This is a genomic window from Methylosinus sp. sav-2 (assembly GCF_004366495.1).
Taxonomy (GTDB): Bacteria; Pseudomonadota; Alphaproteobacteria; order Rhizobiales; family Beijerinckiaceae; genus Methylosinus.
In genome coordinates, this window is record NZ_SOEJ01000001.1 from 1,019,335 (window position 1) to 1,128,858 (window position 109,524).

Sequence of the window (109,524 nt, forward strand, 5' to 3'; positions counted from 1 at the left end):
GCGCTTCTTTTACTTCATCGAGCTTGAAGGGTTTGATGATCGCCTCGATTTTCTTCATTCACCTTTCCCCGCATCGCTCATGCCCCTCGCGCCGAAACTCAAGTCCGATCCAGCCGAGGAACCGATGGGGCTCATAGCATTTGCTGTCAAAATGTTCCACGAATAAAATTTATGCGGCCAACCGCAGACCACGCCCAAATTATGGGCGGAGCCTGCGATCGGCGCATTGGCGTCATCCACTCTCGCAGCGGAAGTCTCGGACGAAGCTCATGCTTCGTGGCGACGTCTTCTGCTGTCTCGTAGCGTCGGCTTTGTCGATATTACAAAGCCGAGCGCCCTGTCCTCAGCGTGTGGGGACAGTGGAGATGGTCTTGAGGATTTGCGAGGCGATCTGGTAGGGGTCGCCTTGCGAGTTCGGGCGGCGATCTTCCAGATAGCCCTTATATTCGTTCTTGACGAAGCTGTGCGGCACGCGGATCGACGCGCCGCGATCCGCCACGCCCCAGCTGAAGGTGTGGATCGACGCCGTCTCGTGCAGGCCGGTCAGACGCATATGATTGTCCGGGCCATAGACGGCGATGTGATCGTCCTTGGCCTTCTCGAACGCGCCCATCAGCTGCTCGAAATAGGCCTTGCCGCCCACTTCGCGCAGATAGGTCGTCGAGAAATTGGCGTGCATGCCCGAGCCGTTCCAATCGGTGGCGCCGAGCGGCTTGCAGTGGAACTCGATGTCGATGCCGTATTTCTCGGCGAGACGCAGCAGAATGTAGCGCGCCACCCACATCTCGTCGGCCGCCTTGCGGGAGCCCTTGCCGAAAATCTGGAATTCCCACTGGCCCTTGGCCACCTCGGCGTTGATGCCTTCGTGGTTGATGCCGGCGGCGAGGCAGATATCGAGATGCTCCTCGACGATCTGACGCGCGATGTCGCCGACATTCTTGAAGCCGACGCCGGTGTAATAGGGACCCTGCGGAGCCGGGAAGCCCGCCTCGGGGAAGCCGAGGGGACGGCCGTTCTTATAGAAGAAATACTCCTGCTCGAAGCCGAACCAGGCGCCCGGATCGTCGAGGATGGTGGCGCGGGCGTTGGACGCATGCGGGGTCACGCCGTCCGGCATCATCACCTCGCACATCACCAGCGCGCCATTGGTGCGGGTGATGTCGGGGAAAACGGAGACCGGCTTCAGAACGCAGTCCGAGCTTCTTCCTTCCGCCTGCTTGGTCGAGCTGCCGTCGAAGCCCCACAGCGGGAGCTGCTCCAATGTCGGGAAGCTCTCGAATTCTTTGATCTGGGTCTTGCCACGGAGATTAGGCACGGGCGTGTAGCCGTCGAGCCAGAGATATTCGAGCTTGTACTTGGGCATTTTTATTCGCCTCCTTACCCTTGATCGACGCTCGACGCGGCGCCGTTCGACGTCGTCGGCGGCCGAGCCGAAACCGTCGACGGCCCCGCATGCTCAGCACGGCTCATGCCAAAGCCGAGCCCCGCCTAAATCGCAGGCGCCGTGGGAGGAGGGATGCGCGGCCGCGCCGCGCTTTTCCTTACAATTTATTGTTTTGAGGAACGATCGTCATTCGCCGGCGTGGCCTCGGATGATCTCCGCGAGACTCGGCGCGGCGGCCCGCCATGGCCGAGGCGCCGCCGTCTAACGCATTTTGCCGCCTTGTTTTTTGGCAGGCGCCGCTTCAGCCGGCGGCGCCGACGACCGGCAGCTCCGCGCGGGCGCCCCATTCGGACCAGGAGCCGTCATAGACGGTGGCGGGCCGGCGTCCCGCCGCGGCCAGCGCCAGGCTCAAGATCGAGGCGGTGAGGCCGGAGCCGCAGCTCGCGATCACCGGCCGCTCGAGGTCGATCTTCGCCGCCGTGAAAATCTCCGCGAGGGCGGCGGCGTCTTTCAGCCGCCCCTCGGCGATGAGATTGCCGAAGGGCAGGTTGAGCGCGCCCGGCATATGGCCGGAGCGCAGGCCAGGGCGCGGCTCGGGAACGCTCCCCGCGAAACGCTCCGCCGAGCGCACGTCGACGACCTGCGCCGAGCCGTCCGCCAGCGCGCGCGACACATCGTCGGCGTCGGCGACGAGGGCGTGGTCCATGCGTGCGGTGAAATGTCGCTGCGGCCGATGGCTCTCGCCCTGCTCCAGCGGACGGCCTTCCGCCTTCCAGGCCGGCAGGCCGCCGTCGAGGATGGAGACGTCGGTGAGGCCGAAGACGCGCAAGGTCCACCACAGGCGCGGCGCCGAGAACAGGCCGAGGCTGTCATAGACCACGGCGCGCATGCCGTCGCCGAGGCCGAGCTTGCGCACCGCCGAGGAGAAGGCGACCGGATCCGGCAGCATATGCGGCAGATCGGTCGAATGGTCGGCGATGGCGTCTATGTCGAAGAAGACGGCGCCGGGAATATGGGCGTCGATAAATTCGGCGTGCGGGTCGCGGCCGGCGGCGGGCATGTGCCAGGAGGCGTCGAAGATGATGACGTCCGGCGCGTGGAGATGGTCGGCGAGCCATTGCGTGGAGACGAGCAGCGTCTCGGGATCGATGTTCGGAGCGGCTGTCGTCATTGCGATTCTCCCGTCGATCCGCGGCTGCGCCCGCGATAGCGTCGGCGCGGCGATCGTTGTAGCAATGTATCAGAATCGATTCGCTTCCAAAATCGCCGAAAAGGCCAAAATCGAGACCATGCTCGAGATTCCAGGCAAGGCCTGCGGTCCCTGCGCCTTCTGCTGCAAGGTGCTGGAGATCGAGGAGTTCCCCAAGAAGGCCGGCGTCTGGTGCGAGCACTGCACGCAGACCAAAGGCTGCGCCGTCTACGCCACGCGACCGGACGTGTGCCGCGACTATCATTGCCTCTGGAAGGAGGAGCGCTCGCTGGGCGCGCAGCTGCGGCCGGACAAGGTCGGCACGCTGCTGATGGATGACCCGGACAGCGACGAATATCATGCGGTCTGCGACCCCGAAAAGCCGTTTTCCTGGCGCAATCCTCTCGTATTCAAGCATCTTGTGAGCGAGGCGAAGTCCGGTCGCATCGTGGTCGCCAAGGCGGGTCTGCGCGCATGGCGCATATTCGCCGACGGCAGCTGGCAGGAATGGGCTTGAGACGAGCCCTTGGTCCTCCGGCGCGGCCCGAGCATCGACAAGCGCCCGCGCCTGGCCCATCGTGGCCAGGATGATTCGATCGATCGCAGGTCTTCGAATGGCGTTTCTCTCATCCGTTCAGGGCGGAGCCGGGCGCGGCAGGGCCGTAGCGCTCGCCTTTCCGGGGCTCGTGACGCTCGCCGCGCTCGCAGCCGCTGCGCCCTGCGGGGCGGAGACGCTCAAGGCGAATTTCGCGCTGAGCCTGCTCGGCCTCTCGATCGGCCACGCCTCGGCCAATGGCGTCATCGAGGGCCGCAATTACCGCATCGACATTTCGATGCGCACCACCGGCCTCGCCTCTCTCGTCAATGACACACGCGGCGCCGCCACCGCCTCCGGCGCGCTGTCGAGCGAGGGGCTGACGCCGACGAGCTACGCCAACACCACCTCCAACACCTATGAGACGCGCACCGTCCGCATGTCGCTCGCCGGCAATTCCGTGCGCGCCGTGCATGTCGATCCGACGCCTTGGGACCTGCCGGTCCGCATTCCGGTGACGGAGAGCAACAAGTCCCACATCACCGATCCGGTGAGCGCGCTCATCATGAGCGTTCCGGCGAGCGAGCCGCTGGTCGGCCCCTCCGCCTGCAATCGCACCATTCCGGTCTTCGACGGCGTCACCCGCTTCGATGTGACGCTCTCCTTCGTCGAGATGCGCAATGTGGAGACGCACGGCTATTCCGGCCCGGTGTCGGTCTGCGCGGCGCGCTACCGTCCGATCGCCGGCCATCGGCCGGACAGCGTCTCGACGCGCTTCATGGCGGAGAACAGCGACATCACCGTCTGGCTCGCGCCTCTGCAGACGGCGCATGCGGTGGTGCCCTATCGCATGGCGCTGCGCACCAATGTCGGCATGCTGACCGTCGAGCCGGCGGAATTCCACCTCGGCGGACGTCGCCAAGCCGCGGAGAGATCGTCCCCAGAGCGATCGGCCCCGGAGCGGTCGGCGGCCGATCAATAGAGCGCTTTCCGATCGAACGGAATCGTTCGATCGATCAGAATTCGCTTCCAACGAAAGAATCTAGAGCGCTCAGTCGATGCGGATCTCGCGCGTCTTCTTGCGGTTCAGCCGGTCGGATTCATATTCGAGATAGCGCACTTCCTTCGGCTCGGCCGATCCCGGCGCGAGGCAGAAGGAGGGCGCGGGCGTAAAGCGCCCATCCGCTCCCGCGAAACATTCCGAGAAGCGCACCTCGCAATCGAAGGACGCGTCCGTGCGCGGCGCGACCTTCGCCACCAGCTCGCGGGCTTTCTCCACCGCGCTGGCGCAGAGGTCGGCGCCCAGCCCATAGGCGCGGCATTGCTGGACGGTCGCCATGTATTGGCCGTCGCCCATGCAGGCGGGCGTGCGGCGGTAGCCGAAGAACCAGACGGCGCCGGCGAGCGTCGCAATGCCGGCGACGGCGATGAAGGCGAAGGAGGGGCGAGCCATGGCGTCGGTTTTCTTTTTTCTTCGTCGAGCCGCAGCTTCATTAACCGCGCCGCGCGCGTCTCCGCAAGCCCCATCCGTCGGCGTGGGGGCGGCGCCGCATCTTGACAAGCCTCTAAGGCTACAATAATTGCGACCGTCATGCTGCGAGCGTGGATCGCGGCTTCGTTCGGCCGTTCTGAGGAGAACAGCGCCGGGCGCGAATAACGTCGGCGCGTCTCGAAATGCAGCCAGCACTCGAGACGTTCTCGGAATTCGAGCCGGCGACGATATCCACCAAAACGTATCGCACGTAGAGGCGAGACTTCGCCAACCATGGGTGATATCGTGGCTTTGCTGGCAGCCTGAACGAAGTCGGGCGTTAAAGGAGGAGGAAGCGTTATGGGAGCAATTCTCGAGCTTACGAGCTATGCGGCGACCCCGGTGGGCATGATCGCGATCATCGCGCTCGGCGCCGCCGCTTATTTCGCTGCGCGCTGGGTCCTGAGCGACTGACGCTTCAGAACCGCTACGGATATGATGCGGCGCATCGGCGGGTCCGATGCGCCGCTTCTTTTTTTTGCGCTTGCGAATTCCGCGTCTCTGACGCAGCGCGAAACGCGCGCCGAGGCTTTCCAATGGAAGCCGCAGGTTATATAGTCCGGCCTACCCACTCGGGGGGCTTCGCCGTCCGAGCCCGTCCCGGCTGCGTCGGCAGCGTTTCACTTGGAGTGGTCACTTGCAGTGGTCCATGGCCTCGACATCTTCGACAAAGCTCGGAGATGAGCGACCGCGCGCCGTCGGGCGTCCCGTTCCGATCCGCGCCTCCGCCATGCAGGCCGCGGCCGAGGGCGCGCCCTCCGCTCTGCGCCATAAGGCCGAGCGCTCCAGCGACGACCGCGACGAGAATGGCGCGACCTTTCCGATCGACGTCGCCATCGCCGACAAGAGCCCGCTGATCCTCGCCGGGCTCGAGGCGCTGCTCGCCGACGACCGCCGCTTCAATCTCGTGCTGAAGGTCACGGACGGCGAGGAATTTCTCGACGCCGCCAAGCTGCAGCGCTTCCAGATCGCCATCATCGGCTGGCAATTGCCGACGCTGCATGCGCGGGAAGTGTTGCGCGCTCTGTCGCGCCAGCCCTCCGCGCCCAAGATCGTCGTCTATAGCGGCACCAACGACCCGGCCGCGCCGGCCGAGACGCTGCAATTGGGCGGCGCCGGCTTCGTCAGCAAGCGCGCCCCGCCGGAGCGTCTGCTCGACGTGCTCGCCTCCGTGGCGGCCGGCGACATGGTGTTTCCCTTTGTCGATATCCGCAAGATGCGCGCCGATCCGCTGGAGAATCTCACTCTGCGGGAGCGCAGCCTGCTGTCGGCGCTCGGCTCCGGCCACACCAATAATCAGCTCGCCAAGGATTTCGGCGTCTCGATCAACACGATCAAATTCCACTTGCGCAATTTGTTCGAGAAGCTCGAGGTGCGCAATCGCGCCCAGGCCATCGCGCTCTTCCTCGAGATGAAGCACGGCTCCTGGACGGCGGCGACGCCGGGCGGCCGCGCCGAGTCGGCGGGCGCCCGCGGCAAGAAAGCCTCACGCGATTAGGCCCCGTTACTCTCGAGGCTGCGGAAACAGCGCGTCCGTCTTGCCGGTCAGCCGATAGGCGACGAGGCCCACCCATTCATGCGTCGCTGTGTCGACGAGCTTCAGCTGGTCGGAGGCGTGCGAGCGCAGGCCGAGCGGCAGGCGCAGGCCCGTGTGATAATTGACCGGATAGGCGACGACCGGGAAGCCGACGCGGCGGAAAATCCCCATGGAGCGCGGCATATGGCTCGCCGAGGTGACGAGCAGCCAGCGCTCGCCGGGCGCGGGCCGCGCCAGCGCCAGCGCATTGACGGCGTTTTCCCATGTATTGCGCGAGCTGTCCTCGAGGATGATGCGCCCCGGCTCGACGCCGAGCCGCGGAAGCAGCCGCCCGACGATCTCGGCCTCCGAGCCGGCGGCGCCGAACAGCCTGCCGGAGCCGCCGGCGAAGAGCAGCTTGGCCGCCGGATAGCGGCGCGCGAGCTCGACCATCGCCGTCACGCGCTCGCCCGCCTCGGTCATCGCCGCGCCGCCGCGCAGGCGGCTCAGATTCTCGTCGATCGCGCCGCCGAGAACGACGATTCCATCCGGCGCCGGCGCGTCATCGGCGACCTGCGGAAAGCGGTTCTCCAGCGGATAGAGCATCAGATCGCCGAGCGAGGTGAAGCACAGCAGCAGCAGAGTCGCCACGCCGAGCGCCGCCACAATGCGCCCCTTGGCGGCGAAGCGCGTGAAGGAGAGCGCCACGCCGACGGCGGCGAGGAAAACGCCGACATGCAAAGGCGCGAGGAAGAATTCGCCGATCTTGGACAGGATGAAAAACATTGTCGCTCGAATTGTCTGGAGGAAACGGCGCGCCGCGTCGCGCGCGCGACGATTTCAGCCGTCACGCGCGCAGCGATAAGCGATAAGGGTCACAATCGTGAGGCGCCCGCTCACATATTCGGATAATTCGGGCCGCCGCCGCCCTCCGGCGGAACCCAATTGATATTCTGCGCCGGGTCCTTGATGTCGCAAGTCTTGCAGTGCACGCAATTCTGCGCGTTGATGACGAAGCGCGGATCGCTCTTCGTCGCCTCCTCCGCATAGACCACCTCATAGACGCCCGCCGGGCAATAGAGCCGCGCCGGCTCGCCATAGATCGGCAGATTCTTCTCGATCGGGACCGACGGATCGCGAAGCGTCAGATGGCAGGGCTGATCCTCCTCATGGTTCGTGTTGGAGACGAACACAGAGGAGAGCTTGTCGAAGACCACTTTGCTGGTGAGCTTCGGATAGACGATCGGCGTCACCTGCGAGAGCGGCTTCAGGCAGGCGTAATCCGGCTTGCCATGCTTCAGCGTGCCGAAGATCGAGAAGCCGAACAGCTCATTCGTCCACATGTCGAAGCCGCCGAGCGCAATGCCGAGCTTGGTGCCGAATTTCGAGAGCAGCGGCTTCACATTGCGGACCGGCTTCAAATCCTTGCCGATGTCGCTGGTGCGCCAGGCGGCGTCATAGGCCGAAACCTCGTCATGCGCGCGGCCTTCCGCCAGCGCCGCCGCCACATGATCGGCGGCGAGAATGCCGGACAGCACGGCGTTGTGCGAGCCCTTTATGCGCGGGACATTCATGAAGCCGGCCGAGCAGCCGATCAGCGCGCCGCCGGGGAAGGTCAGCTTCGGCACGCTCTGCCAGCCGCCCGAGGTCAGCGCGCGCGCGCCATAGGCGAGGCGCTGCCCGCCTTCCAGCACCGGGGCGATGGACGGATGCGCCTTGAAGCGCTGGAACTCGTCGAAGGGCGAGAGCGTCGGATTGGAATAGTTGAGATAGACGACGAAGCCGACCGAAACGAGATCCTCGTCGAAATGATAGAGGAAGGAGCCGCCGCCCGTGTCGTCGGCGAGCGGCCAGCCGACCGAATGCTGCATATGGCCGGGGCGGTGCTTCTCCTTGGGGATGCGCCACAGCTCCTTGAGGCCGATGCTGAATTTCTGCGGCTCGCTATTGGCGTCGAGCGCGTATTTCTTCAAGAGCTCCTTGGCCAGCGAGCCGCGCGCGCCTTCCGCGATCAGCGTATATTTGCCGCGCAGCTCCATGCCGCGGGTGAAGCTGTCCTTGGGCGCGCCGTCGCGGCCGACGCCCATATCGCCCGTGGCGACGCCGAGCACCTCGCCCTTTTCGCCATAGAGCAGCTCGGCGCCGGCGAAGCCCGGATAAATCTCGACGCCGAGCCCCTCCGCCTCCTGCGCCAGAAAGCGCACGACGCTGGCGAGTGAGCCGATGAACTTGCCCTCATTGCTCATGAGCTTGGGATTGACGACATGCGGGATGGTGACGGCGCTGGTCGAGGTCAGCCAGAGCATGTCGTCGCTGGTCACTTTCGTCTTCAGCGGCGCGTCGTCGCGGCTGCGCCAGTCCGGCAGCAGGCGGTCGAGGCCGATCGGATCGATGACCGCGCCGGAGAGAATATGCGCGCCGGGCTCCGAGCCCTTCTCGATGACGACGACCGAGAGATCGGGCGAAATCTGCTTGAGGCGGATCGCGGCGGAGAGGCCGGCCGGGCCGGCTCCGACGATCACGACGTCGTAATCCATAGCTTCGCGCGGGGGCAATTCTTCTGTCTCAGCCATCGTCTTTCCCACTTCCGGGCGCGGTCCCTTTCGGGCGCAGTTCGAGACGCAAGGGGAAGGCCCTCGCGTCGGCGAATTTTAGAATGAGAGCGATTTCATGTTTTTTCGAAAGAGGAAACCCCCGGGCCATGGATTCGGGGCAAGTTTTTCGCCCCGCGGCCCGCGACAGCGCATCGAATGCGCCTATCCTCCTCGCCCCGGCGACGTCATCCCCCACGCCGTCATTCTCCTCGCCCCCGCGCCGTCATGGCCGGGCTGGTCCCGGCGCGCCAGCGGAAAGGTCTCGCTATATCTCTATCCGATGGCGGGTAGCGCGTCGGCTTGAATTTCGCCGATGGGCCAAGAGCCGCTATTTTCCTGCTCATAGGACAAAAATGTCGCTACCGTTCCGATAAATTGCATAGGCAAACGATATCAGGAACTGCTCGTTAGGCTTGGGCAGGTTCGCGCTGATCAATTTTGCAATGAGAGTATTACCGTGAGCATCTTGAGCACAAATTATCTCACCCATCTTTACAGCGAAATTTCCCTGAATAGGCTGCAGCCCATCGATCGAAATTGATTCGCTCACATTTCCAGCGCAAATTTCGCGGAACGAAATCGTATTGTTCGGATAAACCCATAGTGAACCTACGCTACGTTCAGATACGTTGAAAGTAAATACTAAACAATCATCAATAAATGTTATATTGTCGCCGCCGTATCGAATATTAAAACCAATAAATGTAAATGTATTACGCGCCATAATACTAGCATTTTCGTTCGTTTCGCTGCGAATAGCGTTATTTGCGGTGTTTTCAGCATGCTCAACCTCAGACACGAGTTCTTGTGAGACTGCCATCTCTCGAAGGACGTCATGAAAGCTAGCCAAGCGTATATTCTTGCCGCCCGAGAATTTCCGATACTCGGCAATGAGCTCTGGCCTCGGATAAGCGCCGCCGCCGTTCACTCGAACAAACCAATCGGCCTTCTCTTCGCCTGTCACGAAGATAAGGTCTTTTTTTTCTTTCCCCGCGAGGTAGAGTAGTGACTTCCAGATAAGGAAGTCACCTATACCTGTATCCGACTTGGCGCTGTCTTTATAACCGGGCGGGATTTGTTCAGTTAGTCTAAACTCCCATTCTTTGAGAATCTCTTCATTATCTTGAGATGATACAATAATATTTTCGGAATCGAAAACCATTGAGTAGATATTTGTAACGGGGTCGTCGCCGTTCCACGATCTAACTTTGTCCTCAAGAAGTCCAATTGCTGCGGTGTACTGCTCCTTGGCGCTCGATAAGGCTTTGCTAGCAATCGCTAGCTGCTCGCTTCCTTCAACGCCTTCAAGTATAGGTGACAGTTTTGTTTCGCCGATATTGATGCGTGACTTGATGTCGCTTAGGGTTTTTAGGAGCTCTGCGAGCTTTTTATCTCGGTTTCCGATAAACTCTCGGGCAACGCGAGCTGGTAGGAATAAGCGCTTTTCAGCTCTAAGCTTTATATAGAATTCCTGAAGAGTTGGTAGGCCTTCTTTTCTGATCGTGTAGGGAAGAAGTAATACATTTGTATCAACTGCTATGACGACATCAGCCGATGAGGCATCTTTAACACGGCTCGATGTGAATATTAAAGAAAGATCTTCGTATATCGCCTCCAGTCTAAACGGCGATGACAATTTTGCCGATGACCTATCAGGCTCATTGGGCTTTGTAGGCTCGCTATCCCTTGACCGTCCCATCAGGTTTTGTCTCAACCATATGTTGTAAGCCGCTCAGTATGTATGCCGATAACCAACACAACCCCAGTGGTCAAGCAAGTGCAGAAGTCTGCATCGGGTCCAGAAGCCGAATCTCCCCGTTGTCGGGCTCTTGACATATCCTGAAAATATTCCTATACCCCACTCGCTCCCGCCGACGCAAGGGCGCGTTCCTCGGGTCGTGGAACGCGGGCGGGGGCCGGCTCCATCCGGGACGGCGACCCCCGTCCCTGGACAGGCGGCGCGTCGCCGGACCGGCGTTTCTCTCCCGTCCATAGGGAGAGCGAGAGCCGTTCCGTGATCCCAGGCATTCGGAAGCGATCGGGTCCTGAATGTGAAAACCCAGGATTCGCGGGTCCGAAAACGCCTCGGGACGTCGACGAGAAGGCGAAGCCGCGTTTCGGGACGCTCCGGAACCGATGAATATCTCTTCGCGCTGCGGCCGAAAGGGGCCGGAGCGTCCCGAACCGCCCTTCCTCCCCCGCCGCCGCGAGGCGCCGGGCGCTTCGGCGTGGGGGGATGATAATCCTAATTCGTAGCCCTCGCGCACGAGATAAACGGGAAGGGCGTTTCCACCTCCCCCTCGAGGGGGGAGGTCGAGCGCCGAAGGCGATCGGGAGGGGGTGAACCCCCGAGTCTGGGGCGTTGCACCCCACCCCGTCCGGCCGTAGGGCGTTCTGAAAGAACGCCCGTCGCGAGCGCCGGGCTATGGCCGGCCGACCCTCCCCCTGAAGGGGAGGGTGGAACGCCCGCCACGCGCCGCGTTGACTTCCCGGCCCCCAGCGCCTAAAAACGCGCCAATCTCGTCAGAGATGACCTATGACCCGCCCATTCGCCCAAGAGGCGTAGGGCCAACGTCCGGCAGCGCTGAGCGCCCCCGGGCGCGCTTTGCTTTGGACGGGCGCGTGGCGAATAGGCAGTAGCGAAGAGATCGAGCTTCGGCTCTACTCGCTACTTCCTATTCGCTACTCGCTCCCTGGGAGAACCGCATGTTCGAGGGCCTTTCCGACAAGCTCTCCGGCATATTCGACAAGCTCACGCGGCGCGGCGCCCTTTCGGACGCCGATGTCGCCGAGGCTCTGCGCGAGGTCCGCCGCGCTCTGCTCGAGGCGGATGTCGCGCTCGATGTCGTGCGCACATTCACCGACAGCGTGCAGGCCAAGGCCGTCGGCGCCAATGTGGTGAAGTCGGTCTCGCCCGGCCAGATGGTCGTCAAGATCGTCAATGACGTCATGGTCGAGACTCTCGGCTCCACCGCGCAGCCGATCGACCTCGACGCCGCCCCGCCCGTCGCCATCATGCTGGTCGGCCTGCAGGGCGCCGGCAAGACGACGACCGCCGCCAAGATCGCCAAGCGCCTGAAAGAGCGCCACGGCAAGCGCGTGCTGATGGCCTCGCTGGACGTCAAGCGCCCGGCCGCGCAGGAGCAGCTCGCCATTCTCGGCCGGCAGGTGGAGGTCGACACTCTGTCGATCGTTCCCGGCCAGGACCCGGTGAAGATCGCCAAGCGCGCCGAGGAGACGGCGCGGCGCGAAGGCTATGATGTGGTGATGCTCGACACAGCGGGCCGCACGCACATTGACGAGCCGCTGATGGAGGAGATGGCGCAGATCAAGGCCGTCTCCAAGCCGCATGAAATTCTGCTCGTCGTCGATGCGCTGACCGGTCAGGACGCGGTCAATCTCGCCAAGAATTTCGACGATCGCGTCGGGCTCACCGGCATTGTGCTGACGCGCGTCGATGGCGATGGCCGCGGCGGCGCGGCGCTCTCCATGCGCGCCGTCACCGGCAAGCCGATCAAGCTGATCGCCACCGGCGAGAAGATGGATGCGCTCGACGAATTCTCGCCGCAGCGCATCGCCAATCGCATTCTCGGCATGGGCGATATCGTCGCGCTGGTGGAGAAAGCCGCCGCCGCCGTCGATCAGGAGCAAGCGCAGCGCGCCGCCGAGCGCATGGCGAAAGGCAAGTTCGATCTGCAGGATTTGGCCGATCAGCTCGCCATGATGGAGAAGGTCGGCGGCTTCGGCGGCATAATGGGGCTGCTCCCCGGCGTCGCCAAGATGAAGGAGCAGATCGCCTCCGCGAACATCGACGACAAGATGTTCAAGCGCCAACGCGCGATCATTCTGTCGATGACGCCCAAGGAGCGGCGCAATCCCGACATTCTCAAAGCCTCGCGCAAGCGCCGCATCGCGGCGGGCTCCGGCGCGAAGGTGGAGGAGGTCAATAAGCTGCTGAAGCAGCACCGCCAGATGGCCGACATGATGAAAGCCATGGGCGGCGGCAAGGGCGGCGGCATGATGGCCAAGGCCGCGCAGATGATGGGCATGGGCGGGATGCAGGCGCCTTCGCCCGAGCAGCTCGCGCAATTGCAGAAGAAAATGGGCGGCGGCCTGCCGCCCGGCGCCGGCCCCAGCATTCCCGCTGCGCCGCCGGCTTCCGCATTCTCCGCCAAGCCGACCCTGCCCGGGCTCGGCGGCGGCGGAGGTTTTCTGAGCGGATTGAATCCGTTCGGGAAGAAGAAATGAAGGGGCGAGTAGCGAATAGCGAGTAGCGAATAGTTCGCTCACGCTACTCGCTACTCGCTATTCGCTATTCGCTATTCGCTACTCGCTCACAAAGGAAGAACCAAATGTCCCTGAAGATCAGACTCTCCCGCGGCGGCGCCAAGAAGCGTCCCTTCTATCGCGTCGTCGTCGCCGATTCGCGCTCGCCCCGCGATGGCCGCTTCATCGAGCGTCTCGGCACGTTCGATCCGCTGAAGCCGAAGGACGCCGCCGATCGTCTCGTGCTCGACGCCGAGAAGGCGCAGGAGTGGATCGCCAAGGGCGCGCAGGCGACCGATCGCGTCGCCCGTCTGCTCGAGAGCGTCGGCGTCGGCAAGCGCGAGGCGCGCAGCAATCCGCAGAAGGCCCAGCCGAAGAAGAAGGCGCAGGAGCGCGCCGCCGCTGCGGCCGCCGCCGCCGAGGCCGCCTCGGCCTGATGACGCCGTCCTTGCGAGCGAAGCGAAGCGACCCTGGGCCGCGCGGCGGCCTCTGGAGCGCTTCGCTCGTGCAGCGATGCTTTGCGTGTTTTGGACCGCGAGCCTTCGGGCTCGCTTTCCCATGAAAAACGCCGTACTCCTCGGCCGGCTCGGCGCCGCGCATGGCGTGCGCGGCGAAATCCGCCTGCAGAGCTTCACCGCCGATCCTTCGGCGATCTCCACATACGGTCCCTTGTTCGACGCCGGCGGCGCGCGCCGTTTCGTCATCGCCTCGCTGCGGCCGATCGGCAAGGACATGTTCGTCGCGCGTCTCGAGGGCGTGCGTGACCGCGAGGCTGCGACGGCTTTGACCGGCGTCGAGCTCTATCTTCCGCGCGCGGCGCTGCCGGAGCCGGAGGAAGACGAATTCTATCTCGCCGATCTCGAAGGTCTGCGCGCGGAAACGCCCGCCGGCGAGACGCTCGGCGTGGTGATCGCCGTGCGCAATTTCGGCGCGAGCGATCTGTTGGAAGTGCGTCCGCCCGCCGGCGGCGAGACGCTGCTCTTCCCCTTCACCAAGGCCGTGGTTCCGATCGTCGATCTGGCCGGCGGCCGCGTGGTGGTGGAGCCGCCGCTCGAGATCGAGGGCGATGCGCCTTCAGGGGAAGAGGGATAGCCGTCCTCATCGCGGCGGCTGCGCCACCAGCGGAAAATTTTCGGGGTGGCGAATGGAGTCGACATGCAGATCGACATCCAGCTCGGGCCAATAGAGATGTTGCGGATTTAGCCGTTCCACTTCGAATATCTGCGAGACCGCGGCCGTGCGGAACCACGGAAACTGGTCGAAAGGCATGAAGAGCTGCTCATCGTCCAGCCGCAGCCAGACGCCGAGCTTCGTCACACCCGAGACTTCAACCGGGGAAGTGTCGACGCCAGGCATCCCTGATCTCCTTTTCATGCTCTCGTATCATGATCTCGATTTCCAGCAAGGCCTGAGCCGACAGCCCCTGATTGCGCGCCAACGCGATTTCCGAATCCATCCAGAACTTGGCTTCGACGTCTGGATGGTAGACATGAACATGCGCCCTCGGCTCCTCACGCGAGAGGAAATAGAACCGATATCCTCTTTGGCGAAACAGCGTCGGCGACATATCGGCCTTTCGTGGCGGTGAGCGCCCGCGAGAGAAACTCTAGCTCGCAACCATCGCGGGCGAAAGCGCGCCGCCTTTCCCGTCCCGCGCCCCCATGCCATAACCCGCCCCATGTGGCGCGCGACGATACTCACTCTCTTCCCGGAAATGTTCCCCGGTCCGCTCGGCCTGTCGCTCGCGGGCGACGGGCTGTCGCGCGGGCTCTGGTCGCTCGAGGCTCGCAATATTCGCGAGCATGGCCTCGGCCGTCATCGCGCTGTCGACGACACGCCCGCCGGCGGCGGTCCCGGCATGGTGATGCGCGCCGATGTTCTCGCCGCGGCGATCGACGCGGCCGCGCCGGAAGGCGATGCGAGACCGCGCTTGCTGATGAGCCCGCGCGGCGCGCCGCTGACGCAGAGCCGCGTGCGCGCGCTGGTCGAAGGCGAGGGCGCGATCATCCTCTGCGGACGCTTCGAGGGCGTGGACGAGCGCATCATCGAGGCGCGCGCGCTGGAGGAAATCTCGATCGGCGATTATGTGCTTTCGGGCGGCGAGATCGCGGCCATGGCGCTCGTCGACGCCTGCGTGCGCCTGTTGCCGGGCATAATGGGCGAGTCGGCCTCGGGCGAGGAAGAGAGCTTCGAGAGTGGTCTGCTCGAATATCCACAATATACGCGGCCACGCGATTTCGAGGGCCGCGCCATTCCCGACATTCTGCTCTGCGGCGATCACGCCAAGATCGCGCGCTGGCGCCATGAGCGCGCGCTCGAGCTGACGCGCGCGAGGCGGCCAGATTTGCTGGCGCGGGATGGAAAGAAGCGCTGACTGCAATCAGGCGCGATGCTTTTTCCGTCATTGCGAGCGAAGCGAAGCAATCCAGAGCCATGGGGCGGCCCTGGATTGCTTCGTCGCTACGCTCCTCGCAATGACGGAAAAGCGCTGTTCAGGACATCACCACATTCACCGCGCTCTCGGGCAATTCCTTGCCGAAGCAGCGCTGGTAGAACTCTGCGACGAGCGGACGCTCGAGCTCGTCGCATTTGTTCAGGAAGGTGAGCCGGAAGGCGAAGCCCACATCGCCGAATATCTCGGAATTCTCCGCCCAGGTGATGACCGTGCGCGGGCTCATCACCGTGGAGAGATCGCCGGACATGAAGGCGTTGCGCGAGAGGTCGGCGACGCGCACCATCTTATTGATGGCGTCGCGGCCTTCCTTGGTCGCATTGAAGCTCTTCACCTTGGCGAGCACGATATTGGTCTCCGCGTCATGCGGCAGATAATTGAGCGTCGAGACGATGGACCAGCGGTCCATCTGGCCCTGATTGATCTGCTGCGTGCCGTGATAGAGGCCGGATGTGTCGCCGAGGCCCACCGTATTGGCGGTGGCGAACAGGCGGAAGGCGGGATGCGGACGAATGACGCGGTTCTGATCGAGCAGCGTCAGCCGGCCGGAGACTTCCAGCACGCGCTGAATGACGAACATCACATCCGGACGGCCGGCGTCATATTCGTCGAAGCAGAGCGCGATATTGTGCTGGAGCGCCCAGGGCAGAATGCCGTCGCGGAACTCCGTGACCTGCTTGCCGTCCTTCAGCACGATCGCGTCCTTGCCGACGAGATCGATGCGCGAGACATGGCTGTCGAGATTGACGCGCACGCAAGGCCAGTTGAGCCGCGCGGCCACCTGCTCGATATGCGTCGATTTGCCGGTGCCGTGATAGCCCGTGACCATGACGCGGCGGTTGCGGGCGAAACCGGCGAGAATGGCGAGCGTCGTCTCGCGGTCGAAGAGATAGTCGGGATCCTTGTCCGGGACATGCTCGGTCCGCTCGGAATAGGCGGGAACCTCGAGATCGGAGTCGATGCCGAACAGCTGGCGCACGGAGACTTTGAGGTCCGGCAGGGGCGCGGACCCGGCCGCTTTGTCGCTTGGGGTTGACATTGATCCTCCGTTTCGCCGACGCGCGCTCGCGACATTCGCGCCGGCAAGGCCTGGTCAAACGCTTGTTCAAACGAGCTTGGCGGCCCGCAACGTCTTATATGCGTGAATGATCTCCCGCAGTCTTTCCTCGCAGGAGCGATCTCCGCCATTGGCGTCCGGATGGTGACGTTTGACGAGCTCCTTATAGCGCGTCTTTATCGCCTCCGCACCGGCGGTCTCATCGAGACCGAGAGCATTCAGCGCCTTGATCGTCACTGCCGAATAGCGCGGGCTGGCCTCCGCCTGCGGCCGGGCGCGATGCGCCCGCTGCCGGTAGAGGCCCATAGGATCGGCGAAATTGTCGGGCCGCAGCGGGTCCTCGCGGAAGGAGGCCTGTCCGCGCTTCACGCCCATGGACCAGGTGGGGCGATGGCCGGTGGTGGCGTCGTCCTTCAGGTAACGGGCGACGTCCTCGTCGCTCATTCCGTTGAAGTAATTGTATGAATTATTATATTCCCGCACGTGCTCCAGGCAGAAGCAGAAATATTGCCCCTCGCGCAGCCGTCCCATGGGCGCGCGATGGGCTCCCTCGGCCTCGCAGCCGGGGGCGTCGCAGCGAAAACGAGTCTCGCGGCGCTCCTGCCTCTGCTCGGGCTTCACGCGGATACGATCGAAGAGGGGCGAATTCAAATCCATGGCGCTGCATTATGGTAGACTGGCCGCAGGCTGCAAGCGGAACCCGACGTCAATTTCAATCGGCGGGAATTTTGCTTGGACCGAGGCGACGAGGAGGATTCCACTATGGCCGAGCAAGGCAATATCGGCGCCGTCCAGGCCCGTATCCGTTCGAAGCTGACCGAAGGGCTCGCGCCCGTCACCTTGAAGGTGATCGACGAGTCTGACAAGCACGCCGGGCATGGCGGCCACCACCAGGATGGCGAAAGCCATTTTCGAGTCGAGGTGGTGAGCGAGGCTTTCGCGGGCAAGAGGCTCGTCGAGCGGCATCGCATCGTCAACACGCTGCTCGCCGAGGAGCTGGCGACGCGCGTTCATGCTCTGACGATCACCGCCCGCGCCCCGCAGGAGTAGCGCTGTCATCGCGAGGAGCGCAGCGACGAAGCGATCCAGGGGCCGCCCCCGGCTCTGGATTGTTTCGCTTCGCTCGCAATGACGACGGCCGGCCTCCTTACTGCAAAGCCATCGCGGCCCCGCTTGACGCGCCGCCGTTCCTGCGCAAATCTCGGTCTCGCCCAGGGGAGCCTCGCCGCTGGCGCGCTTTGCGCGTGGCAAGAGGCTGAGAGGCCGAATAGCTTTTTTAAAAAGCGGCTCGGCGACCCTTCGAACCTGATCCAGTTCGCGCTGGCGTAGGGAGGCCGCATGTTCCTGATATTCCTCGGCCCTATCGGGCCGCATCGATGCTGATCGGCGTGATCGGCGCCGGCGTCGCCGGCCTGACCGCGGCTTTCGAGATCGCCCGCGCCGGCGCGCCGCATGGCGCTGAGGTCGAGCTGATCGAGAAAGCGGCGGAGCCGGGCCGCGGCTGCTCGCATTACGCCGGCGGCATGATCGCGCCCTGGTGCGAATTGGAGAGCGCCGAGCCCATCGTCGCGACGCTCGGCGAGGAGGCGCTCGCCTTCTGGACCAAGGACATTCCTGTCGCGAAAGTCGCCGGCAGCCTCGTCGTCGCGCCGCCGCGCGACCGCGCCGAGCTGATCGAATTCTCCCGCCGCACCCGGCGGTTCGAGCGGCTGGACGCGGATGGCCTCGCGGCGCTCGAGCCGGCGCTGGCCGGGCGTTTCTCGGGCGGGCTCTATTTTCCTCAGGAGGCGCATCTCGAGCCGCGCGCGGCGATGGCGGCGCTGTTCGAACATTTGCAGACAATGGACAATGTCCGCATCCGGCTCTGCGCCGATTCCGTTCCACGGGCGGATTGGATCGTCGATTGCCGCGGCTTTGCCGCGCGCGGCGAGCTGGCGGAGCTGCGCGGCGTCAAGGGCGAGATGCTCGTGCTGCGCAGCGAGGAGATCGAATTGTCCCGCCCCGTCCGCATGTTGCATCCGCGCCATCCGGTCTATGTGGTGCCGCGCGGGGAGGGCGTGTTCATGGTCGGCGCGACAATGATCGAGAATGAGGAGCGCTCCCGCGTCACGGCGCGCTCCATCGTCGAGCTGGTCAATTCGGCTTTCGCGATTCATCCCGCTTTCGCCGAGGCGGAGATCGTCGAGACGGGCTCGGATGTGCGGCCGGCCTTCCCGGACAATCTGCCGCGCATTTCGCGCCAGGGCCGGACGCTCTATGTGAACGGGCTCTATCGGCATGGATTTCTTCTGGCGCCGGCGCTGGCGCGCCGCGTCGCGCGTTTTCTCTTCACGGGCGATATCTTCCCGGAGGTCATGAATGCGAATCAGGGTGAATGGGCAGACGCTTGAGATCGAGGCGCCCACATTGGAACGCCTCATCGAGGAATTGGGCTTTAGCGAGCAGACCGTCGCGACGGCGGTGAATCAGGAATTCGTGCGCAGCAAGGATCGCGGCGAGACGCTGCTGGTCGAGGACGATACGATCGAGATCGTCACGCCGCGGCAGGGAGGGTGAAGGTTTAATGAGCATGCCCGACGACCTCGTCGTCTATGATGCGAGACTATCCTCCCGCTTCCTGCTGGGCACGGCGCGCTATCCTTCGCCCGCCATTCTCGCCGAGGCGATCCGCGCGGCGGGGGCGGAGATCGTCACCGTCTCGCTGCGGCGGGAGGCCGGGGGCTCGCGCGCGGGCGAGAGCTTTTGGCGGCTCATTCGCGAGCTCGGCGTGCGCGTGCTGCCCAACACCGCAGGCTGCCGCACGGCCAAGGAGGCCGTCGCCACCGCGCAAATGGCGCGCGAGCTGTTCGGAACCAGCTGGATCAAGCTCGAGGTGATCGGCGAGGAGGACACGCTGCAACCGGACGTCTTCGGCCTGGTCGAGGCGGCGCGCATCCTCAGCGATGACGGCTTTTGCGTCTTTCCCTATACGACCGAGGATCTCGTCGTCGCGGAGAAGCTGCTGGACGCCGGCTGCCGCGTGCTGATGCCCTGGGCGGCGCCGATCGGCTCCGGCCGCGGGATCAATAATCTCTTCGGCCTCAGAGCGCTGCGCGCGCATTTTCCCAATACGCCGCTCATCGTGGACGCCGGCCTCGGCGCGCCTTCGCAGGCGGCCGCGGTCATGGAACTGGGATTCGACGCCGCTCTGCTCAACACGGCGGTGGCGCGCGCCGGCGATCCGGTGGCCATGGCGCGGGCCTTTTCGCTCGCCATAGAGGCTGGCCGGGCGGCCTATCTCTCCGGCCTGATGGAGCCGCGCGACATGGCGGCGCCTTCGACGCCCGTGCTCGGCCGCGCCTTCGACGACGGACTCGAGGCATGAGCGCGCTTTCGTTCCCACCTCCCCCTGGAGGGGGGAGGTCGAGCGCCGAAGGCGCTCGGGAGGGGGTGAGCCCCCGAGTCTCGGGCGGCGAACCCCACCCCGTCCTGCTGCGCAGGCCGACCCTCCCCCTGAAGGGGAGGGTGGGGCGCGTCGCCTCTCATTCGAGCGTCATCCCGTCATGAGCGCGATTTTGCTCGATCCCTTCTATCTCATCGTCGATTCCGCCGATTGGCTGCCCCGGCTGTTGCCTTGCGGCGTGCGGCTCGTGCAATTGCGCGTCAAGGATCGCGAGGAGGCGGCGCTGCGCGAGGAGACCGCCCGCGCCCGCGATCTTTGCGCGGCCCATGGCGCGCTGCTCGTCGTCAATGATTATTGGCGGTTCGCCATCGATCTTTCCTGCGATTTCGTGCATCTTGGCCAAGGCGATCTCGACACGGCCGATATCGCCGCGATCCGCGCCCATGGAATAAGGCTCGGCGTCAGCACGCATGACGAGGCCGAGCTGGAGCGGGCGCTGGCGCTCTCCCCCGATTATATCGCGCTGGGGCCGATCTATCCGACTCTGCTGAAGCAAATGGCCTTCGCCCCGCAGGGGCTCGATAAAATCGGCGTCTGGAAACGCCGCATCGGCGAGATTCCGCTCGTCGCCATAGGCGGGCTGACGCCGGAGCGCGCCAGCGCGGCGCTGGCGGCGGGGGCGGACAGCGCCTGCGTCGTCACCGATATATTGCGCGCCGCGGAGCCGGAGGCGCGCGCCCGCGAGTGGGTGGCGGCGACGGACGAAAAGCGTCTCACGACGCTCCGCCGATCGGCCACTCCCCTTTGAACACATTGCCTTGATTGTCGCGCGCCTCGACGCGCATCACCTTGGCGCCATTGGGCTTGTAGGCGAAGCGGAAGCTCGGATCCTCCGACAGGGAAATTCCGCCCTCCATGGAGAAGATCAGCGCCTCGCCCTGCCGCACCTCGACCTTGTCGACATAATGAGCCGGAATATAGGCGCGGGTGATCGGGTCCATCTGCAATCCCGAATTATTGGGATGGCGAATCATGATCTGCGCCTCGCGCAGGGCGGGATTCTCGCTGGCGAACTCCCGATATTTCATTTTGCCGAGATTGGCGCTGGCCTCGTCCTGATCCTTGATCGCCGGGGCCGAGCAGCCGCCCGAGGCCTTCACGAATTTCACCACCGAATGCAGCGCGCCATCGCCCGTTTGGCCGACGACATGCACATTGGTGTAGGAGTTCACGCGCACGCGCGTTTCTATCTTCGCGACGCCGGCGCCCTCGCCGAAGGAGAAGGCCGCCGCCATGGGCATGGGATTCTCGTCGATCACCAGCGTCGCCGCGCGCAGGCCCGGCTCGAGCAGCGAGATGGTCATCGGCACGATGGCGGCGTCCTCGGCCCGCTTCGGCGCGTCGAGCGCCACCACGCCCTCATGCGAGGTGATCGCGCGATCGTGGAAAATATCGGTGACGAGGCCCGGCCAGGGATCGATCTTCGGCTCCTGGGCCGAGGCGGCGGCGGCCCAAAGGCAGAGGGCTGCGGCCGCTGCGATGGGGCGCAGGAGGGACCGCGAGCCTTCAGGCTCGCTCTCATTCGGCGATTTGCGAGCGTGAAGGCTCGCGGTCCAAGGGCTCATCTGCGTTCCTCCGGTATTTTTTGGAATCATAGCGCTGTGGGCGCGGCCGGCTCAAGGGGCCTCCCATTCCAGCTCGGCGAAGCCGGCCGTGGCGTTGCGCGTGTGATAATCCTCGAACAGCAGCCAATTGGGCTTTTCGCCGCGGCCGGCTGTCGTCACCGCGCGCGCGAGCGTCTCCCCTCTGGCGATATCGGCGCGCAAATCGCGGGTGAGATGGTCGAGATAGGCTTTTTGCGCCTCCAGCGCCTGCGGCCAGGGAGCGACCGCCGGCCCATGGCCCGGCACGACGCGGACCGCCTCGATCTTCCGCAATTCCTCGATGACGGACAGAAAGCCCAAAAGGCTGCCGTCGATGATCGGGACATGCTGCAGGAACAAGAGATCGCCGGTAAAGAGCGTGCCGCTCTGCGGATCGAGCACGGTGAGATCGGAATCGCTGTGAGCGGTGCGCCAGGCCTTCAGCGCGATCTTGCGGCCGCCGAGATCGAGAATCGTCTCGCGTTCGACGGTGAGGGTCGGCGGAACCAGAATCACATCGTCGAGCAGGGCGCCCATCGTCTCGCGGAAAGAAGAGAGATAGTGCGGGCCGCGCGTCGCCATGGCGCGCGGGAGATTCTTGTGCCCGACGAAGACGGCTCCCGTGTCTCGAAAGGCAATATTCCCGAAAATATGATCCGGATGGACGTGAGTGTCGATGACATAACGGATCGGCTTGGTCGTGCGCTGCTGCAATGCAGCGAGGAAAGCCTCGCCCTCCGCGCGGCTGCCGCCCGTGTCGATGACCGCGACCGCCTCCGCGCCGACGATGGCGCCGAGATTGGCGATGCCGCCGAGGTTATCGCGAGACATCAAGGCGGTCACGCCCTGATGGACGAAGACTCCCGGCGCGATCTCGGTCAGCTCGAAGCTTTTCGCGCCGTTCGCGACGAGGCAGAGAAACGCAATCGCGAGCCCTCGAATAGTGCGTTGCAGCATCGGTTTTTCAGCCTCGTTTTTCGCCCGTTTCACGCGCGAAATCAGGAAAGTCGGGAACAGGATTTGGGGATTGCGCTTCAATTCCGTGCGACATATTATCCCGCCGTTTCCGACCTAAAAGAGGCTTTCCGGCCGGGAACCGGAAAGCGTCTCGACGGAGATACGGGCGGGGCTGCGGGCGCGGCGTTTCCGCCCGATCGCCGTGGCAAAAACGAGGAAACGGCTTCCCAAAGCCTTAGGGCGTCGGAAAGGCGCGATGTCGGCGGCGTGGCCGGGCCTTTTGCACGGTGATGTCGTCAGGAGGAAAAGCTCATGCATAAGCTGTTGTTGTCGACTTCGGTGGGGATCCTCGCGCTGTTCGGGGCCGGCGTGGCGAGCGCCGACGAGCTGCTCGATCTCCAGAAGAACCCGAAGCAGTGGGCGTTGCCGACGGGCGACTACGCCAATCTGCGTTACTCGAAGCTGAAGCAGATCACCACCGAGAACGTCGGCAAGCTGGCTCCCGCTTGGAGCTTCTCGACCGGCGTGCTGCGCGGCCACGAAGGCGCGCCGCTCGTTATCGGCGACGTGATGTATCTGCATACGCCGTTCCCCAACATCGTCTACGCCCTCGATCTCAACAACGAAGGCAAGATCCTCTGGAAGTATGAGCCCAAGCAGGATCCGAGCGTCGTTCCGGTCATGTGCTGCGACACCGTGAATCGCGGTCTCGCCTATGGCGACGGCAAGATCTTCCTGGCCCAGGCCGACACCACCCTCGTCGCTCTCGACGCCAAGACCGGCAAGCTCGTCTGGTCGGTGAAGAACGGCGATCCGTCCAAGGGCGCCACCTCGACCGCCGCTCCGCACGTCTTCAAGGACAAGGTCCTCGTCGGCATCGCCGGCGGCGAGTTCGGCGTGCGCGGCAGCATCACCGCCTATGACGTCAAGGATGGCAAGCTCGCTTGGCGCGGCTATTCGGAAGGCCCGGACTCCGAGGTTCTGCTCGACCCCGAGAAGACCACCTTCCTCGGCAAGCCGGTCGGCAAGGATTCGTCTCTGAAGACCTGGGAAGGCGATCAGTGGCAGATCGGCGGCGGCACCACCTGGGGCTGGTATTCCTATGACCCCGAGCTGAACCTGATCTACTACGGCTCGGGCAACCCCTCGACCTGGAACCCCGCGCAGCGTCCCGGCGACAATCGCTGGTCCATGACCCTGTGGGCGCGCGACCTCAACACCGGCGTCGCCAAGTGGGTCTATCAGATGACTCCCCACGACGAGTGGGACTATGACGGCATCAACGAGGTGATCCTCGCCGATCAGACGATCGGCGGCGTGGCTCGCAAGACCGCCGTCCACTTCGATCGTAACGGCTTCGGCTACACGCTCGATCGCGTCACCGGCGAGCTGCTCGTCGCCGAGAAGTATGATCCGGCCGTCAACTGGGCGACCAAGGTCGATCAGGACAAGAACTCGCCGACCTATGGCCGTCCGCTCGTCGTCTCGAAATATTCGACGCAGCAGAACGGCGAGGACGTCAACACCAAGGGCGTCTGCCCGGCGGCTCTCGGCTCCAAGGACATGCAGCCGGCGTCCTTCGATCCGGACACGGGCCTGTTCTACGTGCCGACCAACCACGTCTGCATGGACTATGAGCCCTTCCGCGTCAGCTACACCGCGGGTCAGCCCTATGTCGGCGCGACGCTGGAGATGTTCCCGCCGCCCGGCGACAGCCACATGGGCAATTTCATCGCTTGGGACGCCCGCGTCGGCAAGATCGTCTGGTCCAATAAGGAGCAGTTCTCGGTCTGGTCCGGCACGGTCACGACCTCCGGCGGTCTCGCCTTCTACGGCACGCTCGAGGGCTATCTGAAGGCCGTCGATGTCAAGACCGGCAAGGAGCTCTACAAGTACAAGACTCCGTCGGGCATCATCGGCAATGTGATGACCTATGAGCACAAGGGCAAGCAGTATGTCGCGGTTCTGTCCGGCGTCGGCGGCTGGGCCGGCATCGGCCTCGCGGCCGGCCTGTCCAAGAGCAACGAAGGCCTCGGCGCGGTCGGCGGCTATAAGGCGCTGTCCGACTACACCGCTCTCGGCGGCGTGCTGACCGTCTTCTCTCTGCCCGACTACGCTCTGCCGATCGTCGCTCCGGCGAACTGATACGGCCAATAAAAAGATCAGCGCTCGGCGAACGCTCCTGGCGCGCGCCGAGCGCCTTGTTTGTGTGGATGGAAACTGCTGGAGGATGGCGTGATGAGACTGCCGCTCGTCGGGGCACTTGCCCTGAGCGTCTTCATGGGTGTTGGAACGACCGTGCGCGCCGAAGCGCCGGGAGACCCGACCGCGGTCAAGGAAGTGGACGGCAAGTGGTTCGACGCGCAGAGCAAGCCGACCTATAAGGTGCAGGCCGACGGCACGGTCGATTGGTACACTTTCTCCGGCTATCGCCGCTATCACGCCGAATGCCACGTCTGCCACGGCCCCAACGCCGAGGGCTCGACCTATGCGCCGGCGCTGAAGAATTCGGTCAAGAACTTCAATTACGAGGAGTTCTACGGCATCGTCGTCGGCGGCCGCGAGAACAAGCAGGCGGGCAATGACAGCGTCATGCCGGCTTTCGCCGACAATAAGAACGCCATGTGCTATATCGACGACCTCTACATCTATCTCCGCGCCCGTTCGACCGAGGCGGTCGGCCGCGGCCGTCCGGAGAAGAAGGCAGAGAAGCCGCCGGCTTTCGCCGAGGCCGAAGCGAAGTGCATGAGCGCCAAATAGTGATCGAGCGTCAGTCGAGGCTTCGCGCGCCGGCTGGCGGCGGAACCGGCCGAGGGCTCGTCATGTCGCGTCGTCTCACATTTTCCCTGGTCGCCGTCGCGGGCTTGCTCGCGACGGCCCCGGCACAGTCTCAATCGCCCGGTCTCGTGGCGCGTCCTCAAGGGGGCGTCGATGACGCGCGCGGCTCGATCGAGCTGATCGACCCCAAGATTCTGCGCGTCTGCGCCGATCCGAGCAATCTTCCCTTTTCCAACAGCGCCGGAGAGGGGTTCGAGAACAAGCTCGCGGAGTTTCTGGCCAAGAAGCTCGGCAAGGATATCGCCTATTCCTATTATCCGGGCGCGACCGGCTTCATCCGCAACACGCTCAATGCGCATTTGTGCGATGTGGTGATGGGAATGCCGCAGGGCGACGATCTCGTTCAGCCCACCAATCCCTATTATCGGACCTCCTATGCGGTGGTCTATCGCGCCGGCTCCGATCTCGAGGGGCTGACGTCGCTCGCCGATCCGCGCCTCGCCCAGAATAAGCGCATCGGCCTCGTCGCCAACACGCCACCCGGCAATCTCCTGGCCCGCTATCGGCTGCTCGCGGCGGTGAAGCCCTATCCGCTCGTCGTCGATACGCGTGTCGACGCGCCGGGCGCCGATATGATCCATGATCTCGAGAGTGGCGCGATCGACGTCGCTATTCTCTGGGGGCCATTCGCCGGCTATCATGCGAAAAAATCCGGCGGCCGGCTGAAGCTGGCCCTGCTCAGCGGGGACAAGGGCGCGCGCATGAGCTTTCGCATCGCCATGGGGGTTCGCCATTCCGATCAGGAGTGGAAGCGCGAGCTCAATCGGCTCATCGCCCAGAATCAGAGCGAGATCGACCGATTGCTCGTCGATTTCGGCGTGCCGCTGATCGACGAATCCGACGCGCCGATCGCGCCCGCGCCCATCGCGTCCACGCCATGAGGCGCTGGCTCGGCGTCGCGCTCGGCCTCGTTGCTCTCGTCGCGGCGCCCGCCGCCGCCGAGACCGTTCCCGAGCCGGAGGGCTATCGGCTCTCCGATTTTCGCGCCGCCGTGCCCGCCACTCTGCGCGGCGCCCGCGTGATCGACACGCAGCAGGCCTTCGCCCTATGGCGCGACAAGGCCGCTGTCTTCATCGATGTCCTGCCGCGCCCGCCGAGGCCCGCGGGCCTGCCGCCCGAGGCCGTCTGGCGCGACAAGCCGCGTTTCGACATTCCGGGCAGCGTCTGGCTTCCCGAGACCGGCTATGGCGAACTGCCGGAGGCCTCGCTCCGCTATTTCGAAAGCGGCCTCGCGCGCGTGACCGTGGAAGAAAAGAGCCGCCCGCTGGTCTTCTACTGCCTCGCCGATTGCTGGATGTCGTGGAACGCCGCCAAGCGCGCGCTCGCGCTCGGCTATTCCAACGTGTCCTGGTTCTCGCAGGGCACGGATGGCTGGGCCGCCGCCGGCCATCCGCTGGAGCCGCGCGAGCCTGAGCCCCGCGGCGAGCGCTGAGCCGCGCGTCAGTCCGTCTTCTTCGACAGCGACCAAACCGCCGCGATGAAGAATCCCTTGCAGAGAGGCAGCAGCAGCAGGGTGGAGACGATAGTCGCGGACAGCACCAGCGCCGCCTCGGCGCCATAGGACAGAGTTGCGCGCGTCTCCAGAAAGATCAGCAGCGGAACGATGATATGAGCGACGACGCCGATGGTGAGCCAGGCCGGGCCATCGTCGGCGTCGACGCCGATGAAGCTCTCCGCGCAATGCGGGCAGGCGTCCGCGCGCTTCAGATAGCCGTCGAAGAGCGCGCCATTCCCACAGCGCGGGCATTTGCGCAGAAAGCCGCGCAGCAGCGCGGTCGTCGTCGATGGCCGGGCAATTGTCGTCGGCGTCATGGGATTACTGCTTCTCCGCGCCGGGCGTCACGCCGAGCTCGGCGAGGCTGAAGGAGAACTCGGGCGCGAGCGTGGGCTCGAGGCGCGCTGCGCTGGCGAACTCGACGATCTCGGCATAGCCCGCCGCGCCCAGCCGGCGATGAATGAAGGTCACGGCCCGCACAGCGTCGACGACCCAGACCTCGCGCACGCCGAAAGCGGCATAGACGCCGATCTTGCGGCCCTTGTCATAGGCGAGGCTCGAATCGGCGATCTCGATCGCCAGCAGCACCGCCGGCCCATCGAGGGCGGAGAGGGGCAGATCGCGCGGAAAGACGCAGAAATCCGGCTCGACGAAAGTGCGTGCGTCTAGGCGCAGCGTGGTCTCCTGGGCGACTTCCAAATGCTGCGGAGCCGCGCGCTGCAAAAACCGATTAACCGCGATCTTCACCCATTCGTGTCGGGCGCCCTTCGGCGACATTGGCACGACCTCCCCGCCGATCAGCTCGAACCGCTCGTCTTCATCGATAATTCCGGCGCGGAGCATTTCCTCGATTTCCGCCACGCTCCAGCAACGCCGGGGGAGTCCCTCGGCGGCCTGAGTCTCGAGCGGAAGGCCGATCGGGCGCAGATGCGGGTTCATGCAGCGCAATATAGCGCAATCCGGGCGGGATTTCGCGTGTCAATATTGGCCGGCGAGCGTGGCTTCGAGAAGCGTGGCCTCCTCGGTCGAAAGATCGAAGAGATCATAGACGATCGCGTCGATCTCCCTTTCCCGGCTCTCGATCTCGGCGGAGAGGCGCGCTGCCTCGTCGGGGTCGCCCGTCTCGCTGCGCCGGCGGGCGGCCTCGCCATTGGCGCTCGCCAGGGCTGCGAGCCGTTCCGCGGCCTGCGGATCGAGATCGGGCAGCGGCAGCGGCTCCAAATATTGCGTCTTCAGCCGCAGCCGCCATTTGCCGCCGCGCAGCGGATTGGACACGGAATGCAGCACGAACCAGCAGAGGCGCGAATTGAGAAAGGCGAGCAGCGCGAGATCGGCGCAGGGCAGGCAGAAGCAGGTGGCGTCGATGAGGCCGCCGCTGTCGTCGAGCGCGAATTTCGGCCCTTGGGAAATATCCGGAAAGACGATCTTCGGCGCCGCGAAGCCGGCGCGATAGGCGAGCTGCGCCTGTTGCAGCTCGAACCATTTTTGTCGCGTGGCGCGGCCCTCGAGCCGTGAGCGCAGCGGCGCGAGCCACACCTCCACGGCGGGATATTCCGCAATGTCGAAAGCGCCTTTCGGCGCATCGACGAGCCAGTCCTCGCTCGCCGCGCGCCAGCGGCCGATGCTTCCACCGCGAGCATAGGGCTTCAAAATCTCGGCGCTGCGCGGATCGGCGGCGACGAGCGCGTCGCGTGCCGCCCGATCGAGCACGAAAGCGTCGTTGAGCCCCGTCTTGATCCCCCAGAGCGGCGATCCATAGACCTCGCGCAGCGTCTTGCGGCCCCGCGCGATCTTGTCGCGCAGACGCGCCAGCGCCTCCTCCTCGAAGCGCCAGGAGGCGGCGCCGAGCCGCGCCTGCGGCATGCGCCGCGCGCGCTCGGCAAAATCCGTTTCGAGGTCCTTCGGCGCGCGATCCTTCAACAGCAGAAAGGACACATCGTCGCGCTCGGCGCTCTTCCTCAGCGTCACGATCGCCGGATAGGTGACGACATCGTCGAAGACGCGCAGATCGCCGAAATCGACGACGCTTTCGATCGTCGCATTTTCGGCGAGGAAGCGGCGCAAGCTCTCGCCGGCGCCGGTGCGAAAGAAGCTCGACGAGGAGATGAAGCCCAGCCGTCCGCCGTCTTTCAGCAATCGCACGCCTTTTTCGAAGAAATAGGCGTAGAGATCAGCGCGCTCCGCGGCGACGGCGTAATGTTTCGCAAGATAGGGCTTCGCCGCTTTCAGATATTCCATCCGCACATAGGGCGGATTGCCGAGGACGATATCGAAGCCGCCTTCGCGCACCGCAATATCGTCGATGAGGCTATCGCCGGCGCGCAAATTGTCGTGCGGACCGTTTGGATCGAGAGCGAGCCTGAAGGCTAGCGGTCCGGTCGCCGCCTCGGACCGCGAGCCTTCGGGCTCGCTCGTCGCGGCGATCTGCGGGCATCGGCTCCAAAGCGCGCGGCGCGCAGCTTCCACCGCGCGCGCATCTATGTCGACGCCGAAGAGATTATTGGCGATCGTCTCGCGCGCCGCATCGAGCGCGATCATCGCGCCGAGCGCAGTCTCCTCATAGTGTCGCTCCATTTCGTCGAAGGCGGCGTCGAGAAGCGCGCCATCGCCGCAGGCGGGATCGATGATCTTGAAGGATCGCAGAGCGTCGAGCCATGCGCGCCAGAAGGCGGGCGTCTCGCATCCGCCATGCTGCGCGACGAGAGCGGCGCGCCGCTCGTCGAGCGATAGCGCGATGGTGCGGGCGACGAGAAAACGGGCGATTGGAGCGGGCGTGTAGACGACGCCGCGGCGCTTGCGCTCGGCTCGGCGCGAGGCGTTGGAGGCGCGTTCATCCAAGGTGGAAGGCTTCGGCTCGATACGAACAATTGGCGACTTGAAACAAAATGGCCGGCGCGAGGCCGGCCATTCGATATCAATTGTCCAAGAAGCTCCGCAGCTTCCGCGAGCGGCTCGGATGCTTCAGCTTCCTCAGCGCCTTCGCCTCGATCTGGCGGATGCGCTCGCGCGTCACCGAGAATTGCTGGCCGACTTCCTCGAGTGTATGGTCGGTGTTCATGCCGATGCCGAAGCGCATGCGCAGCACGCGCTCCTCACGCGGGGTGAGGGAGGCCAGAACGCGCGTCGTCGTCTCGCGGAGGTTGGACTGAATCGCCGCCTCGATCGGGAGAATGGCGTTCTTGTCCTCGATGAAATCGCCGAGATGCGAATCCTCCTCGTCGCCGATCGGCGTCTCCAGGCTGATCGGCTCCTTGGCGATCTTCAGCACCTTGCGCACTTTTTCCAGTGGCATGGCGAGCTTCTCGGACAATTCCTCCGGCGTCGGCTCGCGGCCGATCTCGTGCAGCATCTGGCGCGAGGTGCGCACGATCTTGTTGATCGTCTCGATCATATGCACCGGAATGCGGATCGTACGCGCCTGATCCGCGATGGAGCGGGTGATCGCCTGACGAATCCACCAGGTGGCGTAGGTCGAGAATTTATAGCCGCGGCGATATTCGAACTTATCGACCGCCTTCATCAGGCCGATATTGCCTTCCTGGATGAGGTCCAGGAACTGCAGGCCGCGATTGGTGTATTTCTTGGCGATGGAGATCACGAGGCGCAGATTGGCCTCGACCATCTCCTTCTTCGCCTGCCGGGCCTCGCGCTCGCCCTTTTGAACCATATGGACGATCTTGCGGAACTCGGCGATCTCGAGGCCGGTCTCGGTGGCCAGCGCGTGAATCTCGCCGCGCAGCTCCTTGATCCGGTCTTTCTCGTTGGCGACGAATTCCTTCCAGCCGCGCGAGCCGAGCTTGGAGACGCGCATGATCCATTTCGGATCGAGCTCCGAGCCCTGGAACTTGTCGATGAAGTCCTCGCGCTGCACGCCCTGCGCATCGGCGAGGCGCAGCAGCTTGGTCTCATAGCCGATGAGACGCTTGTTGATGTCGTAGAGCTGCTCGACCAGCGCCTCGATACGGTTCTGGTTCAAGGAGAGAGACTTCACATCCGTGACGATCTCTTTCTTGAGCTGCTTGTATTTGCGGTCCTGAGCCGGGGTCAGCGTCTCATTCTTGAGCTTGTTCTCGACATTCTGATCCTGCAGCCGGCGCAGCTTCTTATAGGCGTCGGCGACGCGGGCGAAAGTCTCCAGCACCTTCGGCTTCAGCTCGGTCTCCATGGCGGAGAGCGAGACGGAATTCTCGAGGTCGTCCTCTTCCTCGAAAGCCTCCTCCGGCGGCGCGCCGGCTTCGCCCAGCGCGGCTGGCGGCGAGCGCGGCGCGGTGGCGGGCGCGAGATCTGACGGCGTGACTGGAGGCTTGCCGGCGTTCTTGCCCTCGGGGCCGGCGTAGGTGGCCTCGAGATCGATGATGTCGCGCAGCAGAACCTTGCCGGCCTCCAGCTCCTCGCGCCAGATGATGATGGCCTGGAAGGTCAGCGGGCTCTCGCAGAGACCGGCGATCATCGCCTCGCGGCCGGCCTCGATGCGCTTGGCGATGGCGATCTCGCCCTCGCGCGACAGCAGCTCCACCGAGCCCATCTCGCGCAGATACATGCGGACGGGATCGTCGGTGCGGTCGGCGGGCTCGGAGGTGCGCGTCGCGACGGCGGTGGCGCGGGTGGATTCGACGACCTCGCCGCCCTCGGCCTCCTCCTCCTCCTGCTGCTCCTCGCCCTCTGCGTCGTCGGGATCTTCGCCCTCGGAGACGGTGATTCCCATCTCCTGCAGCATGGCGTAAACGTCCTCGATCTGGTCGGAGGACACTTCCTCAGACGGCAGAACGGCGTTCAGCTCGGTATAAGTGACGAAGCCGCGCTTCTTGGCGAGCTTGATCATCCGCTTGACGGCGGCGTCGTTGAGGTCGAGCAGAGGACCGTCGGCGGTTTCCACCGCCACTGCGCCCTCGTTTTCGACTTTCTCGTCGTCTTTTTTCGCCATTCTTCGCTCCAAGCCCCACCCCACGCCGCCTTCCCGAGCCGAAGGCTGCGCCATGCCGGGATCGTTCACTTTTCCGCTCGCCGCATTTTAACGAAAAACCACAGCGTCGACCGCATGACAAGACGGCGGACCCCGCAGAGGACCCTACCGATTCGCCCGAGCCCACAGTCGTAGCCAGGGCTTAACTTTCGCCTAACCAAATCGGTAGAGCTTTTGCTCGTCGTCCGATCGGCTTGCCGGTCAAAGGCTTCTCAGCGAACGGCCCGATTGGGAACCGAACCCGTCGAGAGCGGCTTCGGTTCCATCGAGCGCGTTCAATTGCGCCTGAATATCGCTTAAGCGCGCGGAATCTTGGTCGTTGGGCGCGATCGCCAACCTCGCCTCGATTTTCCGAAGTTCTTTATCTAATGCGCGCACGCGATGTTGCAAGACGAGAGCTTGGCGCAGGCTTTCGGCGGCGTCGGCCGGGGCCGCCTCGGCGCGCACGCTCCATAGCGTCGCATGGGCGCCCATTCCAGCCAATTTCTCGCAAAATGCTTCTAGCCCGGCGGCGGCGGCGGCGCGAGCGAATTCTTCGCGCCCGCCGGCCCCGTCGGCGAGGCTGCGCACCAGCACGGCGCGCAGCCTCTCGCCCTCCGCCGAGGCGAAGTCCAGCGCCGTCACCGCCTCGAGATGGGCGGCGAGCAGCTCTGGGTGATTCAAGAGAATCAGCAAAATGAGCGCCTCGCGCGGCGCGATGGCCGGCTTCGTGCCGCGATAGAGCGGAGAATTGGCGAGGGCCGCGCCAATGGTCAACGGGCCGCGCATGGGCTCCGCGTCGCGGCGGAAGCGCTGCGGCGGGCCGGAGCGGCGGCCCTCCGGCCGGCGTTGAAATTGGCCGCGCGTGCGGCCGAACAGCGAATCGCAGCGGTCGGAAAATTCTTTCTGATAATGTCGGCGCAAAGTCTCGTCGGCGATGGCGCGGCCGAGCTCGGCGAGGCGGCGCTCGAGCGCGGCGCGCCGCTCGGGCGTGTCGAGCGGGACGCCCTCCGTCTCCCGCGCCCATATCAGATCGACCAGAGGCCGCGCCGCCGCCACGGCCGCAGCCAAGGCGGACGGGCCGGCGGAGCGCAAGAGCTCGTCCGGATCCTGCCCGTCCGGCAGCAGCACGAAACGCAGGCTGCGGCCGGGGCCGATCAGCGGCAGAGCCGTGTCGATCGCCCGAAAGGCGGCGTTGCGGCCGGCCTTGTCGCCGTCGAAGCAGAGAATGGGCTCCTCGGCGTGGTTCCACAGCAGGCCGCATTGCTCGGCCGTCAGCGCCGTCCCCAGCGGCGCCACCGTCTGCGGAAAGCCGGCCGCGGTCATGGCGATGACGTCGACATAGCCCTCTACGGCGATGATGTTTCCCGCCTCATGCGCCGCTTTGCGGGCGTTGTGGAGATTGTAGAGCGTCGCGCCCTTGTGGAAGAGCGGCGTCTCCGGTGAGTTGAGATATTTGGCCTTGGCGTCCTTCTCCATCGCCCGCCCGCCGAAGGCGATGACGCGGCCGGAGCGGTCTGCGATCGGAAACATGATCCGATTGCGGAAACGGTCATAGGGGACGGCGATGTCCTCGCCATGGACGAGCAGGCCGGCCTCGATCATCGTCTCGACGCCGGCGCCCTTGCCGGCGAGATGGTCGCGCAGCGCATAGCGCTCGCTCGGCCCGAAGCCTAGCCGAAATTGCGCCTGCTCCTTCTCGCCGAGCTCGCGGCGGGCGAGATAGGCGCGCGCCTCGGCGCCGGCGGGGCCGCGCAGCTGCTTCTCGAAGAATTGCGCCGCCCATTCCAGCACCTCGGTCAGCGAGCCGCGCCGCTGCTCGGCCTCCTGCGCCTCTTTCGTCTCCACCGGCATGGGCAGGCCGGCCATGCCGGCGAGCCGCTCGACCGCATCGGGAAAGGTGAGGCCCTCCGTCTCCATCAGAAAGGTGAAGCCGTCCCCATGCTTGCCGGAGGAGAAGTCGTGAAAGAAGCCCTTCTTGTCGTTGACGTAGAAAGAGGGCGTCTTCTCCGCCTGGAAGGGCGAAAGCCCGCGCCATTCGGGCCCCGCCTTCTTGAGCTTGACCTTCTTCGACACCACTGCCGAGACCGGCACGCGGGCGCGAATTTCATCGAGGAAGGAGGGAGGGTATCGCATTGTGTCTTTTATGGCCTTCGTCGATCGAGCGAAGCTGCTCGCGCCCCCTCCCCAGCCCTCCCCCGCTTCGCGGGAGAGGGGGCAGATTCGGCGCTTCATCCATGTCTCGCGAATCGGCGCCGCCTCCCTCTCCCGCGAAGCGGGGGAGGGTGAGGGAGGGGGCCTTTCGATCGTCGGATCGAATGACGCAGGCCACTAATAGCATTGTCGGCGCATTCGGCGCGCGCCGAATGGGCTTTTTGCCCGCTAACCACACGGGGGCTACGGCGCGTTCGACACGGAATACGATCGTATATACGAATTGCTTCGACCAGCGCTAGGCGAGGGCAAATCGATCATCCCGTCGAAGAGGGGCGCCTCTCACGCAGGCTCGCGCACTTTCTCCTTCTCCGGCGCTGTTTCCGTCGCGCCGGCGCGAGCGGGCAGCTGCTTGGGCCGATAGGCGGGGTCGATCTCCGCTTTTTCGCGCACCGGGCCGAAATCCTCACCGGAGTCGATAGGGCGGATGTAGTCGCCGCTCCAGGTCACATATTTGGCGAGGCGCTGATCGTCGAGCGGATAGACGGAGGGCAGGCCGAGCGTCGCCGGCAGCTTCACGAGCAGCACGGTCGCCAGTCGATAGAGGAATGTCTGGCTGTTCTGAATCTTCTCGGCCGGATCGGGTCCGAAGGGCCGGGTGAAGGAGAGCTTCACATTGGCGAAGTTCAAAAGCTTCAGGCCATTATCGGCGGCGCGCTCAGCCATCCACACCAGCGCATAGTCGGAGAGGCCGTGCTCCTCATAGCCGCCGCCGACATTGGAGTGCACGCCCGGAAACCAGCGCTCGGTGTAGAAGGGAAAGCCGCGCTCGGCGATGTTTCTCGCATTGCGCTCGCGATGATAGTCGGTGAGCGCGATCGGCGTCGGCCGGAAGGGCCAGCGACGCTCGTCCGCCGCCAGCGCGTGATAGGCGGAATCGACGCTCGTGCTCAGCGTCACATCGTGAAAGCTCGTGTGGAAGAATTTGTCGATGAGCCGGCCGAGAATTTCGCCATAGGGTGCGCCGAGCGCGCCGACCGTGTCCCACACGCCGAGGAATTTGACCTTGGCGGGATAGGGATGGCAATTCTCGTCGCGGAATGTCTGCGCGGAGGCGCCGCCCGGGCGCCACTCCTCGGCCCTGTCCTTGTAATGGTCATAGGCGATGGAGACGAGCGGCAGATTCCAGCGTTGCAGCACGCCGAGATTGTGAATGAGGCCGGCGATGCTGCGCGCCGTATAGGCGCCGCGGCTGAAGCCGAAGAGATAGATGTCGTCGCCCGGTTCGTAATTGCTGACGATGAAGGCGTAGGCGTCCTTGATATTGTCGGAGATGCCGAAGCCGAATGCGCCGCCGACGACCTTCTCGTCTTTGCGTGTGCCGACTCCGGCGATGTAATGGGTGAGCTGCGGATTGCCGTCGGCGTCGAGAAAATCAGTGGCCTGCAGCATTCGCACGACATTGGTGCCGCGCTTGGTCGGCTCGTTCCACGTGCCGTCGCAAAAGATCACGAGCTTCTTTTTGGGCTTGGTCGCGGTCATAATCGTCTCTTTCGCAAAGAGCTCGGCGCGTCGAAAAAATCACGCGCCGTAGAAAGGATCGCTGCGGCGCGCAAATGGCCGCCCAGCGAAACGCTCAGCCTAGCCGAGCTTTCCGCGGGGCGCCAGATCGGTGCGCGAAACTGATGCGACCAGAACTCAGAAGGGCAGCGGGCCGGTGATCGACACGCGCACGGCCGGCGGTTCCATCGGCTTGAAATGACGGCCCATCACGCCGACCGAGCAGACATTGCCCGGCGCGACGCCCGCCTTGCACAGGCCATAGAGCGGATCGGAGGGGATCAGCGATCCGTAGCCATAGGTGATCATGTCGGAGCGCGAATTGGTGACGTTGAACGCGTCGGCCTGAATGCTCCAGCCATTGTCGAAGCGATAGCCGGCGCGCAGATTGAGCGTTCCGGTCGCCGGCGATTTGAAGGCGCCGTCCTCGGTCAGCGGGCGCTCGCCGAGATAGCGATAGCGCAGCGCCGCGAAGGGGCCGGTCGTCTCGCCCACCTCGATCTGGCCCATGGCGACGATGTTGGGCGAATCGGGAATGTAATTGCCGGGCGCGTTGCCGACATAGGTTCCATATTGGAATGAGCCGGGCTGCAGAAGATCGATCCAGGTGAGCGCCTGCTGCTGGTCGACGCCGCGGAAACGCGCATGCGACAGGGAAACGCTGCCCTCCATCCGCAGCCAGGAGGTGGGCGTGTAGTGATTGATGATCTCCACGCCATAGCGCCGGCTCGGCCGGCCGAAGGCCGTGCTGCCGGAATCGCCCTCGAACTGATTCTCCGAATCATTGTTCAGCCACCAGAAGGCGACCGAGGATTCGAGCCCGTCGAGCAGGCGCGTGGTCCGCACGCCGATCTCGGCGCCGCGCTGCTTCACCAGCAGGGGAATGGTCGCCACGTTGGAGCCGTCGGCCGGGCTCAGCCGGGTCACGGTTCCGCGCACGTCGGTCGAATGCAGCCCCTCGCCGAAATTGAGGAACAGCTCGGTCTGCTCGAAGGGGCCGATGACGACGCCGACCTTCGGGCTGCCCATCGTCGCCGATTTGGAGCCGCTGTTCCATGGGCCGGTCCAGATCGGATCGCCATTCCCGTCCTTGGGCGCGGAGAGCGGGTCTTGGAGGCTGCCGACGCTGGCGGCGAAATAGTCGAAGCGCACGCCGCCGGTGGCGCGCAGCCAGGGCGAGAAGCGAACAGTGGTGTCGGTCCAAAGGCTAACGCTGCCTTCCGCCACATGGCTGTTGGTGATCGTGTCATAGGGCTGGCGCCGCCAGCTGTCCTGGAGGCCGAGACGAATATTGTCGTAGCGGCTCTCGAGGCCGATGCGCGACTCGATCGGCAGGCCGGCGAGCTCGTATTTATAGGCGTGCTGCGCTTTGACGCCGAGCACGGTGCGCCGGTCGAATTGGCGGAACTGGTCGCCGACGTCGGGATGCGAGAGGAAATAGGTGAAATTATTGTAGAGATCGAGCGTCGAGCGTATCGCGTAGGCTTCCACGCGCGAGGAATGCGCGCCCTCCGTCTGGCTCCAGCGCGCCGAGAGGCTGAAGCGCGAAGCGTCGCCGCCGTCGGTGCTGTCGATATTGCCCCACAGCGGAAGGACGCCGCCATAGACGGCGCGCGACGGGATCTGGTCGGTGGAGAACCAGCGGTTGGCGTAGGCCATGGCCGTGATCGAGAGGCCGTCCTCCTGCGTGCCGCGCGACCAGCGCAGCACCGAATTGATCTTGCGCATCTCGTCCGGCCGCGTCCATGGGCCGTTGTATATGCTCGACTCGATGGCGGTGAGCAGATTGCCGCCATTCACCTCGAAGCTCTTGGCGCCGAGCAGGCGGCCATAGGCGAAGCTGCCACCCGTCGCCCGGAAGAAGCCGTGGTCGAGCTTGTCGATATATTGCATATCGACCGCGCCGGCCGAGGAGAAGTCGCCCTTGTCGGCGTAATAGGGGCCTTTGCGGCCGACGACGGAGGAGAGCAGCTCCGGGATCAGGAAATTGGCGTCCGCATAGCCCTGGCCGTGGCCATGCGTGCGCATGTTGATCGGCATGCCGTCCAGCGTCAGCGAGAAATCAGTGCCGTGGTCGAGCTGGAAGCCGCGCAGAAAATACTGGTTCGCCTTGCCTTCGCCGCTGTGCTGCGTGACCGAGAGGCCGGGGACGATCTCGAGCGCCTCGCCCGGACGTGCAAAGGGCACGGCGTTGACCTGCTGGCCGCTGAAGATGGTCTCGCTGGCCGCCTCGATCCTCACCTTCGCCTTTTGCGCGTCTTCCGAGCGCGCGGCGGCCGCCGCCGGCGTCGCGGCCGCGATCGGCGCGCCGACGTCTATGTCCGGCAGAGCCTCCTGAGCGAGGGCGGCGCCGCCGAAAAGCGCAGCCGTCAGGGCCAATGCTGAGATTTCGCCAATGCGCCGGCCGGTCATCGCTGCTCCCCCGTATGATTTTTTACTAATCTGATCATACGAGAGGGGGCGGGTCAACGACCGCCTACGGATTTACCCGCAGCGTTGCATTTCCGTCACAGGGCTCAGGCGTGGCTATGGCCGTGGTGAGGCTTTTGCGTGGAGGCGCTCTCCGGCGAATGCGCCTCGCCGGGCGCGACGACGAGCTGGCCGTAGCGCACGCCGCGCTCGCCGATCACATGTCGGGCAAAATGCTCCACCTCGGATTTGCGGCCGCGCAGCAGCGAGACCTCGAGGCAGGTCTCGGCGTCGACATGCACATGCAGGGCGGCGATGGAGAGATCGGCGTGGCTGTGATGGTCGTGCATCAGCCGCTTCGACAATTGCCGCGTCTCGTGATCGTAGAGATAGACGAGCGCGCCGATGCAAGGGCGGTCGCTGTCATCGACCTTGGGCTGCTTCATGAGGCCGGCGCGCACGAGATCGCGCACCGCCTCCGAGCGATTCTGATGCCCGCCGGCCTCCATATACTGGTCGAGAGCGGCCATGAGATCGTCGTCGATGGTCATGGTGACACGCTGCATATCGGACGCTCCCCTCGCGGCGGTCCCGGATTCCAATGAAAAGCTCCGGCCGCATGTCGTTGTTTTTACCCGTCCGGGCGCGGCCCCGCAATCGCGCGCGGGCCGAGCGGCGCGCGGTCTTGTCCATTTTCGCGGCGTCGGGCATTGTCGCGGCCCCGCCCGTCAGGCTTGCCCGGAGTCCTTCGAAAATGAGCTGGTCGTTGAAATGCTTGCCGCTCGTCGTCGCCGCATTGCTCGCATCGATCGCGCCGGCCTTCGCCCATACGGCGGATATTTCCACCGTCAAGATCACGCCCGAGAAGGATCATTCCTATCGGGTAGACGTCGGCTTTCTGGCGACCGATCTCGAGCGCATCTTCTCGCAGACCATGGCGGAGCGCTCCGGCGTCGAGCTATCGCAGCCCGGTGTGCTGGAGGCCGAGATCGGCAAGCTGATTCAGCGCCGGGTCTCCATGCATGACGCCGATGGCCACGCCTGTTCCGGCCGCGTGGACTATTCCGGAGAGGACCCCACCAATGCGGACAGCGCATTGGTGACGCTGACGTTCGACTGCGCCAGCGTTTCCGGCCAGATTTTCTACGACGCGAAAGAGCTTCTGGCGGCCGCGGGCTCCAAGGCCAAGCATCTCGTCACGCTGACCGGCCCCAACGCCGGCGAGACCATGCTCTATCCCACCGATGCGCCGCTCGATCTTTCGAAGCCGCTGGAGACGGTGTGGCAGCTGATGTGGAAATTCGTGCAGGCCGGCGTCGAGCATATTCTCACCGGCTACGACCACATTTCCTTCCTCATCGCCATTCTTCTCTGGGCGACGCGCGTTTGGCCGGTAGTGAAGATCGTCACCGCCTTCACCGTCTCGCATTCGGTCACTCTGTCGCTGGCGGCGCTCGATATCGTCACGCTGCCCTCGCAATGGGTGGAGGCGGCGATCGCCGCCTCGATCATCTATGTCGCGGTCGAGAATTTCTTCTCGCGCCGCGTCGATGGACGCTGGCGCGACACGTTTCTCTTCGGCTTCGTCCATGGCTTCGGCTTCGCCAGCGGGCTGAAGGAGCTGGGCGTGCCGGCGGATGCGGTTCTACCCGCGCTCGCCTCCTTCAACATAGGCGTCGAGCTCGGACAGGTGGCGATCGTGCTGGTCTTCGTGCCGGCGCTGCTCTTCATCGACAAGCAGACCGGCGGCAAGCGCAGCCCGCAGCTCGTCTATGCGCTCTCGGCGGTGATCGCGCTGCTCGGCGCCTATTGGCTGCTGGAGCGCGTCGGCGCGCTGGACTTCGTGCTCGCCCATTTTGGCCATTCGGTCTGAGCGGCGGGAGCGCGGCGGCTTCGCGCAGCCGCGCTCCGTCGAATGGGCGTCGCTCGGCCGGGTCACTTGGTGACGATGAAGGACCCGAGAATGCCGCCGAGCAGCGCGCCGATGATCACGGTCCCGATCGCGGCGGGAAAGCCGACGACGCCAGCGCCCATCACAGCGCCGAGCACGGCCCCGACCCCCGCGAAAATATAGGCGTTCCGCGACATCAGACGGTCGACTTGGTCTTCTTCGGCCATGGTACTCTCCGTTGTTCTCTCTTGCTGGCCCTCGGACGAAGGGCTGGCTCCGCATGTCTCTAGCTAGCGCGCGCCGTACGGCGGCAAGGGCGGGCCGCGGAAGCCTCACGCGAAATCGCCGATTCGATTAGGATGACGCCCATGACACCGGATGATCTCGTCTCGCGCCTCCTCTATCGGGACGGGCTGATGCTCGTCGTCGACAAGCCCGCCGGCCTGCCTGTGCATCGCGGCCCCAAGGGCGGCGAGAATCTGGAGGATCATTTCGACGCGCTGCGCTTCGGCTTGCCGCGCGCGCCGGCGCTCGCGCATCGGCTCGATCGCGACACCTCGGGCTGCCTCGTGCTCGGCCGCCACCGCAAGGCGCTGGAGCGGCTCGGCAAGCTGTTTCACGACGGGCGCATCAAAAAGACCTATTGGGCGATCGTCGAAGGCGCGCCTTCGGAGGAGGAGGGCCATATCGACATGGCGCTCGGCCGGCTCGATTCGACGCGCGGCTGGTGGATGCGGCCCGATCCGCTGGGCCAGCCGGCGCAGACGGATTGGCGCGTGCTCGGCCGCGCCCGCGACGCGCAGGGCAATGATCTCGCCTTCCTCGAGCTGAGGCCGCAGACCGGCCGCACGCATCAGCTGCGCGTTCATTGCCAGGCCATGGGCTGGCCCATGCTCGGCGATCCCGTCTATGGCCATGGCAAGCGCGAAGGCGCGCCGCCGCTGCATCTTCACGCGCGCGAGATCGACATTCCGATGCGCGAGAACAAGGAGCGCATCGTCGTGCGCGCCCCGGCGCCCGCGCATATGCGCGAGGCGCTGGCGCTCTGCGGATGGAGCGCGGAGGCGGAATGATATTTCTCCCTCTCCCCGCGCGAGCGGGGAGAGGGCCTGGGTGAGGGGCTCGGGGCGTTTTCCGTTTGTGGCTCATGCCCTGGCCCTCATCCTCACCTTCTCCCCGCGAGCGGGGAGAAGGAAGGCGGCGAAGGCCGCGCAAATCTATCCGGGGGCGCGCATGACCACGCCGGTTCGCATCTGTTTTTTCGGCGACAGCTTCGTCAATGGAACCGGCGACGACGATGGTCTCGGCTGGGTGGGCCGGCTGGTCTCGCGGGAGCGCCACGGTGGGCGAGATGTCACCGCCTATAATCTCGGCATCCGCCGCGACACCAGCGCCGATATCGCCGCGCGCTGGCGCGAGGAGGCGCGGCGCCGTCTGCCGGCGGGCTCCGACGCGCGCTTGCTGTTTTCCTTCGGCGCCAATGATTGCGTGGAGGAGGAAGCGGGCCGTGCGCGCGTGCCGCTCGAGGAGACGCTGGCCCATGCAGAGCAAATGCTGCGCGAGGCCGCGACGCTCGCGCCCGTATTGATGGTCGGGCCGTTTCTGCCCGGCGCCGCGCGCATCGATCGTCTGTGCCCGCAATTGCAAAAGCTCTGCGCCGAGCTGCGCATTCCCTATATCGAGATGCGCGGCTTCGCCGCGAGCTGCGGCGTGCTTTTGCAGGAGGCGGCCGCCGGCGACGGCGCCCACCCCAATAGCGGCGGCTATGCGGCGCTGGCCGATTTCATCGGCGCGGCGCCGCAATGGCGCGCATGGCTCGACCGCGGGCTCACGTCCGCCAAGGATGCGCCGGCAGATCGCTGACGCCGACGACGGCGACGCCGGCGAGCGCGACGGCATGGTCATTCTCGACCGAGCTGCCGCTGACGCCTATCGCGCCGACCAGCACGCCATCCTCATCGACGATGGGCAGGCCGCCGGGGAAGGTGATGAGCCCGTCATTGGAATGCTCGATGCCGAAGAGCGGGCCGCCCGGCTGCGACAGCTTGCCGATGTCGCCCGTCGGCATGCCGAAGAAGACGGCCGTCTTCGCTTTCTTGATCGCAATGTCGATGCTGCCGACCCAGGCATCGTCCATGCGATAGAAGGCTTTCAGATCGGCGCCGGAATCGACGACGGCGATGCACATTTTCGTGCCGAGCTCGGAGGCGCGCTTGCGTGCAGCGGTGATGGCGGCTTCCGCCGCGGCGATATTGACATGCATCAGAGAGTCTCCTCGTCGCGCGAGCGCTGCGACACGACACAAATGGCTACGCCGAAGTCCCTTTCAAGTCCGTCACCTTTGGGCAATCGGCGCCGGTTGTGTCACAATGTCGCGCTCCGCCGGCCATTTGACGCGATAGGCGAGGCGCAGCTCTTTCGTCTCGCGCGGCTTGGCGTCGAAGCTCCAGCCCATCACGCCGCGCTTGTCGGCGATCTGCTTCGTCGTGGGAGCCGTCGTTTGCGGCAGCGTCTCCACTGTGATCGCTGTATTCTCCGAAAACGGAATCTGATCGACGACCGTCACCGGAACGATGAAATCGTGCAGATTCGTGACCGTGGTCTTGAAGTCGCGCGTCTCATATTTGGTCTGGCCGAACCAGCTCGGCTCATTCTCGACGCGCTTGACCGGCGCGCGCGCGACCTTGATCTTGTCGTCGGCGCCGAAGCCGAGCTCCACCGCCTCGCCCGGCGCGACGAAAGCGATGCGGCTCTGCCCCACATGCATTCCGTCGCGCTGCACGGCGACGGGGCCGGCCAGCAGCGGGGCGTCCTCCTCATTGAGGATTCGCGCCTCGAGAAAAGCCGTGGGATCGAGCGCCGGCGCGATGCGCGCGGCGAGCGTCGGCGTCATGCGGCGCGCGGTGAGAATAAAGCTCTTCGTCGTTCCGTCGCCCGGCACGCCGACGCGGCCGGAGATTTTGAAGCTCGCTTGAAAAGCGTTGGATTCCAGCGCGGCTGTCTGCTGCGCGACCGGCGCCGGCGCCGGCTCGGGCGCCGGCATCCTGGAGATTTCCGCTTTGCGCATCGGGCGCTCGGGCGCCGCAGCCGCCGGAGCGGCGAGCTTCTCCGAATAGAGAATCGGCGGCTCATAAAAGCTCACCCGCTGCGGCTGCACATCGGGCGCCGCTGCGCCGCGATGCGCGCGCGTCGTCGAGACGGAGAGCGCGACATCGCCCCAATCCTCGCCCGTGTTCTGCGTCACCGCGGCGCGACGGATGAATTCGAGCTGCGGCTTGCCCTCCGCGCCGCCGGTCTCGAGTCGCGCGTCATAGGCGGGCCGCCAATAGGCGCCGGAGACGAGATAGGAGAGGGTCAATTGCAGCTTGCCGCCGCTCGCCGATTCGACCGCTATGGCGATCTCGCGCGACGGGCGCCGCGTCGCGCGCGCGCCGGTTCCCGCCTCGAGCGCATGGATCTCGTCGTCGAGCTCCTTCGCCTTGACGTGGGCGCCGCGCAATTCTTCGCCGGTTTTGGTCAATGCGGAGGCGATGGCGTCGAAGGCCGCGCTCCATTCGCCGATCGCGAGCGGCCGTGTCTCCGGGCCGAGCTTCTCCGGGCTCGCCTGCGAATAGCGCGCGATCATCGCCTGCTTGGCGGTGAGCGTGTCCAGCGTCACCTGCAGGCTCTCGCGCGCGCCGCGCAATTGCTTCAGCTTCGATTCGATCGCCGTGTCCGGCGCCTGCGTCTCCGCCGGCGCGAGCCGCGCCTCGACGGCGCCGATCGTCACGCGCCCATTCGCCTCGCCGGAGACGCGTAGCCAATCGGCGTCGAGCGCGAAGGGAAGATTTTTGAGGAGGACCGTCGCGGCGCCAGCGGGAAGATCGATCGTCGCTCTGCGCGTCACTGTCGCTGCGTCTGGATGGACGATGACGCCGTCGATCGTCGATGTCGCCTCGACGATCGTCTCCTTCGCCCATGCGGAAGACAGAGCGATCGAAGACACGCAAACGAGAGCCAAGACGCGAAGCCGCATGGGCCGCCTCCTCGAGGGAAAGAAGGCGACATCCGGCCCTATGCTTATGTCCTTTTCGCGGCGGCTCCCGTCTTGCTGCTCTCTAAATCTCCTTGTTCGGTCGTGTTTTCTTCACGCGAACCGGTTCCCACTTCGCTCGAAAACACTCTATCTCTCCGCCTTCGTCGCGGGCGTGGGCCGGTCGGTCAGCGTGCGCAGAAAGGCGGCGATGGCGTCGATCTCGCTTTCGTCGAGCCGCGGCGTCTCGCCCGGCTTGCGATCATAAGGAACTTCCTTGACGTTCACATTGTCGTGATACGCCGCCGGCAGATCGTCATATTTCGCGGTCGCGCCCTCTTTCTTGGGATACCAGCGCGCAGGATCGGTGTCGCGCGTCGCGTAGAAGGCCACGACGTCGCGCAGGCTGGCGAAGGCGCCATTGTGCAGATAGGGGCCGGTGACGGCGATGTTTCGCAAGGTGGGCGCCTTGAACTGCCCGCAGAGGCTGTCGATGGCGTAGCCCTTGGGGGCGACCTTGGCGAGGCCCTCGCGCTTGCAGAGGCCGAGATCGATATGCGCCCGGTCTTTATTGTCCGGTATGGCGGCGTTGCGCGGCGCGCCCAGCGCATCATAGCTGAAATCGGTGAACAGCCAGTCCTGCGGATGGCGCGATTTCTCCTCGCCGACATGGCAGGCGATGCAATTGCCCTTCTTCTTGTCCTTGAACAGCGCGAAGCCCTTCGCCTCTTCGGCGGTCAATTTCTCGCGTCCGCGCAGAAAATCGTCGAATTTGGACGAGAAGGGATGAAATCGCTCGCTGCTCTCAAATGCGGCGACCGCGCGCGCCAATTTGTCGAAGGCCGCGTCGTTCTCGAAGAGCTTCTCGCCATAGACGCGCCGCGCGAGATCGGCATAGGCGCCGGATTTTATCTTCTCGACCACGGCGGCTTTCGACGGATTGTTCATCTCGCGTGGATTGAGCAGCGGCCCTTCCACTTGCGCGGCGAGATCATCCGCGCGGCCGTCCCAAAATTGTCCGCCGACGGGAACCAGCTCCGTCTCGCCGGTCTCCTCGTCCTTCTTCTTCATGAAATGAAAGCGCGGGCTGAAGGAGACGTAAGCGAGCGAGGGCGTCTTGCGCGTTCCGAGCGCATCCGGCCGGCTGCCGCGCGCGAGCGCCGCGATGGGCGAGCCATTATTGCCTTGAAACGCCTTGGCGGGATCATGGCAGGAGGCGCAGGAGAGGCCCGCTGGTTCCGAGAGATTCTTATCCTCGAAAATTCGTTTCCCCAGCAGCTCGCGTTGCGAGAGATGGGCCTCGTCGGCGGCGCGCGCGTCGCTCGTCGTCGATTCGAGGCTCGCCGCCGGCAAGGCTGCGGCGAGCAGAAAGAAAAAAGCGCGCGACAATGTCGAGAGGCGCGATCGAGTGGCGAGCGCCATTTTCAGATTCTCCGATCGCGAGAGGAAACTCTCCGAATGAGCAGGGCGCGCGAAATCTAGTGAAGGAGCGACAATCCCGTCAAACTCCATAGATTGGATCGGTTCCAAACAATGCCCTCGCCACGTCAGCCGCGCGACGGCTCCGGCTGGGCGACGAAGAGCAGGATGAGGCCGAGCGAGCCGATGAATCGAAAGGCCGGCTGCTGGAAGTTCCAATCAATGGAACGCCACATTTGGAACCATTCGCCGCCGATGATCATGAAGCCGAAAAAATAGAGCGCGAAGCCGAGCGCGAGCCCGCCTATGGCCCATTGCTTCGCCGTTTCGAAGCTCGCCGCGTCGCCCTTTCGTGCGCCAAAAAGCCGCAGCGCGCCATAGAGGCAGAGCGCTCCATAGGCGAGCTCCGTCGCGATGATCCCGGCATAGATCAGCCGCTGCAGCGCGTCGGAGAGAATGGCGCGGCTCATCAGCGCGGCGTCGGCATGGGTCGTGTCCATGGAGACGACATGGCGAAGGACCTCGAAATTCGTGCCATAATCGAAAATATTGCCGAGCCCGGTGACGAGGCCGAGAAGGCCGGCGCAGGCGGCGAGCAGGATCTTGGCGATGCGGGCGATCATGCGGGCGTCCTCCCCAGAGTCGATTCGGATCTATGTCCTGCCGATGACGCGGGCGAGGCGGCGAGGGCGATGATCGCGACATTGGCGCAAATTTTTTTCATTCTCGTCTTTCTCCTGCTGCTCTTTGGCGCGCTGATCGCGGCCTCCGACGCCGGCGTGCGGCGCGCCTTTCGCATCGCGCTGCATCGGCGCGTCACGCGTCTGCGGGCGCCGCGCTACGCCATCGTCGGCGACAGTCTCGCGGCGCAATGCGACTGGCGCCCGCTCCGCCGGCGCCCCTTCGACGTGCTGCGCCTCTGCCTCGGCGGCGCGACGCTGAAGGATATAGGCGCGCAAATCGTCGAGGCGCGCATGATGGGCGCGCGCTGCTTCATCATCGATGGCGGCTTGAACGATCTTCTCTTCGACGCGGCGCCGCTCGCGCAGATCGACCATGATTTTCGCGCGCTGCTGCGCCGCCTGCCGGAGGATGCGCGCGGCGTTCTGATGCTCGCGCCCCATGTCGCCGACGCCGCCCAGGCGCCGCGCATAGACGAGATCAATGCGCTGATGCGCGCGCTCGCCGAGGCGCGCGGGCTCGCGGTCGTCGATCTCGCGCCGCAGCTTTCGCAAGACGGCGCGCGGCGGCCAGAGATGACCAATGACGGCCTGCATTTTTCGCCGCTCGCCGCGCAGCTATGGGTGCGGGCGGCGCGAGAACGCCTTCTTCGTGATGGGCTCGCCTGAGCGCGGCGCGCCCTATGTAACGCGGCGCGGGCGCAATTCCACCGGCGCTCGCGCTCACGCCAAAGCGCGAAGGAGGTCGTAAAAATGGGTCTCTTCAATTTCTGGAACAACTCGAAGAGCGGCGAGCAGATCGACAAGAATGCGCCTTCGCCCAAGGGCGCGACCGAGAACGCCGCCGCGCCCGCCGATGAATTGAAGAAGGAGATCGAGAAGAAAGGTCTCGACGCCTCCAAGATCGAAATCTCGGTCGAGGGCGACAAGGTGAAGCTCGGCGGCAAGGCGCCTTCGACCAGCGACGCGGAGAAGATCGTGCTCGCCGTCGGCAACACCAAGGGCGTCTCGCAGGTCGAGAGCAATATCGTCGTCGGCAAGCAGGAGACGGAGTCGTTCTTCTACAAGGTGCGCCAGGGCGACACGCTGTGGAAGATCGCCGAGACGCAATATGGCCAGGGCAAGGGCGGAAAATACGAAGAGATTTTCGCCGCCAATCGGCCGTTGCTCTCCGATCCCGACAAGATCTATCCCGGCCAGGTGCTGCGTATTCCCAAGGCCCAAGGCGCCGCCGGCCAGGCCTGACGCTCACTGTCACGCGGCCTCTCTCGGGAGGCCGCGTCACGCATTCGGGAAAAAGCGGCGGCGCGCGCGGGAGCTATTCTTAAAATGCGCGCCCGACATTGAAAACGAGTTGCCTCGCAAACGCGCGCGCCACATATTCTGCGCCGCAAAAAAATCATACGTGATCGAGGCGAAGCGTTGAACCTCCGCATCTATCGTCGCGCGCCATATCTCGCGATGCTCGCAGTGACTTTGTCTCTCTCCGTCATTGCGAGCGCGCGCTCGTCGCGAGCGGACGAGTTGCCGCAGCGTCGGCCCGGTCTCTGGCGCATAAAAACAATATCGCCGGACGTGGGACTGCAGTCGCATGACGTCTGCATCGAAGCGGGCGACGGCATCCTCGGCGCTCCGCAGGACAATTGCACGAAGCCGACGGTCGAATCCGCGCAAGGCGGCGAGGTCATCGTCACCTTCTCATGCGATCTCCATGGCGCGCGCGAGGTGACGAGCCTCTTGCTCACCGGCGATTTCTCGAGCTGGTATCGCGCGCAATCGAAGACGACGCTCACGCAAAAGAGCGGCGCCACGCGCGAGCGCTCCGGCTTCACGATCGACGCGAAATTTCTGCAGCCCGATTGCCCGAAGCCGTGACGCCTCAACGCTTGGGCGCGAGGCCGACGATATAGGCGGAGAGCGAGTCGATCTCATCCGGCGTGAGGATGAGATTGGGCATGTTCCGATGCGAGCTGCGCAGAAAAACCTTGATCGCCAGCTCCGTCGTCGAGGGCATGCGCGCCACATCGACGAAGCTGGGCGCCTTGGCGGCCTCGTCCTTGGCCGGCGTCTTCTCGTCTATGCGATGACATTCGACGCAGAGCGAGGCGGCGAGACGCCGCCCGGCCGAAGGATCGCTCGATTGCGCGAGCGCCGGCGCCGCGACGCCTCCGCAAGCGAGGAAGGCTAGAAACATCGGCGTCGCGCAATTCATGGCTCTACCTCCGAAACGGCATGCAAGGCCTATATGGTGAAATCGCCGCGCTTGAAAATCGACACCAGCGTGATTCCCTTTTCGGCGAGCTTTTCCGCGGCGCCTTCCTCACGGTCGATCACGACCAGCGCGCGCGTCGCTCTCGCCTCCGGGTGCTCCTCCACCATGCCGGCGATGGCCTCCAATATAGAGCCCCCCGTCGTCGCCACATCGTCCACGATCAGCGCCTCGCCGCCCTTGGGCACATAGCCGTCGATGCGCTCCTTGGCGCCATGGCCCTTGGCCTCCTTGCGCACGAAGAAAGCCTCGACCGGCGCGCCCTTGGGAAAGCTCACCGCGGCGATGGCCGCCACCATGGGCACGGCGCCCACGGCCAGCCCGCCGACGCCCTTTATCCCCTGCGCCTTCATATAGTCGACGACGATATCGGCGATGAGATGCGCGCCCTCCGGCAGCATGGTCGTCTGGCGCAGCTGGAAGAGATAATTGCTCTTGCGGCCCGAGGAGAGCGTGAAATCGCCGCGCAGCAGCGAATGCGTGTCGATCAGCCGATGCAGCCGCGCCCAGCGCGGATCGGCGGAATCGAGAACGGCGTCGGGACGGGAAGGCGCGCGCGTGTCGCTCATGGGCTGTCGAAACTCCGCTGTCGATCGTGAGAAATAGGCCGGGAGCCGGCTGCGGTCCCTTACGCCGAGGAACTCGCGGACTTCAAGCCGGTTCCTTCCCCTGGCTCGCGCCCGGCCTGCCCTTGGCTCGCGCCCGGCGGGGCGAAGCGGGGAAAAATCATGCGGAACAAAAAAAGAACTTGGCGAAGAGAACAAATGCGATACAATCTGCCCATCCGATCTTCGCGTCCGATATCGCCTGATCCTCGCAAGTCTTTCACCGCTCTTTCGTTCCCGGGCCGCATCTCGCGTTGCGCCTGCCGCCCTGCCTGTGCCAGAAGGAATCATCGCCGTGAGCCAAGCCAATCTCCGCCTCGTGGAAGGAACCTCCGTGGACAAGACCAAGGCGCTGGACGCCGCTTTGTCGCAGATCGAGCGGGCCTTCGGCAAAGGCTCGATCATGCGGCTCGGCAAGAATCAGAAAGCCGTCGAGATCGAGACCATCTCCACCGGCTCGCTCGGGCTCGATATCGCGCTCGGCGTCGGCGGCCTGCCGCGCGGCCGTGTCGTGGAGATCTACGGGCCGGAATCATCGGGCAAGACGACGCTGACGCTGCATGTGATCGCCGAGGCGCAGAAGAAGGGCGGCGTCTGCGCCTTCGTCGACGCCGAGCATGCGCTCGATCCGGTCTACGCCCGCAAGCTCGGGGTCAATCTCGAGGAGCTGCTGATCTCGCAGCCGGACACGGGCGAGCAGGCGCTGGAGATCACCGACACTCTGGTGCGCTCCGGCGCGGTGGATGTGCTCGTCGTCGATTCGGTCGCCGCGCTGACGCCGCGCGCCGAGATCGAGGGCGAGATGGGTGACGTGCAGCCCGGCCTGCAGGCGCGGCTGATGAGCCAGGCGCTGCGCAAGCTCACCGCCTCCATCTCGCGCTCCAACACGCTCGTCATCTTCATCAATCAGATCCGCATGAAGATCGGCGTGATGTATGGCTCGCCGGAGACGACGACCGGCGGCAACGCCTTGAAATTCTACGCTTCCGTCCGGCTCGACATTCGCCGCATCGGCTCCATCAAGGACCGCGACGAGGTCACCGGCAATCAGACCCGCGTCAAGGTCGTCAAGAATAAGGTCGCTCCGCCTTTCAAGCAGGTCGAGTTCGACATCATGTATGGCGAGGGCATCTCCAAGGTCGGCGAGCTCGTCGATCTCGGGGTGAAGGCCGGCGTCGTCGAGAAATCCGGGGCTTGGTTCTCCTATGACAGCCAGCGTCTCGGCCAGGGCCGCGAGAACGCCAAGACCTTCCTCAGGCAGAACAAAGAGGCCGCCGAGCGGATCGAGCAGGCGATCCGCGAGAATTCGGGCCTCATCGCCGAGCGCATCCTCGACGCCGGCGGCGAGGAGGATGGCGCCGGCGGCGAGGAGTGAGTCGGGCGATCGCCGAAGGTGAAGCGAGGACGGCCCACCCTTTGAGGGAAGGGTCGGACGGCGCAGCCGTCCGGGGCTGGGTTCCACCACGGAGACTCCAGAACATCACTCCCTTCTGCGATCCGCGCGGCCTGTTCCACTTCGCGGACAAATGCTCTAGAAGGGCTCGGTTCGCGCCGGGCCTTTTCCTTTTCCCAGCGACGGTTACGGCCGAGCGCGCGTTCGATGGCCATTTGTGCCGAACAAGCGGGCGACAAGAACCGATATGAGTGGCGTCAACCAGATCCGTTCGACCTTCCTCGACTATTTCTCGCGCAATGGACACGAGAAGGTCGCATCCTCGCCGCTCGTCCCGCAGAACGACCCCACGCTGATGTTCACCAACGCCGGCATGGTGCAGTTCAAGAATGTCTTCACCGGCTTCGAGAAGCGCCATTACGCGCGCGCCACCACGGCGCAGAAATGCATGCGCGCCGGCGGCAAGCACAATGATCTCGACAATGTCGGCTACACCGCCCGGCATCTGACCTTCTTCGAGATGCTCGGCAATTTCTCCTTCGGCGATTATTTCAAGGAAGGCGCGATCGAGCTCGCCTGGAATTTCGTCGCCCGCGAGCTCGCCCTGCCGCGGGAAAAGCTGCTGGTCACTGTCTATCACGACGACGATGAGGCGTTTTCGCTGTGGAAAAAGATCGCCGGCTTCTCCGACGATCGCATCATCCGCATCCCCACGGCCGATAATTTCTGGAGCATGGGCGACGTCGGCCCTTGCGGCCCTTGCTCCGAAATTTTCTTCGATCAGGGCGACAGCGTCGCCGGCGGCCCGCCCGGCAGCCCGGACGAGGATGGCGACCGGTTCCTGGAATTCTGGAACCTCGTTTTCATGCAATATGATCAGACCGCGCCCGGCGAGCGCGCGCCGCTGCCGCGGCCCTCGATCGACACAGGCATGGGTCTCGAGCGCATCGCCGCCCTGTTGCAGGGCGTGCATTCGGTCTTCGAGGTCGATCTTTTCCGCCGCCTTATCGGCGCCGTGGCCGACGCCACCAACGTCGATTCGGCCGGACCGCAGGCGGCGAGCCATCGCGTCATCGCCGATCATTTGCGCGCCGCGGCCTTCCTCGTCGCCGATGGCGTGACGCCCTCCAATGAGGGCCGCGGCTATGTGCTCCGCCGAATCATGCGCCGCGCCATGCGCCACGCGCAGCTTCTCGGCGCCGCCGAGCCTTTGATGCATAGGCTCGTCGGCGCCCTCGTCTCCGAGATGGGGCTCGCCTATCCCGAGCTGACGCGCGCCGAAAGCCTCATTCGCGACACGCTGCTGACCGAGGAGACACGCTTCCGCCAGACTTTGGCGCGCGGTCTCTCCATCCTCGACGAGGAGAGCGCCTCGCTGACCGCAGGCGCGAGCTTTTCCGGCGAGACCGCCTTCAAGCTCTACGACACTTACGGCTTTCCGCTCGATCTCACCGAAGATGCGCTGCGCCCGCGCGGGATCGTTGTCGACAAGCCGGCTTTCGAGAAAGCCATGGAGCGCCAGCGCGCTGAGGCGCGCAAGGCCTGGGCCGGCTCCGGCGAGACGGCGACCGAGGCCGTCTGGTTTGCGCTCGAGGAACGTCTCGGCGCGACCGAATTTCTCGGCTATGACCGGGAGAAGTCTGAGGGCCAGATTGTCGCCCTTCTCCATGAAGGGGCGGAAACGTTCCGGCTCGAGACCGGCGCACGCGGCGCCGTGCTGCTCAATCAGACCCCCTTCTATGCCGAATCGGGCGGCCAGATCGGCGATATGGGCGTCATGCGCGCCAAGGGCGTGCGCTTTCGCGTCACCAATACGCAAAAGAAGGTTCACGGCCTTTTCGTCCATGAGGGCGTGGTGGAGGAGGGCGCGCTCGTCCCCGGCCTCGCCCTTGAGCTGGAAGTCGAGCACGCCCGTCGCAACGCCGTGCGCGCCAATCATTCGGCGACGCATATTCTGCACGAGGCTTTACGCCGCGTGCTCGGCGATCATGTCGCGCAAAAGGGCTCGCTCGTCGCGCCGGATCGGCTGCGCTTCGACTTCACCCATCCCAAGCCGCTGAGCGAGGAAGAGATCGCCGCCGTCGAGCAGATCGCCAATGAGGTGGTGCAGGACAACGCCCCGGTCGAGACGCGGTTGATGGGCCAGGACGAGGCCATTCGCTCCGGCGCCCGCGCGCTGTTCGGCGAGAAATACGGCGATGAGGTGCGCGTCGTCGCCATGGGCCATGCCCCCGTCGACGTCGATCGCGCCTTTTCGGTCGAGCTCTGCGGCGGCACCCATGTGCGCCGCACCGGCGACATCGGCCTCATCAGCATCGTCTCGCAGGGCGCCGTCGCCTCCGGCGTGCGCCGCATCGAGGCCAAGACGGCGGAAGGCGCCCGCGCCCAGCTCGTTTCCGAGGCCAAGGCGCTGCGCGAGATCGCCGCACTCGTGCGCGCCTCCGTCGAGGAGGCGCCCGCCCGGCTCGCGAGCCTGATCGAGGAGCGCAAGAGCCTGGAGCGCGAGCTCGCCGACGCCAAGCGCAAGCTGGCCATGGGCGGCGGCGGCAATGGCGGGGCGGAGCCGATCCGCGACGTGGCCGGCGTCAAGCTGTTCGCCAAAGCGGTCAGCGGAATAGACGCCAAGGATTTGAAGTCGCTGGTCGATGAGGCCAAGAAGACGATCGGCTCCGGCGTCGTCGCCATCGCCAACGCTTCGGTCGATGGCAAGGCTGGCGTCGTCGTCGGCGTGACCGCCGATCTCACCGCGCGCTACAACGCCGTCGATCTGGTGCGCGTCGCTTCCGAGAAGCTCGGCGGCAAGGGCGGCGGCGGGCGGCCAGATCTCGCCCAGGCCGGCGGTCCCGACGCCACAGCGCTCGAAGCCGCGCTGACAGCGATCGAGGAGACGCTGCGGGTCAAGGCGGCGCAGTGAGCGAGCGAGGCGGCGCAGAGACCGAGGAGTCGCCGTCCCGCCTCCGTCGCCGCGTCCATATTCTGCTCGACAGCGGCGGCGTCGGCGACCGCGCCGCGCAAATCACCCATGGCGCGCTGATGGCGCTGGTCATCCTCTCCGTCGGCGCGGTGATCCTCGAATCCGATCCCGATCACGCCGCGCGCTATGGCGCGCTCTTCCGCGCCGTGGAATATGTCGCCGTCGCCGCCTTCAGCGTCGAATATGCGCTGCGCATCTGGAGCGCGCCGGACCATGCGCTCTATGCCGCGATGCGCCCCGGACGCGCGCGCCTCGCCTTCTTCTGCTCGGTTTCGGCGCTGGTCGATCTCATCGCCATCGCGCCATTCTATCTTTCCGTCATCATCGCCGCGGATCTCCGCGTGCTCTTGTTCCTGCGTCTCGCGCGCTTCTTCAAATTGGCGCGCTATTCGCCGGGCATACGCTCCATCTTCGCCGTGCTGGAGGCCGAGCGCAAAGCGCTCGCCGCTTCCGGCATCGTGCTGTTCGGCGTGGTGCTGTTCATGGCGACGGCCATGCATATCGCCGAGCATGACGCGCAGCCGGAGGCTTTCCGCTCCATTCCCGCCGCCATGTGGTGGGCGATCCAGACCATTGCGACGGTCGGCTATGGCGATGTGGTGCCGCATACGCCGGCGGGCCGCGTCATCGCCGCAATCTCCATGGTGATGGGCTTCGTCATGCTGGGCCTGCCGGTCGGCATCGTCGCCACCGCTTTCGCGGAGGAGATTCATCGGCGCGAATTCGTCGTCACCTGGAGCATGGTGGCCAAGGCGCCGCTGTTCGCCACGCTCGACGCATCGGCGATCGCCGAGATCATGCGCTATTTGCGCGCGCAATCTCTGCCGGCGGGCGCGCTGATCGTGCGCCGCGGCGAGCCGGCGCATTCCATGTATTTCATCGCCGCCGGCGAGGTGGAGGTGGAGCTGCCGAGCGGGATGGCGCGGCTCGGCGAGGGGCAGTTCTTCGGCGAGATCGCGCTTTTGCGCAAGACGCGCCGTACCGCCAATGTGCGCGCCGCGACGCCGATAAAGCTGCTGATTCTCGACGCTTTCGACCTACATGTTTTCACGCAGCGCAATCCGGAGATCGGACGCCATATAGAGGCGGTCGCGGCGAGCCGCTCGGAGTTCCGGCCCGTGGCCCCGGAAGGCGATCTTCGCGAAGGCGATCTCGTGGAAGCGGAAATCGACGCGCGCGACCTTCCGCCGCGGGAGGACGGCCCGTGATGGCGAGAGGGCGCCCCTGACAAAACGGGCGCGCGCGCCTTAGATCGAGGAGAGGAGGGAGCGCTCATGCATGAGAAAATCCTTATTCCGCTCGATTTGACCGAGCCGGACCTGACGCGGCTCGCGCTGGACGAGGCGCTCGCCCTCGCCAAGGGCTCGCCGCAGCCCAAGCTTCGCCTCGTCAATGTGCAATCTCTGGTGCCCGTCGCCTTCATCGACTACATCCCGCCGAATTTCGACGAGGAGCTGCGCACTTCGGCCGAGCAGGAGCTCGCCGATGTCGCGACCAAGATCGACTATCCCAAGAATCTGGTGACGACGGTGGTGCGCTTCGGCGCGATCTATCCGGAGGTGCTGGCGGAGGCGGAGGAGTGGGGCGCCGATCTCATCGTGCTCGGCTCGCATCGGCCGGCCATGTCCACCTATCTGCTCGGCTCCAACGCCAAGACCATCGTCCGCCACGCCAAATGCTCCGTGCTGGTGGTGCGGCGATAGAGTGCTCGCGTGAAGAGATAATGAGATCGAGAGTCGTTCCGGTTCGATCCTAACCGGAACGACTGTACGGGGGAGCGCCCTCGGCCGGTCTGTCCAAAGGCGCAGCGGCGCTGCTCAATCCTTGCGCTCTCTCTTGGCGCGGACGCGCTCGCGGACGCATTCCTGAATGAAGGCGCGCTGGCTCGCCCGTTCGATCCCGCGCGCGGTCGCCTCCTGCCGGCACTGCTGCCGCTCGACGCGCGTCGAGACGCGGCCGAAATAGCAACGCCCCAAAAAGGCCTCGCGTTCCGGCCCGACGAGGTTGCGCTCGTTGGCGCGCCCCTGGCAGGCGTGGCGGATGCGTCTCGCCTCGAATTTGGTGAGCCGCTTGCGGACCGGCGCCGGCTGCGCCGATTTGCCCGCGAGCGCCGGCGGCGCCGCGGGCGCAGCGGGCGCGACAGGCGCGGGCTCCAGCGCCGGCGGCTTGTCCGCGCCATTGGCGGCGAATGCCGGCGACGCCGGCGTCGCGGCCGAAAGGGCGCAGATCAGCAGTCCCCAAAATCCGACGGCGATGCGGCGGGCGGGGCGGGCGCTCGGGGCGAGCGAAACGGATGTCATTTTCTTGTCTCGCGGCGAGGGGCGGGATTACGAGCTTTGTCTTCGTGGGCAGATAGACGATTTTTATCGATCGAGGGAGGCGGCTCGCGCATATTCACAGTCATCGACGCTGGCCATCAGCCGTTCCGGTCCGGGCGCATGCCGCGGCGGCGGAACAGATCATGCGCGCCGAGCACATCGCGGGGCAGCACGCGATCGGCGATGCGGCGCTGCTCGTCGGAGAGCGAGGCGAAGAAGCTGGTCTCGGCGTCGGCGAGGGCGCGCAAATTCTCCACATGGCGGCTCAGCCGATCGGCGCGGGCGCGCAGCGGCGCGCCGGGGTCGCGCGGGGCGCTGTCGCGATTGCGGTCGATCGCCGCGGCGACGATGGCGGCGTCGCGATCCTGAACCACGGCATGCAGCTGTTGCGCGAAGGCGGAGAACAGCCGCTCCTGCTCGCCGGAGAGGCGCAGGGCTAGCCGCCATTCGTCCATATGGCTCTCGAGCGGATTGCGCCGGGCGACAAAGGGGTTCTCCGCCGCACGATTGAGCGGCTCGGCGATCGGCGCGTCTGTGACGACGAAGGCCATGAGGCTCACCGCCAGAGCGATTGCGAAGCGCAGCAACATCGTCTTAGAACCCCGATGGAAACTCGGAACCCCGATCGAAACTCGAATCCGGTCCCTACGCCGCCTTTGAGACCGAACCATGGCCGCCGCCGTAATTTCGTCGCTCGCCGCCGCCACGGCAAGCCCGTTAACGACGATTCCGGGGCTCATGTTAACGAATCGGCCCTCCATGAGCAAAAAGCCCGGTCTCGGCCCGTGGTCGCGCCGCCGTTCGGCGGTGGGAACATCGCGTAATTTCAGCGCTTTATTGAAAATACCGCGAAATTTCGCCTATTTCGGTCATCTCTTGGTATACTTACGAAAATTGTCGTCAAATCTAAATGGATTGGCCGAAAAACTGAGCTATCGACTTACGGAGCAAGCAAAACAATAAAACTAATCTCGTCTCCACATCGGGGAGACGACGAAGATGTTGGGTAGAGTAGCGAGACTGACGATGAGCGCGGCTCTGGCCGGCGCGGTCTCCATTTCGGGAACGGCGCCCGGCTGGGCGGGCTCGGAGCATCTGCTCCACGCGGCCCTCGGACCGGAGACGAGCGTGCCCTATGGCTGGCTGGATTTTTGTCATCGCTATCGTGGCGAATGCGCCGCCGACGCCGCCGGACCGCACGACATCGACCTCACCGCCAAAGCCTATAAGGACATTCAGCGCGTCAACGCCCATGTCAATCACGCGATCGAGCCCGTCTCCGACATGGATCATTGGGGCGTCGTCGATCGCTGGGACTATCCCACCGACGGCAAGGGCGATTGCGAGGATTACGCGCTGATGAAGCGCCGCCTGCTGGTCGAGCTCGGCTATCCGCGCGCCGCGCTGCTGATGACGGTGGTGAAGGAGAAGAATGGCGACGGCCACGCGATATTGACGGTGAAGACCAGTCGCGGCGAGTTCGTCCTCGACAATATGAACGATGCCGTGCGGCCCTGGACCAACACGCCCTATCGCTTCGTCAAACGCCAGTCGCAGCTCGATCAGAACGTCTGGGTCGTGATCGACGATCCCAACGCCCCGCTCTTCGCCGCGCGCTGAGCCAGCGCTCGGCGCGCCCTTCGGCACAGGGCGCGCCGCGACGGTCAGATCGCCTCCAGCCCTTTGGCGTAGCGCTCGGCGTTCTCGACATAATGTTTCGCCGATTCGAGATTGCGGGCGAGCGCGCCTTCGTCCAGCGTGCGCACGACGCGCGCCGGCGAGCCGACGATCAGGCTGTTGTCGGGAAACTCCTTATTCTCCGTGACCAGCGAATTGGCCCCGACGAGGCAATTGCGGCCGATCTTCGCGCCATTGAGGATGGTCGCGCCCATGCCGATCAGGCTCGCCTCGCCGATGAGGCAGCTGTGCAGAATGACGCCATGGCCGATCGTGCAATCGGCGCCGATGACGAGCGGAAAGCCCATATCGGTGTGGAGGACGCTATTGTCCTGAATATTGCTGCGCGCGCCGACCGTGATCCATTCGTTGTCGCCGCGCAGCACGCAGCCGAACCAGATGTTGGCGTCCTCCTCGAGCTGCACGCGGCCGATGACTTGAGCGTCGGGCGCGATCCAGAAGCGGCCGGAGGCCGGGACGCGCGGCGCGACGCCGTCGAGCTTGTAGAGAGGCATGGTCCTGGTCTCCCGCGCCCCTCTTTGCGGTGGGCCTCAGAGCGAGGCGCGAGGGGCGTTCGCCGACCTTCTAGTGTCTTTGGCCGAAAGAGGAAACCGCGCGCCTCGGCTGTCGGGGCGCGCGCGCCGCGGGCCTGAATCGGCTAAGCTCGGCGAATCGGCTCTGCTGCTCTTTCTTCAGGATCATGCGCCTCTTCCTCGTCGCTCTGCTCTTGGCGCTGCTCGCCGCGGCGGGCTATCGCTTCACGCGCAAAACCGACGGAGTCGCGCCGGCCATCGTCGCCGCCAGCCTCGGCGATGCGCGCTTCGCCTATGCGCCCGCCTATGCGCGTGACGAATCGACGCGTTACGGCGGCGCGCCGGACCGTCTCTCCTTCATCGCTGTCGCGCCGGATTTCGGGCCGCCACAAAAGCCGAGCGCCGATCCGCGTCGGCGCGCGGCCGAGGAGCTGGATCCGATGCGCGTCTTCGTCACGCTCACGCCGCGCGAGGAGGCGCTCGATCCGTCCGAGCGCCCGTCGCGCCTCTATGCGCGATTTCTGGAGAGCGAGGTCTGGGGCGGGCCGGGTGGGCTCGTCATGCGGCGCTTCGAGCCGGGCTCGCCCTATGAGCTGGAGCTGCTCTATCTCGCGCCGCCGGAGGGCCGAGACTTTTTCGCCCGCTGCCCGCGTCGCGACGCGGGCTTTCTCGGCTCCGCGCCCTGCCTATGGGCGCTGCGCTGGAAGAATCTGGATGTCGAGGCGCGCTTTTCCGCCGCTCTGCTGCGCGATTGGGAAGAGCTCGCGCGCGGGCTGCGCGCCTTTCTGGCCTCGATCGACGCCGATCGGCCGCGTCCGCGCTGAGGCGGGCGCTCAAAAATCGTCGAGGTCGAAGTCCAGAATGGCGATCTGCAGCGTGTAGCTGGTCTGCTTGGCGTCGTCGGCGGAAATGACGCCGAGGAAATCCTCGCCGCTGTTGAGCTCGACGGAATCGGTCTTGCGGCCGCGCGGCGCGATGGTGAGCTTGTCGTTCTCAAACAGCTTCCGCAGATAGGATTGCAGCGTCTCGCGGCCGACGGGCAGCTTCATCCCGAAGGCGAAGGAGCGGTCGCCGTCCTCGTCGTCCACCATGATGGAGGCGATCTTGCGCTCGCCGAGATGAACGGCGGCGTCATCGGGGTTCTTGGGATCCGCGGTCACGCGAATCTCCTCATTGCCGAGCGCCTGGCGCAAGAAGGCCTGCAGCTTGCGCAGCTCGATCTTCTCCATACGGCTTCCCCCGCTTCGCGCGCCTCTTGCCGAGCGCCTCGCCGTCGTCTCGCGGCCCGCAGCCTGTGCCACGAAAAGCGGCCGCGCCGCAAGAGGGGCTCCGGCCTGTGGTCCCGCCCGACGAAAAAGCCCGGCGCGACGCGCCAGTGGTCCCGCGCAATAAAAAAGCCCGGCGCGACGCGCCAGCGGTCCAGCATAATAAAAAAAAGCCCGGCGCGACGCGCCGGGCCATGTCGAGCGGCGGCAATGGCCGAGGCTTCACTCGCCCGCAGCTTTGAGGCGCTTGTTGCACTCGCTCCAATATTTCGGCCAGGTGGCCTTGGGGTCGGCCTTCAGCAGCTCGGCCTTCTTGGACTTCCATTCGGCGCCGCATTTTTTCTGGCGGGCGGTCTGGGCGGCCTTGCCTTCGGAGACGGGCTTGGCCGGCTTGGCGGCGGTTGTCGGCGCGGGTGCAGGCGCCGGAGCGGGCGTCGCTGTCGTCGGCGCGGGGGCCGGGGCCGGGGTCGGCTCGGGCGCTGCGGCGGCCGGAGCAGGGGCGGGGGCGGGGGCAGGTGTCGGCGCGGGAGCGGCGGCGGCCGGCGCGGTCTCGGCGGGCTGCTCGGACAGGCGCACGCGGCAGGCTTTCAGAAAGTCCTGCCAGCTCTGACCCTTCAGCTCATTGGCGGCCTTGGCGGCTTGATATTGCGTGCCGCATTCCTTCAAAACATTCGCCTGCGCTTTCGCTTCACCCGCGGCGGCGACCGCCAAGCCGACCGCGAGGGCGCCGACGGCAGCGTAAGAGACGAGACGGATCGACATCAAATTTCTCCTTGGTGAGCGCCGTCGCCGATGAAGATTCCTCAGCGCAAACGGCTCCCGACGGCCGCACTGCGAGCACGGCCTGTGCCAATTGTCATGCATCGAGGCAAGGGCCGCAAGCTCGCCGGGACCGCAATCCGGATGTTATGAAACACTCTTTGGGCTCAGATGGCGCACGGAAAGCGTGAGGGAAGGGGCGATGGCCGCCGAAAGAGAAAATCCGCGCGCTTGGCGCGATGCTGCCGCGCTGCGTCATCCAGATGGCGTTTTGCGTTGTCCGTGGGCCGGTTACGATTCGCTCTATGTCGCCTATCACGACGAAGAATGGGGCCGTCCGGAGCGTGATTCGCGCGCGCTCTACGAGAAGCTGATTCTCGATGGCTTCCAGGCCGGCCTCTCCTGGATTTCCATCCTGCGTCGCCGCGAGGGCTTCCGCGCCGCTTTCGAGGGATTCGATCCCGAGCGAATCGCGCGCTTCGACTCCGCTCGCGTCGAAGCTCTGATGCAAAACCAGGCAATCATCCGCAACCGCGCCAAGATCGAAGGCGCCATCGCCTCCGCGCGCGCCTATCTGGAGCTCGAGGAGAGCGTGGGATTTTCCAATTATCTCTGGGATTTCGTCGATGGAGCTCCCATCGTCCGCCGTCCGCGCACGACGGCCGACATTCCGACGCAGACGGACATCTCCCGCCGCCTCGCCAAGGATCTGAAGGCGCGCGGCTTCGCCTTCTGCGGCCCGACGATCGTCTACGCCTTCATGCAGGCGGTGGGCATGGTGGACGACCATCTGGCGGAGTGCCACAGATGCGCGGAGTGAAGGCCGAGGCGGCGCCCCGCGCCTGGCAGCGCATGCTGTCCGGCCGGCGGCTCGATCTGCTCGATCCCTCGCCGCTGGATGTGGAAATCGAGGATATCGCCCATGGGCTGGCCCGCGTCGCCCGCTGGAACGGTCAGACGCACGGCCCACATATATTCTCGGTCGCCCAGCACAGCCTGCTCGTCGAGGAGATCGCCTGCGCGCTCTCGCCCGGGCTCGGACGCGAGGGGCGACTGTTCATGCTGCTCCATGACGCGCCGGAATATGTGATCGGCGACATGATCTCCCCCTTCAAGGCGGTCATCGGCGACACATACAAGAGCGTGGAGAAACGAATATTGACGGCGATCCTGCTGCGCTTCTCATTGTCGCCGGAGCCGGACGCGGCGCTCTTGCGTCTCGCCAAGCGGGCGGATCGCGCCTCGGCTTTTTTCGAGGCGGTGGGTCTCGCCGGCTTTACACGCGGAGAGGCCGAGCGCATCTTCGGCCGTCCGGCGCTGGCGCCCGACGCTTGCGCGCAGGCGTTGGAGCCGCTCTCGGTCGAGGAGGCGCAGCAGCGCTTTCTGGCGCGCTTCGCCACGATCGAGCGAGGCGCGTAGCGACGCATCAGAGTGTGAGGCATCGAAGTGACACAGAACGGGTGAGACATGGCGCACCTCTATGTCTGTTCGCTTACGAAGGTCGTCGACACGGTGCGCGCCAGTGGCGCGCGCTCACTCATCACAATTCTCACCGCCGGCTCTTCGCTGGCGCGGCCGAGCGAGATCAAGCCCGAGCGACATTTGCGTCTCGCCGTCTCCGACATAGAGGCGGATCAGGACGGCCATGTGCTCGCCAATCGCGCGCATATAGAGAACCTTCTCGCCTTCGCCGGCGCATGGGACCGGCGTGAGCCGCTGGTCATCCATTGCTACGCCGGAGTCAGCCGCTCGCCGGCGGCTGCCTTTATTCTCGCTTGCGCGCTCGCGCCGCAGCGCGCGGAGAGCGAATTGGCGTCCGAGCTGCGCCGCGCCTCGCCGACCGCCACGCCCAACCGCCGTCTCGTCGCTCTGGCCGATCGCATTCTTTCTCGCGAAGGCCGCATGTCGGCGGCCATAGCCGAGATCGGCCGCGGCGCGGATTGCTACGAGGGGGCGCCCTTCGCGCTCGAGCTCGCCTGACCCATAGACGATGACGAGCTTCGATCATCGGCGCGAGCCGCCGGCATCTTCGCGCGACTCTGAAGGACCGCTGCCGGTCGCCATCGGCCTGACGGCGGCGATCGTCGCGGCGCAGGAGGACGAGCCGCTCATCCTCACTGTCGCCGCCCACGGTGAGGACGCGCGCGCCGCTCTGCCCTCCGGCCCTTTCGATCCGGTGCATCACCGCACTTTCGAGATCGGCCTGCGCGCCTGGGTCGCCGAGCAGACCGGCATGACGCTGGGCTATGTCGAGCAGCTCTACACTTTCGGCGATCGCGGCCGCCACGCCCGCGCCGGCGACCGCGATCCGCATGTGGTCTCCGTCGGCTATCTCGCGCTGACCCGCATAGCCGAGGAGCAGGCGGACGAAATTCGCGGCTTTCGCAGCTGGTACGAGTTCTTCCCTTGGGAAGATTGGCGCGGCGGCCGGCCCGAGGCGATGGAGACGACCATTCTGCCCGGCCTCTCGGCCTGGGTGGAGGAGGCGCCGGATGCGCTCTCCTCCTCCGGCCTGCGGCGGCGCGACCGCGTCAATCTTCTGTTCCGCCCGCAGGGCAGGGGGCTCGACGAGGAGAATGCGCTCGAGCGCTATGAGCTGCTCTATGAGGCTGGCTTGGTCGAGGAGGCCTGGCGCGACGGGCGCGAGGCGGCGTTGAAGCGCGGCGTGAAGCCGCCGCCGCTCGGCGCGCCCATGCAGCACGATCATCGGCGCATTCTGGCGACGGCCATGGGCCGGCTGCGCGCCAAGATGAAATACCGCCCGGTGATCTTCGAGCTGATGCCGCCGGCCTTCACGCTCACCGAGCTGCAGCGGACGGTGGAGGCCATCGCCGGCCGCCATTTGCACAAGCAGAACTTCCGCCGCCTCGTGGAAACCTCCGCCGCCGTGGAGCCGACGGGGGAGGTGTCGCTGAAGACGGGCGGCCGCCCCGCGGCGCTTTTTCATTTTCGCCGCAATGTCTTGCAAGAACGTCCTGCGCCCGGCCTCAGGGTCGGAATCAGAGGATGATCCGACGGGCGATCGGATGGGTCGCCGTCCACCCGACCGCTCGAGGATGATCCGGCCGTTAAGAGACTATTCACCCTATCATGGTGAATTTTCTCTTATCGGAGGTCAGTAGAGCGTAGGGGTGCTTGCTTGAGTTATCTGTCGCCGCCGCCTGCTCCGGCGCCGGTCATCGTCTATAAGGACGTGGGCGGTTTCGTCTCGGAGTATCAGGCGCAAACGGAAATCTATCGCCGCGAGGGCCGCGAGGTTCGACTGCACGAATGCCGGTCCGCCTGCACAATGGCGCTCAGCCTTCCCAATGTCTGCGTCTATCCGGATTCGCAGGTCAAATTCCATTTGGCCTATAATCCGATAGACCATCAGACCGACGCCGGCGTCTCCGCCGAGCTGTTCAATTACTATCCGGCGGCGGTGCGCGAGCGGCTCGGCTATCTCACCCGGCAATATCGGGTGCTGAGCGGCAATGAGCTGATTTCGCTCGGTATTCGCAATTGCAACGGCAGCGACCGCACGGTGGTCGCCAGCCGCGCCCGCCGCGGCGCGCAGACGGTCGCCTCCGCCGCGCCCGCCGCCGATCCGCTCGGCGATCTCGCGCAAAAGGTGCGAGGCGCGGTGTCGCAAGCCTTCGCCGACCCCACGTCGCCGCCGCAGGGGCCGATCCGCCTCGCCCTCGCCGAGCGCGATCGGCTGTCGGCGAACCGGGCGATCGATGCGACGCCGACCGCCTCTATCCGCGCCAATGAGCCTGCGCCGGCCGAGGCTCCCGAGCCGCCCCGCCGCCCGCCATCCGTCGCCTTCACCAGCGCGGATGCGCAGAAAGAGGCGCATTCGGAGCCTTTGCCGGAGATAGCCGCCTCGGCGCCACTGATCCCCGGCGGGCAGCCGATTTTGGCCTCCGGCGCCTTCGTCCTGCCCCTCGCCGGAGGCGTGGCGCATTGACTTTCAACGGGAACTCGACATTGTGTCACTATGACGGCTGGGCAATTTTTCGCCATTATGTCGAAATACCGTCCTTGCCTTACGGGCGAATCCGATTCGCCCCTCACAAGAGGAGGCCGGGTCCCGCGACGCCGAGGCGCCGATAGGGACCGAGCCACGATCGATCTCCCGATCGATCGTCCGTGCGTTCGGCGCTCGCGTCTTGCAATTCATTTCGTCGGGCCTTCTCGCCCGTCGACCAGCGGAAAGAAGAGACGTTTTGGACGATCGGCGGGAAGGCGCGCCTCTCCTCTCACGACGGTCTATCGCGCGGCTCGCGAGCGCCGCTGCGGCGCTGATCACGGCGCTGGCTCCGTCCTTCACCGAGAATGCGGTCGCCAATGGCGAGACGCGCACGCTCTATCTCTTCCACAGCCACACCAAGGAGCAGATCGCCGCGACCTATCTGGTGGGCGGCCGCTATGATTCCTCGGTGCTGGAGCAGTTGAACTGGTTCCTGCGCGACTGGCGCCGCGACGAGCCGACCAAGATGGACCCGCATCTGTTCGATGTGGTGTGGGAGGCCTATCGGCAGGCCGGGGCGAGCGAGCCGGTCCATGTCGTCTCCGCCTATCGCTCGCCGGAGACCAACGCCATGCTGCGCCGCCGCTCGCGCGCCGTGGCGAAGTTTTCGCAGCACATGCTCGGCAAGGCGATGGACACCACAATGCCGGGCATGTCCATGGAGCAGATCCGCGAGATCGGCATGCGCATGCAGCGCGGCGGCGTCGGCTATTACCCCACCGCCGGCACGCCTTTCGTGCATCTCGACGTCGGCGGCGTCCGCTCCTGGCCGCGCATGAGCTACGACCAGCTCGCGCGCCTGTTCCCGGACGGCAAGACGGTGCATCTGCCGACCAACAACCAGCCGCTCGCGCGCTATGAGGAAGCCAAGGCCGAGATCGAGGCGCGCGGCAATGGCGCCTATGTTCCGGCCGTCGAGCGCCAGAGCAAGGGTCTCTTCGCCATGCTGTTCGGCGGCGGCGAGGAGGACGAGGACAGCGCGATCGCCGCCGCCCCGCCGCCCACAGCGCGCAAGCAATGGGCGTCGCTCGCGCCGCGCCGCTCGGGCCGCGTCTCCGCCGACGCCGAGGAGGAGAGCGCCGAAGCCGCGCCGATTCCGGCGCCGAGCCGCCGCGAGCAGGAGCGCATCGCCGTGGCCGAGCGCAATCTGCCGCGCGGCGAGACTCAGATGCGCGCCGAGCCGGTCCCCGTCGAGCGTCCGGCCGAGCGGCAAAAGCCGGTCGCCATGGCCGCGCTCGGACCCTCCGCCGAGGAGGCGAAGATCGACGCCAAGCTCGACGCTGCTCTGGCCGCGCCTCTGCCGCCCCGGCGGCCCATGTTCCTCACCGTCGCCGGCGCGCCGCTGCCGCCCACGCGGCCGAGCGAGTTCGGCGCTCTGGCCAGCATTCCCGCCGCTCCGCCCGCCCGCCGGGCCGGAGGCGCCATCGCCAGCCTCGTCGATCTCAGCGCCGCCAGCCTGCGCGGCGGCGTCAGCGAGGAGGCGCATAATGTCCCGCCGCCGCCGGCCCGCCCGGCGCAGCAGGCCGTCGCCAAGCCGGAGCCGCTGCTCGCCTATGCGCCCTCCGCCGCGCAATCGCTTCCCTATGGAAGCGATCTCGCTCCGGAGCTGCGTCTGCCCACCGCCAAGCCGGCGCCCAAGCCCACGCCCGCCAAGGTGGAGCTGGTGCCGGCGCGTCTCGACCGCTCCAATTTCCAAGCGCTGACGACGGGCGTGTCCGCGAGCCGGCTGCCCGGCGGCACGGCGCTCGGAACCACTTTCGCTGCGCCGCGCTCCGCCGCCCGCGCCGACACGGGGCTCTTCGCGCCCACGACCTCGAGCGGACAGGCGCAGGCTTTCGCCGGACAGGCGGCGATTCTTCCGACGGATCGGTTCGTCTCGGCGCGCTGAGGCCCCCTCCCCAACCCTCCCCCGCTTTGCGGGAGAGGGAGCAGATTCCGCGCTTCATCGAGATTTCGCGCAATGCCGGAAGCCCCCTCTCCCGCAAGGTGAGGGAGGGGGCGTTCCTCGCGCTAAATCAGTCCTTTATCTCGGTCTGAATGGTGTAGATGTCGTAGGGCGGCGTCGCCTCGCCATTGGCGTAGGGCTCGGCCTCGCCGACCGCGCCGTCGGGCGCGACCGAGCGGCGGACGATGCCGGTGATCGGCCCTCCATAGACCTGGATCGTGATCGAAACCTCCTCGGCCAGCGTATTGGCGAGGGCGGCGGAGGGGCCGGTCTTGGAGAGTCGCGCTTCGACCGCGCCTTTCTCCAGCGTGCGCGCTTCTTCCGTCCCGCCGGGTGGGCGCCGCGACACTGCGCCGCGCAAGACGCCGGCGATCTCCCAGACCCCTGGCTGCTCCAGCGACAGGCCGGCGCCGCCGGCGAGCACGGAGGCGACGACGGCAAAGCGTTCCTCGCCGTCGCTATAGAGCTGGAATTGCCGCCCGCGCCCGGGCAAAGCGTCGGCGAAAACCGCCGGCAGGCAATCGTCGCTGGCGACGAGGCGGGTCATGAGATCGCGGCCGATGAGAAGAATCTCCCGCTCGCTGTCGGCGAGCTCGACCATCGACTGAATATCCCAGATGAATCGTTTCAGCGCCGGCGGAACCGGCCCTCTCTCGGTCGCGTTTGTGGTCATACGTTCAAAAATGCAAGCGTCGCGCCATTGCCGTCCGGCGAGACTGGCGCCGCAATTGATGGAGCGTCTCTCGCGGGAACTGCGGAGACGGAGCGGGGCGGTGATAAAGGACTACATCCCGGAGCTGAGCGAGGTGCGCATGGTGCGTCGCGCGCCGGAGCGGCCTTTCGCGCTCAATGGCGCCGACGCCCGCTATATCGAAGCCTGCCTGCGCGATTTCGAGGCGGCTTTCGGACTCGACGCTTATCCGGGCGTTCCCTTCGAGCAAATTCCGGGGCGCGCGCTGATCGGCGACCTGATCGATTGGTGGCGCGGCATGGATCCCGAGGGCGAGGCGCAGCAGAACGCGCATTCCCGTCTGCCGGGCGCGATCCGCCTGCTCGACACCGTGTCGGCGCTGATGGAGGAGCTGTCCCAGCGTCGGGCCGGGGAGAGCTGAGCACGCGGCGTTCAATTCTGTCGGTTAGCGGACAATTCTGGACGATTGCGCGCGAGGCGAGCCTTTTCTCCCGGCGCGCGCTCCACCCTCCCCTTCAGGGGGAGGGTCGGCCGGCGATAGCCGGACGGGGTGGGGTTCAACGGCAAAGACTCGGGCGGTCACCCCCTCCCGCTCGCCTTCGGCGATCGACCTCCCCCCTCGAGGGGGAGGTGCGAGTGGCCCTTTCTGCTCAGGCTTCTGCAGCTCTATTCCGCGGCCTGCGGCGCCGGCTCTAGCGCGTCGCGCAACAGCAGCGCGATATGGCGCGCCTGGCGGCCGCTGCCATGCTCGATCTGGTGGCGGCACGAAAAACCATTGGCGATCAGCGGCGCGTCGGGCGCGGCGTCGCGCATCGCCGGCAGCAACGACAGTTCCGCCATTTTCATCGAGGTCTCGTAATGCTCGGCCTCGAGACCGAAGCTGCCGGCCATGCCGCAGCAGCTCGTCTCGACAATGTCGAAGGTAAAGCCCGGAATCCAGCCGAGCACTTTCTTGGTCGCCTTCATCACGCCGAAGGCCTTCTGATGGCAATGGCCATGCACGACCGCCTTGGGCAGATCGAGCGGCTTCAGCGAAAGGCGCAGGCCTTTGTTCTGATATTCGCGGGCCAGAAACTCCTCGAGCAGAAAGAGCTGCTTGCCGAGATCGCCGACCTCCGGCCCGAGGCCGAGACTGTAGAGCTCGTCGCGCAGCGATAGCAGGCAGGAGGGCTCGAGGCCGATGATCGGCGTTTTGGCGGCGATCTCGTCGCGGAAGGCGGCAAGCACGCGCTCCGCCTCGCCGCGGGCCTTTTTCACCATTCCCGTGGTGAGGTACGTGCGGCCGCAGCACAGCGGACGGTCCGGCTCGGCATCGGTCGGCGCCGGCTTGGCGATGCGCACGCTATAGCCGGCGTGCTCCAGCACCTCGACGGCGGCCTCGGCCACATGCGGATCGAAGTGATGGCAGAACGTATCGACGAAGAGGATCACCTCGCCGCGCGCGCCGACGCCGGCCGCGGGGGCGGAGCGGGCGAAAGCCTCGGGGGCCGGTTCGGGAAGGGGACGGCGGGCGGTGACGCCGATCCATTTTTCCGCGAGCTTGGAGAGAAGGCGCGAGCGATTGCGCAGGCGAATGGCGAAGCGCAGGAGAGCGCGATGGCGACCCGTCCATTCCGGCACGCCGCCGAACAGGCGCAGGCGCTTCGGCACGCCGACGATCTCATGACGCTGGGCGAGATATTCGGTCTTGATCAGCGTCATATCGACGGCGCTGGGACATTCCTTCTTGCAGGCCTTGCAGGAGACGCAGAGGTCCATCGCCTCGTCGAGGCGCGGATCGGCGAAAGCGCGCTCATCCGTGCCGTCATTGAGCGCGGCCTTGAAGGCGGCGACGCGCGCCTCGGTGGAATGCTTGACCTCGCCGGTGACGCGATAGCTCGGGCACATGACGCCCTTGGCGGTCTTCTGGCAGTCGCGGCTGTGCATGCAGACCGCAACCGCCTTGGCGTAATTGCCGCCCGTCGCCGGAATGCCGGAATAGGCGTCGCCTATTCCGTAAGTGTCGTAAGCCGACCAGTCGAGAAATGTCTTCATGCCGCCCGTGTCCTCGGGCGGCATGTGAGCAATATTCGCGCCGTCAGACGGCGGCGTGGGCTTCCTCGGCCGGGACCGCGGCCTGCGCTTCGGCGGCCTGCTCTTGCGGCTGCTCCTGCGCCGCGGGCTTGCGGCCATAGGTGATGATCCAGAGGCTGGCGCGGACCTGCTCTATCGCCTCATAGCCGGCGCGCTTGAAATAGGTCTCGAGCTCCTGCGGCGTCGAGGTCTTGCTGATCTGCGCCGGCCGCTCGAAGGGCGGCACCGCGCAATGCTCCTCGAAGAATTTCCAGCCGAGATCGGAGGTGATGTCCACATTGTCGACGAGCATGCGTCCGCCCGGCCGCAGAATGCGGAAGCCTTCCTTGATGTAATTATAGCGATCCCATTCCTCGAGATGCATGAAGACGACCGTGCTGTAGACGACGTCGACGGAAGCATCCGGCACGGCGGAGAGATCGAAGCCGCTGGTCGCCACCGTGCGCACATTGTCGAAAGCGGCGAGACGCTGGCGAATATGGCCGAGCATGTTCTCGGCGACATCGGCGCCGATCCATTCCTTGCAGATCGGCGCGAGCGCGGCGCCGACGCGGCCGACGCCGGCGCCGATCTCCAGCACCACATCGTCCGGGCCGATGCCGACATAGGACTGCAGCATGTCGCGCGTGCCTTCGCCCATCTGGCGATAGAGGTCTTCGTCGATATAGCCGGAGACGGCCATTTTCGCGTCATTCTCGGAGACCGAGACGGCGTTCCAAATGTTCTTGTATTGGCTGCGGTTGAGCTTGACGTGCTCCACGGGGATGGGGTCGTTCTTCAGCCCGACCAGCGAACGAAGCGCGCGCACGATGCGGCGGCCGATGGGGAGCTTCTTGGCGTTGTCCTGACTGCTCATGCCATTCCTCTGTGAAGAGGCGCCCGCTCGCCGCGCGCGCCTTCGAATCTATCCGCGGCGCGATGGAAGCACCGCCGCGCCGCGCCGCGTCGTCAGCCGACCGAAGCGCTCCGTCTGGCGAAAACGGAAAATGTCGGCAGGACATTGCCCGCCGTCCCGATAATGTCGTTCAGCACGGTGACGTCGTCATAGCCGAGCGCCGCGAGCACGGCGAGTATGTCGTCCCTGTGCATCCAATTGGGAAAATCCATCGCGCCGCCGCAAAAGGCGACGCTGCGATCCCCATAGCCGCGCGCATAGAGGCGCACGTCCAGATTTTCGAACTTCTGCGTGAATGTGTGAGGAAGCTGGTCGTCGTCGACCATGACCGTCCACAGATAGATGGCGTCGGCGCGCTCGGACAGGGCGCGCAGCAGCCGCAGCGGCTCGCGCATGTGATAGAGCACGCCGCTCGCCACGACGAGATCATAGCGCGGGCCGGCCTGCTCGAGCCATTGCACGAAATCGCCCAGATAGAAGCGCGTGTCGGGAAAATCGAGGACTTCCCGCGTCACCAGACATTTCAGAAAGGCGAGTCGGTTGGCTTCCACCGCGTCGATATGGGCGCCGGCCTTCGCCAGCATATAGGTGTGAGCCCCCTCCAGCGGACCGAGCTCCAGCACGCGGCGTCCTGTAAGATCGCCATAGCGCTCGATGCACCAGGTGATGCGCGGATCGTCGAAGGCCGGCAGCCGTCCGGCCGTAAGCCCCAATTCGACGGGAAAATGGCAGTTCCAGCCCGGAATGGCGTCGATGGCGTTTTGGTGCGACGGCGCGCGGGTCTCATCGCCGGAAAACAGGCTGGCGACCGCGACTTCCTCGGAGCGGGTGCGCCGTCTGAACCAATTTCGTCCTATCAATGCGAAAACCTCGCCTTTCGAATCCGGGCCGCGGCGCAGCCCCTAGCACAAATTCTGCGGCCGCGCCTGCCCCTGCTGGCGGTTGTCTCGGGCGGGGCGGTCTCGGCCCGGCTTGCGCCTGCGCCCGGCGCCCCCCATCTTGTCGGCGAATTCCGCCTCGGAGCCCTCATGCTGCAAGCCGCCCTGGACGCCGCCCGTCAAATCTTCTCGCCGCCCTTTCGCAATGTCCTGCTCAAAAGCCTCGGCCTGACTTTCGTCCTGCTGGCGCTGGCCTGGACCGGGCTGGACAAGGCCGCGCTGTCGTTTCTCACGGCCGACAACTATTGGTTGCGGACGATCGTCGGTTTCGCGACCGGCGCCGGGCTCGTCGTCGGCCTCGCTTTTCTCATCGCGCCGATCTCCATCCTCGTCGCGGGATTTTTCCTCGACGATCTCGCCGATGTGGTCGAGGAGGAGATCGACCCTCACGGGCCGCGCGGGCGTCCGCTGCCGGCCGGTCAGGCGATGGTGATGGCGCTGCGCTTCGCGCTGGTCTCTGCGGGCGTCAATCTCGTCGCGCTCTTGCTGCTGCTCGTGCCCGGCGTCAACGCCATCGTCTTCGTGCTGGCCAACGCCTATCTGTTCGGCCGGGAATATTTCGCCTTCGCCGCGACGCGCTATTGCTCGCTGGAGGAAGCCCGCGAGCTGACCCGTCGCCATGCGACGACCTTGTTCCTCGCGGGCCTGTTCATCGCCGGCTTCGTCGCCGTGCCGGGCCTCAATCTGTTCACGCCGCTGTTCGGCGTGGCCTTCATGGTGCGCCTGCACAGGCGGCTCGCCGCCCCTGCGGCCCGCGCTGAAGCGCGGGCGCGCTGAGGCTGGAGAGGCGTCGGGCGGCTCAGGCGAGCCGCTGCGCCTGATATTGGCCGGTCTTACGGTAGCGGTAGAGATAGCTGGGGACGATCGCCTCGATCGCCGTCGGCGTGATTCCGAGCCCTTGCAGCGTCAACCCGGTGGCCTTGGCGTCGGCGGAGACGACATTGTCGTGGCGCAGCAGCTCCACCTGATCGACGGTCGTCGTCAGCAGGCTGGGGAAGAGGCCGAGCGAAAGAGAATGCAGCGTCTGGGTGATGCGCGCGATGAGCGCCCCCGTCGCGAAGGAGAGCGGCCAGATCTTGACGTCGCGCTCGGCGACCTTCAGCGCATATTCGACCAGCGCGCGGAAGGTCTTCACCTCCGGGCCGCCGAGCTCATAGGTCGCGCCGGCCTGGGCGCGGCCGTCCACCGCCAGCGCGACGGCCTGCGCCACATCGCCGACATAGACGGGCTGGAAGCGCGTCGCCTCGCCGATGACCGGCTCGATCGGCAGATAGCGCGCCAGCGCGCCGAATCGGTTGAAGAATTCGTCCTCCGGGCCGAAGACGACGGACGGGCGCAAGATCATCGCGCTGGGGAAGGCGGCGCGAATTGCGGCCTCGCCCTCCGCCTTGGTGCGGGCGTAGACGGAATGGGAATTCTTGTCCGCGCCGATGGCGGAGACATGGACCAGATGCTTCACGCCCGCCGCGACGGCGGCCTCGGCGACGGCCTTGGCGCCCTGCGCGTGCAGGGTGGAGAATTTCTGCTTGCCGCCCTCGGCCAGCACGCCGACCAGATTGACGACCGCCTCGGCCCCGCGCACGGCGGCGGCGACGGAGGCCGGATTGCGCAGATTGGCCTGCACCGGGAAAATCTGCCCCACCTTGCCGAGAGGCTGCAGGAAAAAGGCGAGGTCCGGCCGCCGGCAGGCGACGCGCACGCGCCAGCCGTCCCGCGCCAGGGCCGCCACCACATGGCGCCCGATGAATCCCGACCCGCCGAACACCGTCACGATCCGCCCGGCATCCTTCACATCTGCGCTCATTCTTCGCCCCACGCCGCTTCGCTCGGAGCGCTCGAGAATATCGCTCCGTTTCGGGCGGATGCTCTAGCGCGATTTGGCCGGAAAGGGAATGCGCCGCACGAACGTGAACGAAGCGTCACGAGCGCCATTGACAAGCAGAGCGTCGTCCTCGTAAGAGAGCCGCGTTGCCCAGGTGGCGGAATTGGTAGACGCGCTGGTTTCAGGTACCAGTGGTGAAAGCCGTGGAGGTTCGAGTCCTCTCCTGGGCACCATCTCACTCTCGCAGAGTATCCACTTGCGCAGAGTGTCATGGAGCGCCGCTGAGCGGCAAATGAGCCTGAACTCCACCGTAGCGCATATTCAGAGACTGCGGCCGGGCGCGCGCGAAGCGACGGACGTCTCGGCACCGAAAGGCGAGCAGACTCGCCATCCACGAGCCGGGCCGAGGCCGAAAATGAAGAGAGCCCTTCTCGCAGGCGCGGCGACCATCGCGGGCGCCCTGTCGGCGCATGCGAGGGATCTCCGCCTCGAGGATTTCGGCGCGCCGAGCGCGATCGCGTCCATTTCCGCCTTTGGCGCGACCTGCGATGACGCGGCGCTCACAGCGGCTGCGGCGGCCGGGCGCACGATCATCATCGACAGAATGTGCGCGGTCTCGAACGACCTCGCTCTGTCCGGCATGATGATGTGGTTCGTCGAGCGCGGCGGAGGGTTTCGGGTCGCGAATCGGAAAGCGCTGACCTTTGCGGACGGGGCGACGGTCGTCGCCGGCCCGTACCAGATTTTCAGCGGCCCCGGCGCCGTCAGGGGGCTGGCTTTTCCCAAGCCGGAATGGTGGGGGGACGCCGATCAGGCGGCGTCGGTGCAGGCCGCGCATGACAGCGCGAAATTCGCCGCGCTCCACCGCGGCGTTCTGACGCCGCGGAACACGAAATATGGCGTCGATCTCGGCTGCGGATTTTATACATTCGCCCGTACGATCGCGCTTTCCCCGGTGACTTGGTTTCCGCTTCAATTCACCGGTTGCGCGGCGGCTCTCGGCGGCACGCGAATCATGGCCTCCGAGACATTCGAGGGCGACGCGCTCGTCGATCTCGTCGCGCCTTCGTCCGCCTCCGAGCAAAACGCGTCATTCGATGTCGGCCAATTCCAGCTCGTCAATAATTCCGCCTATTCGGTGACGAGTCTTCTGCGCATCGGCAAGGATGATGGGACGTCATTCAACCCCACGCAGCAGAACCGTATTCACGACATAGACTTCGAGAATTTCGTCAACGCCATAGAATGGCGCAATGGGCGCTTGATCGAATTTCGGCGCATCGGAATGTTCTCGACCGCGCCGCGCGCCTATTGTCTGAACATCGACCCGACGTCGAGCGCCGGCTCATTCGTCGGCGACGCTGATTTTTATCAAATGAACTGCACGCCTTGCCGCGGGACGATGGCGTCCTGCTCCACCGGCGGAAGCTATACGCGCAACATTTGGATCAAGGCCGATCACGCCGGAACGGGCGTCGCGGGCCTGCGCTTCCATGCGTGGATCGGATATTACTCCGCGAAGAATGTGGAGATAGCGGCTTCGAACGGCGCCGCGATCTCGGACATATGGATCGAGACCGGCTCTCAATTCGACGGCCACGGCGAGGAGGGCGGTCCCGTCAATGGCGGAATTGTCGAAGCGACGGCGACCGGGACGGGGTCGATCATTCAGAATATCAATATCGGCAATATTTATGCGCGCGCGTCCTCGCCCAAGCATATCGGCAGCGCCTTCACTTTCTCTGCCGACGCGGACGCAGCCGCCGGCGCGGGCGTGAATTCGATAAGCATGGAGGGGACATGGATCGCCAATGATTCGGCCGGCGGGGTACTCGCGCATAATGTCCGCGGGTTAAAAATAGACGCGATTTTCGCCTCGTCCGGGTTCGTCGGACAGACTGCTGTTCGGCTGGAAGGATCGACCTCGGATGTGACGATTCATCTCGACATGCAATATTGCCTCGCGCCGTATCTCTATGATCACGCCGTCGTGGCGCAGGACACGGTCAGCAATGTGAAGGTTTCGCCCTCCGCCGTCTCCGGCTGCGTCAGGACTCCTTCGTCCAATTCGTCGCGCGGGACGGGGATCGACCTTTCGGGGCTGTGGCCGCGCTCTTCGGCCGACGGCCCGTCCGAGGCGAAGGGACTGGCGATGCTGCTCGGCTCGACGGTCGGCTCTCTGCCCGGCTGCAATTCCAGCGCTCTCGGCCAAATCGCCTATGTGACCGACGCGAGCGCGGCCATATGGGGCGCGAGGGTCGCTGGCGGCGGCTCGACGAAGACGCTCGCTATCTGCAACGGAACGAATTGGGTGGCGCGATGAGCGGCCGCGCCGATCGAGAGTGAGGCCGCGCCGGAGGGGCTTGCAACCCGGCCCCGACGGGACGAGAAGCGGAGACCGTCCTGCGGCCCTGTTTCGGGGTGGCTTCCGGGGGAACGATCATGCGACGCGCCCTAATCGCCGTTTTCGCCCTTCTCGCTCTTACGCTTCTCTACGCCGGCTACGCCTTTCTCTCGCTGCGCCAGCTCGAGGCGGGCGTGAAAGCGGGCGACGCCGCGGCCATTTCCGATCATGTCGATTTCCCCGCCGTGCGGGCCTCGATCAAGGAGCAGCTTTCGGCGATCGTCATGTCCCGCGCGCTGGACGAGGCGGATAAGCATCGCAGCGCCGGGGCGCGGCTCGGCGCCGGACTGCTGGCGGCGATCGGCCCCGCTCTCATCGACACGGCGGTCGATCGCTTCGTCTCGCCCGCCGCCATCGGCGCTCTGCTGGCGCGCCGCGCGCCGGCGGCCGGCGGCGGTGGGAGCGAAGCCGGCGGACAAGAGCCGAAGGAGCTCGATCTGCGTCGCTTCGCGCATCGCTTCGAGCTTCTTTCGCCGACGCGGTTCCGGATCACCCATAAGGATGGCGTCGCCATCGTCTTCGTGCTCGCGGATTGGACGTGGAAAGTCGCCGATATTCGCATCCCGCCGGATATTTTGAAAAAGATCCTGCGGCCGGATGCGGGCGAGCGTCTGTGATCGGCTCTGCGCGAAGGGCCGAGCTGTTCGGCCATCCGCGCGGCCTCGCCTTTCTCTTCGCGACGGAAATGTGGGAGCGCTTCTCCTATTATGGAATGCGCGCCCTGCTCGTCCTCTATATGGTCGATCATCTGCTCGCGCCCGAGCGAGCGCAGAGCGTCATCGGCCTCGGCGCGCTGAAGCAGGGGCTCGAATTTCTGCTCGGCCCGCTGGCGCCGCAGCCCTTCGCCTCGCAAATCTACGGGCTCTACACCGGCTTCGTCTATCTGACGCCCATTCTCGGCGGATGGCTCGCCGATCGCTGGCTCGGGCGCCGCTACACGGTGATCCTCGGCGCGGCGCTGATGATGGCCGGCCATTTCATGATGGCGTCAGAAGGCCTGTTTCTGCTGGCGCTCGTCACGCTGGCGCTCGGCAATGGCGCCTTCAAGCCCAATATCGTCACGCAAGTCGGCGGGCTCTATGCGCCGAATGATCCGCGTCGCGACCGCGCCTTCTCGATCTTCTATGTCGGCATAAATGTCGGCGGCTTCTTCGCGCCGCTGGTGAGCGGAACGCTCGGGGAGACGCTTGGCTGGCATTATGGCTTCGTCAGCGCCGGAGTCGGCATGGCGATCGGCCTCGCGACCTATCTCGCGGGCCTGCCCAGCCTGCCCGTCGAGACCGCGCCGACGCGCATCGTCGACGAGCGCGCGGAATTGCGCAGCGATGGGCGCGCATTGCTCGGCCTGCTGCTGCTGGCGCCGCCGGCGATTCTCTTTTGGGCGGCCTATGAGCAGCAGGGCAACACCATCGCGCTGTGGGCGGAGCGCTTCACCGATCGCCATGTCGATCTTCTGTTCTGGCGTGGCGAAATTCCCGTCACCTGGTTTCAGGCCGTCAATCCGCTGATGATCTTCCTCTTCACGCCGCCGCTGGTGGCGCTATGGGCGCGGCTCGCGGCGGCGGGGCGGGAACCTTCGACCATCGTCAAGCTGTCACTCGGCTGCTTTTGCCTAGGCCTCTCCTATCTCATCCTCGCCTTCGCCGCGGAGACGCGCGGGGAGGGCCTATCGAGCTGGCTGTGGCTCGCGGCCTATTTCGCCCTGCTCACGCTCGGCGAATTATGCTTTTCGCCGATCACGCTCTCGCTGGTTTCGCGTCTCGCGCCGCCGCGCTCGCGCTCCATGGCCATGGGCGCCTGGTTCCTCACAATGTTCGCCGGCAATTTTCTCGGCGGCTGGCTCGGCGGCTTCTGGTCCAGCCTGTCGGCCGCGGGCTTTTTCGCGCTGATCGCCGGCGCGGCCGTGGCTGCGGGCGCGATGATCGAGCTGGCGCGGCGATGTCGCGCGGACCTCATTCCCGATTGACGCGCGCTCGCGTCGGGTTAAGAGCTTTCGGCATGACGAAGACGCATAAGGGCGCCGCGCTTCTCGGGCAGAAGGCGCCGCTGCCGCAATCGCCCGAAGAGGCCGAGCTCGACCTCGTCGCCAATCCGCATCCGGGCGAGACCTATCTCGTCCGTTTCGCTGCGCCGGAATTCACCTCGCTCTGCCCGGTGACCGGCCAGCCCGATTTCGCGCATATCGTCATCGATTATGCGCCGATGGAATGGCTCGTCGAATCGAAGTCGCTGAAGCTCTATCTCGGCAGTTATCGCAATCACGGCGCCTTCCATGAGGATTGCACCATCCGCATCGCCAAGGACCTCGTGGCGGCGATGACGCCGCGCTGGCTGCGCATCGGCGGCTATTGGTATCCGCGCGGCGGCATTCCGATCGACGTCTTCTGGCAGACGGGCGAGCCGCCCGCCGGCCTGTGGCTGCCCGACCAGGGCGTGCCGCCCTATCGCGGGCGGGGGTGAAAAACAGCACATGTCGCGCAATCTCGCCGTCATCGCGAGGAACGAAGCGACGAAGCGATCCAGGGGCCGCCCATGGCTCTGGATTGTTTCGCTTCGCTCGCAATGACGCGCGCGATTATGACGCGAGCGCCTTCGCCAGCCGATCGAAGGAGAGAAGCGCCTCGATCAGCGCCGGCAGATCGCGCAGCGCGATCATGTTCGGTCCGTCGGAGACAGCGCTTTCTGGATCGGGATGCGTCTCGATGAAGAGGCCGGCGACGCCCACCGCCACAGCCGCGCGCGCCAGCACGGGGACGAAGCGCCGCTCACCACCGGATGCCGCGCCGAGACCGCCCGGCTGCTGCACGGAATGTGTGGCGTCGAAAATGACCGGAACGCCGGTCGTCTCGGCGAGAATGGGGAGCGCGCGCATATCGGAGACGAGGGTGTTATAGCCGAAGCTGGTTCCGCGCTCGGTCGCCAGCGCGCCGGCGGCGCCCTCGGCGCGCAGCTTGTCGATCGCGTGGCGCATGTCCCAGGGCGCGAGAAACTGGCCCTTCTTCACATTGACGACGCGCCCCGTGCGCGCCGCCGCCGCCAGAAGGTCGGTCTGCCGGCAGAGGAAGGCGGGGATTTGCAGAATATCCGCAACCTCTGCGACAGGCGCGCATTGCGTCGTCTCATGCACGTCGGTGAGGATGGGAAGGCCGAAGCGCTCCTTGATCTCGGCGAAGATCGGCAGAGAGGCGGCAAGGCCGAGGCCGCGTCCCGCGGAGCCGGAGCTGCGATTGGCCTTGTCGAAAGAGGCTTTGAAGACCACGCCAATGCTCAGCCGCTCGGCGAGCTCGGCCAGCGCCTGTGCGATTTCGAGGCCCTGCGCGCGGCTCTCCAGCGCGCAGGGGCCGGCGATGAGGGCGAGCGGCAGATGATCGCCGAAGGCGACGCGGCGAGAAGAGCCGACCGTGACCGTGGAGAAATCCGCCGCTTTGTTCATCCGAGAAGCTTATCACCGATCACGACGAGGCGTCATTTGTGGGCGGCGGCGAGAGGCGCCCATGTCTGCGCGATGGTGACGGCGTAGGGCGTCGTCGGCCGGCCGATCAGCGCGCTGAGCTGGAGGCCATTGTCGAACAGCGCGCCTTTCGCCGCGCCTGCGTCGGAATCGGCCAGCATAGCGGCGAATGCGCCCGGCAGGCCGGCGCCGACGAGAGCGCCGGCGAAATCGGCTTCGGGCAGGTTCTGATAGGCGATCTTTCGTCCCGAGACATCGCTGATCGCGGCCGCGAATTCGCCGAGCGTATAGGCCTCGTCTCCGGCCAGCTCATAGATGCGGCCGGCCTGATCCGCGCCCGTCAGCACGGCGGCCGCGGCCTCGGCGTAATCGGCGCGCGCGGCGGAGGCGATCCGGCCCTCGCCGGCGGCGCCGATGAAGACCCCATGCGCCAGCGCCGGGGCGATGGAGGCGGCGTAATTTTCCGTATACCAGCCGTTGCGCAGCAACGCGAAAGGCGTTCCCGAGGCGCGCAGGAGCGCTTCCGTCTCGCGATGCTCCTGCGCCAGCGCCAGCGGCGAAACATCGGCGCGCAGCAGGCTCGTATAGGCGAGGAGGCCGACGCCGGCCCGCGTCGCCGCCTCGATGACATTGCGGTGCTGCGCCGTTCGCTGGCCCACCTCGCTCGAGGAGATCAGCAGCAGCCGTTCCACGCCCGCGAAGGCCGGGGTCAGCGTCTCCGGGCGGGAATAATCGGCGATGCGCAGCTCCACGCCGAGGGCGGCGAGATCGCGGGCGGCGTCGCTGTCGGTCCGGCGCACGCCGGCGACGATGCGCGTCGCCGGAACGCTTCGCAGCAGCGCGCCAATGACGAGCCGGCCGAGCTGGCCGGTCGCGCCGGTGACGAAAATGCGCGGGTGAGCGGAGGAGGTCATGGCGGCGTTCCTTTCGGTCTCATTTCTGATATAAGGTCTCTAGACGAGACTATGGAGCCCGTGAAGGAGGCAGTTTTTTGGGACAAGGCGACGCCGAGGGAACCGTCTCGATGACTGCGCGGGAGGAGCTCGCGCGCAAATTCGACGAATGGCGAGAGTTGGCGCTGGATGCGAGCCGCTGTCCGGTGCGCGATGTGCTGGATCGCGTCGGCGACAAATGGACGACGCTGATTTTGATCGCGCTGGCCGCCGGGCCGCAGCGCTTCGGCGCGCTCAACCGCGCGACGCCGGATATTTCCAAGCGCATGCTGACGCAGACGCTGCGCACGCTGGAGCGGGACGGGCTGGTCGCGCGCAGAGTCTATCCGACCAAGCCGCCGAGCGTGGATTATCGGCTGACGCCGCTCGGCGTCGCCATGATGGAGCCGCTGGCCGCGCTCATTCGGTGGGCGGAGCAGAGCCATCCGGCGATTGTCGCGGCGCGGCGGCGCTTCGACGAAGGGCCTGCCGAAGAGAGCGCGGCGTGAGCCGGGCGCGCGTCAGTCCGGCTCCTTGGCCTCGGCGGGCGTCACTTTCAGCACGGTGATGCGATTGCGCATCTTGCGCAGCACCTCGAAGCGGAAATCGTGGAAGTTGAACACCTGCCCCGCCTCCGGAATGGCCGCCGCTTCATGGATGACGAGGCCGGCGATCGTCGTCGCCTCCTCGTCGGGGAGGCTCCACTCCATCACGCGATTGAGATCGCGCACCGGCACGGCGCCGTCGACCAGCACGGAGCCGTCCTCCTGCGGGCGAACGCCCTGCATGGCGAGATCATGCTCGTCGCGAATATCGCCGACGATCTCCTCCAATATGTCCTCGAGCGTGACGAGGCCCATCACCTCGCCATATTCGTCGACGACGAGCGCGAAATGCGTCTTGCGCTTGAGGAAGGCCTCGAGCTGATCCTCGAGCGTCGTCGATTCCGGGACGAACCAGGGCTCGAGCGCGACATCGTCTATGCTGAGCTTGGAAAAATCCGCTCCCGCCGCATCGAGCGCGCGCAGCAAATCCTTGGAGTGGATGACGCCGATGAAATTATCGGGCCGGTCGCGCCACAAGGGCATGCGCGTGAAGGGCGAGGCGAGAACCTCGCGCACGATCTGCTCGGGCGGCAGATCGGCGTCTATGGTGCGCATTTTGGTGCGATGGATCATCACATCGGCGACATGCAGCACCTGAAGATCGAGCACGCCGCCGAACATGTCGCGCCAATTGCGCTCGACGGTTCCTTCCTCATGCATGATGTCGACGGCGCTCTTCAACTCGTCATAGGGCGAGAGCAGCGTGCGGCCATGGCCGATCTCGACGCCGGCGAGCTTCAGCACGCCGCGCACGAAGGCCTCCACCGCAAAGAGCAGCGGGCCGAAGACGGCGACGAACACGCTGATGATGCGGGCGACGCGCAGCGACAGCCGGTCGGGATGGTTGATCGCCACCGTCTTGGGCAGGACTTCGGCGAAGACCAGCAGCAGCACCGTCATGATGATGGTGGCGTAGACGGCGCCGCTCTCGCCAGTGAGATAGACGAGCACGCTGGTGGTGAAGGCCGAGCCGCCGATATTGACCAGAGTGGAGCCGAGCAGCAGCGCCGCGATCATGCGATTGCGCTGGCGCAGCAGGCGATTGACCACCACCGCGCGGCGATCGCCCTCCTTCTCCAGCGAGTGCATATGCGCATGGGAGGCGGCGGTCAGCGCCGTCTCGGAGGCGGAGAAGAAGGCCGAGAGAAGCACGCACAGCAAAACCACCAGGGACGCGACCCAGATGTCGACATTCTCGAGGCCAGCCTCCGCTCCGCCATGCATAGGGCTACTCGCGCGCGATTTCGTCTTTGAGGAAGCTGCGCAGCTGATCCACGTCTATGCCCTTGGCGACGAAGGAGCGTCCGATGCCGCGCGCCAGAATGAAGGTGAGCGCGCCTTTCTCGACTTTCTTGTCCTGGAACATGGCGTCGAGCATGGCGTCGGCGTCGTCGCGCCAGCCGGAAATGTCGCGAATGCGAGTCGGCAGGCCGACGCGGGTGAGATGGCGGCCGACCCGCTCGGCGTCCTGCAGGCTGCACAGGCCGAGCCGCGCCGAGAAGCGGAAGGCGCAGACGAGGCCGATGGCGACGCCTTCGCCATGGACGAGGCGCTCGCCGTCGTAACGCACGAGCCGCTCCAGCGCATGGCCGAAAGTATGGCCGAGATTGAGCAGAGCGCGATCGCCCTGCTCGGTCTCGTCGCGAGCGACGATCTTGGCCTTGGAGCGGCAGCTCACCGAAATCGCCTCGACGCGCGCGGCGCGGTCGGCGAAGACGGCGGAGGCGTTGTTCTCCAGCCATTCGAAGAAGAAGGCGTCGTCGATGAGGCCGTATTTGACGACCTCGGCGTAGCCGGCGCGGAACTCGCGCAGCGGCAGCGTCGCCAGAGCGTCGACATCGGCCAGCACTAGCGAGGGCTGATAGAAGGCGCCGACGAGATTCTTGCCCTGCGGCGTGTTGATGCCGGTCTTGCCGCCGACGGAAGAGTCGACCTGCGCCAGCAGAGTCGTCGGCACTTGCACGAAGCGCGAGCCGCGCCGCACGCTCGCCGCCGCGAAGCCGGCGAGATCGCCGACCACGCCGCCGCCGAGCGCCAGCACCACATCGCCGCGCTCGATGCGGGCCTCCAAAATCTCCTCGCAGACGCGCTGGAAGACGGGGAAGGATTTGGAGGCTTCGCCCGGCTCGACGATGATCGAGGCGGTGCGTATACCGGCTTTCTCCAGGCTGTGGCGCAGCACGGGGAGCTGCAGCCGCGCGACATTGGCGTCGGTGACGACGGCGCAGGCGGCGCCCGGCGCGATGCGCGCGAGATGCTCGCCCGCCTGCTCGAGCAGCCCGGCGCCGATGATGATGTCATAGGCGCGGTCGCCGAGCCCCACTTCGACAGTCTGCGGCTCGACGGGGGCGGGCGGCGTGCGTGACGTCATGAATCTGTCGAATCCTCGTGTGGTCGCGCTCTCCGGCGCGCCATGCGCAAAGGCCAGCAGCGCGGCGATGGTCTCCTCGACCATCACCTCATGCGCCACATCGCGGGAGAGCACGGCGATGTCGGCCTGGCGGTAGACCGGATAGCGCTCGTCCATCAGCCGGCGCAGCACGGCGGCGGGATCGCTCGTCTGCAGCAGCGGCCGGTCGCCCTTGCGGCGCACGCGGCGCAGCAGCACGTCATGGGCGGCGTCGAACCACAACGAGACGCCGCGCTCCTTCACCCGCAGGCGGGTGGTCTCGTCCATGAAGGCGCCGCCGCCGGTCGCCAGCACGCAGGGCTCGCCGGCCAGCAGGCGGGCGATGACGCGGCGCTCGCAATCGCGGAAATGCGCTTCGCCATATTTGGCGAAAATATCGGGGATCGACATGCCGGCCGCGGCGGCGACGATCTCGGCGTCGGCGTCCTTGAAGGGCAGGCCGAGGCGCTGGGCCAGGCGCTGGCCGATGGAGGTCTTGCCGGAGCCCATCATGCCGACGAGCACGAGCGAGCGGCCGAGCAGAGCGCCGCGAATGGCGCGCGCGCAGTCCTCGGGCGGAGTCTGTCCGCCCGGCCGCGCCACATGGCCGCCGATCGCTTGCACTTTGCTCATGACGTACAATCTACACCGCGCCGCAAGGAAATTCAGCCCCCATTTGCTCATGTGGGCAGCAGCGGCTCGAGAAACCGGCGGATGAAGTGAAGCATTCGCGGCTCGGCGAGGTCGGCGCGCCGCGCAGCCATGCGCACGCCGGCCAGCTCCGGCTTGTTTTGCGCGGCGATAAAGGCGGTCACGCGCTCTTCCAGCGCGGCGGCGGAGAGCGGCGATTGCGCGATTCGCATGCAGGCGACGCGCGGCCCGGCGAAGACGATGGTCCAGCCGGGCGAAAGCCGCACCTCTTGCGCCGCAATGCCGGTCTCCTCCTCCAGCTCGCGCAGCAGATTGGCCTCGAGATCGACGATCCCGTCGCGCAGATCGCTCGGGTCCGGCGTGCCGGCGGGGAAATAGATCGCCCCGGCGGCGGAATGATCCGCCCCCATCTCGCCGAGCAGAAAGGCGCCGTCCGACGAGCGCAGCGCCGGCATGGAGAAGCAATTATGGACGCCGCCGCCCGGAAAGCCGAAGTCCCGCCAGGCGAGGAAGCGCGAGAAGCGCGTCGTGAAGAATCTGACGCCGAGCGTCCCGTTCTCCCCGCGCGAGACTCCATGGGCGAGCAGCACAGGCCCATCATAGAGCGAGGGGACAGCGGCGCGGCGCGTGGCCCAATGGGCGTCGATCTCCGCGCCGCGCAGCCGATCGAAGGCCCAATCATGAGGCTCGAGCACGCAATGCAGGGCGGCGGCGCTGGCGATCTCGATCTCGCCGCTCATAACTCCAATTCTCCGCGTTGCATTTCCACCGCATGTCCCGCCACTGTGACCGCGACGAGACGGCCCGCCTCGATCCGCGAGCCGAGGATGATGCGGGAAGGGCGGCCCATGGCGTAGCCCTGCTCGATGACGAATTCGTGCTCGCCATCCTCCGGCGCCTCGAAGGCGTGAGCGACGCCGGCAAAGGCCGCGGCGGCCGAGCCGGTGGCCGGGTCCTCGCCTATGCCGACGCCATTGGCGAACATTCGCGCGCAGACCGCGCTCGCAGGCTCCACTGTCTCGCTCGTGTAGAGATAGGCGCCGACCGCCTCGCCCATGACGGCCGGAAAGAGCGCCGGGTCCGGCCGCGCGCGATCCAGCGCCGCGCGGGAGGAGAGCGGAACGAAGACGAACTCCACCCCGGCGGAGAAGCGCGAGGGGATGTGGCGGGCGAAGCCTATGTCCGCGGCCGAGAGGCCGAGCGCGCGGGCCAGAGGTTCGGCCTCCGGCGCCGGCGCTCCGGGGAGGGGCAGGCGCGGCGCGACGACGCGCGCGAGAATGGCGCGGGAGGCGTCCCTCACCACATCGCAGCGGACGAGCCCGATCTCCTCCTCGAGCGCGATGACGATTCCGTTGCGGTTCAGCATCTCCGGCGCGCGCTGCGTGGCGAGCAGGATCGCCGCGCCGATCGTCGGATGGCCGGCGAAGGGCAATTCGCGCAGCGGCGTGAAGATGCGCAGCCGCGCCGTATTGATGGAATCGCGCGGCTCCAGCACGAAGACGGTCTCACTCAGATTGAGCTCGCGGGCGATGGACTGCATCGTCGCAGCGTCGAGCCCGTCCGCGCCGAGCACGACGGCGAGCGGATTGCCGGCGAAACGATGCGTCGTGAAGACGTCGAGCGTGAAAAAGCGCAATCGCATGGGAAGGGCGGAGCCTCGGCTAGGGCCAGAAGGGGCGGCTCAGGATCTGGACGGCAGGGTCAGGGCCAGGAGGGCTCGCCCTGAATGTTGAGAATGCTGATCGAATCGCGGAACTCGATCAATTCGACGATGAGCCCGTGCTCGAAACGTACGAAATCGGCGAGGTCGACGCGGCCCTCGAGGCCGGTGCCGCGATGGCGCCAGCGCACGCTGCGCCGGAGCGCGACGCGGCCGCCGTCGATGACGACATCGTCGATCATCGGCTCCGACTGGCAGAAGTCGACGTTGATGGCGCGCAATATATTGAGCAGCGCGTCGATGCCCGTATGGCGCCCGGCATAGGGGATGCGCGTCTTGTCGCCGACGAACTCGCAGACGACATCCGGCGAGAACAGCTCGTGGATCACGCTGAAATCGCCGTTCTCGGCCGGCTGCGAGGCGAGCAAATCGAGGCGGCGACGGATTTCGTCGCGCTCCAGCCCCGGCGGGCGATGGGTGAAAAGCTCTTCGATATCGGTCATACGCGCCTCGATTCGCGCTTTCTTCTCAGGGGCGGCGCTAGTCCCTTTCGATGAGCGCTTCGTCGCTGAAGGGATTCCAGCCGTGATAATCGAGATACTCGAACACTTCGATGACCATGCCGTTTCGCCAAGACAGGAAATGCGCCATGTCCATGGTCGCGGTGCGCCCGGAATTGCGATGGCGCCAGGAGTTGCGCCACCGCACCACCGTCATGGAGCCGTCCACCAAAATGTCCAGCACCTCGCTGCCGAGGGGCTCGTAGTCGACGTCGGTGAGACGAATATTCTCGCGAAACGCCTCGCGGCCGTGAAGGACGCCGGGCAGAAACAAGCCCTCTTTGGTGGCGTGATAGCGAACGATCACGTCCGGCGCAAAATAGCGCAACATCTCCTCGATCTGCCCCGACATGCGCAGGCGCGTGATCTCGAAGACATTGCGTCTCAATTTGCGACGTTCCTCTTCGTCAGGCGCGTCGATTTTCGGCTGCATCGCGCCTCTCCGTCGCAAGGGCGGCGCCCCGGCCGCTCCTCTCTCGACGTTGCGTTCGATCCGAGCTGAACTTCCCTATGGCGCTCTCCTTCGCACGCTCCACGAGAGCACGATCCAATCGGATCGGATCGCGCGCCCGATCGGAGGCGCTCTAATTGCGGTCCTTGTCGACCAGCCGGTTCTTGCCGATCCAGGGCATCATCGCGCGCAGGCGTCCGCCGACCTCCTCGATCGGATGGGCGGCGTTGCGGGCGCGGGTCGCCTTGAAGGATGTCTGGCTCACCTTGTTCTCGAGCATCCAGTCGCGGGTGAACTTGCCGGACTGAATATCCTCGAGCACGCGCTTCATCTCGGCCTTGGTGTCCTTGGTGACGATGCGCGGGCCGGTGACATATTCGCCATATTCGGCAGTGTTGGAGACCGAATAATTCATATTGGCGATGCCGCCCTCATAGATGAGGTCGACGATCAGCTTCACCTCGTGAAGGCACTCGAAATAGGCCATTTCCGGCGCATAGCCGGCCTCGACCAAAGTCTCGAAGCCATTGCGGATCAGCTCGACGAGACCGCCGCAGAGCACCACCTGCTCGCCAAAGAGATCGGTCTCGCATTCCTCGCGGAAGCTGGTCTCGATGACGCCCGCCCGGCCGCCGCCGATCGCCGAGGCGTAGGAGAGGCCGAGCTCGAGCGCATTGCCGGAGGCGTTCTGATGCACGGCGATGAGGCAGGGCACGCCGCCGCCCTTCAGATATTCGCCGCGCACCGTATGGCCGGGACCCTTGGGCGCGACCATGATGACGTCGAGATCCTTGCGCGGCTCGATGAGGTTGAAGTGAATGTTGAGGCCATGGGCGAAGAACAGCGCCGCGCCGGGCTTCAGATTCGGCTCGAGCTCGGCGGCGTAGATCTCGCCCTGCAGCTCGTCCGGCGTCAGCATCATGACGACATCGGCCCATTTGGCGGCCTCGGCCACCTCCAGCACCTTGACGCCGGCGCCCTCGGCCTTTTTGGCGGAGGCGGAGCCCTTGCGCAGCGCGACCGCGACCTCGGTGACGCCGGAATCCTTGAGGTTCAGGACATGGGCGTGGCCCTGGCTGCCATAGCCGACCACAGCGACCTTCTTGCCCTTGATCAGATTGATGTCGGCATCCCGATCATAATAGACGCGCATATTCTCGCTTTCCCCCGCAGGACGACAGTCGGCCGTCGCTAGTCTTCAAGAGCTCCGCAACCGCCGGTCGCGCCGGTGGAGTCGGTTTCCTGATTGATTTTACGTGGCTTTTCTCTCGTCTCGGGAAGAACCGCAGGACGAGAGCGCATTTCGCAGACCTTTCTACGCGTCCAGCGCGCGAAGGTCAAAAATTAAGGATTTGCGCGGTCAGATCGGGTCCGGTCCGCGGGAGATCGCCGCCACGCCGGTGCGCGAGACCTCGACGAGGCCGATCGGGCGCATCAGATCGACGAATTCGTCGATCTTATTGGGCTTTCCGGTCAGCTCGAAGATGAAGCTCTCGGTCGTGGCGTCGACGACGCGGGCGCGGAAGGCCTCGGCCAGCTGCAGCGCGGCGTTGCGCTCCTCGCCCTTGCCGCGCACCTTCACCATGGCCAGCTCGCGCTCGAGCGAGCGGGCGGAGACGGTGAGATCGGTGACTTTATGAACCGGCACCAGCCGCTCGAGCTGATGCTGAATCTGCTCGATCGTCTCCGGCGTGCCGGAGGTGACGACGGTGATGCGCGAGAGATGCTCGCCATGGGCGACCTCCGCCACCGTCAGGCTCTCGATATTATAGCCGCGGCCCGAGAACAGGCCGACGACGCGCGCCAGCACGCCCGGCTCATTGTCGACCAGCACGGCGAGCGTATGCGTCTCCACATTGGAGCGCGACGTCGGCGAGGAATAGGGCGAGGGCGGGGAGAGGGGAGCGTTCATGTGTCCGTTTCCAGCGAATAGCGAGTAGCGAGTAGCGAATAGTCGACGCAGGAGCAGCTCTATTCGCTACTCGCTATCTCGCTATTCGCGCTCGTCTCACACCAGCATCTTGCCCTTTTCGTCGATGATCGAGCCGAGCTCGATTCCGGCGTCGTCGGAGAGATCGGCGAGCAGCATGTCGTTATGCGCCTTGCCCGAGGGGATCATCGGGAAGCAATTCTCGCCCTTCTCGACGAGGCAGTCGAAAATCACCGGCCCGTCATAGTCGATCATTTCCTGAATAGCGCGATCGAGATCGGCGGGGTCGGAGCAGCGAATGCCCTTGGCGCCGAAGGCCTCGGCGAGCTTCACGAAATCGGGCAGCGCCTCCGAATAGGAATGCGAGTAGCGCCCGCCGTGCAGCAGCTCCTGCCACTGGCGCACCATGCCCATATATTCATTGTTGAGGATGAACACCTTGACCGGCAGGCGATATTGGATCGCCGTCGACATTTCCTGAATGTTCATCAGAATGGACGCCTCGCCGGCGATGTCGACGACCAGCGATTTGGGATGCGCGAGCTGCGCGCCGATCGCCGCCGGCAGGCCATAGCCCATGGTGCCGAGCCCGCCGGAGGTCATCCAGCGATTGGGCTCGTCGAAATGATAATGCTGCGCGGCCCACATCTGATGCTGGCCGACCTCGGTGGTGACGTAAGGATCGCGATCCTTGGTCAGCGCATAGAGACGCTGCACGGCGTATTGCGGCTTGATGACCTTGTCCGAATTGCGGAAGGCCAGCGACTTGCGGTCGCGCCATTCGTCGATCTTCTTCCACCAGGCGTCGAGCGGCTGCTTCTCGGCGTGCATCGCCTCGGCGCGCCAGATGCGCACCATGCTCTCCAGCACATGGCCGCAATCGCCGACGATGGGCAGATCGACCTTCACATTCTTATTGATCGAGGAACGATCGATATCGATGTGGATCTTCTTCGAGCCGGGCGAGAAAGCGTCGAGCCTTCCGGTGATGCGATCGTCGAAACGCGAGCCGACGGCGATCATCAGATCGCAGTCGTGCATGGCGTTATTGGCCTCGAAAGTGCCGTGCATGCCGAGCATTCCGAGCCAGTTCGGCCCGGAGCCCGGATAGGCGCCGAGGCCCATCAGCGTGGAGGTGATCGGGAAGCCGGTCAGCGACACCAATTCGCGCAGCAGCGTCGAGGCCGCCGGGCCGGAATTGATGACGCCGCCGCCCGTGTACAAGATGGGGCGCTTGGCGGCGGCCATCATCTTCACCGCGAGGCGAATGGCGTCCGTGTCGGCGTCGAGCTTGGGCTTATAGGTCTTGTGATGCACATTGCGCGGGCCTGTATAGGTCCCGGACGCGAATTGCACATCCTTCGGAATGTCGATGACCACCGGCCCGGGCCGCCCGCTGGAGGCGACGTAAAACGCCTCGTGCAGGATGCGCGGCAGATCGGCGATATTCTTCACCAGATAATTATGCTTGGTGCAGTGGCGCGTGATGCCGACCGTGTCGCATTCCTGAAAGGCGTCGGAGCCGATGAGATGCGTCGGCACCTGGCCGGTGATGCAGACCAGCGGAATGGAGTCCATCAGCGCATCGGTGAGGCCGGTGATGGTGTTGGTGGCGCCGGGGCCGGAGGTGACGAGCAGCACGCCCGGCTTGCCGGAGGAGCGGGCGTAGCCCTCCGCCGCATGGGCCGCGCCCTGCTCGTGACGCACGAGAATGTGCCGCACCTTCTCTTGATGGAAGAGCACGTCATAGATCGGAAGGACGGCGCCGCCGGGATAGCCGAAAAGCACTTCGACGCCCTGATCCTTCAGGGCCTCGACCACCATTTCCGCTCCGGTCATCTGCTTCGCCATTCTCTCCAGCTCCGCTTTTCTCGACCCTCGAGACATAGGACTGCGCGGGCGCGCCCCCATAGGCAATAAAAAAGGCCCCCTGGAGGGCCTCGGATAAGCGCCAGCGGCGGAAGCTCGGGTTCAGACCCGCTCCGTCTCCAGCGCCCTGCCTACGAGAAGAATGCCCTTCACGGCCCGCTCCAGGTGAAATAACGGAGTAGACGTTACGGGAGACGACCGCAGGGGTCAAGGCGATTCCGCGGGCATAGGGGCGATCGGCGCGCGCGCCGGTCCCCTGAGCTTGGCCGGCGCGGCGAATTCGTGTACGGCTCCGTCGCCTCCCCACGAGAACGAGTCGAAGATGAAGCGCTTTTTCGAATCCTTCCTGTTCATGTCGCGCTGGCTGCTCGCGCCCTTCTTCGTCATGCTGGCGGTTGGGCTCTTGGAGCTGCTCTATAAAGCGGGCGTCCATCTCTACGAGGCGACGGCGCATCTCCTCACCGCCGCCGAATCCGACATGACCCTGCTGGTGCTGGACCTCATCGACATGACTCTGACCGGCGCTCTGGTGGTGACGGTCATGCTGTCGGTCTATGAGAATTTCGTCTCCAGGGTCGACACGGACAGCCAGCCCGGCTGGCCGGACTGGATGGGCTCGATCGATTTCTCCGAGCTGAAGCTGAAGCTGCTCTCGACCATCGTCGCCATTTCGGCGATCAAATTGCTCGAAGCCTTCATGGACGTGCCGCATATGAATGACCGGGATCTGTATTTCTATCTCGGCATTCATATGGTCTTCGTCGTCTCGACGCTGGCCTTCGCTCTGTCGGAGCGCCTCGCCGGCGGCCATGGAAAAAACCACGACGAGGAGGCGCATTGACGAGCGAGCCGGAAGACCGGCTCAGCGTTTCTTCACGAATTCCGTCCGCAGCACCAATCCTTTGATGGTGTCGTGCCGGCAGTCGATCTCCTCCGGATCGTCGGTGAGGCGGATCGATTTGATCACCGTGCCCTGCTTCAACGTCTGATTGGCGCCCTTCACCTTCAGATCCTTGATGAGGGTGACGGAGTCGCCGTCGGCGAGCGCATTGCCGGCCGAATCCTTCACGACTTTCGCCTGCGCCGCCGCCGCGGCGAGCTGCGACGCCGGAACCCATTCGCCGCTCGCTTCGTCATAGACATAGTCTTCGTCGTCGGCCACGCGAACCTCTTTTCGATTGAACGCCGCGCGCGAGAGCCGCGCATCGGATGCGCTCTCTTAGGCGACCGCGCCGCCCCGGCGCAAGGTGGAGCGGAGCGATGCGTTTCTATGGGGCGACGTCTCTAGAGCATTATCCGATCCGATCGGATCGGATAATGCTCTAGGTATCTCTCTTTTGGAGCGAATTCTGATCGATCGAACGATACCGTTCGATCGGAACGCGCTCTAGAATTTGCGGCCCGGCGGCGCAGGCGCGCATTTCATCACGGCGATGACGCCGCCATCGTCATATTTCAACGTGCCCGCGGTCATGTCGAGCAGGTTGCGAATATGCTGATCTCGGCATTTGCCGGTCGCGGCGACGCAGACGCGGTCCTGTCCGAAGCTCACCGCATCCTTATCCACGCTGACCGCATAAGTGACCTTTTGCGTCTCGCTGGAGCCGCTCGCGCCGGAGACATAGGAATCGCCATCGCGATATTCCTCGGCGACGCCGTCCTCCCAAATGAGCTGCACGAAGCGCCGGCCGGTGTCGACGTCGATCGCGACCGTTCGATTGGTGCGTCCGCAATCGAGATGAATTTCCGAGGCGTGGGCATGCGGCGCGAGCAGCAGCGCTAGGGCCACAAAAGCGTAGAGTCTGGCGTTCATTCTATTTTCCGCAATGCGCGCGCGGCGCGGCCTCGTCAATTTCTCGGCAGGGAGGAGCGCATCTCGTCGCAGGCGCGCAATTGCGCCTCGGTCGCAGACCAATAGGAGATTTCGCAAAGGGCCTGATAGCGGCTGGCCACGAAGATCGACCACAGAAAATAGCCGAAGCCGGCGACGCCCAACGCCAGCAGCATGTTGCGACTAAAAGCGTTCATGATCGCCCTTTCGCGCCGATGCGGCGTGAAGCCCTCTGCCCTGTCATCCTGGCGCGAGCGCATGGCCGGGTCAAGCGCGTTCCCGTCAGTCCAAAGTCTGGCGGAAACGCATCACCGCGACGCTCATCGCCACCAGGGTGAAGACGCCGAGCGCCAGAGTGTCGCTGGTCAAATCGCTGAAGCTCGAGCCTTTCAGCATGATGGAGCGAACGATGCGCAGATAATGGGTGAGCGGCAGCGCCTCGCCGACATATTGCGCCCATTGCGGCATGCCGCGGAAGGGGAAGAAGAAGCCCGAGAGCAGCATATTGGGCAGAAAGAAGAAGAAGGTCATCTGGATCGCCTGCAATTGATTGATGGCGATCGTCGAGAATGTGTAGCCGACCGAGAGATTGGCGGTGATGAACAAGAGCGTCAGCGGGCCGAGCACGAACAGCGAGCCGACGATCGGCACGCCGAACAGCATTGTCGCGACGATGAGGATGATGCCCATCTGCACGCCGCCGACGACGACATAAGGCGCGATCTTGCCCAGCATGATCTCGGTCGGCCGCACCGGCATGGCGAGCAGCGACTCCATCGTGCCGCGCTCGATCTCGCGCGTCACCGAGAGCGCGGTGTAGATCAGCATGGTCATTGTGAGAATCGTGCCGACGAGGCCGGGGACGATATTGCGCCGCGTCTCGCCTGCCGCGTTATAGCGCCGATGCACCTGCACCTCGAAGGGCGCCGGCCCTTGCGCGAGCCGCGCCAGCGGACCCGTCAGCTCGCGGTCGAGCGCGCTCGCGGCCGCCGCCGTGACGGCGGAGACTGCGCCGCCGGTCGCGGTCGGATCGGTGGCGTCGGCGACGAGCAGCAGCGGCGGCTTCTCGCCGCGGATCACGCGCCGGCCGAAGTCGGGCGGAATCTCGATGACGAATTGCACGCGATTGGAGAGGATCAGCTTCTCCGCGTCCGTTTCATCCGTGGCGGCGGCGATGATGTCGAAATAATCGGTCGCCCGCAGCGCGGCGATGAAGGAGCGCGCCAGCGGCCCGTCGTCCTGCACCAGCAGCGCCGTGGCGAGATGCTTGGGATCGGCGTTGATGGCGTAGCCGAACAGCAAGAGCTGAATGAGCGGAATGCCGACGATCATCGCCAGCGTCACGCGATCGCGGCGCAGCTGGATCAGCTCCTTCACGAACATCGCATAGAGACGCCCGAGCGAGGCGCGCGCCTGCGGCGTCCATATCATCGTCGCGCCTCTATATGCGTCATGAGATCGATGAACACATCCTCGAGCGAGGGCTCGCCGCGCGTCCATTGCTGCGGCGCGTCTTTGCCGAACTCGCGCACGATCGCGGCGAGGCGCGCTGCGTCGCGGCCGGCGACATGCAGCGCCATGCCGAAGGGTGCGACCATATCGACGCCCTTCGTCGCCTTCAGCCGCGCCGCGAGCGCGCCGAGATCGGGGCCGGTCACGACGTAAGTGGAGAGGCCGGAGCGGGCGACGATCTCGGCGATCGTCCCTTGCGCCAACAGACGTCCATCGGCGATATAGGCGATCTCGTGGCAGCGCTCCGCCTCGTCCATGTAATGGGTGGAGACCAGCACAGTGAGCCCGCCGGCGGCGAGCGAATGAATCTCGTCCCAGAAATCGCGGCGCGCTTTTGGATCGACTCCCGCCGTCGGCTCGTCGAGCAGCAGCAGCGCCGGACCGGGCAATATGCAGGCGGCGAGCGCCAGCCGCTGCTTCCAGCCGCCGGAGAGCTCACCAGCGAGCTGCTCGGCGCGCTTGTCCAACCCTAAGCGAATGATCGCCTCGCGAGCCGCTTCGACGGGCCGCGGAAGGCCATAGATGCGCGCGACGAATTCGAGATTTTCGCGGATCGACAGATCGCCATAGAGAGAGAAGCGCTGCGTCATATAGCCGACCTGGCGCTTGATCTCGTTCTGCTGCGTGCGAATGTCGTAGCCGAGACAGGAGCCGCGACCGGAATCGGGCGTCAGCAATCCGCAGAGCATGCGGATCGTCGTCGTCTTGCCGCTGCCATTGGGGCCGAGAAAGCCGTGAATGCGGCCGCGCTCGACGCGCATTGTGAGATTGTCGACCACCTTGCGGCCGCCGAAGGATTTGGTGAGTCCTTCGGCCTCTATGGCGACGCCGGCGGCGCTCACGGCGCCGCGCTCTCGGCGGAGAGGCGCACCTGGACCGGCAGGCCCAGCGGCAGCCGCAGCGCTTTCTCCTCGAGCCGCGCCTCCACTTTGAAGACGAGCTTGGCGCGCTCCTGATCGCTGAAGATGACGGGCGGCGTATATTCCTCGCGTTGCGCGATGAAGCTGATGCGGCCCGAAAGACCCTTCTCGCAGCCGTCGCATTCGACGGCGACGCGCGCGCCGAGCCGCGCCTCGACGAGCCGCGCCTGCGGGACATAGAAGCGCACTTTGCGATTCTCCGGCGGCAGCAGGGAGAGCGCCGGCTGGCCGGCGACGACCATCTCGCCGGCGCGGAAGAAAATATCCTGCACCACGCCCGCCGCCGGCGCGACGACCTTTTGTCGCGCGATGCGCGTGTCGAGCTGCTCGATCTGCGCGCGCGCCATGACGATCGCCGATTGCGCGGCCTCGATCTCCTGATTGCGGCTCGGCAGGCGCGCGACCTCGATCTGGCGCTCCGCCTCGGCGAGCGCAGCCTTGTCGCGATCCCGCGCCATCACCGCCTGATCGAGCGCCGATTTTGGCGCATTGCCATGCGAAGTGAGAATGCGCTTGCGCTCATATTCGGCGGCCGACAGAGCGAGCGAGGCGCGGGCGCGCTCGACGGCGGCCTGCAGCACGGCGATCTGCTGCGGACGATTCATGGAGGCGCGCAGATTTTCGAGCTGCGCCTGCATTTGCGCCAGCCGCGCGGCGGCTTCGGCGCGCTGGCGATCGAGCACGGGGGTAGCCATGGAGAAGAGCGGCTCGCCCTCCGTCACCGCTCTGCCGGCCTCGACGTCGAGCCGGGCGAGACGCTCGCCTTCCACCGGGCCGATATAGAGAAGCTCGCCCTCGACATAGCCGAGGAAGGCGCCGGAGCCATAGCCGTCGCCGCGCAGGCGCCAGAGGCCGAGCGCGAGGGGGATCAGCAAGACGAGCAGGAGCCAGCGTCGCATTTCCGTCCTCGCAACGGCGGACGGAGCGGGCCGGCCAGCCCAATGCGCTCGATCCGAACTTTCCCCGAGGTCAGGCTGTTAAGTCGCGCCGGTGACGCGGTCAAGACCCAGCTCCGGGGCGGGCTGTCGCAAGGGGAGGGTCGTCGAGGGGAGTTATTGCGCAGCGTCGAGCTGCGGCCGCAGAGGGATCAGCGCCACCATGAACTGCGACAGTTCCGGTGAGATTGCGGGATCGCGCTTCAAATCGACGAGGCTGCGCGGCGCAGGGATCGGCTGGCCGTGCTCGAGCGCGACGTCCACCCAGAGCGTCAGCGCCTCGGCGGCGTTGGCCATCGCCTCGTCGAGACTATCGCCCGCGGAGACGCAGCCGGGCAGATCGGGACACCAGACGCCGACCGCCTTTCCCTCTTCCTCTTCGGCAATGGCGACGTAATGGGTCATCGAGCTCGTTCAGTCTCGTGGCGCTAGAGCAATAATTTGAAGGGAGCGGGGCGACCGCAGGGAGGGAAACGGCCGCCCCGGCCGGACGCTCAGAAGAAGCCGAGCTTGTCCGGGCTATAGCTGACCAGCAGGTTCTTCGTCTGCTGGTAGTGATCGAGCATCATGCGATGATTCTCGCGGCCGATGCCGGACTGCTTGTAGCCGCCGAAGGCCGCATGCGCCGGATAGGCGTGATAGCAATTGGTCCACACGCGTCCCGCCTGCACGGCGCGGCCGACGCGATAGGCGCGGTTGATGTCGCGGGTCCACACGCCGGCGCCGAGGCCGAAGATCGTGTCATTGGCGATCGCCACCGCCTCTTCATCCGTGTCGAACACCGTCACCGACACGACGGGTCCGAAGATCTCCTCCTGGAACACGCGCATCTTATTATTGCCGGCGAGCACTGTGGGCTTCACATAATAGCCGCCGGAAAGATCGCCGCCGAGCTCGGCGCGTCCGCCGCCGATCAATATGTCCGCGCCTTCCTTCTGGCCGATGTCGATATAGCCGAGGATCTTCTCCATCTGCTCCTTGGAGGCCTGCGCGCCGATCATCGTCCGCGCGTCGAGCGGGTCGCCTTGCACGATGGCGCCGACGCGCTTCACCGCTTTCTCGATGAATTTGTCATAGATGCTTCGATGCACCAGAGCGCGACTCGGGCAGGTGCAGACCTCGCCCTGATTGAGCGCGAACATGGCGAAGCCTTCCAGCGCCTTGTCGAGGAATGCGTCGTCTTCCGCCGCCACATCGGCGAAGAAGATGTTCGGCGATTTGCCGCCGAGCTCCAATGTCGTGGGGATGAGATTGCGCGCGGCATATTCGCCGATCAGCCGTCCCGTGCTGGTCTCGCCGGTGAAGGCGATCTTGGCGATGCGCGGCGAGGAGGCGAGCGGCTTGCCCGCCTCGAGGCCGAATCCATTGACGATATTGATGACGCCAGCCGGCAGAAGATCGCCGACGATCTTCGCCCATACGAGTATGGAGGCGGGCGTCTGCTCGGCCGGTTTCAGCACCACGCAATTGCCCGCCGCGATAGCGGGAGCGAGCTTCCACGCCGCCATCAGCAAGGGAAAATTCCAAGGAATGATCTGGCCGACAACGCCGAGCGGCTCGTGGAAATGATAGGCGACCGTGTCGTGGTCGATTTCCGATACGCCGCCTTCCTGCGCGCGGATCGCCGAGGCGAAGTAGCGAAAATGATCGATGGCGAGCGGAATGTCGGCGGCCGTCGTCTCGCGGATCGGCTTGCCATTGTCCCAGCTCTCGGCCTCCGCCAGCGCCGCGAGATTTTGTTCCATGCGATCGGCGACGGCGTGGAGAACGCGCGCGCGTTCGCCGACGCTGGCGCGGCCCCACGCGTCCTTGGCGGCATGGGCGGCGTCGAGCGCGAGCTCTATGTCGGTCGCGTCGGAACGCGGGACCTCGCAGAGAATCTGTCCATTGACCGGAGTCACATTCTCGAAATAGCGGCCGGCGCGCGGCGCCACCCAGCGGCCGCCGATGAAATTCTCGTAGCGCGCCTCGAACTTCGGTGTCGTGGAGCGGAGGAATTCGGGCCTCGTCATGACGTTTCCCCTTTGTGTCTCTGCGCCTTTGCGGCGTCGGGGGAGATCATCCGCCCGCGCGGTCGACGGCGCCAGAGGGGGAACGCATGAACGGCCTCGAGGTGTCGCAGATTTGCGACAGTCGGGGCTGGCGAAGACGTCACAGCGACGGCTCTGGCGCGAATTCCACGCGCGAGGCGACAGGGAAAGCCCGTATCGGAGTCATACCGCCGCGCCTCAAAAGTTCACATTGTTTTGATTAGCTGTTCTCCTCTCGGCGAGGCTGGCGGACGCGTCTTCGGCGGGACCGCGAATGATCCGGGAAGATGCGGGACGAGATTTTCAACGTCGATTTTCGAGGGGAGGCGATCATGCCTTTGAACCCAGGCGAAACTGCGAGATTGCGGAATCTGTGCAATTTGTTTTCGATCGACTTCCGTCTTACGGAGGACAATCTTCCCGGCGCATTGTCGGTCACGACATGCCTTTATTCGATGCCGGTCATCGCGGATCATTTCGAGCGGCGCCGCTTTGGCAATCAGATTTTACAGAGCGCCCATGCGCATTTTTCGTCGTCGGAGCCGAAGTCGTCACAATTTTTCGCGCTCATATCAGCCCGTGTGATCGAGATTCAAGAGTTTCGCTCCTGGTACGCGGAAATGGCGCGATCGCCCGAAGAGCTTATTCGTTCATATCAGAGCATGCAGCGCGTCGTCACCGCGCTGAAGTTCATCGGGGTGGGCGCGGGATCCGGGGCCATCGCCGCCGGAATGAAAGAGGCGCTCAAGGCGAAGGGAGGCGCCGAGATGGCCAAAGCCGGGGCCAAGACGACCTTGAGCCGCATGTCGGGAAAAGGCGCGATATTCGAGGGCATCGAAGCGCGATACGGCAAGCTTCCTGTGGGAGGGGGCGTCGCGCTGTTCTTGATCGTCACCGCAGCTACCGCATTGTATGTTTCGCTGCTCGAGGAAATGCGTAAGCTAAAGATCGTCATCTTGGATAAATTTCAGAATGGTCAAATCAGCAATGAGCTTTTTTCAAAAGCATTCACCGAAATAGACCCGAATAGCATCAAAAAATATTGGGAGATGTGATTTGAAAAAAATAGAAATCGACCGCACCACATTCTACATGGGCGCGACGGCGCTGAATTTCGTGTCGTGGGTGCTTCTGTCGGTTTATGCGGACGTGTCGCTCTTGGTGCTGTTTTTACCGGTTTTTGTTTTCTTTTATGTGCTCGTCAGGCTCTGCGTGCGTTACGTGTTCGAGATGAAATAGCTCTCACCCCGGTCACTGCGACAATCCGAGCCGCCCGAGCTTGCGATGCAGAGTGGCGCGGCTGACGCCGAGCAGCCGCGCGGCGGCGGTCACATTGCCATTGGCGCGGGCGAGCGCGCGGCGAATGGCGCCGCGCTCGGCGTCTTCCAGCTCATTTCTCTGCAGCTCTCCGCTCTGCAGCTCCGTCTCGGCGGCGCCGCTCAGCAGATCGGCGGCCGGCAGCTGCGCCGCTATGCGCGCGTCGGTGACGCCGAGCTCGAGCCGCGCCGCGCGCGTCGCGCCGATGACGAGATCGTGCCGATCGACGGCGATCAACGAGGCGGCGTTTCGATCGGCCTGCGGCGAGAGCAGGATGCGCGCGTCGGCGAAAGCGCGGCGGAAGTTCAGCGCCTCTATCGTGCGCGCGGCGTCGACGACGGCGACGGACAATAGATTGGTCAGCCCGTCGGCCAAGGTCTCGCGGCAGGAGGAGACGTCGAGCGCCGCGGCCAGCCGTCCCAAATGATCGAAGATCGGCGCGGCCGTGCAGCTCAGCCCGGTGTTCTGCGTATGAAAATGCTGGTCGCGATGGATCGTCAGCGCGCGCTCCTCGACGATGCAGGCGCCGATGGCGTTGGTGCCCTGATGCGCCTCGCTCCATTGCGCGCCGGCCAGCAATCCGCGCCTGTCGAAAATCTCGGCGTCGGCGGGGGCGCCGCGCCGCTCCAGCGGGACGCCGCGCGCATCGGCCAATAGAACGCAGCAGCCGAGATCGCCGATTGCGGCGGAAAGCCGCTCCATCACGCTCTGCGCGACGCGCGCCAGCGGCTCCAGCCTGTCGTGCGCCTCGCGAAATTCCGTGGCGGTGAGAATGGCGGGCGCGAGGCTCGCCGCCGGATCGAGCTTATGCAGCGTGACGCAGCGGCGCCAGGAGGCGGCGACCGCCGAGCGCGCCGGCGCGGTCTCGTCCGCGACCACCGAGCGCACGCGGTCCAAATGTGAATTGGCGACGTCTCCGCTCATGCGAAGCTCCCTTTGACGCTGCGACTATAGAGGGAAAGCGCGTCCCGCGCACGCGTCCCTGCGCCGCATTTCGGCCGGCGAGATTATGCGAAGGATTTACGAAAATGTTTACTATATTGCGGCGTAATTCACCTCCATGGTCAGCGAAGCTCGCGTTGGTCGAACCGAAAGGTCCGAGAAGTCGAGCTTGCGAATACTTACGCTGAAGCTACGTAGCGCGGACAAAAAACCGCCAAATTGTAACTTCAGTTTCTCGAACAATGCTCGGGATTGGAGAGAAGAAGCTTCATTCTGGGCGCGTGTGGCGTAGTCGAGCGGCTCGCTTATGGAGACGCTTCGACAGTGTGCGTAACGGAAGTCCTTCCGAAAGTGGGGGTGGATGCGTAAGAATCCCGGTGAACGATGCTCTTCCAATTCATTGCCTCGCCGTGAAGTCTCTCGCCGCATTCTGCTCTCGACTCTTTTTCTCGCCGGCGCCCTCACCGTGGGCGGACTGGCGGGGCTCGCGATGCGGAGCGCCGAGCAGAAGCCCGAGCCGCCCGCGGCAGCCGCGCTCACGATAGACTCGCCGGCCGAGACGACGGCCTCGATCGAGTCGCCCTCCTTCTCCATTCCCTTCGGCGTGCTGGTCGGCGATCTGCGCTCCCATGCGGCGCCCAAGACGGTCGTCGCTACGCTCGAGGCGCCGCAATCCCTGCTGGCGCCTGTGGCTGCGCCGACGCCGCCCGCCCGCAAGGATGCGGGTCTGGAGCAGCAGGTCGCGGAAGAGGAAGAAGACAGCGCGCCGCTGCCGCCGCCGCGTCCCTCCGAATTCGGCCTGCGCGTCCATCTGCCCGTCATCCGCAGCGCGCGCAAGACGGCCTCCGCGCCGGCGTCGGAAGAGGAGAGCAGCCCCTCCTTCTTCGAGAAAGTGTTCGGCCCGTTGCAGCCGACCGGCAAGGCGCTGGCCTATGCCGCGCCGGAGACGGGGCTCTTCGACGGCCTGCGCAATGTGACGCGCGGCAATCCGACGACGGCCTATGACAATCAGACCGCCGTCTACGACATCAGCGCGCATACGGTCTATCTGCCGGACGGCACGCGTCTCGAGGCGCATTCGGGCCTCGGCGACAAATTCGACGATCCGCGCTTCGCCCATGTGCGCATGCGCGGCGTCACGCCGCCGCATACTTACGATCTCACCTTCCGCGAGAGCCTGTTCCATGGCGTGCGCGCGATCAGGCTGACGCCGATCGGCGGCGAGGGCGCGATCTTCGGCCGCGCCGGCCTGCTCGCGCATACTTACATGCTCGGCCCGCGCGGCGACTCCAATGGCTGTGTGTCGTTCAAGAATTACGCCGCTTTCCTGCGCGCCTTCGAGCGCGGCGAGATCAAGCGCCTGGTCGTCGTCGGCAAGCTGTAAACAGCGACCCTCGCCCCTCATGCTGAGGAGGTCGTGAAGCGACCGTCTCGAAGCGCGAGGGGGAGTTCCAGAAGGCGGCGCGTGAAATTTCCCTCCCGCTTCGAGACGCGGCGTTCTGCCGCTCCTCGGCGCGAGGGAAATTTCATCTCCTTCATATCTCTGCCGTCCGAGCTTTCACAATTTCTTCGGCTCGTCGAAGGCCGGCAGATTGCGGCAGCCGAGCGCGCCATATTCCTCGACGCGCTTGCGCGCTCCCGGCGTGCCGCGCCGCGTGGGATCGAGCGCGATCCAGGCAAAGAGGGTGAAGGCCGCGTCGCAAGGCTTACCCACGGCGACATAGGCGTTGGCCAGCTCGACGAATAATCGCTCATGCACTTTGGCGCGATCGTGGAACAATTCGATCGCCGTCTTATATTCGCCGATCGATGCGTCATAGCGTTTGGCCGCAAAGAGCGCCCGCGCGCGCAGATAATGAAAATCCGGGTAGATCGGCTGTTCGGAGATCAGCGCATCGGCGATTTTCAGCGCGCCCTCCGCGTCGCCGATGCGCAGGAACAATTCGCCGGCGCGGCCTTTCTCCACAGCGCTGTCCGGGCAGGCTGCGGCGAAGCCGCTATAACCGCGCGCGGCGACGCGCTCCTCTCCTTCGACGATCAGCGCCTCGGCGAGAGCGGCGATCGCGCGCTTGTCGCAGGGCTCGCGCAGCAGCTTGGCGAGCGGCTCGGAAATTTTAGGCGAGGCGACGAGGCCTGCCCGCAGCGGCTCCATCTCCAGCCGGGCGTAGACGGGCGCATATTCATCGGCCGGGGTCGGGGCGCCGATGGCGCTCGCCGCCGCATAGGCTTGGCGGCGCAGAAAGTCGCCGAACTCCGGCGCGATGACGACAGCGAGCCCGAGCGCGGCCAAAATCGCGACGATCGCGCCGATCCAGACGCGGCTTCTTTCCGGCGAAGGCGGCGGGGCGATGCGGTCCCCGCGGTCGATCTCCATGACGCCAATTCCTCTCTGAGTTTTACCGAGGCGCCTCGGCGGGTTCAATTCTTGTCGGAGCTTTCGGGCAGTTCGACGCCGGGGCGCCACTCATCCGCAATGGCGAGCGCTCTGTCTTTTTGTTCCCGGGAGAGCCCGGCGGCTAATCCGTCCTGATTTTCACGATAGCCGATGTCGTCTTCCCCTTTGCCGCGCGTGATGCGGCTCGCCAGCACGAAGAACGCATAGGCGAGGGCCGGATCTTTTTGGACGCCATCGCCGCGGCCGTATTGGACGCCGAGAGCGTTTATCGCCTCCGCATATCCTTGGCCGCCTGCGGCGCGGCGCCATTTCGTGGCTTCTTTCGGGTCTTTCAGAACTCCTTGGCCGAGGCTGTAGGCGCTGGCCAAGGCCTCTTGCGCGGCGGCGTCGCCATTTTCTGCGCGCTCGCGCAGGATCGCATTGGCCCGGCGATCCCATTCATCGGCCTTCGCCACATCCACGGGCGCGCCGCCTCCCGCACGAAGCAATTGCGCGACGCGCCGTTGCGCGCTCACGACATTCTGCTCCGCCGCGCGGGAAGACCATGTGAAAGCCGAGGCCCGATAGCGTGCGGATGCGGCCGCGTCACGGAAGTTCAGGGCGACGAGAGCCTCGTAGGCGAAAGCCAGTCGCAATTGCGCGACGGCGTCCCCCTTTTCGGCGGCCGGAGTGAGCTCGCCGATCGCGCGGGGAATGTCCCCCGCCTGCAACGCCGCCTCGCCCTCCGCGACCCCGCCGGAGGCGGAGGTCTCGATCAGGAAAAACAGGATCGCGCAAATCGCGATCGGAACCGGGAGCCGCATCGCGTCGACCTCCTCGAAATGAATATGATTCTATAATCGGCCGAGCGGAACCCGCTTTTCAATCCGGTTCCGCTCGACGAAGCGCCGTCGCCGAAAGCAGTCGCAGACGATCGCGGCGAAAGCGCGTCCGGCGTTTCCCTCGCCTCAGACCTCCCGCAAAATCTCCTCGAGCGCGGCGTCCAGCGCCTCGGGCTCCGGCTCCTCTATCGTCGCGCTCTGCGTGAAGATCAGCGCGCAGCGCACATTTTTGTGCGGATAGAGCCGCAGCGCAGCGGCGCGATAGACGGCGAGCTGCCGCAATTGCGCCGGCGTCGCCGGATGGCGCGGCGCGCCGGTCTTGAAATCGGCGACGATGACGTCGGTTTCCGTCTCGGCGAGCCGATCGATGCGGCCGCAAATAGCGATCTCGCCGCGCGGACTGTCGAGCCGGGCGACGATCTCCACCTCCGGCGCCGAGCCCGGCCCGAACAAAGGCGCGAGCGAGGCATGGCCGATGACCGCGAGCACGGCGGAAACGAGCCGCTCGCGCTGCGCAGCGTCGAGCGGGGCGGCGCGCAGCTCCAGAAAGCGCAGCGCCGCCTCGGTGCGTCGCTCCGGCGGCGTGTCCGGCAGGCGTTGCAGCAGCGCATGGGTGAGCCGTCCGATCAGCAGCCGCTCGCGGTCGCTCCGCGTCGGCGCGGCGGAATTCTCCTCGCCGGCGAAAGGATCGGCGGCCGCCAGCGCGGTGGCCGGCCGCAAGGGCGGGGCCGGCGCGCGCTCCTCCGGCGCCGGCGCGCGCGCGTAAAGCGGGACGATGGTCGCCGCGGCTACGCGCGCCTCGCCGGTGGTCGCCCCTCCATGGGCGGCGTCGCCGAAACGCAAGATCGTCTTCGTCTCGTCGAGCGGGTCCAGCGCGCTGTCGCAGGCGGGCTCGAGCGCGTTGCGGATCGCGTCGTACCAGCAGCCGGCGCCGCGTCCCGCCGGCCCATGGAAACCGCCGACATAGAGCCGCTCCTCGGCGCGCGTCAGCGCCACATAGAGCAGCCTGCGATGCTCCTCCCGCGCCGCCTCGCGCAGCGCCTCGCGCGCGCTGGCCACTGCGGGCGGATCGGCGGCCATATTGCTGGACCAGACCAGCGTCGCGCCATCCTCCTCGCCGAGCCGGAAGATTTTGGGATCGTGCCGGCCGGAGGGGCCGCCGCAAGTGTCCGGCAAAAAGACGATCTTCGCCTCCAGCCCCTTGGAGGCATGCACGGTCATCACGCGCACGGCGTCGCCGGCCGCCTCCATGTCGCGCTTGACGGAGAGCTGCAGGCTCTCGACGCCGGAGAGAAATCCGACGAGGCCCTGCGCCTGCTCGCGCTCGAAGGAGAGCGCGAGGCGCAGAAATTCGTCGATCGCGTCATTGGCCTCCTGGCCGAGCCGCCCGACAAGCTTCTCGCGCCCGCCGCCGGCGCTGAGAATATGGCTGTAGAAATCGAATGGCGCGCGTGCGCGCGCCTCGCGCGCCCAAGCTTCGACGCGCGCCGCCGCCTCTCTATGCGCTGGCTCCGGCGAGGCGGCGAGGGCGTCGATGAGCGCGCCTTCGCGCTTGGGCGCGAGGGCGATGAGATCATCGTCGGTAAAGCCGAGGAGCGGCGATTTCAGCAATGTCGCGAGGGTGAGATCATCCTCGCGCAGCAGCGCGCCGCGGCCGAGCGCGACGAGATCCATCACCGCAATATGGCCGGAGAGATCGAGCCGATCGGCGCCGGCGACGGGAATGGCCTCCGCTTTCAGCGCGCGAATGACGCCTTCGAAAAAAGCGTCGCGCTTGCGCACCAATATCATCACATCGCCCGGCCGCACGGGGCGCATCGCGCCTTTGTCCTCGACGCATTCGCCATTTTGCGGCGCGAGCAGCGCTTTGATCTTGCGCGCGATCTTGCGCGCGAGCCGCGCCGGCGGTCCCGCCTCGTTCACATAATCGAGCGGCAGGCGCCAATCCTCGGGCGTCTCTGCGCCCGCGGACGCCTCCGGCTCCCAGATTTCGACGAGACCCGGAACATCGGTCTTCCAGGCCTCGTGCAATGGCGCGGGTTCCTCTCGGTCCGCCGCGAGGCCGCGCCGATTTTCCTCGACGGAGAAGACGATATCGACGGCGCCCAGCACTTGCGGCGAGGAGCGGAAGGAGCGCGTCAGCCGTACCGTCTCGAAGCCGAGCTCGGCGTCGCGAAAGCGGCGCGCGAAATCGCGGCGCATGGCGTCGAATTTCTCCGGCGCGGCGCCTTGAAAGGAGAAGATCGACTGCTTCTCGTCGCCCACGGCGAAGAAGGTGCGGATGCGCCGCGTGGCGCCGGCGCCGGCGCAGAACTCATCGGCGAGCGCGGCCAATATGTCCCATTGCGCGGCGCTCGTATCCTGCGCTTCGTCGACCAGAATATGATCGATGCGCGAATCGAGCTTGTAGAGCACCCAGGACGGGCTCGAGCTTTGAAACAGCCGGCGCGTGCGCTCGATGAGATCGTCGAAATCGAAGAGGCCGCGATTGCTCTTCATCCGCTCATAGGCGGAGAGAATGGCGTCGCCGATCCGCGCCAGCGCCATGGAACGATCCAGCGCCGCCGCCGCCTTGCGTTTTTCCACCAGCGCGACGAGCCGATCGCGCTCATCCTCGAGCCGCGCCAACAATGCGGGCTGCTGTTTTTGAAGCGCGGCCGAGATCATCTTCTGCTTGCCGAGCCCGCGCGGCTCGCCGTCCTTCTTGAAGAAGACCGCTAGATATTCATCGGCACAAGCGGTGTGTTGTGGAAGAGCGCCTATGAGCCCCGCTGCGATCGTCAATTGGGTCGCGAGCTTCCCATCATTCGCCCCGCCGCCGCGCAGCGCCTGCGCTATCCCCGGCCAATCGCGTGGCGCTATCCCGCCCTCGACAATCTCGCGCTCCACCGCCTCGAGCGTCTCGCCTTCGCGCAGCCCTAAGCGCTCGCGCAGCAATTCCGCATAATCGCCGGACGACAAATTGCGATGCGCCGCGCGATGGCCGAGCAATTCCGCGATCAGCTCATCGAAGCCGCCGCCCGAGCAGAGCCGCGACACCGTCTCCAGCGCCGCGCGCAATTCGCCTTCGTCCAGCACGGCGCGGGCGAGCGTCTGCCGCCGCGCGCGCTCCAAAAGTTCGGCGCGCTCGAGATCGTCGAGCACGCGGAACGAAGCCGCGACATTGGCCTCGAAGGGAAAGAGATGCAGAATCCTTTCGCAAAAGGCGTGGATCGTCTGAATCTTCAACCCGCCGGGCGTCTCCACCGTGCGCGCGAACAGGCGCCGCGCGAAAACCAGCTCCGCGCGCGACGGTTGCGGCGCGCCAGTGGCGAGAATGGCGGCGGTCAGCGCTTCATCGTCGAGCAGCGCCCAGCCGGCGAGAATATCGAAAATGCGCGCCGCCATATTGGCGGCGGCCGCCTTTGTATAGGTGAGGCAGAGAATGCGCGAGGGCGGCGCGCCGGCGAGCAGCAGACGCACCACGCGCTGCGAGAGAACATGCGTCTTGCCCGAGCCCGCATGCGCCGCGACCCAGGCCGATTGCGCGGGGTCGGAAGCGGCGCGCTGCCGCTCCCGCGTGTCCTTGGCGATGGGGCGTCTGTCGCTCATCCAATTTCCATTCGGAGCGAAGGAAAGCGCTCTACGGCGATGTCTTCTCTATGTTCTCAGCCACCACCTCGTCGATCATGCTGTCGAGATCGGTCGCCTTCGTCTCCTTGGTGAAGAGGAGCGCGACGATCGTCGAGGCGCCGAGCACAGCGAGATAGAGGCCGACCGATTCCGCTCCGTAATTTTGCGCGATCCATGTCGCCACAAAGGGCGTCAGCGCCGCGCCGAGTATGGAGGCGAGATTATAGGAGACGCCCGAGCCCGTATAGCGCGTGTTGGTGGGGAAAAGCTCCGGCAATATGGCCGACATAGGCCCGAAGGTGAGGCCCATCAGCGACATGCCTATGCTGAGGAAAACCAATATGAGCCCGCGATTGGCGCTCTCGCCGGTTCCGATGAGATCCTTGGAGAGGAAGAAGCGGAAGGAGAGGCCGAACAGCACGATCGCCGTCGTCACGATCAGCAATAGCTTGCGGCGGCCGATCCTGTCGGCGAGATGCCCCGAGACGGGGATGAAGCCGGCGAAGAACAGCACGGATATGAGCTGCAAAACGAGAAAATCGCGATAGCCTATGCCGAGATTGCCGAGCGCGACCTTGCCTATGCCATAGGACAGAATCCACGTCGTCATCAGATAGAAGAGACCATAGGTCGCGACCATGATGAACGTGCCGAGCAGAAGCTCCTTCGCATTATTGCGGAACACATGGGCGAGCGGCGATTTCAATTTCTCGCCGCGCTCCAATGCGCGCGCGAACACCGGCGTCTCATGCAGCTTCAAGCGCACATAGAGGCCGAGCGTGACCAGCAGAATGGAGAGCAGAAAGGGCAGCCGCCAGCCCCAGGCGAGGAAATGCTCGTCCGGCGTTGCGCGCGTCGAATCGAAGGCGAAGAGAATGGTGAGCGTCAGAAAAAATCCATTTGCGAGAATGAAGCCGAATGGCGCGCCGAGTTGCGGCCACATGGCCGCCCAGGCGCGTTTGCCCTTGTCGGCGGTCTCGGTGGCGAGCAGGGCCGCGCCCGACCATTCGCCGCCGAGGCCGACGCCCTGGCTGAAACGGAAAATGGTGAGCAAGACGGGCGCGAACAGGCCGATCTGATGATAGGTCGGCAGAAGGCCGATGGCGAAAGTGGCGAGGCCCATCAGCAGCAGCGAGCCGACCAGCGTCGCTTTTCGCCCGACGCGATCGCCGAAATGGCCGAAGAGGACGGAGCCGATCGGCCGCGCGACAAAGGCGACGCCGAATGTCGCCATGGAGGCGAGCAGCGCCGCGCTGCCCGCGCCGGCGGGGAAGAACAAGAGCGGAAACACCGATACGGCGGCGGTGGCGTAGATGTAGAAGTCGAAGAATTCGATCGTCGTGCCGACGAGGCTCGCGAAGATGATGCGATTTCTGTAGCTTTTATCCGACCCTTCGAGAGCCATTTTTCAAATTCCTCGCCCATGTCCGAATGCGGCGCGTCGATCCGGCGTTTATGAGGATCGAAGGCCGTTGCGGGAAATCATACAAGAAATGTAGTTTGACCGCTATCGAAGGCGGTCGCCGCCCCCGGCTCCGATCTTTTGCTTAGCGAGACGTGAATCCTCCGCGGCGCAGCGTCGTCCCGAAGTGGGAAGAATGGCACGAGAGGTGGACAAAGCCCGTCCGAATCGGGAGCGGCGGAAATGGGCGGCCGATTCGTCGCGAAAGCTTTAAGAGCCTCGCTCTTGAAATATTCCATCTGTGGAATATAATATGGATTATGAGCTGGTGCGTCGAGCATACGGACGAATTCGCGGAATGGTATCGGGCTCTCGACGAAACGCAGCAGGACGATATTTCGGCCGTCGTGCTGTTGTTGATGGAGCAAGGCCCGAGATTGGCCTTCCCTTATTCGTCGGCGATCAATGGAACTCGCCACGGCCATATGCGCGAATTGCGCGTGCAGAGCAGCGGCCGGCCGTTGCGCGCATTTTATGCGTTCGATCCCAGGAGAGCGGCAATTCTGCTGATCGGGGGAGACAAGACCGGCGACGATCGTTTTTATGGCCGCATGATCCCGATCGCCGATCGGCTCTATGACGTCTATCTCGCGGAACTGAAGAAGGAGGGGTTGATCCCATGACCGGACATCGGCCTTTCACCGAGCTCACGAAGAATTTCTCGCCGGAGCGCCGGGCGCGCGTCGCGGCTAAGGCCGCCGCTCTGCGGGAGGCGATGACGCTCGAAGAGCTTCGTAAAGCGCGGGGCTTCTCGCAAGAGGAGACGGCCTCTGCGCTCGCGGTGGGTCAACCCGCCGTCGCGAAATTCGAGAAGCGCGCCGATATGCGTTTGAGCAATTTGCGCCATTATATCGAAGCGCTGGGCGGCACGCTCGAGATCACCGCGCATTTCGGCGAGGAGACCGTGACCATCGTCGGCCTCGACGAGCCGGATGCGGCCTAGCGCCGGCCGGCGGATGTGTCGATTAAGCTGGACGAAATGGCGAGAGTTCGCCTCTGTCCCGAAGTGAGAGCGGCGGCACGAGACGAGAACAATACCGGTCCGAATCGGGAGCGCCGAAAATCGGCGATCGATTTCTTGCCGAAGCGTCAATCATCATGGTGAAGGCTTCGTAAACGCCGTGTCTTCGCGTCTCGGCTCGTCACCGCCTTCACAGGCTTAGCGAGTCGTGAATGGCTGACCTCTTCGCGCCGTCCCGAAAGTGGAATTGCGGCACGAGACGTGGACAAACCCCGTCCGAATCGGGGGCGTCGAAAATGGGCCGTCGATTCCTTGCGGAAGCGTCAATCATCATGGTGAACGCTTCATAAGCGCTGTGTCTTCGCGGCTCGGCGCGTCACCGCCTTCATAGGCTTAGCGAGTGGTGAATCGTCGGCCTCCTCGCTCCGTCCCGAAAGTGGAATTGCGGCACGAGAGGCGCACAAACCCTGTCCGAATCGGGAGCGTCGAAAATGGGCCGTCGATTCCTTGCCGAAGCGTCAATCATCATGGTGAACGCTTCGTAAATGCTGTCTCTTCGCGGCTCGGCGCGTCAGCGCCTTCATAGGCTTAGCGAGTGGTGAATGGTCGGCCTCTTCGCGCCGTCCCGAAAGTAGAATTGCAGCACGAGACGCGCACAAACCCTGTCCGAATCGGGGGCGCCGAAAATGGGCCGTCGATTCCTTGCCGAAGCGTCAATCATCATGGTGAACGCTTCGTAAACGCTGTGTATTCGCGGCTCGGCGCGCCACCGCCTTCACAGGCTTAGCGAGTGGTGAATCATTGGCCTCTTCGCTTCGTCCCGAAAGTGGAATTGCGGCACGAGACGGGCACAAACCCCGTCCGAATCGGGAGCGCCGAAAATCGGCGGCCGATTCCTTGCCGAAGCCTCGAGGAACATGGTGAACGCTTCGTGACTTCGCGGCGAAGCGTCATTCCTCTCCGCCGCCGCCCTCGCGCGACCATTCCTTCACGCGTGCGAGATGGTCGTAATCGCTGTAGCGCGAGGCGAACTCCACCCATGGCCGCGAGGGATAGGGCGTGTCGGCGAGACGAAACTGATTCAGCAGCACGAAGAGATTGGCGCGATGCTCGGCGACGACGTCGCCAAAGCTCTTGTCCTTGAATTTCAGCCATTGCGTCTCGCCGCCGGTCTTGCCGCCGAGCCGCACATAGGCGGCGCCTGCGACGCGCGGCGCGCCGATGGATTCGAAAGCGCCGGCCTCGATCATCGCCGCCTCCAATGTGAGCTGCGGCGAGAAGCCCGCGCCGACTTGCGAGGCGGTCGGCGGATTGCCGGTCTTGTAATCGAAGACGAAAGCTTCGCCGTTCGCGTCCACCTCTATGCGATCGGCGACGCAGGAGAGGGTGAAGACGCTGCCGTCGGCGAGCGTCAGCCGCCAGGCGGCGCCTTTCTCCACGAAGATTTCGCGCGCCTGCTCGCGGCGTTCACGCTCGAAAGCGAGCGCATGATCGAGGCCGGCGTCTATGCGCGGCCAATCGAAGGCGAGGAAGGACGGATCGTCCAGGAACTCGCCCAGCTCCGAGCGCGCGATATCGACGAGCAGCGCGCGCGCATCGTCCGGCAGCGGGCCTTTTGGATGCGCCTCTTGGAATTTCGCCAGCGCCGCGTGAACGGCGACGCCGATCTCGCGGGCGCCCTTGGGCGCGCCGAGCGGCGGCAAGGGCGGCAGGCGCAGAATATATTCGGCGAAGACGGAATAGGGATCGCGGCGCAATTTTTCGACGCGCGTGACGCTGAGCCGCGTCGGCCGCAGCTCCACGGGCGGG

112 protein-coding genes, 1 tRNA gene and 1 riboswitch (2 of these 114 cut by a window edge) are annotated in these 109,524 nt (G+C 65.3%); of the genes, 50 read left to right on the forward strand and 63 right to left on the reverse strand.

Going from position 1 to position 109,524, the window contains the following annotated elements; genetic code table 11:
• The 3 genes from EDE12_RS04725 to sseA all read right to left on the reverse strand — a co-directional run.
• Positions 1-58, reverse strand: partial view of a P-II family nitrogen regulator gene (locus EDE12_RS04725; protein WP_018267758.1) — the 5' portion only. It extends 281 nt beyond the left edge of the window; the window shows 58 of its 339 coding nt (coding positions 1-58); it begins with the start codon at positions 56-58; its stop codon lies beyond the left edge, outside the window.
• A gap of 285 nt (positions 59-343) precedes the next feature.
• Positions 344-1,363 carry a glutamine synthetase beta-grasp domain-containing protein gene (locus EDE12_RS04730; protein ID WP_024881284.1) on the reverse strand — a complete coding sequence of 340 codons (1,020 nt, stop codon included), beginning with the start codon at positions 1,361-1,363 and terminating at the stop codon, positions 344-346.
• 322 nt (positions 1,364-1,685) lie between these two features.
• Positions 1,686-2,555, reverse strand: a complete 870-nt coding sequence (sseA, locus tag EDE12_RS04735; RefSeq protein ID WP_051592572.1) for a 3-mercaptopyruvate sulfurtransferase — start codon at positions 2,553-2,555, stop codon at positions 1,686-1,688.
• A 118-nt stretch (positions 2,556-2,673) separates the two neighbouring features.
• Here sseA and EDE12_RS04740 point away from each other — a divergent pair, with 118 nt between their 5' ends.
• Both EDE12_RS04740 and EDE12_RS04745 read left to right on the forward strand, forming a co-directional pair.
• Positions 2,674-3,090 (forward strand): hypothetical protein, encoded by a 417-nt coding sequence (locus tag EDE12_RS04740; RefSeq protein ID WP_026599518.1) that lies wholly within the window; start codon positions 2,674-2,676, stop codon positions 3,088-3,090.
• A 97-nt stretch (positions 3,091-3,187) separates the two neighbouring features.
• Positions 3,188-4,090, forward strand: coding sequence for a DUF3108 domain-containing protein (locus EDE12_RS04745; protein ID WP_024881281.1), 903 nt, complete (start codon positions 3,188-3,190; stop codon positions 4,088-4,090).
• 69 nt (positions 4,091-4,159) lie between these two features.
• On the opposite strand, the gene EDE12_RS04750 is transcribed toward EDE12_RS04745, so the two are convergent.
• Positions 4,160-4,561, reverse strand: coding sequence for a DUF1190 domain-containing protein (locus tag EDE12_RS04750; RefSeq protein WP_051592571.1), 402 nt, complete (start codon positions 4,559-4,561; stop codon positions 4,160-4,162).
• Positions 4,562-5,276: 715 nt separating this feature from the next.
• On the opposite strand from EDE12_RS04750, the gene EDE12_RS04755 reads away from it, so the two are divergent.
• Entirely contained in the window at positions 5,277-6,137 is an 861-nt protein-coding gene (locus tag EDE12_RS04755) for a response regulator transcription factor (protein ID WP_245267411.1), read from the forward strand.
• Positions 6,138-6,143: 6 nt separating this feature from the next.
• Here EDE12_RS04755 and EDE12_RS04760 read toward each other — a convergent pair whose 3' ends face one another.
• The 3 genes from EDE12_RS04760 to EDE12_RS04770 all read right to left on the reverse strand — a co-directional run bounded on the left by EDE12_RS04760 (position 6,144) and on the right by EDE12_RS04770 (position 10,385).
• Entirely contained in the window at positions 6,144-6,941 is a 798-nt protein-coding gene (locus EDE12_RS04760) for a YdcF family protein (RefSeq protein ID WP_026599516.1), read from the reverse strand.
• Positions 6,942-7,051: 110 nt separating this feature from the next.
• Positions 7,052-8,728 (reverse strand): electron transfer flavoprotein-ubiquinone oxidoreductase, encoded by a 1,677-nt coding sequence (locus tag EDE12_RS04765; protein ID WP_026599515.1) that lies wholly within the window; start codon positions 8,726-8,728, stop codon positions 7,052-7,054.
• Positions 8,729-9,089: 361 nt separating this feature from the next.
• A complete protein-coding gene (locus EDE12_RS04770) occupies positions 9,090-10,385 on the reverse strand; it encodes a PIN domain-containing protein (RefSeq protein WP_134187994.1) in 1,296 nt (431 codons plus the stop codon).
• Between the two features lie 1,070 nt (positions 10,386-11,455).
• Here EDE12_RS04770 and ffh point away from each other — a divergent pair.
• From ffh to rimM, 3 genes are all read left to right on the forward strand, one after another.
• A complete protein-coding gene (gene ffh, locus EDE12_RS04775) occupies positions 11,456-12,997 on the forward strand; it encodes a signal recognition particle protein (protein ID WP_026599514.1) in 1,542 nt (513 codons plus the stop codon).
• Positions 12,998-13,101: 104 nt separating this feature from the next.
• The gene (gene rpsP, locus EDE12_RS04780) at positions 13,102-13,452 is read left to right on the forward strand and encodes a 30S ribosomal protein S16 (protein ID WP_026599513.1); all 351 of its coding nucleotides are present in this window, start codon (positions 13,102-13,104) and stop codon (positions 13,450-13,452) included.
• Between the two features lie 121 nt (positions 13,453-13,573).
• Positions 13,574-14,107 (forward strand): ribosome maturation factor RimM, encoded by a 534-nt coding sequence (rimM, locus tag EDE12_RS04785; protein ID WP_026599512.1) that lies wholly within the window; start codon positions 13,574-13,576, stop codon positions 14,105-14,107.
• A gap of 6 nt (positions 14,108-14,113) precedes the next feature.
• On the opposite strand, the gene EDE12_RS04790 is transcribed toward rimM, so the two are convergent.
• Complete coding sequence (locus EDE12_RS04790) at positions 14,114-14,371, reverse strand: DUF2442 domain-containing protein (protein ID WP_024881272.1); 258 nt, start codon at positions 14,369-14,371, stop codon at positions 14,114-14,116.
• Positions 14,343-14,582, reverse strand: a complete 240-nt coding sequence (locus tag EDE12_RS04795) for a DUF4160 domain-containing protein (RefSeq protein ID WP_026599511.1) — start codon at positions 14,580-14,582, stop codon at positions 14,343-14,345. Before EDE12_RS04795 ends, EDE12_RS04790 begins: the two co-directional genes overlap by 29 nt.
• 111 nt (positions 14,583-14,693) lie before the next feature.
• On the opposite strand from EDE12_RS04795, the gene trmD reads away from it, so the two are divergent.
• Positions 14,694-15,389 carry a tRNA (guanosine(37)-N1)-methyltransferase TrmD gene (trmD, locus tag EDE12_RS04800; protein ID WP_024881271.1) on the forward strand — a complete coding sequence of 232 codons (696 nt, stop codon included), beginning with the start codon at positions 14,694-14,696 and terminating at the stop codon, positions 15,387-15,389.
• A 118-nt stretch (positions 15,390-15,507) separates the two neighbouring features.
• Here trmD and cobS read toward each other — a convergent pair whose 3' ends face one another.
• Both cobS and EDE12_RS04810 read right to left on the reverse strand, forming a co-directional pair.
• A complete protein-coding gene (cobS, locus tag EDE12_RS04805; protein WP_018267775.1) occupies positions 15,508-16,506 on the reverse strand; it encodes a cobaltochelatase subunit CobS in 999 nt (332 codons plus the stop codon).
• 66 nt (positions 16,507-16,572) lie between these two features.
• Positions 16,573-17,181, reverse strand: a complete 609-nt coding sequence (locus EDE12_RS04810) for a DnaJ domain-containing protein (RefSeq protein WP_024881270.1) — start codon at positions 17,179-17,181, stop codon at positions 16,573-16,575.
• 105 nt (positions 17,182-17,286) lie between these two features.
• Between EDE12_RS04810 and EDE12_RS04815 the strand changes: the two genes are divergently transcribed.
• The 5 genes from EDE12_RS04815 (at position 17,287) to EDE12_RS04835 (ending at position 20,714) form a co-directional block, all read left to right on the forward strand.
• On the forward strand, positions 17,287-17,574 hold the full coding sequence (locus EDE12_RS04815; RefSeq protein WP_024881269.1) for a BolA family protein: 288 nt from the start codon (positions 17,287-17,289) through the stop codon (positions 17,572-17,574).
• A 153-nt stretch (positions 17,575-17,727) separates the two neighbouring features.
• Positions 17,728-17,873: riboswitch (TPP riboswitch) on the forward strand.
• Positions 17,874-17,900: 27 nt separating this feature from the next.
• Complete coding sequence (locus tag EDE12_RS04820) at positions 17,901-18,914, forward strand: FAD-dependent oxidoreductase (RefSeq protein ID WP_026599510.1); 1,014 nt, start codon at positions 17,901-17,903, stop codon at positions 18,912-18,914.
• Positions 18,883-19,080, forward strand: coding sequence for a sulfur carrier protein ThiS (gene thiS, locus EDE12_RS04825; protein ID WP_024881266.1), 198 nt, complete (start codon positions 18,883-18,885; stop codon positions 19,078-19,080). The genes EDE12_RS04820 and thiS overlap by 32 nt, the downstream gene beginning before the upstream one ends.
• Positions 19,081-19,087: 7 nt before the next feature.
• The gene (locus tag EDE12_RS04830) at positions 19,088-19,888 is read left to right on the forward strand and encodes a thiazole synthase (RefSeq protein WP_036291218.1); all 801 of its coding nucleotides are present in this window, start codon (positions 19,088-19,090) and stop codon (positions 19,886-19,888) included.
• A 178-nt stretch (positions 19,889-20,066) separates the two neighbouring features.
• Positions 20,067-20,714: a thiamine phosphate synthase gene (locus tag EDE12_RS04835; RefSeq protein WP_026599508.1), complete on the forward strand. Its 648-nt coding sequence runs from the start codon at positions 20,067-20,069 to the stop codon at positions 20,712-20,714.
• Here EDE12_RS04835 and EDE12_RS04840 read toward each other — a convergent pair.
• Positions 20,680-21,531 (reverse strand): quinoprotein dehydrogenase-associated SoxYZ-like carrier, encoded by an 852-nt coding sequence (locus tag EDE12_RS04840; protein WP_245267402.1) that lies wholly within the window; start codon positions 21,529-21,531, stop codon positions 20,680-20,682. The two genes, EDE12_RS04835 and EDE12_RS04840, sit on opposite strands and share 35 nt — an antisense overlap.
• 51 nt (positions 21,532-21,582) lie before the next feature.
• Complete coding sequence (locus EDE12_RS04845) at positions 21,583-22,506, reverse strand: quinoprotein relay system zinc metallohydrolase 2 (RefSeq protein WP_024881262.1); 924 nt, start codon at positions 22,504-22,506, stop codon at positions 21,583-21,585.
• On the opposite strand from EDE12_RS04845, the gene EDE12_RS21745 reads away from it, so the two are divergent.
• The 5 genes from EDE12_RS21745 to EDE12_RS04865 all read left to right on the forward strand — a co-directional run bounded on the left by EDE12_RS21745 (position 22,399) and on the right by EDE12_RS04865 (position 26,776).
• Positions 22,399-22,797 (forward strand): hypothetical protein, encoded by a 399-nt coding sequence (locus tag EDE12_RS21745; RefSeq protein WP_166671813.1) that lies wholly within the window; start codon positions 22,399-22,401, stop codon positions 22,795-22,797. The genes EDE12_RS04845 and EDE12_RS21745 overlap by 108 nt on opposite strands.
• Positions 22,798-22,818: 21 nt before the next feature.
• Positions 22,819-24,651, forward strand: a complete 1,833-nt coding sequence (gene xoxF5, locus EDE12_RS04850) for a lanthanide-dependent methanol dehydrogenase XoxF5 (protein WP_024881261.1) — start codon at positions 22,819-22,821, stop codon at positions 24,649-24,651.
• Between the two features lie 135 nt (positions 24,652-24,786).
• Entirely contained in the window at positions 24,787-25,266 is a 480-nt protein-coding gene (locus tag EDE12_RS04855; protein ID WP_024881260.1) for a c-type cytochrome, methanol metabolism-related, read from the forward strand.
• Positions 25,267-25,328: 62 nt separating this feature from the next.
• Positions 25,329-26,225 (forward strand): substrate-binding domain-containing protein, encoded by an 897-nt coding sequence (locus tag EDE12_RS04860; protein ID WP_026599506.1) that lies wholly within the window; start codon positions 25,329-25,331, stop codon positions 26,223-26,225.
• Positions 26,222-26,776: a PQQ-dependent catabolism-associated CXXCW motif protein gene (locus tag EDE12_RS04865; RefSeq protein WP_026599505.1), complete on the forward strand. Its 555-nt coding sequence runs from the start codon at positions 26,222-26,224 to the stop codon at positions 26,774-26,776. Before EDE12_RS04860 ends, EDE12_RS04865 begins: the two co-directional genes overlap by 4 nt.
• Positions 26,777-26,784: 8 nt before the next feature.
• Here EDE12_RS04865 and EDE12_RS04870 read toward each other — a convergent pair whose 3' ends face one another.
• The 8 genes from EDE12_RS04870 to nikR all read right to left on the reverse strand — a co-directional run bounded on the left by EDE12_RS04870 (position 26,785) and on the right by nikR (position 38,470).
• Positions 26,785-27,156: a DUF983 domain-containing protein gene (locus EDE12_RS04870; protein ID WP_026599504.1), complete on the reverse strand. Its 372-nt coding sequence runs from the start codon at positions 27,154-27,156 to the stop codon at positions 26,785-26,787.
• Between the two features lie 4 nt (positions 27,157-27,160).
• On the reverse strand, positions 27,161-27,682 hold the full coding sequence (locus EDE12_RS04875; protein ID WP_245275814.1) for a Uma2 family endonuclease: 522 nt from the start codon (positions 27,680-27,682) through the stop codon (positions 27,161-27,163).
• Positions 27,683-27,817: 135 nt separating this feature from the next.
• Positions 27,818-29,677 carry an N-6 DNA methylase gene (locus tag EDE12_RS04880; protein WP_026599502.1) on the reverse strand — a complete coding sequence of 620 codons (1,860 nt, stop codon included), beginning with the start codon at positions 29,675-29,677 and terminating at the stop codon, positions 27,818-27,820.
• A 76-nt stretch (positions 29,678-29,753) separates the two neighbouring features.
• Positions 29,754-31,763, reverse strand: coding sequence for an RNA polymerase sigma factor RpoD (gene rpoD, locus EDE12_RS04885; protein WP_024881254.1), 2,010 nt, complete (start codon positions 31,761-31,763; stop codon positions 29,754-29,756).
• A 240-nt stretch (positions 31,764-32,003) separates the two neighbouring features.
• Positions 32,004-33,917, reverse strand: coding sequence for a DNA primase (gene dnaG, locus EDE12_RS04890; RefSeq protein WP_026599501.1), 1,914 nt, complete (start codon positions 33,915-33,917; stop codon positions 32,004-32,006).
• Between the two features lie 360 nt (positions 33,918-34,277).
• Entirely contained in the window at positions 34,278-35,477 is a 1,200-nt protein-coding gene (locus tag EDE12_RS04895) for a DUF2235 domain-containing protein (protein ID WP_026599499.1), read from the reverse strand.
• 156 nt (positions 35,478-35,633) lie between these two features.
• Entirely contained in the window at positions 35,634-37,874 is a 2,241-nt protein-coding gene (locus EDE12_RS04900) for a TonB-dependent receptor (protein WP_348630676.1), read from the reverse strand.
• A 137-nt stretch (positions 37,875-38,011) separates the two neighbouring features.
• Entirely contained in the window at positions 38,012-38,470 is a 459-nt protein-coding gene (gene nikR, locus EDE12_RS04905; protein ID WP_024881250.1) for a nickel-responsive transcriptional regulator NikR, read from the reverse strand.
• Between the two features lie 188 nt (positions 38,471-38,658).
• Here nikR and EDE12_RS04910 point away from each other — a divergent pair, with 188 nt between their 5' ends.
• The gene (locus tag EDE12_RS04910; protein ID WP_036291215.1) at positions 38,659-39,777 is read left to right on the forward strand and encodes a HupE/UreJ family protein; all 1,119 of its coding nucleotides are present in this window, start codon (positions 38,659-38,661) and stop codon (positions 39,775-39,777) included.
• 62 nt (positions 39,778-39,839) lie between these two features.
• On the opposite strand, the gene EDE12_RS04915 is transcribed toward EDE12_RS04910, so the two are convergent.
• Entirely contained in the window at positions 39,840-40,022 is a 183-nt protein-coding gene (locus EDE12_RS04915) for a hypothetical protein (protein WP_024881248.1), read from the reverse strand.
• Between the two features lie 132 nt (positions 40,023-40,154).
• Here EDE12_RS04915 and EDE12_RS04920 point away from each other — a divergent pair, with 132 nt between their 5' ends.
• The gene (locus EDE12_RS04920) at positions 40,155-40,868 is read left to right on the forward strand and encodes an RNA pseudouridine synthase (protein WP_036291212.1); all 714 of its coding nucleotides are present in this window, start codon (positions 40,155-40,157) and stop codon (positions 40,866-40,868) included.
• A 160-nt stretch (positions 40,869-41,028) separates the two neighbouring features.
• A complete protein-coding gene (locus tag EDE12_RS04925; RefSeq protein ID WP_051592570.1) occupies positions 41,029-41,658 on the forward strand; it encodes a GDSL-type esterase/lipase family protein in 630 nt (209 codons plus the stop codon).
• On the opposite strand, the gene EDE12_RS04930 is transcribed toward EDE12_RS04925, so the two are convergent.
• From EDE12_RS04930 to EDE12_RS04945, 4 genes are all read right to left on the reverse strand, one after another.
• A complete protein-coding gene (locus EDE12_RS04930) occupies positions 41,624-42,058 on the reverse strand; it encodes a heme-binding protein (protein ID WP_026599495.1) in 435 nt (144 codons plus the stop codon). The two genes, EDE12_RS04925 and EDE12_RS04930, sit on opposite strands and share 35 nt — an antisense overlap.
• Before the next feature lie 72 nt (positions 42,059-42,130).
• A complete protein-coding gene (locus EDE12_RS04935; protein WP_026599494.1) occupies positions 42,131-43,810 on the reverse strand; it encodes a mucoidy inhibitor MuiA family protein in 1,680 nt (559 codons plus the stop codon).
• A 147-nt stretch (positions 43,811-43,957) separates the two neighbouring features.
• Positions 43,958-45,229 carry a cytochrome c peroxidase gene (locus EDE12_RS04940; RefSeq protein ID WP_036291211.1) on the reverse strand — a complete coding sequence of 424 codons (1,272 nt, stop codon included), beginning with the start codon at positions 45,227-45,229 and terminating at the stop codon, positions 43,958-43,960.
• 125 nt (positions 45,230-45,354) lie between these two features.
• Positions 45,355-45,849 (reverse strand): DUF2165 domain-containing protein, encoded by a 495-nt coding sequence (locus EDE12_RS04945; protein ID WP_026599492.1) that lies wholly within the window; start codon positions 45,847-45,849, stop codon positions 45,355-45,357.
• Between the two features lie 69 nt (positions 45,850-45,918).
• On the opposite strand from EDE12_RS04945, the gene EDE12_RS04950 reads away from it, so the two are divergent.
• The 3 genes from EDE12_RS04950 (at position 45,919) to EDE12_RS04960 (ending at position 47,781) form a co-directional block, all read left to right on the forward strand.
• The gene (locus EDE12_RS04950; protein WP_026599491.1) at positions 45,919-46,575 is read left to right on the forward strand and encodes a GDSL-type esterase/lipase family protein; all 657 of its coding nucleotides are present in this window, start codon (positions 45,919-45,921) and stop codon (positions 46,573-46,575) included.
• Positions 46,576-46,659: 84 nt separating this feature from the next.
• Positions 46,660-47,151 carry a peptidoglycan-binding protein LysM gene (lysM, locus tag EDE12_RS04955; protein ID WP_026599490.1) on the forward strand — a complete coding sequence of 164 codons (492 nt, stop codon included), beginning with the start codon at positions 46,660-46,662 and terminating at the stop codon, positions 47,149-47,151.
• A 216-nt stretch (positions 47,152-47,367) separates the two neighbouring features.
• Positions 47,368-47,781: a DUF3617 family protein gene (locus EDE12_RS04960; protein ID WP_026599489.1), complete on the forward strand. Its 414-nt coding sequence runs from the start codon at positions 47,368-47,370 to the stop codon at positions 47,779-47,781.
• A gap of 4 nt (positions 47,782-47,785) precedes the next feature.
• Here EDE12_RS04960 and EDE12_RS04965 read toward each other — a convergent pair whose 3' ends face one another.
• Positions 47,786-48,118 carry a cytochrome c gene (locus EDE12_RS04965; protein WP_026599488.1) on the reverse strand — a complete coding sequence of 111 codons (333 nt, stop codon included), beginning with the start codon at positions 48,116-48,118 and terminating at the stop codon, positions 47,786-47,788.
• Positions 48,119-48,147: 29 nt separating this feature from the next.
• Complete coding sequence (pyrE, locus tag EDE12_RS04970; RefSeq protein WP_051592569.1) at positions 48,148-48,744, reverse strand: orotate phosphoribosyltransferase; 597 nt, start codon at positions 48,742-48,744, stop codon at positions 48,148-48,150.
• A 331-nt stretch (positions 48,745-49,075) separates the two neighbouring features.
• Between pyrE and recA the strand changes: the two genes are divergently transcribed.
• From recA to EDE12_RS04990, 4 genes are all read left to right on the forward strand, one after another.
• A complete protein-coding gene (gene recA / locus EDE12_RS04975) occupies positions 49,076-50,155 on the forward strand; it encodes a recombinase RecA (protein ID WP_024881237.1) in 1,080 nt (359 codons plus the stop codon).
• A 265-nt stretch (positions 50,156-50,420) separates the two neighbouring features.
• Entirely contained in the window at positions 50,421-53,087 is a 2,667-nt protein-coding gene (gene alaS, locus EDE12_RS04980) for an alanine--tRNA ligase (protein WP_026599486.1), read from the forward strand.
• Positions 53,084-54,355: a cyclic nucleotide-gated ion channel gene (locus tag EDE12_RS04985; protein ID WP_024881235.1), complete on the forward strand. Its 1,272-nt coding sequence runs from the start codon at positions 53,084-53,086 to the stop codon at positions 54,353-54,355. Before alaS ends, EDE12_RS04985 begins: the two co-directional genes overlap by 4 nt.
• A gap of 66 nt (positions 54,356-54,421) precedes the next feature.
• Positions 54,422-54,850, forward strand: a complete 429-nt coding sequence (locus EDE12_RS04990) for a universal stress protein (protein ID WP_024881234.1) — start codon at positions 54,422-54,424, stop codon at positions 54,848-54,850.
• A 114-nt stretch (positions 54,851-54,964) separates the two neighbouring features.
• Here EDE12_RS04990 and EDE12_RS04995 read toward each other — a convergent pair whose 3' ends face one another.
• Together EDE12_RS04995 and EDE12_RS05000 are read right to left on the reverse strand one after the other, a co-directional pair.
• Positions 54,965-55,447, reverse strand: a complete 483-nt coding sequence (locus tag EDE12_RS04995; RefSeq protein WP_026599485.1) for a hypothetical protein — start codon at positions 55,445-55,447, stop codon at positions 54,965-54,967.
• A gap of 116 nt (positions 55,448-55,563) precedes the next feature.
• The gene (locus tag EDE12_RS05000) at positions 55,564-56,055 is read right to left on the reverse strand and encodes a Spy/CpxP family protein refolding chaperone (RefSeq protein WP_024881232.1); all 492 of its coding nucleotides are present in this window, start codon (positions 56,053-56,055) and stop codon (positions 55,564-55,566) included.
• 79 nt (positions 56,056-56,134) lie between these two features.
• Between EDE12_RS05000 and EDE12_RS05005 the strand changes: the two genes are divergently transcribed.
• Positions 56,135-56,428 (forward strand): hypothetical protein, encoded by a 294-nt coding sequence (locus EDE12_RS05005; RefSeq protein ID WP_134187995.1) that lies wholly within the window; start codon positions 56,135-56,137, stop codon positions 56,426-56,428.
• Positions 56,429-56,491: 63 nt separating this feature from the next.
• Positions 56,492-57,085: a transglutaminase-like cysteine peptidase gene (locus EDE12_RS05010; RefSeq protein ID WP_026599484.1), complete on the forward strand. Its 594-nt coding sequence runs from the start codon at positions 56,492-56,494 to the stop codon at positions 57,083-57,085.
• Positions 57,086-57,129: 44 nt separating this feature from the next.
• Here EDE12_RS05010 and EDE12_RS05015 read toward each other — a convergent pair whose 3' ends face one another.
• The gene (locus EDE12_RS05015; RefSeq protein ID WP_024881230.1) at positions 57,130-57,657 is read right to left on the reverse strand and encodes a gamma carbonic anhydrase family protein; all 528 of its coding nucleotides are present in this window, start codon (positions 57,655-57,657) and stop codon (positions 57,130-57,132) included.
• Between the two features lie 185 nt (positions 57,658-57,842).
• Here EDE12_RS05015 and EDE12_RS05020 point away from each other — a divergent pair, with 185 nt between their 5' ends.
• Positions 57,843-58,499, forward strand: a complete 657-nt coding sequence (locus EDE12_RS05020; RefSeq protein ID WP_024881229.1) for a hypothetical protein — start codon at positions 57,843-57,845, stop codon at positions 58,497-58,499.
• 9 nt (positions 58,500-58,508) lie between these two features.
• Here EDE12_RS05020 and EDE12_RS05025 read toward each other — a convergent pair whose 3' ends face one another.
• Entirely contained in the window at positions 58,509-58,904 is a 396-nt protein-coding gene (locus EDE12_RS05025) for a DUF3126 family protein (protein ID WP_024881228.1), read from the reverse strand.
• A 258-nt stretch (positions 58,905-59,162) separates the two neighbouring features.
• Positions 59,163-59,702, reverse strand: coding sequence for a hypothetical protein (locus EDE12_RS21750; RefSeq protein WP_166671814.1), 540 nt, complete (start codon positions 59,700-59,702; stop codon positions 59,163-59,165).
• A gap of 199 nt (positions 59,703-59,901) precedes the next feature.
• On the opposite strand from EDE12_RS21750, the gene EDE12_RS05035 reads away from it, so the two are divergent.
• From EDE12_RS05035 to EDE12_RS05060, 6 genes are all read left to right on the forward strand, one after another.
• Complete coding sequence (locus EDE12_RS05035) at positions 59,902-60,519, forward strand: DNA-3-methyladenine glycosylase I (protein ID WP_024881226.1); 618 nt, start codon at positions 59,902-59,904, stop codon at positions 60,517-60,519.
• Positions 60,507-61,118 carry an HD family hydrolase gene (locus tag EDE12_RS05040; protein WP_024881225.1) on the forward strand — a complete coding sequence of 204 codons (612 nt, stop codon included), beginning with the start codon at positions 60,507-60,509 and terminating at the stop codon, positions 61,116-61,118. Before EDE12_RS05035 ends, EDE12_RS05040 begins: the two co-directional genes overlap by 13 nt.
• Before the next feature lie 48 nt (positions 61,119-61,166).
• A complete protein-coding gene (locus EDE12_RS05045; RefSeq protein ID WP_026599482.1) occupies positions 61,167-61,679 on the forward strand; it encodes a protein-tyrosine-phosphatase in 513 nt (170 codons plus the stop codon).
• Between the two features lie 10 nt (positions 61,680-61,689).
• Positions 61,690-62,709: an NAD regulator gene (locus tag EDE12_RS05050; RefSeq protein WP_024881223.1), complete on the forward strand. Its 1,020-nt coding sequence runs from the start codon at positions 61,690-61,692 to the stop codon at positions 62,707-62,709.
• Between the two features lie 129 nt (positions 62,710-62,838).
• Complete coding sequence (locus tag EDE12_RS05055) at positions 62,839-63,648, forward strand: hypothetical protein (protein WP_026599481.1); 810 nt, start codon at positions 62,839-62,841, stop codon at positions 63,646-63,648.
• A 259-nt stretch (positions 63,649-63,907) separates the two neighbouring features.
• On the forward strand, positions 63,908-65,599 hold the full coding sequence (locus EDE12_RS05060) for a DUF882 domain-containing protein (protein ID WP_026599480.1): 1,692 nt from the start codon (positions 63,908-63,910) through the stop codon (positions 65,597-65,599).
• 127 nt (positions 65,600-65,726) lie between these two features.
• On the opposite strand, the gene EDE12_RS05065 is transcribed toward EDE12_RS05060, so the two are convergent.
• Complete coding sequence (locus EDE12_RS05065; RefSeq protein WP_245275812.1) at positions 65,727-66,257, reverse strand: hypothetical protein; 531 nt, start codon at positions 66,255-66,257, stop codon at positions 65,727-65,729.
• A gap of 172 nt (positions 66,258-66,429) precedes the next feature.
• Here EDE12_RS05065 and EDE12_RS05070 point away from each other — a divergent pair, with 172 nt between their 5' ends.
• Positions 66,430-66,768: a hypothetical protein gene (locus tag EDE12_RS05070; RefSeq protein ID WP_024881219.1), complete on the forward strand. Its 339-nt coding sequence runs from the start codon at positions 66,430-66,432 to the stop codon at positions 66,766-66,768.
• Between the two features lie 245 nt (positions 66,769-67,013).
• Here the strand turns inward: EDE12_RS05070 and EDE12_RS05080 are convergent, their stop codons facing one another.
• The 3 genes from EDE12_RS05080 to EDE12_RS05090 all read right to left on the reverse strand — a co-directional run bounded on the left by EDE12_RS05080 (position 67,014) and on the right by EDE12_RS05090 (position 70,175).
• Positions 67,014-68,381 (reverse strand): 4Fe-4S dicluster domain-containing protein, encoded by a 1,368-nt coding sequence (locus EDE12_RS05080; RefSeq protein WP_024881218.1) that lies wholly within the window; start codon positions 68,379-68,381, stop codon positions 67,014-67,016.
• A 43-nt stretch (positions 68,382-68,424) separates the two neighbouring features.
• Positions 68,425-69,276: a class I SAM-dependent methyltransferase gene (locus EDE12_RS05085; protein WP_024881217.1), complete on the reverse strand. Its 852-nt coding sequence runs from the start codon at positions 69,274-69,276 to the stop codon at positions 68,425-68,427.
• 92 nt (positions 69,277-69,368) lie between these two features.
• Complete coding sequence (locus EDE12_RS05090; RefSeq protein ID WP_026599478.1) at positions 69,369-70,175, reverse strand: class I SAM-dependent methyltransferase; 807 nt, start codon at positions 70,173-70,175, stop codon at positions 69,369-69,371.
• Between the two features lie 168 nt (positions 70,176-70,343).
• Here EDE12_RS05090 and EDE12_RS05095 point away from each other — a divergent pair, with 168 nt between their 5' ends.
• Positions 70,344-71,030, forward strand: coding sequence for a sulfate transporter family protein (locus tag EDE12_RS05095; RefSeq protein WP_024881215.1), 687 nt, complete (start codon positions 70,344-70,346; stop codon positions 71,028-71,030).
• 22 nt (positions 71,031-71,052) lie between these two features.
• On the opposite strand, the gene EDE12_RS05100 is transcribed toward EDE12_RS05095, so the two are convergent.
• The gene (locus EDE12_RS05100; RefSeq protein ID WP_024881214.1) at positions 71,053-72,057 is read right to left on the reverse strand and encodes a complex I NDUFA9 subunit family protein; all 1,005 of its coding nucleotides are present in this window, start codon (positions 72,055-72,057) and stop codon (positions 71,053-71,055) included.
• Positions 72,058-72,223: 166 nt separating this feature from the next.
• On the opposite strand from EDE12_RS05100, the gene EDE12_RS05105 reads away from it, so the two are divergent.
• The 5 genes from EDE12_RS05105 to queF all read left to right on the forward strand — a co-directional run bounded on the left by EDE12_RS05105 (position 72,224) and on the right by queF (position 76,939).
• Positions 72,224-72,308 (forward strand) — tRNA-Leu (locus EDE12_RS05105).
• Between the two features lie 182 nt (positions 72,309-72,490).
• Positions 72,491-74,398 carry a hypothetical protein gene (locus tag EDE12_RS05110; protein ID WP_026599477.1) on the forward strand — a complete coding sequence of 636 codons (1,908 nt, stop codon included), beginning with the start codon at positions 72,491-72,493 and terminating at the stop codon, positions 74,396-74,398.
• Positions 74,399-74,517: 119 nt separating this feature from the next.
• Positions 74,518-75,096: a DUF2939 domain-containing protein gene (locus EDE12_RS05115; RefSeq protein ID WP_051592568.1), complete on the forward strand. Its 579-nt coding sequence runs from the start codon at positions 74,518-74,520 to the stop codon at positions 75,094-75,096.
• Positions 75,093-76,445, forward strand: a complete 1,353-nt coding sequence (locus tag EDE12_RS05120) for a peptide MFS transporter (protein ID WP_245275811.1) — start codon at positions 75,093-75,095, stop codon at positions 76,443-76,445. The genes EDE12_RS05115 and EDE12_RS05120 overlap by 4 nt, the downstream gene beginning before the upstream one ends.
• A gap of 32 nt (positions 76,446-76,477) precedes the next feature.
• Entirely contained in the window at positions 76,478-76,939 is a 462-nt protein-coding gene (queF, locus tag EDE12_RS05125; RefSeq protein ID WP_024881210.1) for a preQ(1) synthase, read from the forward strand.
• A gap of 115 nt (positions 76,940-77,054) precedes the next feature.
• Here queF and kdsA read toward each other — a convergent pair whose 3' ends face one another.
• Both kdsA and EDE12_RS05135 read right to left on the reverse strand, forming a co-directional pair.
• Positions 77,055-77,912 carry a 3-deoxy-8-phosphooctulonate synthase gene (gene kdsA / locus EDE12_RS05130; RefSeq protein WP_024881209.1) on the reverse strand — a complete coding sequence of 286 codons (858 nt, stop codon included), beginning with the start codon at positions 77,910-77,912 and terminating at the stop codon, positions 77,055-77,057.
• 32 nt (positions 77,913-77,944) lie between these two features.
• Complete coding sequence (locus tag EDE12_RS05135) at positions 77,945-78,844, reverse strand: SDR family oxidoreductase (RefSeq protein WP_026599475.1); 900 nt, start codon at positions 78,842-78,844, stop codon at positions 77,945-77,947.
• A gap of 110 nt (positions 78,845-78,954) precedes the next feature.
• Here EDE12_RS05135 and EDE12_RS05140 point away from each other — a divergent pair, with 110 nt between their 5' ends.
• Positions 78,955-79,371 carry a helix-turn-helix domain-containing protein gene (locus EDE12_RS05140; protein WP_198029903.1) on the forward strand — a complete coding sequence of 139 codons (417 nt, stop codon included), beginning with the start codon at positions 78,955-78,957 and terminating at the stop codon, positions 79,369-79,371.
• Between the two features lie 12 nt (positions 79,372-79,383).
• On the opposite strand, the gene EDE12_RS05145 is transcribed toward EDE12_RS05140, so the two are convergent.
• From EDE12_RS05145 to EDE12_RS05185, 9 genes are all read right to left on the reverse strand, one after another.
• Entirely contained in the window at positions 79,384-80,691 is a 1,308-nt protein-coding gene (locus tag EDE12_RS05145; protein WP_026599473.1) for an HlyC/CorC family transporter, read from the reverse strand.
• 4 nt (positions 80,692-80,695) lie between these two features.
• On the reverse strand, positions 80,696-82,489 hold the full coding sequence (gene aroB, locus EDE12_RS05150) for a 3-dehydroquinate synthase (RefSeq protein ID WP_084768585.1): 1,794 nt from the start codon (positions 82,487-82,489) through the stop codon (positions 80,696-80,698).
• A gap of 47 nt (positions 82,490-82,536) precedes the next feature.
• A complete protein-coding gene (locus tag EDE12_RS05155; RefSeq protein ID WP_026599471.1) occupies positions 82,537-83,247 on the reverse strand; it encodes an NUDIX hydrolase in 711 nt (236 codons plus the stop codon).
• Complete coding sequence (locus tag EDE12_RS05160; RefSeq protein WP_026599470.1) at positions 83,244-84,149, reverse strand: PhzF family phenazine biosynthesis protein; 906 nt, start codon at positions 84,147-84,149, stop codon at positions 83,244-83,246. Before EDE12_RS05160 ends, EDE12_RS05155 begins: the two co-directional genes overlap by 4 nt.
• A gap of 59 nt (positions 84,150-84,208) precedes the next feature.
• Positions 84,209-84,670 (reverse strand): nuclear transport factor 2 family protein, encoded by a 462-nt coding sequence (locus tag EDE12_RS05165; RefSeq protein ID WP_024881202.1) that lies wholly within the window; start codon positions 84,668-84,670, stop codon positions 84,209-84,211.
• Positions 84,671-84,707: 37 nt separating this feature from the next.
• Positions 84,708-85,160, reverse strand: a complete 453-nt coding sequence (locus tag EDE12_RS05170) for a nuclear transport factor 2 family protein (protein ID WP_026599469.1) — start codon at positions 85,158-85,160, stop codon at positions 84,708-84,710.
• A gap of 151 nt (positions 85,161-85,311) precedes the next feature.
• On the reverse strand, positions 85,312-86,331 hold the full coding sequence (gene ilvC, locus EDE12_RS05175) for a ketol-acid reductoisomerase (protein ID WP_024881201.1): 1,020 nt from the start codon (positions 86,329-86,331) through the stop codon (positions 85,312-85,314).
• A gap of 207 nt (positions 86,332-86,538) precedes the next feature.
• Entirely contained in the window at positions 86,539-87,090 is a 552-nt protein-coding gene (gene ilvN, locus EDE12_RS05180; RefSeq protein WP_024881200.1) for an acetolactate synthase small subunit, read from the reverse strand.
• 96 nt (positions 87,091-87,186) lie between these two features.
• Entirely contained in the window at positions 87,187-88,959 is a 1,773-nt protein-coding gene (locus EDE12_RS05185; protein ID WP_026599468.1) for an acetolactate synthase 3 large subunit, read from the reverse strand.
• A gap of 340 nt (positions 88,960-89,299) precedes the next feature.
• Between EDE12_RS05185 and EDE12_RS05190 the strand changes: the two genes are divergently transcribed.
• Positions 89,300-89,818: a TIGR00645 family protein gene (locus EDE12_RS05190; protein WP_024881198.1), complete on the forward strand. Its 519-nt coding sequence runs from the start codon at positions 89,300-89,302 to the stop codon at positions 89,816-89,818.
• 21 nt (positions 89,819-89,839) lie between these two features.
• On the opposite strand, the gene EDE12_RS05195 is transcribed toward EDE12_RS05190, so the two are convergent.
• The 8 genes from EDE12_RS05195 to adh all read right to left on the reverse strand — a co-directional run bounded on the left by EDE12_RS05195 (position 89,840) and on the right by adh (position 96,187).
• A complete protein-coding gene (locus tag EDE12_RS05195; protein WP_024881197.1) occupies positions 89,840-90,139 on the reverse strand; it encodes an alkylphosphonate utilization protein in 300 nt (99 codons plus the stop codon).
• 225 nt (positions 90,140-90,364) lie between these two features.
• Positions 90,365-90,790 (reverse strand): hypothetical protein, encoded by a 426-nt coding sequence (locus EDE12_RS05200; RefSeq protein ID WP_036309006.1) that lies wholly within the window; start codon positions 90,788-90,790, stop codon positions 90,365-90,367.
• 35 nt (positions 90,791-90,825) lie between these two features.
• Positions 90,826-91,005 (reverse strand): hypothetical protein, encoded by a 180-nt coding sequence (locus tag EDE12_RS05205; protein ID WP_108917330.1) that lies wholly within the window; start codon positions 91,003-91,005, stop codon positions 90,826-90,828.
• Between the two features lie 85 nt (positions 91,006-91,090).
• Positions 91,091-92,239, reverse strand: a complete 1,149-nt coding sequence (locus tag EDE12_RS05210; RefSeq protein WP_026599467.1) for an ABC transporter permease — start codon at positions 92,237-92,239, stop codon at positions 91,091-91,093.
• Positions 92,236-93,162 carry an ABC transporter ATP-binding protein gene (locus EDE12_RS05215; protein WP_026599466.1) on the reverse strand — a complete coding sequence of 309 codons (927 nt, stop codon included), beginning with the start codon at positions 93,160-93,162 and terminating at the stop codon, positions 92,236-92,238. Before EDE12_RS05215 ends, EDE12_RS05210 begins: the two co-directional genes overlap by 4 nt.
• A complete protein-coding gene (locus EDE12_RS05220; RefSeq protein WP_026599465.1) occupies positions 93,159-94,139 on the reverse strand; it encodes an HlyD family efflux transporter periplasmic adaptor subunit in 981 nt (326 codons plus the stop codon). Before EDE12_RS05220 ends, EDE12_RS05215 begins: the two co-directional genes overlap by 4 nt.
• A gap of 153 nt (positions 94,140-94,292) precedes the next feature.
• Positions 94,293-94,580: a type II toxin-antitoxin system HicB family antitoxin gene (locus EDE12_RS05225; RefSeq protein ID WP_026599464.1), complete on the reverse strand. Its 288-nt coding sequence runs from the start codon at positions 94,578-94,580 to the stop codon at positions 94,293-94,295.
• Positions 94,581-94,669: 89 nt separating this feature from the next.
• Positions 94,670-96,187, reverse strand: a complete 1,518-nt coding sequence (gene adh, locus EDE12_RS05230) for an aldehyde dehydrogenase (protein ID WP_024881190.1) — start codon at positions 96,185-96,187, stop codon at positions 94,670-94,672.
• 305 nt (positions 96,188-96,492) lie between these two features.
• Between adh and EDE12_RS05235 the strand changes: the two genes are divergently transcribed.
• On the forward strand, positions 96,493-97,260 hold the full coding sequence (locus tag EDE12_RS05235) for a hypothetical protein (protein ID WP_026599463.1): 768 nt from the start codon (positions 96,493-96,495) through the stop codon (positions 97,258-97,260).
• A gap of 1 nt (position 97,261) precedes the next feature.
• Complete coding sequence (locus tag EDE12_RS05240) at positions 97,262-97,444, forward strand: hypothetical protein (RefSeq protein ID WP_026599462.1); 183 nt, start codon at positions 97,262-97,264, stop codon at positions 97,442-97,444.
• A gap of 12 nt (positions 97,445-97,456) precedes the next feature.
• On the opposite strand, the gene EDE12_RS05245 is transcribed toward EDE12_RS05240, so the two are convergent.
• Entirely contained in the window at positions 97,457-98,446 is a 990-nt protein-coding gene (locus tag EDE12_RS05245; protein ID WP_026599461.1) for a helix-turn-helix domain-containing protein, read from the reverse strand.
• A gap of 418 nt (positions 98,447-98,864) precedes the next feature.
• Here EDE12_RS05245 and EDE12_RS05250 point away from each other — a divergent pair, with 418 nt between their 5' ends.
• Positions 98,865-99,848 carry a DUF2778 domain-containing protein gene (locus EDE12_RS05250; protein ID WP_024881187.1) on the forward strand — a complete coding sequence of 328 codons (984 nt, stop codon included), beginning with the start codon at positions 98,865-98,867 and terminating at the stop codon, positions 99,846-99,848.
• A gap of 174 nt (positions 99,849-100,022) precedes the next feature.
• Here EDE12_RS05250 and EDE12_RS05255 read toward each other — a convergent pair whose 3' ends face one another.
• The 4 genes from EDE12_RS05255 to EDE12_RS05270 form a co-directional block, all read right to left on the reverse strand.
• The gene (locus EDE12_RS05255; RefSeq protein ID WP_024881186.1) at positions 100,023-100,838 is read right to left on the reverse strand and encodes a hypothetical protein; all 816 of its coding nucleotides are present in this window, start codon (positions 100,836-100,838) and stop codon (positions 100,023-100,025) included.
• Between the two features lie 44 nt (positions 100,839-100,882).
• A complete protein-coding gene (locus EDE12_RS05260) occupies positions 100,883-101,662 on the reverse strand; it encodes a tetratricopeptide repeat protein (RefSeq protein ID WP_026599460.1) in 780 nt (259 codons plus the stop codon).
• A 144-nt stretch (positions 101,663-101,806) separates the two neighbouring features.
• Positions 101,807-105,271 carry a double-strand break repair helicase AddA gene (gene addA / locus EDE12_RS05265; RefSeq protein ID WP_026599459.1) on the reverse strand — a complete coding sequence of 1,155 codons (3,465 nt, stop codon included), beginning with the start codon at positions 105,269-105,271 and terminating at the stop codon, positions 101,807-101,809.
• Between the two features lie 31 nt (positions 105,272-105,302).
• Positions 105,303-106,697, reverse strand: a complete 1,395-nt coding sequence (locus EDE12_RS05270; protein WP_026599458.1) for an MFS transporter — start codon at positions 106,695-106,697, stop codon at positions 105,303-105,305.
• Between the two features lie 317 nt (positions 106,698-107,014).
• Here EDE12_RS05270 and EDE12_RS05275 point away from each other — a divergent pair, with 317 nt between their 5' ends.
• Together EDE12_RS05275 and EDE12_RS05280 are read left to right on the forward strand one after the other, a co-directional pair.
• Positions 107,015-107,377: a type II toxin-antitoxin system RelE/ParE family toxin gene (locus EDE12_RS05275; RefSeq protein WP_026599457.1), complete on the forward strand. Its 363-nt coding sequence runs from the start codon at positions 107,015-107,017 to the stop codon at positions 107,375-107,377.
• Positions 107,374-107,697 (forward strand): XRE family transcriptional regulator, encoded by a 324-nt coding sequence (locus EDE12_RS05280; protein WP_026599456.1) that lies wholly within the window; start codon positions 107,374-107,376, stop codon positions 107,695-107,697. Before EDE12_RS05275 ends, EDE12_RS05280 begins: the two co-directional genes overlap by 4 nt.
• A gap of 968 nt (positions 107,698-108,665) precedes the next feature.
• On the opposite strand, the gene addB is transcribed toward EDE12_RS05280, so the two are convergent.
• Positions 108,666-109,524, reverse strand: the end of a protein-coding gene (gene addB, locus EDE12_RS05285; RefSeq protein ID WP_026599455.1) for a double-strand break repair protein AddB. The gene runs 2,258 nt beyond the window's last position; 859 of the gene's 3,117 nt are visible here — the last part of the coding sequence; its start codon lies off the right edge, out of view; the stop codon is at positions 108,666-108,668.

Bases quoted from the DNA above. Each gene is read 5' to 3' on its own strand.
- EDE12_RS05270 (WP_026599458.1), bottom strand. From the start codon at position 106,697: ATGGCTCTCGAAGGGTCGGATAAAAGCTACAGAAATCGCATCATCTTC.
- EDE12_RS05140 (WP_198029903.1), top strand. From the start codon at position 78,955: ATGACTGCGCGGGAGGAGCTCGCGCGCAAATTCGACGAATGGCGAGAG.
- EDE12_RS04920 (WP_036291212.1), top strand. From the start codon at position 40,155: ATGACGCCCATGACACCGGATGATCTCGTCTCGCGCCTCCTCTATCGG.
- sseA (WP_051592572.1), bottom strand. From the start codon at position 2,555: ATGACGACAGCCGCTCCGAACATCGATCCCGAGACGCTGCTCGTCTCC.
- EDE12_RS04835 (WP_026599508.1), top strand. From the start codon at position 20,067: ATGAGCGCGATTTTGCTCGATCCCTTCTATCTCATCGTCGATTCCGCC.
- EDE12_RS05245 (WP_026599461.1), bottom strand. From the start codon at position 98,446: ATGAGCGGAGACGTCGCCAATTCACATTTGGACCGCGTGCGCTCGGTG.
- rpsP (WP_026599513.1), top strand. From the start codon at position 13,102: ATGTCCCTGAAGATCAGACTCTCCCGCGGCGGCGCCAAGAAGCGTCCC.
- EDE12_RS04875 (WP_245275814.1), bottom strand. From the start codon at position 27,682: ATGCTCCGCGCCGGAATTATCGATGAAGACGAGCGGTTCGAGCTGATC.
- EDE12_RS05225 (WP_026599464.1), bottom strand. From the start codon at position 94,580: ATGACCCATTACGTCGCCATTGCCGAAGAGGAAGAGGGAAAGGCGGTC.
- EDE12_RS05085 (WP_024881217.1), bottom strand. From the start codon at position 69,276: ATGAGCAGTCAGGACAACGCCAAGAAGCTCCCCATCGGCCGCCGCATC.
- EDE12_RS05100 (WP_024881214.1), bottom strand. From the start codon at position 72,057: ATGAGCGCAGATGTGAAGGATGCCGGGCGGATCGTGACGGTGTTCGGC.
- EDE12_RS05160 (WP_026599470.1), bottom strand. From the start codon at position 84,149: ATGCGATTGCGCTTTTTCACGCTCGACGTCTTCACGACGCATCGTTTC.
- EDE12_RS04930 (WP_026599495.1), bottom strand. From the start codon at position 42,058: ATGCATGTCAATATCGCCGCGGCGGAAGCCGCCATCACCGCTGCACGC.
- rimM (WP_026599512.1), top strand. From the start codon at position 13,574: ATGAAAAACGCCGTACTCCTCGGCCGGCTCGGCGCCGCGCATGGCGTG.
- aroB (WP_084768585.1), bottom strand. From the start codon at position 82,489: ATGAGCAAAGTGCAAGCGATCGGCGGCCATGTGGCGCGGCCGGGCGGA.
- EDE12_RS05025 (WP_024881228.1), bottom strand. From the start codon at position 58,904: ATGGAGAAGATCGAGCTGCGCAAGCTGCAGGCCTTCTTGCGCCAGGCG.
- EDE12_RS04865 (WP_026599505.1), top strand. From the start codon at position 26,222: ATGAGGCGCTGGCTCGGCGTCGCGCTCGGCCTCGTTGCTCTCGTCGCG.
- EDE12_RS04990 (WP_024881234.1), top strand. From the start codon at position 54,422: ATGCATGAGAAAATCCTTATTCCGCTCGATTTGACCGAGCCGGACCTG.
- EDE12_RS05255 (WP_024881186.1), bottom strand. From the start codon at position 100,838: ATGGAGATCGACCGCGGGGACCGCATCGCCCCGCCGCCTTCGCCGGAA.
- EDE12_RS04790 (WP_024881272.1), bottom strand. From the start codon at position 14,371: ATGCCTGGCGTCGACACTTCCCCGGTTGAAGTCTCGGGTGTGACGAAG.
- adh (WP_024881190.1), bottom strand. From the start codon at position 96,187: ATGACGAGGCCCGAATTCCTCCGCTCCACGACACCGAAGTTCGAGGCG.
- EDE12_RS05200 (WP_036309006.1), bottom strand. From the start codon at position 90,790: ATGAACGCCAGACTCTACGCTTTTGTGGCCCTAGCGCTGCTGCTCGCG.
- EDE12_RS05010 (WP_026599484.1), top strand. From the start codon at position 56,492: ATGAGCGCGGCTCTGGCCGGCGCGGTCTCCATTTCGGGAACGGCGCCC.
- EDE12_RS05145 (WP_026599473.1), bottom strand. From the start codon at position 80,691: ATGCATGGCGGAGCGGAGGCTGGCCTCGAGAATGTCGACATCTGGGTC.
- EDE12_RS05170 (WP_026599469.1), bottom strand. From the start codon at position 85,160: ATGCAGCCGAAAATCGACGCGCCTGACGAAGAGGAACGTCGCAAATTG.
- ffh (WP_026599514.1), top strand. From the start codon at position 11,456: ATGTTCGAGGGCCTTTCCGACAAGCTCTCCGGCATATTCGACAAGCTC.
- EDE12_RS05080 (WP_024881218.1), bottom strand. From the start codon at position 68,381: ATGAAGACATTTCTCGACTGGTCGGCTTACGACACTTACGGAATAGGC.
- EDE12_RS04960 (WP_026599489.1), top strand. From the start codon at position 47,368: ATGCTCGCAGTGACTTTGTCTCTCTCCGTCATTGCGAGCGCGCGCTCG.
- addA (WP_026599459.1), bottom strand. From the start codon at position 105,271: ATGAGCGACAGACGCCCCATCGCCAAGGACACGCGGGAGCGGCAGCGC.
- EDE12_RS05045 (WP_026599482.1), top strand. From the start codon at position 61,167: ATGGCGCACCTCTATGTCTGTTCGCTTACGAAGGTCGTCGACACGGTG.
- dnaG (WP_026599501.1), bottom strand. From the start codon at position 33,917: ATGCGATACCCTCCCTCCTTCCTCGATGAAATTCGCGCCCGCGTGCCG.
- cobS (WP_018267775.1), bottom strand. From the start codon at position 16,506: ATGTCAACCCCAAGCGACAAAGCGGCCGGGTCCGCGCCCCTGCCGGAC.
- EDE12_RS04995 (WP_026599485.1), bottom strand. From the start codon at position 55,447: ATGACATCCGTTTCGCTCGCCCCGAGCGCCCGCCCCGCCCGCCGCATC.
- EDE12_RS05190 (WP_024881198.1), top strand. From the start codon at position 89,300: ATGAAGCGCTTTTTCGAATCCTTCCTGTTCATGTCGCGCTGGCTGCTC.
- EDE12_RS05115 (WP_051592568.1), top strand. From the start codon at position 74,518: ATGCGACGCGCCCTAATCGCCGTTTTCGCCCTTCTCGCTCTTACGCTT.
- EDE12_RS05155 (WP_026599471.1), bottom strand. From the start codon at position 83,247: ATGAGCGGCGAGATCGAGATCGCCAGCGCCGCCGCCCTGCATTGCGTG.
- EDE12_RS05210 (WP_026599467.1), bottom strand. From the start codon at position 92,239: ATGATATGGACGCCGCAGGCGCGCGCCTCGCTCGGGCGTCTCTATGCG.
- EDE12_RS21750 (WP_166671814.1), bottom strand. From the start codon at position 59,702: ATGTCGATCCGTCTCGTCTCTTACGCTGCCGTCGGCGCCCTCGCGGTC.
- EDE12_RS05275 (WP_026599457.1), top strand. From the start codon at position 107,015: ATGAGCTGGTGCGTCGAGCATACGGACGAATTCGCGGAATGGTATCGG.
- thiS (WP_024881266.1), top strand. From the start codon at position 18,883: ATGCGAATCAGGGTGAATGGGCAGACGCTTGAGATCGAGGCGCCCACA.
- ilvC (WP_024881201.1), bottom strand. From the start codon at position 86,331: ATGCGCGTCTATTATGATCGGGATGCCGACATCAATCTGATCAAGGGC.
- EDE12_RS04870 (WP_026599504.1), bottom strand. From the start codon at position 27,156: ATGACGCCGACGACAATTGCCCGGCCATCGACGACGACCGCGCTGCTG.
- EDE12_RS05035 (WP_024881226.1), top strand. From the start codon at position 59,902: ATGGCCGCCGAAAGAGAAAATCCGCGCGCTTGGCGCGATGCTGCCGCG.
- EDE12_RS04915 (WP_024881248.1), bottom strand. From the start codon at position 40,022: ATGGCCGAAGAAGACCAAGTCGACCGTCTGATGTCGCGGAACGCCTAT.
- pyrE (WP_051592569.1), bottom strand. From the start codon at position 48,744: ATGAGCGACACGCGCGCGCCTTCCCGTCCCGACGCCGTTCTCGATTCC.
- EDE12_RS04745 (WP_024881281.1), top strand. From the start codon at position 3,188: ATGGCGTTTCTCTCATCCGTTCAGGGCGGAGCCGGGCGCGGCAGGGCC.
- trmD (WP_024881271.1), top strand. From the start codon at position 14,694: ATGTGGCGCGCGACGATACTCACTCTCTTCCCGGAAATGTTCCCCGGT.
- EDE12_RS05165 (WP_024881202.1), bottom strand. From the start codon at position 84,670: ATGACCGATATCGAAGAGCTTTTCACCCATCGCCCGCCGGGGCTGGAG.
- EDE12_RS05065 (WP_245275812.1), bottom strand. From the start codon at position 66,257: ATGGTCGAGCTCGCCGACAGCGAGCGGGAGATTCTTCTCATCGGCCGC.
- EDE12_RS04910 (WP_036291215.1), top strand. From the start codon at position 38,659: ATGAGCTGGTCGTTGAAATGCTTGCCGCTCGTCGTCGCCGCATTGCTC.
- EDE12_RS05260 (WP_026599460.1), bottom strand. From the start codon at position 101,662: ATGCGGCTCCCGGTTCCGATCGCGATTTGCGCGATCCTGTTTTTCCTG.
- EDE12_RS04855 (WP_024881260.1), top strand. From the start codon at position 24,787: ATGGGTGTTGGAACGACCGTGCGCGCCGAAGCGCCGGGAGACCCGACC.
- EDE12_RS05015 (WP_024881230.1), bottom strand. From the start codon at position 57,657: ATGCCTCTCTACAAGCTCGACGGCGTCGCGCCGCGCGTCCCGGCCTCC.
- EDE12_RS05095 (WP_024881215.1), top strand. From the start codon at position 70,344: ATGCTGCAAGCCGCCCTGGACGCCGCCCGTCAAATCTTCTCGCCGCCC.
- queF (WP_024881210.1), top strand. From the start codon at position 76,478: ATGACGAAGACGCATAAGGGCGCCGCGCTTCTCGGGCAGAAGGCGCCG.
- EDE12_RS05020 (WP_024881229.1), top strand. From the start codon at position 57,843: ATGCGCCTCTTCCTCGTCGCTCTGCTCTTGGCGCTGCTCGCCGCGGCG.
- EDE12_RS04765 (WP_026599515.1), bottom strand. From the start codon at position 8,728: ATGGCTGAGACAGAAGAATTGCCCCCGCGCGAAGCTATGGATTACGAC.
- EDE12_RS04950 (WP_026599491.1), top strand. From the start codon at position 45,919: ATGATCGCGACATTGGCGCAAATTTTTTTCATTCTCGTCTTTCTCCTG.
- EDE12_RS05050 (WP_024881223.1), top strand. From the start codon at position 61,690: ATGACGAGCTTCGATCATCGGCGCGAGCCGCCGGCATCTTCGCGCGAC.
- EDE12_RS05040 (WP_024881225.1), top strand. From the start codon at position 60,507: ATGCGCGGAGTGAAGGCCGAGGCGGCGCCCCGCGCCTGGCAGCGCATG.
- EDE12_RS04895 (WP_026599499.1), bottom strand. From the start codon at position 35,477: ATGACCGCGACCAAGCCCAAAAAGAAGCTCGTGATCTTTTGCGACGGC.
- EDE12_RS05235 (WP_026599463.1), top strand. From the start codon at position 96,493: ATGCGGGACGAGATTTTCAACGTCGATTTTCGAGGGGAGGCGATCATG.
- EDE12_RS05205 (WP_108917330.1), bottom strand. From the start codon at position 91,005: ATGAACGCTTTTAGTCGCAACATGCTGCTGGCGTTGGGCGTCGCCGGC.
- EDE12_RS05005 (WP_134187995.1), top strand. From the start codon at position 56,135: ATGGCCGCCGCCGTAATTTCGTCGCTCGCCGCCGCCACGGCAAGCCCG.
- EDE12_RS04965 (WP_026599488.1), bottom strand. From the start codon at position 48,118: ATGAATTGCGCGACGCCGATGTTTCTAGCCTTCCTCGCTTGCGGAGGC.
- EDE12_RS05185 (WP_026599468.1), bottom strand. From the start codon at position 88,959: ATGGCGAAGCAGATGACCGGAGCGGAAATGGTGGTCGAGGCCCTGAAG.
- EDE12_RS04740 (WP_026599518.1), top strand. From the start codon at position 2,674: ATGCTCGAGATTCCAGGCAAGGCCTGCGGTCCCTGCGCCTTCTGCTGC.
- EDE12_RS05220 (WP_026599465.1), bottom strand. From the start codon at position 94,139: ATGCGACGCTGGCTCCTGCTCGTCTTGCTGATCCCCCTCGCGCTCGGC.
- EDE12_RS04845 (WP_024881262.1), bottom strand. From the start codon at position 22,506: ATGCTGCAACGCACTATTCGAGGGCTCGCGATTGCGTTTCTCTGCCTC.
- EDE12_RS04760 (WP_026599516.1), bottom strand. From the start codon at position 6,941: ATGTTTTTCATCCTGTCCAAGATCGGCGAATTCTTCCTCGCGCCTTTG.
- EDE12_RS04935 (WP_026599494.1), bottom strand. From the start codon at position 43,810: ATGCGGCTTCGCGTCTTGGCTCTCGTTTGCGTGTCTTCGATCGCTCTG.
- EDE12_RS04810 (WP_024881270.1), bottom strand. From the start codon at position 17,181: ATGGATTTGAATTCGCCCCTCTTCGATCGTATCCGCGTGAAGCCCGAG.
- EDE12_RS05000 (WP_024881232.1), bottom strand. From the start codon at position 56,055: ATGTTGCTGCGCTTCGCAATCGCTCTGGCGGTGAGCCTCATGGCCTTC.
- alaS (WP_026599486.1), top strand. From the start codon at position 50,421: ATGAGTGGCGTCAACCAGATCCGTTCGACCTTCCTCGACTATTTCTCG.
- nikR (WP_024881250.1), bottom strand. From the start codon at position 38,470: ATGCAGCGTGTCACCATGACCATCGACGACGATCTCATGGCCGCTCTC.
- EDE12_RS04795 (WP_026599511.1), bottom strand. From the start codon at position 14,582: ATGTCGCCGACGCTGTTTCGCCAAAGAGGATATCGGTTCTATTTCCTC.
- EDE12_RS04750 (WP_051592571.1), bottom strand. From the start codon at position 4,561: ATGGCTCGCCCCTCCTTCGCCTTCATCGCCGTCGCCGGCATTGCGACG.
- ilvN (WP_024881200.1), bottom strand. From the start codon at position 87,090: ATGAACGCTCCCCTCTCCCCGCCCTCGCCCTATTCCTCGCCGACGTCG.
- lysM (WP_026599490.1), top strand. From the start codon at position 46,660: ATGGGTCTCTTCAATTTCTGGAACAACTCGAAGAGCGGCGAGCAGATC.
- kdsA (WP_024881209.1), bottom strand. From the start codon at position 77,912: ATGAACAAAGCGGCGGATTTCTCCACGGTCACGGTCGGCTCTTCTCGC.
- EDE12_RS04925 (WP_051592570.1), top strand. From the start codon at position 41,029: ATGACCACGCCGGTTCGCATCTGTTTTTTCGGCGACAGCTTCGTCAAT.
- EDE12_RS04830 (WP_036291218.1), top strand. From the start codon at position 19,088: ATGAGCATGCCCGACGACCTCGTCGTCTATGATGCGAGACTATCCTCC.
- EDE12_RS21745 (WP_166671813.1), top strand. From the start codon at position 22,399: ATGGACGAAGACTCCCGGCGCGATCTCGGTCAGCTCGAAGCTTTTCGC.
- EDE12_RS04945 (WP_026599492.1), bottom strand. From the start codon at position 45,849: ATGATCGCCCGCATCGCCAAGATCCTGCTCGCCGCCTGCGCCGGCCTT.
- EDE12_RS05280 (WP_026599456.1), top strand. From the start codon at position 107,374: ATGACCGGACATCGGCCTTTCACCGAGCTCACGAAGAATTTCTCGCCG.
- EDE12_RS04840 (WP_245267402.1), bottom strand. From the start codon at position 21,531: ATGAGCCCTTGGACCGCGAGCCTTCACGCTCGCAAATCGCCGAATGAG.
- xoxF5 (WP_024881261.1), top strand. From the start codon at position 22,819: ATGCATAAGCTGTTGTTGTCGACTTCGGTGGGGATCCTCGCGCTGTTC.
- EDE12_RS04860 (WP_026599506.1), top strand. From the start codon at position 25,329: ATGTCGCGTCGTCTCACATTTTCCCTGGTCGCCGTCGCGGGCTTGCTC.
- EDE12_RS04730 (WP_024881284.1), bottom strand. From the start codon at position 1,363: ATGCCCAAGTACAAGCTCGAATATCTCTGGCTCGACGGCTACACGCCC.
- rpoD (WP_024881254.1), bottom strand. From the start codon at position 31,763: ATGGCGAAAAAAGACGACGAGAAAGTCGAAAACGAGGGCGCAGTGGCG.
- EDE12_RS05135 (WP_026599475.1), bottom strand. From the start codon at position 78,844: ATGACCTCCTCCGCTCACCCGCGCATTTTCGTCACCGGCGCGACCGGC.
- EDE12_RS04815 (WP_024881269.1), top strand. From the start codon at position 17,287: ATGGCCGAGCAAGGCAATATCGGCGCCGTCCAGGCCCGTATCCGTTCG.
- EDE12_RS04940 (WP_036291211.1), bottom strand. From the start codon at position 45,229: ATGGCGCTCGCCACTCGATCGCGCCTCTCGACATTGTCGCGCGCTTTT.
- EDE12_RS04820 (WP_026599510.1), top strand. From the start codon at position 17,901: ATGCTGATCGGCGTGATCGGCGCCGGCGTCGCCGGCCTGACCGCGGCT.
- EDE12_RS05110 (WP_026599477.1), top strand. From the start codon at position 72,491: ATGAAGAGAGCCCTTCTCGCAGGCGCGGCGACCATCGCGGGCGCCCTG.